The 114,176-nt window shown below is 64.8% G+C and carries 100 protein-coding genes, 1 other RNA gene and 1 pseudogene (2 of these 102 only partly in view); 46 read left to right on the top strand and 56 right to left on the bottom strand.

Annotated features, from left to right (window positions below; all coding sequences use genetic code 11):
* From hflK to ABIB95_RS25275, 9 genes are all read right to left on the bottom strand, one after another.
* Positions 1 to 1,060, bottom strand: the 5' portion of a protein-coding gene (hflK, locus tag ABIB95_RS25315; RefSeq protein WP_063981619.1) for an FtsH protease activity modulator HflK. It extends 77 nt beyond the left edge of the window; only the first 1,060 of its 1,137 coding nucleotides appear in the window; the start codon lies at positions 1,058 to 1,060; the stop codon falls past the left edge of the window.
* 154 nt (positions 1,061 to 1,214) lie between these two features.
* The gene (locus ABIB95_RS25310; protein WP_354243042.1) at positions 1,215 to 1,724 is read right to left on the bottom strand and encodes a dihydrofolate reductase; all 510 of its coding nucleotides are present in this window, start codon (positions 1,722 to 1,724) and stop codon (positions 1,215 to 1,217) included.
* On the bottom strand, positions 1,724 to 2,209 hold the full coding sequence (locus ABIB95_RS25305; protein WP_354243039.1) for a GNAT family N-acetyltransferase: 486 nt from the start codon (positions 2,207 to 2,209) through the stop codon (positions 1,724 to 1,726). Before ABIB95_RS25305 ends, ABIB95_RS25310 begins: the two co-directional genes overlap by 1 nt.
* Positions 2,210 to 2,214: 5 nt before the next feature.
* A complete protein-coding gene (locus ABIB95_RS25300) occupies positions 2,215 to 3,009 on the bottom strand; it encodes a thymidylate synthase (protein ID WP_354243036.1) in 795 nt (264 codons plus the stop codon).
* A 170-nt stretch (positions 3,010 to 3,179) separates the two neighbouring features.
* Positions 3,180 to 4,160, bottom strand: a complete 981-nt coding sequence (locus tag ABIB95_RS25295; RefSeq protein ID WP_071910509.1) for a tripartite tricarboxylate transporter substrate binding protein BugD — start codon at positions 4,158 to 4,160, stop codon at positions 3,180 to 3,182.
* 135 nt (positions 4,161 to 4,295) lie between these two features.
* On the bottom strand, positions 4,296 to 5,810 hold the full coding sequence (locus ABIB95_RS25290) for a tripartite tricarboxylate transporter permease (RefSeq protein ID WP_085399731.1): 1,515 nt from the start codon (positions 5,808 to 5,810) through the stop codon (positions 4,296 to 4,298).
* Between the two features lie 7 nt (positions 5,811 to 5,817).
* Complete coding sequence (locus tag ABIB95_RS25285) at positions 5,818 to 6,579, bottom strand: tripartite tricarboxylate transporter TctB family protein (RefSeq protein ID WP_354243031.1); 762 nt, start codon at positions 6,577 to 6,579, stop codon at positions 5,818 to 5,820.
* 94 nt (positions 6,580 to 6,673) lie between these two features.
* The gene (locus ABIB95_RS25280; protein WP_063981614.1) at positions 6,674 to 7,204 is read right to left on the bottom strand and encodes a chromate transporter; all 531 of its coding nucleotides are present in this window, start codon (positions 7,202 to 7,204) and stop codon (positions 6,674 to 6,676) included.
* The gene (locus ABIB95_RS25275; protein WP_354243028.1) at positions 7,201 to 7,818 is read right to left on the bottom strand and encodes a chromate transporter; all 618 of its coding nucleotides are present in this window, start codon (positions 7,816 to 7,818) and stop codon (positions 7,201 to 7,203) included. Before ABIB95_RS25275 ends, ABIB95_RS25280 begins: the two co-directional genes overlap by 4 nt.
* 96 nt (positions 7,819 to 7,914) lie before the next feature.
* On the opposite strand from ABIB95_RS25275, the gene ssrA reads away from it, so the two are divergent.
* The 7 genes from ssrA (at position 7,915) to feoB (ending at position 13,455) form a co-directional block, all read left to right on the top strand.
* Positions 7,915 to 8,279, top strand: a transfer-messenger RNA (tmRNA) gene (ssrA, locus tag ABIB95_RS25270).
* Between the two features lie 114 nt (positions 8,280 to 8,393).
* Positions 8,394 to 8,912, top strand: a complete 519-nt coding sequence (locus tag ABIB95_RS25265) for an SspB family protein (protein WP_085399733.1) — start codon at positions 8,394 to 8,396, stop codon at positions 8,910 to 8,912.
* Positions 8,913 to 9,001: 89 nt separating this feature from the next.
* Positions 9,002 to 10,450 (top strand): class II fumarate hydratase, encoded by a 1,449-nt coding sequence (gene fumC, locus ABIB95_RS25260; protein WP_028156440.1) that lies wholly within the window; start codon positions 9,002 to 9,004, stop codon positions 10,448 to 10,450.
* 278 nt (positions 10,451 to 10,728) lie between these two features.
* On the top strand, positions 10,729 to 10,917 hold the full coding sequence (locus ABIB95_RS25255) for a DUF4169 family protein (RefSeq protein WP_354243024.1): 189 nt from the start codon (positions 10,729 to 10,731) through the stop codon (positions 10,915 to 10,917).
* Positions 10,914 to 11,168 carry a ribbon-helix-helix domain-containing protein gene (locus ABIB95_RS25250; RefSeq protein ID WP_014493044.1) on the top strand — a complete coding sequence of 85 codons (255 nt, stop codon included), beginning with the start codon at positions 10,914 to 10,916 and terminating at the stop codon, positions 11,166 to 11,168. The genes ABIB95_RS25255 and ABIB95_RS25250 overlap by 4 nt, the downstream gene beginning before the upstream one ends.
* Before the next feature lie 116 nt (positions 11,169 to 11,284).
* Entirely contained in the window at positions 11,285 to 11,560 is a 276-nt protein-coding gene (locus tag ABIB95_RS25245) for a FeoA family protein (protein WP_071910502.1), read from the top strand.
* A 23-nt stretch (positions 11,561 to 11,583) separates the two neighbouring features.
* Positions 11,584 to 13,455 carry a ferrous iron transporter B gene (gene feoB, locus ABIB95_RS25240; protein ID WP_354243021.1) on the top strand — a complete coding sequence of 624 codons (1,872 nt, stop codon included), beginning with the start codon at positions 11,584 to 11,586 and terminating at the stop codon, positions 13,453 to 13,455.
* 532 nt (positions 13,456 to 13,987) lie between these two features.
* On the opposite strand, the gene ABIB95_RS25235 is transcribed toward feoB, so the two are convergent.
* Positions 13,988 to 14,734, bottom strand: a complete 747-nt coding sequence (locus tag ABIB95_RS25235; protein ID WP_354178288.1) for an outer membrane protein — start codon at positions 14,732 to 14,734, stop codon at positions 13,988 to 13,990.
* A gap of 162 nt (positions 14,735 to 14,896) precedes the next feature.
* Complete coding sequence (locus tag ABIB95_RS25230) at positions 14,897 to 15,163, bottom strand: hypothetical protein (RefSeq protein WP_354243018.1); 267 nt, start codon at positions 15,161 to 15,163, stop codon at positions 14,897 to 14,899.
* A 398-nt stretch (positions 15,164 to 15,561) separates the two neighbouring features.
* Here ABIB95_RS25230 and ABIB95_RS25225 point away from each other — a divergent pair, with 398 nt between their 5' ends.
* The 3 genes from ABIB95_RS25225 (at position 15,562) to ABIB95_RS25215 (ending at position 19,341) form a co-directional block, all read left to right on the top strand.
* Positions 15,562 to 17,076: an ATPase domain-containing protein gene (locus ABIB95_RS25225; RefSeq protein ID WP_247303963.1), complete on the top strand. Its 1,515-nt coding sequence runs from the start codon at positions 15,562 to 15,564 to the stop codon at positions 17,074 to 17,076.
* A complete protein-coding gene (locus ABIB95_RS25220; protein ID WP_354243015.1) occupies positions 17,073 to 18,779 on the top strand; it encodes an ATP-binding protein in 1,707 nt (568 codons plus the stop codon). Before ABIB95_RS25225 ends, ABIB95_RS25220 begins: the two co-directional genes overlap by 4 nt.
* Positions 18,780 to 18,843: 64 nt before the next feature.
* Complete coding sequence (locus ABIB95_RS25215; protein ID WP_354243012.1) at positions 18,844 to 19,341, top strand: GNAT family N-acetyltransferase; 498 nt, start codon at positions 18,844 to 18,846, stop codon at positions 19,339 to 19,341.
* A 69-nt stretch (positions 19,342 to 19,410) separates the two neighbouring features.
* Here the strand turns inward: ABIB95_RS25215 and ABIB95_RS25210 are convergent, their stop codons facing one another.
* The 3 genes from ABIB95_RS25210 to ABIB95_RS25200 form a co-directional block, all read right to left on the bottom strand.
* Positions 19,411 to 19,896 carry a YkgB family protein gene (locus ABIB95_RS25210; protein WP_354243009.1) on the bottom strand — a complete coding sequence of 162 codons (486 nt, stop codon included), beginning with the start codon at positions 19,894 to 19,896 and terminating at the stop codon, positions 19,411 to 19,413.
* A gap of 399 nt (positions 19,897 to 20,295) precedes the next feature.
* A complete protein-coding gene (locus ABIB95_RS25205) occupies positions 20,296 to 20,724 on the bottom strand; it encodes a universal stress protein (protein ID WP_354243006.1) in 429 nt (142 codons plus the stop codon).
* A 193-nt stretch (positions 20,725 to 20,917) separates the two neighbouring features.
* The gene (locus tag ABIB95_RS25200; RefSeq protein WP_248577196.1) at positions 20,918 to 21,460 is read right to left on the bottom strand and encodes a TetR/AcrR family transcriptional regulator; all 543 of its coding nucleotides are present in this window, start codon (positions 21,458 to 21,460) and stop codon (positions 20,918 to 20,920) included.
* A gap of 150 nt (positions 21,461 to 21,610) precedes the next feature.
* Here ABIB95_RS25200 and ABIB95_RS25195 point away from each other — a divergent pair, with 150 nt between their 5' ends.
* Both ABIB95_RS25195 and ABIB95_RS25190 read left to right on the top strand, forming a co-directional pair.
* Complete coding sequence (locus ABIB95_RS25195) at positions 21,611 to 22,348, top strand: 3-oxoacyl-ACP reductase family protein (protein WP_354243003.1); 738 nt, start codon at positions 21,611 to 21,613, stop codon at positions 22,346 to 22,348.
* Positions 22,349 to 22,730: 382 nt separating this feature from the next.
* Positions 22,731 to 24,056: an MFS transporter gene (locus tag ABIB95_RS25190; RefSeq protein ID WP_085399742.1), complete on the top strand. Its 1,326-nt coding sequence runs from the start codon at positions 22,731 to 22,733 to the stop codon at positions 24,054 to 24,056.
* 16 nt (positions 24,057 to 24,072) lie between these two features.
* On the opposite strand, the gene ABIB95_RS25185 is transcribed toward ABIB95_RS25190, so the two are convergent.
* From ABIB95_RS25185 to ABIB95_RS25170, 4 genes are all read right to left on the bottom strand, one after another.
* Positions 24,073 to 24,306, bottom strand: coding sequence for a hypothetical protein (locus ABIB95_RS25185; RefSeq protein ID WP_063981598.1), 234 nt, complete (start codon positions 24,304 to 24,306; stop codon positions 24,073 to 24,075).
* 20 nt (positions 24,307 to 24,326) lie between these two features.
* Positions 24,327 to 25,445 (bottom strand): DUF2336 domain-containing protein, encoded by a 1,119-nt coding sequence (locus ABIB95_RS25180; RefSeq protein ID WP_166343635.1) that lies wholly within the window; start codon positions 25,443 to 25,445, stop codon positions 24,327 to 24,329.
* Positions 25,446 to 25,644: 199 nt separating this feature from the next.
* On the bottom strand, positions 25,645 to 29,289 hold the full coding sequence (locus ABIB95_RS25175; RefSeq protein WP_354242998.1) for an AsmA family protein: 3,645 nt from the start codon (positions 29,287 to 29,289) through the stop codon (positions 25,645 to 25,647).
* A 132-nt stretch (positions 29,290 to 29,421) separates the two neighbouring features.
* Complete coding sequence (locus ABIB95_RS25170) at positions 29,422 to 30,651, bottom strand: cytochrome P450 (protein WP_354242995.1); 1,230 nt, start codon at positions 30,649 to 30,651, stop codon at positions 29,422 to 29,424.
* A 129-nt stretch (positions 30,652 to 30,780) separates the two neighbouring features.
* Here ABIB95_RS25170 and ABIB95_RS25165 point away from each other — a divergent pair, with 129 nt between their 5' ends.
* On the top strand, positions 30,781 to 31,392 hold the full coding sequence (locus ABIB95_RS25165; RefSeq protein WP_028156424.1) for a TetR/AcrR family transcriptional regulator: 612 nt from the start codon (positions 30,781 to 30,783) through the stop codon (positions 31,390 to 31,392).
* 72 nt (positions 31,393 to 31,464) lie between these two features.
* On the opposite strand, the pseudogene ABIB95_RS47405 reads toward ABIB95_RS25165, so the two are convergent.
* Both ABIB95_RS47405 and ABIB95_RS25160 read right to left on the bottom strand, forming a co-directional pair.
* Positions 31,465 to 31,605, bottom strand: a pseudogene (locus tag ABIB95_RS47405) (transposase); the annotation flags it as partial.
* Positions 31,606 to 31,651: 46 nt separating this feature from the next.
* Entirely contained in the window at positions 31,652 to 32,677 is a 1,026-nt protein-coding gene (locus ABIB95_RS25160; RefSeq protein WP_354242993.1) for a DUF1254 domain-containing protein, read from the bottom strand.
* 190 nt (positions 32,678 to 32,867) lie between these two features.
* Between ABIB95_RS25160 and ABIB95_RS25155 the strand changes: the two genes are divergently transcribed.
* The 4 genes from ABIB95_RS25155 (at position 32,868) to ABIB95_RS25140 (ending at position 37,436) form a co-directional block, all read left to right on the top strand.
* Positions 32,868 to 34,208, top strand: coding sequence for a DUF1214 domain-containing protein (locus ABIB95_RS25155; protein ID WP_354242990.1), 1,341 nt, complete (start codon positions 32,868 to 32,870; stop codon positions 34,206 to 34,208).
* Between the two features lie 592 nt (positions 34,209 to 34,800).
* A complete protein-coding gene (locus ABIB95_RS25150; RefSeq protein WP_231143084.1) occupies positions 34,801 to 35,091 on the top strand; it encodes a hypothetical protein in 291 nt (96 codons plus the stop codon).
* 129 nt (positions 35,092 to 35,220) lie between these two features.
* On the top strand, positions 35,221 to 36,426 hold the full coding sequence (locus ABIB95_RS25145) for an NAD(P)/FAD-dependent oxidoreductase (protein WP_354242986.1): 1,206 nt from the start codon (positions 35,221 to 35,223) through the stop codon (positions 36,424 to 36,426).
* A 92-nt stretch (positions 36,427 to 36,518) separates the two neighbouring features.
* On the top strand, positions 36,519 to 37,436 hold the full coding sequence (locus tag ABIB95_RS25140; RefSeq protein ID WP_041953298.1) for an MBL fold metallo-hydrolase: 918 nt from the start codon (positions 36,519 to 36,521) through the stop codon (positions 37,434 to 37,436).
* A 93-nt stretch (positions 37,437 to 37,529) separates the two neighbouring features.
* Here the strand turns inward: ABIB95_RS25140 and ABIB95_RS25135 are convergent, their stop codons facing one another.
* The 4 genes from ABIB95_RS25135 to ABIB95_RS25120 all read right to left on the bottom strand — a co-directional run bounded on the left by ABIB95_RS25135 (position 37,530) and on the right by ABIB95_RS25120 (position 45,009).
* Positions 37,530 to 38,087 (bottom strand): hypothetical protein, encoded by a 558-nt coding sequence (locus ABIB95_RS25135; RefSeq protein WP_354242982.1) that lies wholly within the window; start codon positions 38,085 to 38,087, stop codon positions 37,530 to 37,532.
* A gap of 275 nt (positions 38,088 to 38,362) precedes the next feature.
* Positions 38,363 to 40,948 carry an EAL domain-containing protein gene (locus tag ABIB95_RS25130; protein WP_354242979.1) on the bottom strand — a complete coding sequence of 862 codons (2,586 nt, stop codon included), beginning with the start codon at positions 40,946 to 40,948 and terminating at the stop codon, positions 38,363 to 38,365.
* Positions 40,949 to 41,104: 156 nt separating this feature from the next.
* Entirely contained in the window at positions 41,105 to 42,406 is a 1,302-nt protein-coding gene (locus ABIB95_RS25125; RefSeq protein ID WP_085399749.1) for an MFS transporter, read from the bottom strand.
* A 173-nt stretch (positions 42,407 to 42,579) separates the two neighbouring features.
* Complete coding sequence (locus ABIB95_RS25120; RefSeq protein WP_354242975.1) at positions 42,580 to 45,009, bottom strand: bifunctional diguanylate cyclase/phosphodiesterase; 2,430 nt, start codon at positions 45,007 to 45,009, stop codon at positions 42,580 to 42,582.
* Positions 45,010 to 45,296: 287 nt separating this feature from the next.
* Between ABIB95_RS25120 and ABIB95_RS25115 the strand changes: the two genes are divergently transcribed.
* Positions 45,297 to 46,463 (top strand): ABC transporter substrate-binding protein, encoded by a 1,167-nt coding sequence (locus ABIB95_RS25115; protein ID WP_354242972.1) that lies wholly within the window; start codon positions 45,297 to 45,299, stop codon positions 46,461 to 46,463.
* A 209-nt stretch (positions 46,464 to 46,672) separates the two neighbouring features.
* Here the strand turns inward: ABIB95_RS25115 and ABIB95_RS25110 are convergent, their stop codons facing one another.
* Genes ABIB95_RS25110 through ABIB95_RS25100 form a run of 3 tightly spaced genes read right to left on the bottom strand, consistent with a single transcriptional unit; the run spans position 46,673 to position 50,585 of the window.
* Positions 46,673 to 47,650, bottom strand: coding sequence for a hydroxyacid dehydrogenase (locus tag ABIB95_RS25110; RefSeq protein ID WP_354242969.1), 978 nt, complete (start codon positions 47,648 to 47,650; stop codon positions 46,673 to 46,675).
* Positions 47,651 to 47,662: 12 nt separating this feature from the next.
* Entirely contained in the window at positions 47,663 to 49,522 is a 1,860-nt protein-coding gene (locus ABIB95_RS25105; RefSeq protein WP_354242966.1) for a TRAP transporter large permease, read from the bottom strand.
* A 31-nt stretch (positions 49,523 to 49,553) separates the two neighbouring features.
* Complete coding sequence (locus ABIB95_RS25100) at positions 49,554 to 50,585, bottom strand: TRAP transporter substrate-binding protein (protein ID WP_231143095.1); 1,032 nt, start codon at positions 50,583 to 50,585, stop codon at positions 49,554 to 49,556.
* A 428-nt stretch (positions 50,586 to 51,013) separates the two neighbouring features.
* Here ABIB95_RS25100 and ABIB95_RS25095 point away from each other — a divergent pair, with 428 nt between their 5' ends.
* Entirely contained in the window at positions 51,014 to 52,501 is a 1,488-nt protein-coding gene (locus ABIB95_RS25095) for a caspase family protein (protein WP_354242962.1), read from the top strand.
* A 224-nt stretch (positions 52,502 to 52,725) separates the two neighbouring features.
* The gene (locus ABIB95_RS25090) at positions 52,726 to 54,393 is read left to right on the top strand and encodes a SulP family inorganic anion transporter (protein WP_354242959.1); all 1,668 of its coding nucleotides are present in this window, start codon (positions 52,726 to 52,728) and stop codon (positions 54,391 to 54,393) included.
* Positions 54,394 to 54,627: 234 nt separating this feature from the next.
* Here the strand turns inward: ABIB95_RS25090 and ABIB95_RS25085 are convergent, their stop codons facing one another.
* Positions 54,628 to 54,801 (bottom strand): hypothetical protein, encoded by a 174-nt coding sequence (locus ABIB95_RS25085; RefSeq protein WP_155257718.1) that lies wholly within the window; start codon positions 54,799 to 54,801, stop codon positions 54,628 to 54,630.
* A gap of 120 nt (positions 54,802 to 54,921) precedes the next feature.
* Between ABIB95_RS25085 and ABIB95_RS25080 the strand changes: the two genes are divergently transcribed.
* The 4 genes from ABIB95_RS25080 (at position 54,922) to ABIB95_RS25065 (ending at position 59,261) form a co-directional block, all read left to right on the top strand.
* The gene (locus tag ABIB95_RS25080) at positions 54,922 to 56,238 is read left to right on the top strand and encodes an ABC transporter substrate-binding protein (RefSeq protein WP_354242956.1); all 1,317 of its coding nucleotides are present in this window, start codon (positions 54,922 to 54,924) and stop codon (positions 56,236 to 56,238) included.
* Between the two features lie 65 nt (positions 56,239 to 56,303).
* Positions 56,304 to 57,239, top strand: coding sequence for a carbohydrate ABC transporter permease (locus ABIB95_RS25075; protein ID WP_071910457.1), 936 nt, complete (start codon positions 56,304 to 56,306; stop codon positions 57,237 to 57,239).
* 3 nt (positions 57,240 to 57,242) lie between these two features.
* Complete coding sequence (locus tag ABIB95_RS25070; protein WP_354242951.1) at positions 57,243 to 58,094, top strand: carbohydrate ABC transporter permease; 852 nt, start codon at positions 57,243 to 57,245, stop codon at positions 58,092 to 58,094.
* Positions 58,095 to 58,169: 75 nt separating this feature from the next.
* On the top strand, positions 58,170 to 59,261 hold the full coding sequence (locus tag ABIB95_RS25065) for an ABC transporter ATP-binding protein (protein WP_039155822.1): 1,092 nt from the start codon (positions 58,170 to 58,172) through the stop codon (positions 59,259 to 59,261).
* Between the two features lie 128 nt (positions 59,262 to 59,389).
* Here ABIB95_RS25065 and ABIB95_RS25060 read toward each other — a convergent pair whose 3' ends face one another.
* The 3 genes from ABIB95_RS25060 to ABIB95_RS25050 all read right to left on the bottom strand — a co-directional run bounded on the left by ABIB95_RS25060 (position 59,390) and on the right by ABIB95_RS25050 (position 62,727).
* A complete protein-coding gene (locus ABIB95_RS25060) occupies positions 59,390 to 59,749 on the bottom strand; it encodes a hypothetical protein (RefSeq protein ID WP_354243164.1) in 360 nt (119 codons plus the stop codon).
* A 118-nt stretch (positions 59,750 to 59,867) separates the two neighbouring features.
* The gene (locus tag ABIB95_RS25055) at positions 59,868 to 61,202 is read right to left on the bottom strand and encodes a Spy/CpxP family protein refolding chaperone (protein ID WP_354242947.1); all 1,335 of its coding nucleotides are present in this window, start codon (positions 61,200 to 61,202) and stop codon (positions 59,868 to 59,870) included.
* Between the two features lie 100 nt (positions 61,203 to 61,302).
* On the bottom strand, positions 61,303 to 62,727 hold the full coding sequence (locus ABIB95_RS25050; protein WP_085399524.1) for an FAD-binding oxidoreductase: 1,425 nt from the start codon (positions 62,725 to 62,727) through the stop codon (positions 61,303 to 61,305).
* Between the two features lie 84 nt (positions 62,728 to 62,811).
* On the opposite strand from ABIB95_RS25050, the gene ABIB95_RS25045 reads away from it, so the two are divergent.
* On the top strand, positions 62,812 to 63,306 hold the full coding sequence (locus ABIB95_RS25045) for a thioesterase family protein (protein WP_028147665.1): 495 nt from the start codon (positions 62,812 to 62,814) through the stop codon (positions 63,304 to 63,306).
* A 129-nt stretch (positions 63,307 to 63,435) separates the two neighbouring features.
* Here ABIB95_RS25045 and ABIB95_RS25040 read toward each other — a convergent pair whose 3' ends face one another.
* Positions 63,436 to 63,606 (bottom strand): DUF1328 domain-containing protein, encoded by a 171-nt coding sequence (locus tag ABIB95_RS25040; RefSeq protein ID WP_014493008.1) that lies wholly within the window; start codon positions 63,604 to 63,606, stop codon positions 63,436 to 63,438.
* Positions 63,607 to 63,843: 237 nt separating this feature from the next.
* Between ABIB95_RS25040 and ABIB95_RS25035 the strand changes: the two genes are divergently transcribed.
* From ABIB95_RS25035 to ABIB95_RS25005, 7 genes are all read left to right on the top strand, one after another.
* Complete coding sequence (locus tag ABIB95_RS25035) at positions 63,844 to 66,456, top strand: ATP-dependent helicase (protein ID WP_354242943.1); 2,613 nt, start codon at positions 63,844 to 63,846, stop codon at positions 66,454 to 66,456.
* An 8-nt stretch (positions 66,457 to 66,464) separates the two neighbouring features.
* Positions 66,465 to 66,752: a type II toxin-antitoxin system HicB family antitoxin gene (locus tag ABIB95_RS25030; protein ID WP_354242940.1), complete on the top strand. Its 288-nt coding sequence runs from the start codon at positions 66,465 to 66,467 to the stop codon at positions 66,750 to 66,752.
* Positions 66,753 to 66,840: 88 nt separating this feature from the next.
* Complete coding sequence (locus tag ABIB95_RS25025) at positions 66,841 to 67,257, top strand: hypothetical protein (protein ID WP_085399497.1); 417 nt, start codon at positions 66,841 to 66,843, stop codon at positions 67,255 to 67,257.
* Complete coding sequence (locus ABIB95_RS25020) at positions 67,257 to 67,925, top strand: OmpA family protein (RefSeq protein ID WP_354242937.1); 669 nt, start codon at positions 67,257 to 67,259, stop codon at positions 67,923 to 67,925. The genes ABIB95_RS25025 and ABIB95_RS25020 overlap by 1 nt, the downstream gene beginning before the upstream one ends.
* Positions 67,926 to 68,076: 151 nt before the next feature.
* Positions 68,077 to 68,613, top strand: a complete 537-nt coding sequence (locus ABIB95_RS25015) for an Mpo1 family 2-hydroxy fatty acid dioxygenase (protein ID WP_085399499.1) — start codon at positions 68,077 to 68,079, stop codon at positions 68,611 to 68,613.
* A gap of 29 nt (positions 68,614 to 68,642) precedes the next feature.
* Positions 68,643 to 69,674: an NAD-dependent epimerase/dehydratase family protein gene (locus ABIB95_RS25010; protein WP_354242932.1), complete on the top strand. Its 1,032-nt coding sequence runs from the start codon at positions 68,643 to 68,645 to the stop codon at positions 69,672 to 69,674.
* A gap of 28 nt (positions 69,675 to 69,702) precedes the next feature.
* Positions 69,703 to 70,329 (top strand): methyltransferase family protein, encoded by a 627-nt coding sequence (locus ABIB95_RS25005; RefSeq protein WP_063981571.1) that lies wholly within the window; start codon positions 69,703 to 69,705, stop codon positions 70,327 to 70,329.
* 1,138 nt (positions 70,330 to 71,467) lie between these two features.
* On the opposite strand, the gene ABIB95_RS25000 is transcribed toward ABIB95_RS25005, so the two are convergent.
* From ABIB95_RS25000 to ABIB95_RS24990, 3 genes are all read right to left on the bottom strand, one after another.
* Entirely contained in the window at positions 71,468 to 71,674 is a 207-nt protein-coding gene (locus ABIB95_RS25000; protein ID WP_071910441.1) for a DUF2934 domain-containing protein, read from the bottom strand.
* A gap of 293 nt (positions 71,675 to 71,967) precedes the next feature.
* On the bottom strand, positions 71,968 to 72,174 hold the full coding sequence (locus ABIB95_RS24995) for a hypothetical protein (RefSeq protein ID WP_028147657.1): 207 nt from the start codon (positions 72,172 to 72,174) through the stop codon (positions 71,968 to 71,970).
* A gap of 323 nt (positions 72,175 to 72,497) precedes the next feature.
* Positions 72,498 to 73,061 carry a hypothetical protein gene (locus tag ABIB95_RS24990; protein WP_354242927.1) on the bottom strand — a complete coding sequence of 188 codons (564 nt, stop codon included), beginning with the start codon at positions 73,059 to 73,061 and terminating at the stop codon, positions 72,498 to 72,500.
* A gap of 349 nt (positions 73,062 to 73,410) precedes the next feature.
* Here ABIB95_RS24990 and ABIB95_RS24985 point away from each other — a divergent pair, with 349 nt between their 5' ends.
* Positions 73,411 to 74,715 (top strand): PQQ-dependent sugar dehydrogenase, encoded by a 1,305-nt coding sequence (locus ABIB95_RS24985; RefSeq protein ID WP_354242924.1) that lies wholly within the window; start codon positions 73,411 to 73,413, stop codon positions 74,713 to 74,715.
* A 3-nt stretch (positions 74,716 to 74,718) separates the two neighbouring features.
* On the opposite strand, the gene ABIB95_RS24980 is transcribed toward ABIB95_RS24985, so the two are convergent.
* A complete protein-coding gene (locus tag ABIB95_RS24980) occupies positions 74,719 to 75,543 on the bottom strand; it encodes an aspartate dehydrogenase (protein WP_354242921.1) in 825 nt (274 codons plus the stop codon).
* A gap of 38 nt (positions 75,544 to 75,581) precedes the next feature.
* Positions 75,582 to 76,499, bottom strand: a complete 918-nt coding sequence (locus ABIB95_RS24975; protein WP_014492993.1) for a LysR family transcriptional regulator — start codon at positions 76,497 to 76,499, stop codon at positions 75,582 to 75,584.
* A 156-nt stretch (positions 76,500 to 76,655) separates the two neighbouring features.
* On the opposite strand from ABIB95_RS24975, the gene ABIB95_RS24970 reads away from it, so the two are divergent.
* Positions 76,656 to 77,954: an MFS transporter gene (locus ABIB95_RS24970; RefSeq protein WP_354242918.1), complete on the top strand. Its 1,299-nt coding sequence runs from the start codon at positions 76,656 to 76,658 to the stop codon at positions 77,952 to 77,954.
* 21 nt (positions 77,955 to 77,975) lie between these two features.
* Positions 77,976 to 79,049 carry a tartrate dehydrogenase gene (locus ABIB95_RS24965; RefSeq protein WP_354242915.1) on the top strand — a complete coding sequence of 358 codons (1,074 nt, stop codon included), beginning with the start codon at positions 77,976 to 77,978 and terminating at the stop codon, positions 79,047 to 79,049.
* A 55-nt stretch (positions 79,050 to 79,104) separates the two neighbouring features.
* On the opposite strand, the gene ABIB95_RS24960 is transcribed toward ABIB95_RS24965, so the two are convergent.
* From ABIB95_RS24960 to ABIB95_RS24945, 4 genes are all read right to left on the bottom strand, one after another.
* Complete coding sequence (locus ABIB95_RS24960) at positions 79,105 to 80,052, bottom strand: LysM peptidoglycan-binding domain-containing protein (RefSeq protein ID WP_166343694.1); 948 nt, start codon at positions 80,050 to 80,052, stop codon at positions 79,105 to 79,107.
* Positions 80,053 to 80,195: 143 nt separating this feature from the next.
* Complete coding sequence (locus ABIB95_RS24955; protein WP_354242911.1) at positions 80,196 to 80,522, bottom strand: hypothetical protein; 327 nt, start codon at positions 80,520 to 80,522, stop codon at positions 80,196 to 80,198.
* A 117-nt stretch (positions 80,523 to 80,639) separates the two neighbouring features.
* A complete protein-coding gene (locus ABIB95_RS24950) occupies positions 80,640 to 80,894 on the bottom strand; it encodes a hypothetical protein (protein ID WP_166101841.1) in 255 nt (84 codons plus the stop codon).
* Positions 80,895 to 80,956: 62 nt separating this feature from the next.
* Positions 80,957 to 81,820 carry a DUF3313 domain-containing protein gene (locus ABIB95_RS24945; protein ID WP_166101843.1) on the bottom strand — a complete coding sequence of 288 codons (864 nt, stop codon included), beginning with the start codon at positions 81,818 to 81,820 and terminating at the stop codon, positions 80,957 to 80,959.
* A 172-nt stretch (positions 81,821 to 81,992) separates the two neighbouring features.
* On the opposite strand from ABIB95_RS24945, the gene ABIB95_RS24940 reads away from it, so the two are divergent.
* Positions 81,993 to 82,670, top strand: coding sequence for a TetR/AcrR family transcriptional regulator (locus ABIB95_RS24940; RefSeq protein ID WP_502917868.1), 678 nt, complete (start codon positions 81,993 to 81,995; stop codon positions 82,668 to 82,670).
* Between the two features lie 9 nt (positions 82,671 to 82,679).
* Here ABIB95_RS24940 and ABIB95_RS24935 read toward each other — a convergent pair whose 3' ends face one another.
* A complete protein-coding gene (locus ABIB95_RS24935; protein WP_354242907.1) occupies positions 82,680 to 83,159 on the bottom strand; it encodes a MarR family winged helix-turn-helix transcriptional regulator in 480 nt (159 codons plus the stop codon).
* Positions 83,160 to 83,263: 104 nt separating this feature from the next.
* Here ABIB95_RS24935 and ABIB95_RS24930 point away from each other — a divergent pair, with 104 nt between their 5' ends.
* Together ABIB95_RS24930 and ABIB95_RS24925 are read left to right on the top strand one after the other, a co-directional pair.
* Entirely contained in the window at positions 83,264 to 84,472 is a 1,209-nt protein-coding gene (locus tag ABIB95_RS24930; RefSeq protein ID WP_354242904.1) for an ABC transporter substrate-binding protein, read from the top strand.
* 16 nt (positions 84,473 to 84,488) lie between these two features.
* A complete protein-coding gene (locus tag ABIB95_RS24925; protein ID WP_354242901.1) occupies positions 84,489 to 85,667 on the top strand; it encodes a cytochrome P450 in 1,179 nt (392 codons plus the stop codon).
* A 35-nt stretch (positions 85,668 to 85,702) separates the two neighbouring features.
* Here the strand turns inward: ABIB95_RS24925 and ABIB95_RS24920 are convergent, their stop codons facing one another.
* The gene (locus tag ABIB95_RS24920; protein WP_354242899.1) at positions 85,703 to 86,431 is read right to left on the bottom strand and encodes a hypothetical protein; all 729 of its coding nucleotides are present in this window, start codon (positions 86,429 to 86,431) and stop codon (positions 85,703 to 85,705) included.
* Between the two features lie 289 nt (positions 86,432 to 86,720).
* Between ABIB95_RS24920 and ABIB95_RS24915 the strand changes: the two genes are divergently transcribed.
* Positions 86,721 to 87,644, top strand: coding sequence for an ABC transporter ATP-binding protein (locus ABIB95_RS24915; protein ID WP_028147643.1), 924 nt, complete (start codon positions 86,721 to 86,723; stop codon positions 87,642 to 87,644).
* Positions 87,641 to 88,402 (top strand): ABC transporter permease, encoded by a 762-nt coding sequence (locus tag ABIB95_RS24910; protein WP_028147642.1) that lies wholly within the window; start codon positions 87,641 to 87,643, stop codon positions 88,400 to 88,402. Before ABIB95_RS24915 ends, ABIB95_RS24910 begins: the two co-directional genes overlap by 4 nt.
* A gap of 108 nt (positions 88,403 to 88,510) precedes the next feature.
* Here the strand turns inward: ABIB95_RS24910 and ABIB95_RS24905 are convergent, their stop codons facing one another.
* The gene (locus tag ABIB95_RS24905) at positions 88,511 to 88,834 is read right to left on the bottom strand and encodes a hypothetical protein (protein WP_231143126.1); all 324 of its coding nucleotides are present in this window, start codon (positions 88,832 to 88,834) and stop codon (positions 88,511 to 88,513) included.
* A gap of 327 nt (positions 88,835 to 89,161) precedes the next feature.
* Between ABIB95_RS24905 and ABIB95_RS24900 the strand changes: the two genes are divergently transcribed.
* Complete coding sequence (locus tag ABIB95_RS24900) at positions 89,162 to 89,941, top strand: L,D-transpeptidase (RefSeq protein ID WP_071917207.1); 780 nt, start codon at positions 89,162 to 89,164, stop codon at positions 89,939 to 89,941.
* 2 nt (positions 89,942 to 89,943) lie between these two features.
* Here ABIB95_RS24900 and ABIB95_RS24895 read toward each other — a convergent pair whose 3' ends face one another.
* Positions 89,944 to 91,206, bottom strand: coding sequence for a hypothetical protein (locus tag ABIB95_RS24895; protein WP_354242896.1), 1,263 nt, complete (start codon positions 91,204 to 91,206; stop codon positions 89,944 to 89,946).
* Between the two features lie 132 nt (positions 91,207 to 91,338).
* Here ABIB95_RS24895 and ABIB95_RS24890 point away from each other — a divergent pair, with 132 nt between their 5' ends.
* Positions 91,339 to 92,322: a glycerophosphodiester phosphodiesterase gene (locus ABIB95_RS24890; RefSeq protein WP_354242893.1), complete on the top strand. Its 984-nt coding sequence runs from the start codon at positions 91,339 to 91,341 to the stop codon at positions 92,320 to 92,322.
* A gap of 110 nt (positions 92,323 to 92,432) precedes the next feature.
* Here ABIB95_RS24890 and ABIB95_RS24885 read toward each other — a convergent pair whose 3' ends face one another.
* Entirely contained in the window at positions 92,433 to 94,712 is a 2,280-nt protein-coding gene (locus ABIB95_RS24885) for a fused MFS/spermidine synthase (RefSeq protein WP_354242891.1), read from the bottom strand.
* Positions 94,713 to 94,890: 178 nt separating this feature from the next.
* Here ABIB95_RS24885 and ABIB95_RS24880 point away from each other — a divergent pair, with 178 nt between their 5' ends.
* A complete protein-coding gene (locus tag ABIB95_RS24880) occupies positions 94,891 to 96,501 on the top strand; it encodes a phytoene desaturase family protein (RefSeq protein WP_354242888.1) in 1,611 nt (536 codons plus the stop codon).
* Between the two features lie 272 nt (positions 96,502 to 96,773).
* Here the strand turns inward: ABIB95_RS24880 and ABIB95_RS24875 are convergent, their stop codons facing one another.
* A complete protein-coding gene (locus ABIB95_RS24875; protein WP_094183922.1) occupies positions 96,774 to 96,929 on the bottom strand; it encodes a Flp family type IVb pilin in 156 nt (51 codons plus the stop codon).
* A 163-nt stretch (positions 96,930 to 97,092) separates the two neighbouring features.
* Here ABIB95_RS24875 and ABIB95_RS24870 point away from each other — a divergent pair, with 163 nt between their 5' ends.
* Entirely contained in the window at positions 97,093 to 97,980 is an 888-nt protein-coding gene (locus ABIB95_RS24870) for a 50S ribosomal protein L11 methyltransferase (protein ID WP_354242885.1), read from the top strand.
* A 149-nt stretch (positions 97,981 to 98,129) separates the two neighbouring features.
* Here ABIB95_RS24870 and ABIB95_RS24865 read toward each other — a convergent pair whose 3' ends face one another.
* Positions 98,130 to 98,309, bottom strand: a complete 180-nt coding sequence (locus tag ABIB95_RS24865; RefSeq protein ID WP_028147633.1) for a hypothetical protein — start codon at positions 98,307 to 98,309, stop codon at positions 98,130 to 98,132.
* Positions 98,310 to 98,494: 185 nt separating this feature from the next.
* Here ABIB95_RS24865 and ABIB95_RS24860 point away from each other — a divergent pair, with 185 nt between their 5' ends.
* Together ABIB95_RS24860 and ABIB95_RS24855 are read left to right on the top strand one after the other, a co-directional pair.
* Positions 98,495 to 100,324, top strand: a complete 1,830-nt coding sequence (locus ABIB95_RS24860; protein ID WP_354242881.1) for an aminopeptidase P family protein — start codon at positions 98,495 to 98,497, stop codon at positions 100,322 to 100,324.
* A gap of 336 nt (positions 100,325 to 100,660) precedes the next feature.
* A complete protein-coding gene (locus tag ABIB95_RS24855) occupies positions 100,661 to 101,941 on the top strand; it encodes a multidrug effflux MFS transporter (protein WP_354242878.1) in 1,281 nt (426 codons plus the stop codon).
* A gap of 228 nt (positions 101,942 to 102,169) precedes the next feature.
* On the opposite strand, the gene ligA is transcribed toward ABIB95_RS24855, so the two are convergent.
* The 8 genes from ligA to ABIB95_RS24815 all read right to left on the bottom strand — a co-directional run.
* The gene (gene ligA, locus ABIB95_RS24850) at positions 102,170 to 104,323 is read right to left on the bottom strand and encodes an NAD-dependent DNA ligase LigA (protein WP_354242875.1); all 2,154 of its coding nucleotides are present in this window, start codon (positions 104,321 to 104,323) and stop codon (positions 102,170 to 102,172) included.
* Positions 104,324 to 104,477: 154 nt separating this feature from the next.
* The gene (gene recN, locus ABIB95_RS24845) at positions 104,478 to 106,148 is read right to left on the bottom strand and encodes a DNA repair protein RecN (protein ID WP_071910406.1); all 1,671 of its coding nucleotides are present in this window, start codon (positions 106,146 to 106,148) and stop codon (positions 104,478 to 104,480) included.
* 23 nt (positions 106,149 to 106,171) lie between these two features.
* Complete coding sequence (locus ABIB95_RS24840; RefSeq protein ID WP_028147628.1) at positions 106,172 to 107,059, bottom strand: outer membrane protein assembly factor BamD; 888 nt, start codon at positions 107,057 to 107,059, stop codon at positions 106,172 to 106,174.
* Between the two features lie 259 nt (positions 107,060 to 107,318).
* The gene (gene lpxC, locus ABIB95_RS24835) at positions 107,319 to 108,281 is read right to left on the bottom strand and encodes a UDP-3-O-acyl-N-acetylglucosamine deacetylase (RefSeq protein ID WP_208088185.1); all 963 of its coding nucleotides are present in this window, start codon (positions 108,279 to 108,281) and stop codon (positions 107,319 to 107,321) included.
* Between the two features lie 364 nt (positions 108,282 to 108,645).
* Entirely contained in the window at positions 108,646 to 110,442 is a 1,797-nt protein-coding gene (gene ftsZ, locus ABIB95_RS24830; RefSeq protein WP_071910402.1) for a cell division protein FtsZ, read from the bottom strand.
* Positions 110,443 to 110,529: 87 nt separating this feature from the next.
* Complete coding sequence (gene ftsA, locus ABIB95_RS24825; RefSeq protein ID WP_071910400.1) at positions 110,530 to 111,852, bottom strand: cell division protein FtsA; 1,323 nt, start codon at positions 111,850 to 111,852, stop codon at positions 110,530 to 110,532.
* Positions 111,849 to 112,877 carry a cell division protein FtsQ/DivIB gene (locus ABIB95_RS24820; RefSeq protein WP_354242872.1) on the bottom strand — a complete coding sequence of 343 codons (1,029 nt, stop codon included), beginning with the start codon at positions 112,875 to 112,877 and terminating at the stop codon, positions 111,849 to 111,851. The genes ftsA and ABIB95_RS24820 overlap by 4 nt, the downstream gene beginning before the upstream one ends.
* 350 nt (positions 112,878 to 113,227) lie before the next feature.
* Positions 113,228 to 114,176: the 3' portion of a D-alanine--D-alanine ligase family protein gene (locus ABIB95_RS24815; RefSeq protein ID WP_166101910.1), read on the bottom strand. It continues 38 nt past the right edge of the window; only the last 949 of its 987 coding nucleotides appear in the window; the start codon falls outside the window, past its right edge; it ends in the stop codon at positions 113,228 to 113,230.

The raw sequence follows: 114,176 nt of genomic DNA, 5'->3' as shown, positions 1-114,176 counted from the left end.
GCACAACGCCCTGGCCCGAGGGGCCGCCGTCATAGACGAGCTTGTCGGCGCCGCCGAGCACGCGCTCCATCGTCTCCAGATAGATCCGTTCACGCGTCACGTCGGGCGCCTTCTTGTATTCCTCGTAAACCTTCAGGAAGCGCGAGCTCTGGCCCTTGGCCTCGGCGACCGTCTGCTCCCTGTAGCCTTCGGCGGCCTGCGTGATCTGCGCCGCACGTCCGCGTGCCTGCGGCACGACCTGGTTGGCGTAGGTCTGCGCCTCGTTCTGCAACTGCTCGAGATTGGCGCGCGCCGCCTGGACGTCGCGGAACGCGTCGATCACCTGCGCCGGCGGGTCGACCTTCTGCATCTGCACCTGGCTGATGAGAATACCGGCGCCGTAGCTGTCCAGGGTCCTCTGGATCAGCTCCTGCACGCCCTGTTCGGTGACGTTGCGCGCTCCGGTCAGGATCGGCTGGATCTGCGAACGGCCGATCACCTCGCGCATCGCGCTCTCGGAGACCGCCTTCACGGTGCCTTCGGGATTCTGGATGTTGAAGAGGAAGTCGCCGACGCCGTCCGGCTTGATGCGCCAGAGCACGGTGAAGTCGACGTCGACGATGTTCTCGTCGCCGGTCAGCATCAGGCTCTCTTCCGGCACGTCACGAATGGAGCGGCCGCGTCGTGCCGGATCGTCGATCAGCGTCATGCCTATGGAGATCGTGTTGACGCGCAACGCCTTCGGCAGCAGCACGGTTTCGATCGGATAGGGCAGATGATAGTTCAGACCCGGCTGCACGGTGCGGACATGCTTGCCGAAGCGCAGCACGACGCCGAGCTCTTCGGATTGCACCCGGAAGAAGCCCGACAGCAGCCAGAACGCGATGATGAGCAGGACGATCAGCGTGATGCCGATGCCGGAGAAATAGCCGCCCGGCATGATCTGCTGGAGGCGGTCCTGGCCGCGCCGCAGAAGGTCTTCCAGATCCGGCGGCCTTGGCCCGACCGGTTGCGGGCCGTTGCCCCATGGTCCCTTCGGACCCGAGCCCCATGGGCCACCGCCCTGATTCTTCCACGGCATTCGACGCTCTCCTCGGCAGGGTGAAAATCGCCCCCGCCCGCTTTGTCCGGTCCGGCTTTATAGGGGACAGGCAAGTCCCTTACAACGCGGCCCGGGCTGTCCTTCGAGCTATGCTCGGGCACGAAAAAGTCAATGTAAACATTGACGAATGCGGTTAATTGCCCGCCCGCCGACGATATGTCACATAGGAGTAGTCGGCGCTGTCGTCGGGTCCGGCAGGATGCCGGATGCGCTCAACCTCATCCCACTCTGCCTTGTCGATGTCGAAATGCGTGTCGCCTTCGGGGCGCGCATGCACTTCGGTGATTTCGAGGCGATCGGCGCGATCGAGCCATTGCCGATAGATCTCGGCGCCACCGATCACCGCGATCTCGGCGACCGTACGCCGCAGGGCATCGCCACGCGCAACCGCGCCCGCATCGGCAGCCGATGTCGTCACGATGGCGCCATTGGCGCGATAATCCGCATCGCGCGTGATGACGATGTTGGTACGGCCAGGAAGCGGCCGGCGCAGGGTTTCGAAGGTCTTGCGGCCCATGATCACGGGCTTGCCGATCGTGAGCGCCTTGAAGCGCGCCATGTCGGATTTCAATCGCCACGGGAACCCGTTGCCGGCGCCGATGACGCCGTTCTCCGCGATCGCGACGACGAAGATGATCTCCATCAGGACGCGCTCCCCGCAAGTCGTGTCAGTGCCAGGCCCGTGACGCGGCACAGCGTCCAGTCGTCCATCATGACGGCGCCGAGCGATTGGTAGAACGCGATCGACGGCGCGTTCCAGTCGAGCACCGCCCATTGCAGCCGCGACCAGCCGTTGTCGACGCACTCCCTGGCGAGATAGACCAGCAGCGCCTTGCCGAGGCCCTTACCCCGATGCGACGGCCGCACATAGAGATCTTCGAGATAGATGCCGTGACGGCCGCTGAAAGTGGAGAAATTGACGAACCAGACCGCAAAGCCGACGGGCTCGCCGTTCCACTCGGCAATCGCGCAATAGAGCTGCGGACGCTCGCCGAACAGCGCTTCCGCAATCATCGCCTCGGTCGCCTCGACCTCGTGCGAAAGCTTTTCGTATTCGGCAAGCTCGCGGATGAGAGCAAGAACGAGCCCGGCTTCACCGGCGCGCACGCGGCGGATGGTCAACGACATTTGCGTTAGACCGCGACTTCCGCCTTGATGTGCGGATGCGGGTCGTAGCCGACGAGCTCGAAATCCTCGTAGCGGAATGAGAAGATGTCCTTCACGTCGGGATTGATCCGCATCACCGGCAGCGTCCGCGGCGCACGCGTGAGCTGGAGCCGCGCCTGCTCCAGGTGATTGGAATAGAGATGGGTGTCGCCGAGCGAATGCACGAAGTCGCCGAGCTTCAATCCCGTGACCTGCGCGACCATCATCGTCAGCAGCGCATAGGACGCGATGTTGAAGGGCACGCCGAGGAAGACGTCGGCCGAGCGCTGATAGAGCTGGCAGGATAATTTGCCGTTGGCGACATAGAACTGGAACAGCAGGTGGCAGGGCGGCAGCGCCATCTTTTCGACGTCGGCGGGATTCCAGGCGGTGACGATCAGCCGGCGCGAATCCGGGGTGCGCTTGATCATGTCGATGACATTGGCGATCTGGTCGATGCTGCGCCCGTCGGCCGTGGGCCAGGAACGCCATTGATGGCCATAGACCGGTCCGAGATCGCCATTGGCATCGGCCCATTCGTCCCAGATGGTGACGCCGTTGTCGCGCAGATATTTGATGTTGGTGTCGCCCTTCAGGAACCACAACAGCTCATGCACGATCGCCTTCAGCGGCAGCCGCTTGGTGGTCAGCATCGGGAAGCCGGCAGACAGGTTGAAGCGCATCTGATGGCCGAACACCGACAGCGTGCCGGTGCCGGTCCGGTCGGTCTTCTCGGCGCCGTCTGAAAGAATCCGCTCGAGCAGGTCCTGATACTGGTGCATGTGCCATTGAGCCTTTGGGGAGGCGGCGAACTTAACGGCGCGCCCCGCGCTACGACAGCAGCGATTCGCTGTTTTAGCCCATTATACCCCGAAAAGTGACTGTTCCCGGTGCAAACAACAAGGGGCGGAACTTGCGTCCCGCCCCTCGCCTATCGGCTTGAAAGTGCTCGTTAAGTTGCCGGCTTGAGCACCGGGGTCCACTTCGCGATCTCGTTCTTGACGAGGGTCGCCAGCGCCTCCGGCGTCCGGTCCTTGGGACCCGGAATGACGCTGCCGAGCTCGAGCAGGCGCTTCTTCACGGTCTCGTCGTCGAGCGCCTTGATGGCGGCGGCATTCAGGCTCGCAATGATCGCGGGCGAAGTTCCCTTCGGCGCGAACATCGCGTTCCAGGCCTGGGCCTGGAATGCAGGCAGGCCGGCCTCCGCCGTGGTCGGCACGTTCGGCAGCGACGGATTGCGCTCGGCCGTCGCGATCGCATAGGCCTTGATGGTGCCGGCATTGATCTGCGGCACCGCATTGACGATCTGGTCGCACATGTAATCGACCTGTCCGGCCACCAGCGCATTCATCGCGGGGCCCGTGCCGTTGAAGGGCACGCCGACCGGCTTGATGTCGAGGATCGAGTGCAGGAGCTCGCAGGAGACGTGCGAGACCGAGCCGACGCCGGCATGCGCGGCATTGACCTTCTCGGCGTTCGCTTTCACGTAGGCGACGAACTCCTTGAGGTCTTTCGGCGGAAAGTCCTTGCGCGCCAGGATCAGGATCGGCGTGCCCGCGAGCAGCGCGACCGGCTCAAAATCCTTTTCGGGGTGGTAGGCGAGTTTCGGATAGAGCGGCACGGAGGCGGCATGCGTGCCCATATGCCCGGTAATGAGCGTATAGCCGTCATTGGCCGCGCGCGCAGCGCGCGTGGTCGCGGTGGTGCCGCCGGCGCCGACCACGTTCTCGATGATGATGCTCTGTCCGAGCGTCTGCGCCATGTGCCCGGTGACGATGCGCGAAATCACGTCGGTCGGTCCACCGGCCGCGAACGGCACGATCATGGTGATGCTGCGCGTCGGATAGGTCTGCGCCTCCGCCGGTGCGACAAAGCCGCACAACGATGCGAACGCCGCAGCACATGCGCCCGCAAGCGCGCGAATGGAAGTCATCTCGATCCCCTCGGACGTAAAACAAAAATGCCGGCCACAGGGCCGGCATTTTCATTTCACGAAGCGGTCACACAAGTCGATTCGACTTCCGAATGCGGCGTGCGGACGCAGGGCGCCGCGACGACGCAGGCGCGGTCAGTTCTCGGATTCGGTGAACACCTCGTCGCGCTTGGCGCGCAGCACGGGCAGGACCGTGAGGATCAGCAGAAACGCCGCGATCGCCAGCAGCACCGCCGACAACGGACGCGTCAGGAACACGCTCCAGTCGCCGCGCGAAATCAGAAGCGCACGACGCAGGTTCTCTTCCATCAGCGGTCCGAGGACCATGCCGAGCAGCAGCGGCGCCGGCTCGAAATCGTGCTTGATCAGCCAGTAGCCGACCAGACCGAAGACGCCCGCGAGAATGACGTCGACCGGTGCGTTGTTCACCGAGTAAATGCCGATCGCGCAGAAGATCACGATCGAGGGGAACATCAGCCGGTAAGGCACGCGCAGCAGCCGCACCCAGATTCCGACGAGCGGCAGGTTGATGATGATCAGCATCAGATTGCCGATCCACATCGAGGCGATCATGCCCCAGACCAGATCCGGCTGCTTCTGCATGACCTGCGGGCCCGGCACGATGCCGTGGATGGTCATCGCGCCGACCATCAGCGCCATCACCGCGTTCGGCGGGATGCCGAGCGTCAGCAGCGGAATGAACGATGTCTGCGCCGCAGCGTTGTTGGCGCTTTCCGGCCCCGCCACGCCCTCGATCGCGCCGCGGCCGAACCGCGACGGGTTCTTGGCGAGCTTCTTCTCGAGCGTATAGGCCGCAAACGACGCGATGACCGCGCCGCCGCCGGGCAGGATGCCGAGGATCGAGCCGAGCACCGTGCCGCGCAGGATCGCAGGCGCCGAATCGACCAGGTCTTTCCTGGTCGGCATCAGGCCGGTGATCTTCTGCTGCACCAGATCGCGGTTCATCTCGGCGCCGGCGTCGAGGTTACGGATGATCTCGGCGAAGCCGAACACACCCATCGCTACCGTCGCGAAGCCGAGGCCGTCGGCGAGCTCCGGAATGTTGAAGGCCATGCGCGAGGCGCCGGTCTCGATGTCCGAGCCGACGATCGAGAGCAGCAGGCCGAACACGATCATCGCGATCGCCTTCAGCACCGAGCCTTTGGCCAGCACCACCGCGAAGATCAGGCCGAGCACCATCAGCGAGAAATACTCGGCCGGACCGAACGCCAGCGCGAGCTTCGTGAGCGGCGCGCCGAGGACGGCGATCAAAACGGTCGCAACGCAGCCGGCGAAGAACGAGCCGATCGCGGCGATCGCCAGCGCCGGGCCGGCGCGGCCCTGCTTGGCCATCTGGTGGCCGTCGATGGCGGTGACGACCGATGTCGCCTCACCGGGTATGTTGACCAGGATCGACGTGGTCGAGCCGCCGTACTGGGCGCCATAATAGATGCCGGCGAGCATGATCAGCGCGCCGACCGGCGGCAGGCCGAAAGTGATCGGCAGCAGCATCGCGACCGTTGCGATGGTGCCGATGCCCGGCAACACGCCGACCAGCGTGCCCACGAGGGCACCGATCAGGCACATCAGCAGGTTGATCGGAGAGAACGCGACGGCAAAACCGTGAGCGAGGTTGGCAAAGAGCTCCATTACACCCTCACTGAACCAGGAAACGCGGGAACATCGGCATCGGCAACCCGAGCACGTACGGGAACAGGATTGCGCAGCCGAGCGTCAGGCAGGCGCCGACGATGGCGGCCTCCAGCCAGCGCGTCTCATGCGAGCCCAGCGCTGCAATCATGAAGCTCACGAAGGCCGTCACCACGAGGCCGAGCGGCCGGATCGCCAGCGCGAAAAACAGGATCGCGACCATCACGAACAGAGGCCCGCGCCAGGAATAATGGGCCATCGCCGGCCCATCGGTCAAAAGACCGGTCAAGGCGATGGCGGCCGACAAGGCCACCAGCAATCCACCGAACATCCGCGGTGCCGTGCCGGCGCCGAAGGAGAAGCCGCGCATGCCCTGCAGATCGCTCGACGCCCACAGCGCGAACAGGGCGAGCGCCATCAGGATGACGCCGCCGACATAGTCCTGCGCCGACCGGATCGTCATGAACAGCGTGAGGATCGCCACCGCAAACAGCGGATAGGAATAGATCAGCGCCAGCAGCACATCAGATGACGCCTTCTTGGCGCCGCCACCGAACGATCCGAATATGGCACTGGGCGCGCCGGCGAGCAGCGCCGTCGCATGGCCGGTTACGACCTGCAGTGGGCCGCGCCCGGCACCCCAGCCGAAGATCGTCCCGATCGACCAGATGAATTCGAAAATCTGCGGCGCGATCGCCAGCAGGCAGAAGCCGATCGCCACCGAGGTGTTTCGGGTGGCAGTCGCCGAGTGGCCCATCGTGTCGGCCATGCTTGTCTCCTCCGCGACTCCTAAGTCACGAGCACTGTTGTTCTAATCGGCTGGAAAAGGATCCCCCGCCCGGATCACTGCCTAGCGATTTTCATTACACAATGCCAGCAAAACCAATCAGGCCTCCGGCGAGCAGAAGCCAGAGTGGATTGATGCGCGAGACGGATGCGAGCACTGCAACCGCCGCGGTCAGAAGCAGCGCAGCAAAGGTGCGATCGGTCGACTGGGCCAGGATCAGGGCGCTGGCTGCCATCAATCCAATCGATAGCGGAACCAGTGCAGTCTGAATCAAGGCGGGCCAGCGCGATTGGCTGGGCCGGCTCAGCAGACGGCTGACATAATAGGCAAGCAGCGCCGTCGGCAGGCACATCGCCAGCGTTGCCGCCAGCGCGCCGGGGATGCCGGCGACGGCATAGCCGATTAACGTGACGATAAGTACGTTCGGACCCGGCGAGAGCTGTGCGATCGCATAGGCGTCGGCGAACTGCTTCTCGGTCATCCAGTGATGCACGTCGACCGCGATGCGGTGCATCTCCGGTACCGCCGCCGCAGCGCCGCCGACTGCGAACAGCGACATTAGACCAAAGGTGGAGATCAGCGCCCAGATCGGGTTTTCGCTGTTCATGCTGCTACCTTCCGCCGCACCCAATATGTGACGCCGATACTGACGGGGATCGCGACCAGCAGCACCGCCTGGAGCGGCAGGCGAAGCACGCCGATCGCAACGAACACGCCGAGCATGAGAATGAGCACGACGACGTCCATCCGCTTGAGCAATGGCATCATCATGCGGAAGACCACCGCGATCAGCAGCCCGACCGCCGCGCAGGAGATGCCCGCGAGGATCCGGCGCAGCACCTCTACGTCGCCGAACCGGGCGTAGATGATCGCAAGCACAGTCATGATCACCGTCGGCGGCAGCAACAGCCCGGTAAAGGCGGCAACGCCGCCGGCGATGCCGCGCAGCCGCGACCCGAACACCATCGACAGGTTGACGATGTTGGGCCCAGGCAGGAAATGGCAGAGCGCAAAGGTCTCGTTGAACTCGTCCGCTGTCATCCAGCGGTGCTGATCGACGATGGCGTGGCGGGCAAACACCAGGACCCCGCCGAAGCCGGCCAACGACATCCGGGCGAAGGCCAGGAACAGCGCGACGAGGCCGGGCGGAGGAGCGTGGGCGGCTGGATGGTCCGGCTCTTGATCCGGCTCTCGGGCGGCCGGTGCTGAATCCGTGGACATGTCAGGAGCTTAGAACGCTGGCCGTCCCAGGGCCAAGATCATACGGAGGGCCGTCCGGCACCTATCCAAAGGGAACCTCGCCATGGCCGCTCGAAACACCTGTCATTTGAAACCTTTGCCCCCTATATTGGGCGTGCCGGTTCGCCGGCTATGGAAATAAACGGTCGTCGCAATAAACCATTCGGACCCGGGGGCGGTACCCGGCGCCTCCACCAAAGCCCACCAGCGGGCTCACCCAGAGCGGGCTTTGGCGGGGGCGAAATAGGATCGACGAGGGCGTAAAGGGCGTTCTTTTTCTCGGTATTGTTCCGCCGTTATCGGGCTATGCAATAGTTGCCAACGACAACTTTGCTCCGGTTGCTCAGGCTGCGTAACGCAGTTTGAAAGACCATTCTGAAGTCCTAACGGGTTAAGCTCCGTTAGGCGGGGTTCGGAGGCACCTGGCAACAGAAGCCTCCACTTACCTCTTATTTCCTTCCCGGCGGGGACTCCTGCTGACCCGTCAGGCGCGGTACTATTGCGGCTTGGCGAGTCGGGCCGGCAGGGCCCAACTCCTGGAATGCAACAGGACCACCATGGCGACCGATCATATCCGATACGATGTGCTGGCCCGCGACGCGCTGCGCGGCGTGCTGCGGAAGGTGCTGACCGATGCCGCGTCCCATGGACTGCCGGGCGAGCACCATTTCTTCATCACCTTCATGTCGAAGGCCGAGGGCGTGAAGCTGTCGTCGCGGCTCCTGGCGCAATATCCGGAAGAGATGACGATCATCCTCCAGCACCAGTTCTGGGATCTGACCGTGCTCGAGGACCGTTTCGAGGTCGGCCTGTCCTTCGGCGGCATTCCGGAGCGGCTGATCGTGCCGTTCAGCGCGATCAAGAGCTTCCTCGATCCGTCCGTGAAGTTCGGCCTCCAGTTCGACACCTCCGATGTCGCCGAGGTCTCGCCCGAGACATTGCCGGCCGCTCCCGCGCCGTCGGCCGTCGCTGTGCCCGCGCCTGCCAGTGAACCGGCGGAAAGCGCCGAGGAGCCGACCGCCCCGAACCAGGGCGGCGCCGAGGTGGTGCGGCTCGATCGTTTCCGCAAGAAATGATCTAGGTTGGACCCGAAACGGTCGCGCCCGGCCAAACTGCCGATATAGAAGAGCACATGAAGAGGCTGCGCGGAATTCCGCGCCGCAGAATGGATGTGCTCATGGCCAAGACCGCTCGCTCGAAGACTGCTCGCTCGAAGACTGCCCGCCCCGCCAGCCGCACCGAGACCGACAGTTTCGGTCCCATCGAGGTCCCCGCCGATCGCTATTGGGGGGCGCAGACCGAACGCTCGCGCCAGAATTTCCGCATCGGCATCGACCGCATGCCGATCGAACTCGTGCATGCGCTCGGCATCGTCAAGCTCGCCGCCGCACAATCCAACCTCGCGCTCGGCCTGCTCGACCAGCGCCGGGCCAACGCCATCATCCGCGCCGCGCGCGAGGTGATCGAGGGCAAGCTGGACGATCATTTCCCGCTTGTCGTGTGGCAGACCGGCTCGGGCACGCAGAGCAACATGAACCTCAACGAGGTCATCGCCAACCGCGCCAATGAGCTGCTCGGCGGCGAGCTCGGCGCCAAGAAGCCGGTGCATCCCAACGATCACGTCAACATGAGCCAGTCGTCGAACGACTCGTTCCCGACCGCGATGCACATCGCGGCCGCAAGCCGCATCAATGCCGATCTCGTCCCTGCCCTTGGCGAGCTGCTGCGCGCGCTCCGCAAGAAGGAGAAGGAGTTCGCAAAAATCGTCAAGATCGGGCGGACACACACCCAGGACGCGACGCCACTGACGCTCGGCCAGGAATTTTCCGGCTACGCCGCGCAAGTCGAAAGCGGCATCGCCCGCCTCAAGGTGGCGGTGAAGGACCTCTATCCGCTGGCCCAGGGCGGCACCGCCGTCGGCACCGGCCTCAACTCCAAGCCGCGCTTCGCAAGACTGTTCGCAAAGCACGTTACCGGGATTACGAAGCTGCCCTTCACCAGCGCCGCCAACAAATTCGAGGCGCTGGCCTCGAACGACGCCTATGTGCTGGCGCACGGCGCCATCAATTCCGTCGCGACAGGCCTGTTCAAGATCGCCAACGACATCCGCCTGCTCGGATCGGGCCCGCGCTCGGGCCTCGGCGAACTGATCCTGCCGGAGAACGAGCCGGGCTCCTCGATCATGCCCGGCAAGGTCAACCCGACGCAGTGCGAGGCGATGACGATGGTGTGCTGCCAGGTATTCGGCAATCACACTGCGATCACAGTCGCCGGCAGCCAGGGTCATTTCGAGCTCAACGTCTACAAGCCCGTGCTCGCCTACAACATGCTGCACTCGATCCGGCTGATGGCGGACGCCGCGCGCTCCTTCACCGAACATTGCGTCAGCGGCATCCGCGCCGACGAAAAGCGCATCAGGGAGCTGATGCAGCGCTCGCTGATGCTGGTGACAGCGCTCGCCCCCAAGATCGGCTATGACAACGCCGCCAAGGTGGCGAAGACCGCGCATGCCAACGGCACCACGCTGAAGGAGGAGGCGCTGCGGCTCGGCTTCGTCTCGGCCGACGAGTTCGACCGGCTGGTGCAGCCGGAGAAAATGACGCGGCCCGGATGAATTCCGAATTCCGATAGTCATCCGTAATGATACGGTGCCTTGGGGCTCATAAATATAAGGCTTAAGGGCCGGGATTTGATTACCGTCAATGTTGTGGCGAGGCGGCGTGCTACGCAGGCCTCTCTGCCCTTTGACGGGGCTAATTCATCGTTTGATGGCCCAAGGGGCCAATTGACGAGGACGAGCGAATGGCGATCAAGTCTCATAGGGCGCAACACGGCACCCAGTTTCTGAATGTTTCATCCTGCCAGAAGAGGAGCGGATGATGGAGACGCGGCATGGGGAACGTCATCAACCTGAATCGTTTCAGGAAGCGCGCCGAGCGGGAAGCCACGGCGAAGCAGGCGGACGTCAACCGGGCGAAGTTCGGCCGCACGAAGGCGGAGCGGTCGGCGGAGGAGACGCGCGCGGACCAGGCGAAGACGCATCTGGACCAGCATCAGATCGATCGCGAGGATCAGTCATGAAGTCGCCCGTGGTGAAACGGTCGATCGTGGTCGCCGGCCACAAGACTAGCGTCAGCCTGGAAGAGGCGTTCTGGAACGGCATGAAGGAGATCTCGGGCCTGCGCAACATGACGCTGTCCGAGCTCGTCGGCGAGATCGACGGCAACCGCCAGCAGGGCAATCTGTCCTCGGCGATCCGCCTGTTCGTCCTCGACTACTTCAAGAGCCGCGCCATGGCCGCCATCCAGCCGGAAAAGGTCCCGGCCCAGTAGCCGTTGGGCGTCCCCCCAACGGCGCCTCACGGTTCTGCACTTTAAAATCACTCTAAGGTGCAGTTTCAGCCGACCCGCGCGCTTGACCTCACTGCCCTGCGTTGAAAATACAGGGCATGACCGACACCAATGACACGCGTTCGCGGATGCCGCTGGGCCTGGCCCAGCGCGGCTATATCGGCGTCATCCAACACCTTTCCGCCAGGGATGCGGGCTCGGCGCTCTCGGACATCGAGCTCGAGAGCCGGCTGATCGAGCTCGGCTTCGTCGAGGGCGCCCGGGTCGAGGTCCTGCACGAGGGCCTGGTCGGGCGCGACCCGATCGCCGTCCGTGTCGACAACATCACGATCGCGGTCCGCCGTCGTGAAGCCATGGCCATCATTGTCGCCTAGATAGCGACCGGAAATCTGATCCCATGGAAGCTCCTCTGCTGCATCTCGCCCTGGTGGGCACGCCGAACAGCGGCAAGACGTCGCTGTTCAACGCGCTGACCGGCAGCCGACAGAAGGTCGCGAACTATCCCGGCGTCACCGTCGAGCGCAAGGAAGGCTTCTTCGTCACGCCCCTGGGACGCCAGGTCTCGGTGGTCGACCTGCCCGGCACCTACTCGCTGCGCGGCCGCAGCCCGGACGAGGAGATCACCCGTGACTTCGTGCTCGGCAAGGCGTCCGGCGAGACCGTACCCGACCTCGTGCTGTGCGTGGCCGACTCGACCAATCTGCGCCTGACCATCCGCCTGCTGCTGGAGCTGAAGCGCACCGGCCGGCCGATGATCCTCGTGCTCAACATGTTCGACATCGCGAGCCGCCGCGGCATCACCGTCGACGTGGAGCGGCTCGCCAAGGAGCTCGGCGTGCCCGTGGTCACCTCGATCGCGGTGCGCAAGAGCGGCACGGCCGACCTGTTGGCGCTGACCGACGAGATCTCGGCGAAACTCGCCGCGGAGCCGCGGGAGAACAGCTGGCGCGCGCTCAGCGTCGCCGAGCTGCGCGCCACCCAGCGCGAGGCCGACCGCATCATCGCCGACTGCGTCAGCCTGCCTGCTAGACCCGACACCTGGACCGCGCGGATCGATGCGGTCGTGCTGCATCCGGTCGGCGGCCTGATCGTGCTCGCTCTCATCCTGTTCGTGATGTTCCAGGCGGTGTTCGCCTGGGCACAGCCGCTGATGGACCTGCTCAACAACGGCTTCGACGCGCTCGGCGAATTCGTGCACGCCACCCTGCCCGCCGGCCTCTTGCAGAGCTTCCTTCAGAACGGCGTGATATCAGGCGTCGGCAGCGTCATCGTGTTCCTGCCGCAGATCATCATCATCTTCCTGTTCATCCTGCTGCTGGAAGACTTCGGCTACATGGCGCGCGCCGCGTTCCTGATGGACCGCATCATGGGTGGCGCCGGCCTGCACGGCCGCGCCTTCATTCCGCTGCTGTCGAGCTTTGCCTGCGCCATTCCCGGCATCATGGCGACGCGCGTGATCGACAACAAGCGCGACCGGTTGACCACGATCCTGATCGCGCCGCTGATGACCTGCTCGGCGCGCATTCCCGTCTACACGCTGATCATCTCGGCCTTCATTCCGGCCAGGGACGTCTGGGGCTTCATCAACCTCCAGGGCCTCGTGATGTTCGGCCTCTACGCGGCCGGCATCACCAGCGCGCTTGCGGTCTCGTTCCTGATCAAATTCTTCATGCTGCGCGACTATGCGCCGGCGCCGTTCATGCTGGAGCTGCCGGACTACAAGATGCCGCGTCTGAAATCGATCGCGATCGGCGTCTACACGCGGGCAAAGATGTTCCTGCACCGCGCAGGCACCACGATCTTCTCGATGATGGTGCTGATCTGGTTTCTGGCCTCGTTCCCGCAGCCGCCCGCGGGCGCCACCGAGCCGGCGATCGACTTCAGCCTGGCCGCGATCATCGGCAAGGCGCTCGAGCCGCTGCTCGCCCCCGTCGGCTTCAACTGGCAGATCGCGGTCGCGCTGATCCCGGGCATGGCGGCGCGCGAGGTCGCGGTCGCAGCGCTCGGCACCGTCTACGCGATCGAAGGCGGCAAGGAAGCGGCCGAGCAGATCGGCCAGGTGCTGGCGACGAAATGGTCGCTCGCCACCGCGCTGTCGATGCTGGCCTGGTACATCTTCGCTCCGCAATGCGCATCCACGCTCGCGGTGATCCGGCGCGAGACCGGCAGCTGGACCTGGATGGCCGTGACCTTCTTCTACATGCTGGTGCTGGCTTATGCCGCGAGCCTTCTGACCTACATCGTCGCGGTCGCGCTCGGCGCGGGGTAGCGCCCTCTCCAAACTAAAATTGCGAAAACAACCCCATGCACAGTAGACGGCGTTTACCGGGCCAGCGCCCGGTGACGTCAGTGAAGTCGTTGATACATCCGAGGAAACAGACGTAGCCCGGATGGAGCGCAGCGAAGTCCGGGAAAGCGCATCTGATGCGAGGATTCCTGGATTGCGCTTCGCTCCATCCGGGCTACGGACTACGCCGTGCCGGTTGCGCCGTCGGGCAAAACAGGAGCATGATGGCATCCTCCCGGGATTGCCACCTCGACTGCGCCACCATACGACTGGACGCGTTCGGTCCGAACCAAAATCAACAAATCAAATGGAGGCGACGCAAGGCCTCCTCCGGTGCCTCATCATTGCTGGCAAACATACATGATGCCGTCGCCGCCCTTGACGAGCGCGCCTGGTGTGCAGCCGATGCCGTTGCGCGCGGCATAATCGGACCATCCACTGTAGCCATAAGTCGCTCCCCATGAAAAAGGCCCCGGTCGATGCCGGGGCCTGAGTTCACTGGGAGGACTTTGGATCAATAGCGCGGCGCGCCGTAACCGCCGAAGCGATAGTTCACGCGAACCGTGACCATGTCGATATCCTGGGTGACTCCGCTGCCCGTGAGGGTGAACCCACCGGGTGTGACCACGCCTGCGAAGGAGGTGTTGTCACGCCCCATCCAGAGGTGGTCGTATTCGACACCGACCGTCCAGTTCGGGGTGAAGCCATACTCCCAGCCGACACCCAGAGCACCGCCCCAGCGCGTGTGACCTGCCGAGGCGAGGCCGACGCCAGTGACATTGTTGAAGATGTCAAAGCGATTGCGCGTCACGGCGGCGCCGCCCTTCACGTAGAGCAATGAGGCGTTCCATGCCCAACCGAGCTGAGCCGTGAACAGCCCGATCGCATCGGTCTTGCCCGTGGTCGAGATCAACGGATCGATCAAACTGACGCGCGTGTTCTTGATCTCGGCCCAATCACCCTGGGCTTCCAGGCCGAGCACGAACTGATTGGTCTGCCAGCGATACCCGATCTGTCCACCGACGAGGCCTCCGGAGCGATCGGCGCAACCACTTGCGACGTTGCCTGCGGGCGTTATCAAATCGACGCAACCGTGGCTCTGTCCCCAGCCTCCGTTGGCGCCGATGTAAAATCCGGTCCAATTGTAAACCGCCATCACCGGTGCCGGCGGCGGCGCCTTGACGGCCATATCGGCCGCCATGGCCGGAGCCGCCATGCTCAGCGCCGCGAAGCCGATCGCCGCGATCGAAAGCTTTTTCATCGTTTCGTCCCCTTTGCTCAAATTTCTTTCGTCAGAAGCGAGCCCTAATGCAGGCTGGCGTGCATAAAGCTTGCGAACATCCTGAAGTTTACGCGCGAGGGGATTTTGGGCTCGTATCAAAATGGCAACACCCAAGCGCCATCGCTGTGCACAGAAGAGTGCTTAGTCAGTCTTTGAAGTGCCGTGCGCTCCAGCACCGTCCTGTTCGTCAGCAAGCCACGCGCCGATGCCGGAGGATGGGATCACCCGCTTCGGCAGGTGCGGGTTGATCGTGCCTGCAAAGACGGAAAGTCCCTCATCGCGCTTGGCGCGCGCAAACAGCTTGGCTTCATGTTCAGTCGCGAAGGTCTTCGTCTCGCGCGGACTTCGTTGTCTCGGCAGAACGCCTCGCCGTTGCACTTCGAAGGTGACGTACCAGCTCGGACTCATTGCGCACACCAACATGTCACCAGTCCCTGGAGTCGCGTTATGGTGCGGCTGTCATCCGCCTGTTTGATTCAGATCAAGCAGCGACTTGACTGCGAACGCTTGACGCGCCGGGCTGCGAACTGAGGATCGGTTGACCCGTCGGGCAACACAGGAGCACGATGGCATCGTCGGCTTCAGTGACATCCGGCTCGCGACCTTCTCCGTCCTGCGAGTGGCGGTGCGGTACCGTCTTCGGGCTGGACCGGCGTCGTGATCAGGGCCGACCGCCACCCCATCAGCAGGGAACCCGGCGCCGATCTGAGAGTTCGTTCCAAGGCCGTTCGGCCTTAACCGAGTGCGAGCCCCGGAGCTCGTGCAGGGGCGGTGGCGCCCTTCTCTCGAAGCGTCAAGGGAAACCAATGAGCAGTCCATCCAGCACTGTTGCGGACAGTGCGCCCCGAGAGCTGTCCAGAATATCGACCGGCAGCGCCGGCCTGGACGACATCCTGGGAGGCGGCTTCGACGCCAACCGGATGTATCTCTACGAGGGGCAGCCCGGCACGGGCAAAACCACCATCGCGCTTCAGTTCCTGCTGAGGGGGGTGCGGGACGGAGAGCGCGTGCTCTACATTTCGCTGTCCGAAACCAAGCGCGAGCTGGACGTCGTGGCACAGCGGCACGGCTGGACGCTGGACGGCATCGACATCTTCGAACTGGTTCCGCCGGAGACGACGCTCGATCCGGAGCGCGAGCTCACGGTGTTTCATCCCGCCGAAATGGAGCTGAGCGAGACGACCGGCCTGATCTTTAGGGAAGTCGAGCGGGTCAATCCCAACCGCGTCGTGCTCGACAGCCTGTCCGAACTGCGCCTGCTTGCCCAGAACCCGCTTCGTTACAGGCGCCAAGTGCTGGCCCTGAAACATTTTTTCACCAACCGCAATTGCACAGTGGTCCTGCTCGACGATCTTTCGTCATCTCAGGACGATTTGCAGCTCCATTCCATTGCGCACGGCGTGGTGATGCTCGAACAGGTCGCGATCGATTACGGCGCCGAGCGGCGCCGGCTCCGCGTGATCAAGATGCGCGGCATCCGGTTTCGCGGCGGGTTTCACGATTTCACGATCGAGCGAGGCGGCCTGCAGATATTCCCCCGCCTGGTGGCGGCCGAACATCACAAGACCTTCGTCGGCGACTTCACCCCGAGCGGCAACGCCGAGCTCGACCAGCTCCTGGGAGGCGGCCTCGAGCGCGGCACCAATGCGCTGCTCATCGGCGCCGCCGGCGTGGGCAAATCATCGGTTGCGCTCACCTACGCGATCGCGGCGGCCGAACGTGGCGAGCACGCGGTGTTCTTCGCGTTCGATGAAGGCCGCGGCACGGTCGAAGCGCGCGCCCGGACACTTGGCCTGCACCTGCAAGAACACGTCGATTCGGGGCTTGTCCGGTTTCAGCAGATCGATCCCGCCGAGCTGTCGCCGGGTGAGTTCGCCGCAAACGTGCGAAAGAGCGTCGAGGCCGACAATGCCCGCCTCGTCATCATCGACAGTCTGAACGGCTATCTGGCCGCGATGCCCGACGAGCGATTTCTCATCCTGCAGATGCACGAACTCTTGAGCTACCTGGGGCAGCAGGGTGTGCTGACCATCCTGGTCCTCGCCCAGCATGGCCTCGTCGGTCCGATGGATACGCCTCTCGACATCAGCTATCTCAGCGATTCCGTGGTCATGCTGCGCTATTTCGAGGTCGGCGGAACGGTGCGGCGCGCTCTGTCTGTCGTCAAGAAGCGCAGCGGCCGACACGAGCATACCATCCGGGAATTTCGGCTTAGCAGCGCCGGCATCACGCTCGGCCCGCCCCTGAGGGAGTTCAGCGGCATCTTTTCCGGCAATCCGCATTATACCGGGGCACCTAAGCCCGAAGGGTCGGTTGAATGAGCGTTGAGCGAGATCACCATGTTCTCGTCTTTGCTCCGATCGGGCGCGACGGACTTGCCTCCGTCGAGCTGTTCCGGAGTTCGCACCTGGAAGCGACCAGCTGCCGCAGTCTGCCCGAACTCGTCAGCGAGATGGCAGCCGGCGTCGGCGCCGTTTTCGTTGCCGAGGAAGCTCTGTTCGGGAAAGACACCTCGCCGCTGGCACAATGGATCGAGAGCCAGCCGCCCTGGTCCGACCTGCCCTTCGTCGTCCTGACCAGCCATCGCGAGCAGCCGGCCGTCCTCGCCTGGCGCCGCAGCATTGTCGCGCTTCTCCGTAACGTCTCGCTGCTCGAGCGGCCGGTTCAGCCAATGACGCTGACCAGCGCCGTTCAATCGGCACTGCGCGCGCGGCGGCGCCAGTACGAAATCCGGGCTCTGTTCGCGGCGCGCGAACAGGCGGCTCAGGAGCTCGAGACGCTGGTGGTCGAGCGCACGCGGGCCCTTGCGGAAGCCGTCGAGCAATTGCGCGTCGAGATGGACGAGCGTGCCCGGGTCGAGGAGACGCTTCGGCAAGCCCAGAAGATCGAAGCCATCGGACAGCTGACCGGCGGGGTGGCGCACGACTTCAACAATCTGCTGATGGTGATCTCCGGCGGCCTCGACATGCTCGACCGCCAGACCGATCCGGACCGTCGTCGCCGGCTCATGGACGGGATGGTCCAGGCCGCCCAGCGCGGGGCCAGCCTGACCAGGCAGCTTCTCGCGTTCTCCCGCCGGCAGACACTCCGGCCGGAGCCCGTCGACGTCGCCTCGCAGATGGGCGGCATGCGCGAGCTGCTCGATCGAAGCCTGAGAGGCGACGTCCACGTCGAGTTCGATTTTCCGGACACGCTCTGGCCGGTGGAGGTCGATCCCGGCGAGCTCGAACTCGTGATCCTCAACCTCGCCGTCAACGCCCGCGACGCCATGCCCAATGGCGGCACGATTCTCGTGCGCGGGGAAAATCTGCCCGATCTGAATGACGAGCAGATCGCCGGAGACTATGTGCGCCTGTCCGTCGTCGATACCGGTGTCGGCATGAGTCCGGAGATCCTGTCACGCGTTTTCGAACCATTCTTCACGACCAAGGAGGTCGGAAAGGGCTCGGGGCTCGGGCTTGCCCAGGTCCATGGATTCGCGACGCAGTCGCGGGGGACGGTCCGCATTCGATCGGAAGTCGGCCGAGGCTCCAGCATCGAACTCTATTTGCCGCGATCGCTCAGCACTCCTTCCAGGGAGCGACACCTGATCGATCTCAACATGGTGCGGCCGAAGAAGAGCAATCATGGCCGCATCCTTCTGGTCGAAGACGATGACGAGGTTGCCGCACTGGTGAGCGAGATGCTGGGCCAGCTCGGTTACGAGGTCACGCATGCGGCGAGTGGCGCGGCCGCGCTCGGTGCCCTGGCCGACGGCCGCGCCGTCGACCTCGTCTTTTCCGATGTCATGATGCCCGGTGGCATGAATGGGGTCGAGCTGGCGCGGGAGATCAAGAGAAGGCGAAGCGACATCCCCGTGCTTCTGACCAGCGGATACTCCGAAGCCGCAGTTCACGACGCCGAATTGGCGGGTCTGCAGATTCTGCCGAAACCCTACCATATCGACGAGCTGGCCGCGGCGCTCAGCGCGGCAAAGGCAGAACCCGGGCGCGACATGGAGTCCAAGCGGTCCAGCCGCTGCTGATGGCGTGCGGTGTCGCATCGCGAAAGCGATCGACGACCGGCCGCCAAAGCGGCTATCAGTCTCCATGGACCGCTTCAGCACCGACAGATTGACCGCCGAGAGGCTTCGCGAAGACCACCTCGACGACCTCGTCACGCTGCATCTCGATGCCGAGGTGTCCCGCTATCTCGGCGGCGTGCGTGCACCCGAGGTCACCAAGACCTATCTCGCGACCAACATGGCGCATTGGGACCAGCACGGTTTTGGGCTGTGGGTGCTGCGAACGAAGGACGGCGCCTTCGCCGGGCGAGCGGGCATCCGGCACATCCTCGTGGACGACATCGACGAGATCGAGATTGCCTACGCCTTCAAGCGCGAGTTCTGGGGCCGCGGATTTGCGAGCGAGGTCGCAATCGCGCTGACGGACATTGGGCTGTCGCACCACGAACTGCCGTCTCTCATCGGCCTTGTCTATGTCAGCAACGGCGCATCCCGCCGCGTGCTGGAGAAGGCCAATTACATCCTCGAGAAGAGCACGACGCGTCATGGCAATGATGTCGTGATTTACCGCGCTCGGCAGTGAGATGCGTCTCGCAGGATGGGTAGAGCGAAGCGAAACCCATCCTACGGGCTATCGCAAAGCCGCTTACGCTCAGCCGGTGCGGAGCCGGACAACCGATTGCGGCAACGAAGCGAGAAACAGAACGACGCAGACACACAGCAGGACGATGTCCTTGAACAGGAACTCGCCGGCCAGATTCCACGCCATCGGATCGGTTGACAGGCTCCATGTGACGACGCCCGGCGTCGTGAAGAAGAACGACCACGTGATCGCGAAAGTCATCATGCCCATGAACGAACCCAGCGCCGACAAGACCGGACTGAAGCTGCCTGCCACGAGCAGCGCCGCGATCACGAATTCGGCGACACCGAGAAAATAGGCCTCTCCCCTCAGGCCGAATACCGACAGCCAGGAGATGAACGGGCTGTGGCTGATGAACTGGGCGATACCCTGTGCGGATTGCAGTGTGAATTTCTGCATTCCAAACGATACGAATATGACCACCATGACCCAGCGCAGAATGGCGAGCGGACGATAAGAGCCTCCACCATTCTCCGCGACGTTGAATCCCATCATGCGACGATTTCTCCCCGGATTGCGCATCCATCTATTGGCGAACGAAGCGTCCGCTACGGGCTATTCGGAGGGGAGCGTCTGTCGTTACATCCGCGGCGGGGTTCCACGATCACAGCTGCGTGCAACGCGCGTGTTCGCGCCGCGGTCGAGACTCGCGCATTTCGGATCGACAGGCTCTAGCCGTCGCCGCAATTGCGGTGACAGTGCATTCAATTGATGCGCACGGGGTCTCCTGCTTCGAGTTAAGTGCACTGTCACCGGCTACCCGGGTGCCGGGCCGACAAGGCCTGACTGGCAGGTAAGGCCCGCAGATGACGAAAGCAGACAAGGCGGTTTATGCGGCCGTTGAGTTTTCTAGTCCTCGCGGCGAGCGAGAACTCTGTCAGCAGATCCGCACATTCACGGACAAATCAGTACGGGAGTTTTCGCCTGTGCCAGCACCTTGTTTGTCACGCTACCGATGAGAAGCATGGAGAGTCCGCTGCGGCCATGGGATGACATCACGATGAGATCGCAACCTTTATTCTCGGCTGCTGCGATGATGGCTTGATGGGGGTGCCCGTTCTCCACTTGAATCGGTTCGCAGGAAACGCCGGCCTCCTTGGCCGCATTTGCCGCGCGATCCAACGCGCTCGTGGCCTGTTCCTTGCGCAGCTCGGCATATGTTGCGACTGCTTCACGGAACCGCCCTGTCATTTCTGAAAACGGCTCCACAACGAAGATTAGAGATACCTTGGCTCCAAGGGATTTTGCCAGCGCCAACCCATGCGCCACGCCGTGCTCCGCTAGCTCCGACCCATCTGTCGGAATGAGAATATGCCGGTACATGCTTCACCTCCCGCCTGTCTGGACGTATCGCTGCCTTCCGAATGTAAGCTGGGCCCGCGTTTCGGATACGGTCTTGAGATAGATCAATCTCTCGGCCCAGCTCGCAGGATGGATAGAGCGGAGCGAAACCCATCAACACGCCTGGATGGAACGATGGGTCTCGCTGCGCTCTACCCATCGTACAGGCCGCGAGCTACCGCTCGCCCGGCCACATCGCCATGGCCGCCTTCGCTACGCCTCTCAACTCCTCAGGCGTCGCGTCGTCCTTGGCCTGGATCGCCATGCCTTCGAAGACGCTGAGGTAGAACCGGCTCAGCGCATCGATGTCGGTTGCGGCAGGCAGTTCGCCGCTCGCGACCGCAGCCTCCAGCCGCCCGCGCAAATTGCCGAGCATATCGAGCCGGGCCTTCTTGATCTCGCGGGCAATCGTTGCCGGCCATTCGTCGCTGACGGCGCCCAGCACGGCCATGCAGCCGGCCGGCGCTCTCCGGGATTTCGGCAGGGTCTCGGCCGCCCCGATCAGCAGATTCTCGATGCCGGCGCGCGCGGTCGCGCCTTCCGCAAGCCGGTCCCAGACCGGCTGGCCCTGGGTCTCGACGTAATGCTCGATCGCGGCAAGGTAGAGTGCCTCCTTGCTTTCGAAGGCCGCATAGAGGCTGGGCGAGCTGACGCCCATGGCGTCGCAGAGGTCGTGCATCGAGGCTGCCGCAAAGCCCTTGCGCCAAAACAGCAGCATGGCGGCCTCCAACGCCGCGTCGCGATCAAATTCCCGTGGCCGACCTGCCATCGCCCGTCTTTCTGTAATGATCAACACATAATTCACTTGACCGCGGCAATCAAGACTCCACATATTCTGTGTCGATCATTACAGAATTGGAGAGATCACATGACGCTGGCAGGAAAACGGGCCCTGGTGACGGGCGCAAGCAGGGGTATCGGTGCGGCCATCGCGAAGGCGCTCGCCGCGGAAGGCGCCGATGTCGCGATTACTTACGAGAAGTCGGCGGAGAGCGCCGCCAAGGTCGTGGACGCGATCAAGGCGACGGGCCGGAAAGCCGTAGCGATCCAAGCCGACAGCGCCGATGTCGCTGCCGTTCAGGCTTCGGTCGACAAGACCGTCAAGGAGCTGGGCGGGCTCGACATCCTGGTCAACAATGCCGGTATTCTGCGACTGGGCGGCCTCAACGACATCTCGCTCGCCGACATCGACGCGATGCTGAACGTCAACGTGCGTTCGCCAATCGCCGCGAGCAAGGCGGCGCTGCCGCACCTTGGCAAGGGCGGCCGCATCATCACCATCGGCAGCTATTTCGCCGACCGCGTGCCCTCGCCGGCGCTCGGCGTGTACGCGGCGTCGAAGTCGGCGCTAACCGCATTCACCAAGGCGCTGTCGCGGGAGCTTGGCCCGAGGGACGTCACGGTCAACCTCGTGGCACCGGGCTCGATCGACACCGACATGAATCCGGCGCACGGCCCGACCGCGGAGACGCTGAAACAGTTCATGGCACTGGGCCGGTACGGCGCGACGGATGACATCGCGAACGCGGTGGTATTCCTGGCGAGCGCGAAGGCAAAATACATCACCGGCTCGACCTTGACCGTCGACGGCGGCGCGAACGCGTAAACATTCTGACGCTTCGCGTTCGTCCAACAGGAGGTTGAGAAGCTGGCCATGACTGCGATCGAGCTTTCGCCGACGCGGAAAGACGCGAGCTTCAAACGCGATGCCGCCGAGGCGAGGATCGAGTCGGCCAGGACGGCGATGGCAAAATAAGATGATGTTCGCGATCATCATGGCGGGCGGCCGATGCCTCGGCCGCCCCGCGAGCGTCAGATGGAGCGTGTCGCGTGCTTCGTCCCTCTCCAGCTTCAGAGCATGACAGCACGACTGTCACTTTGGCTTGAACGTCAAAATGCCGTTTGCACTCATCGTTCGCACCCGTCATTGTTTCGCAGCGCCGCCCGGATGTTGAGCGGGTTCCGGTGATCAAGCGGGAGGCCTTGCCATGCAAGACGTCGAGAAGCGTGTCATTGGCAAGGTTATGTGGCGGCTTATACCGTTCCTGATCGTCTGCTATTTCGTGGCCTATCTTGACCGCGTCAATGTCGGCTTTGCCAAGCTGCACATGAACCAGGCGCTGGGTTTAAGTGAAGCAGCGTTCGGACTGGGCGCGGGCTTGTTCTTCGTCGGGTATTTCCTGTTTGAAGTCCCCTCCAACATCTTCCTGGAAAGAGTTGGCGCGCGCGTCTGGATCGCCCGCATCATGATTACGTGGGGGATCGTCTCGGCGGCCTTCGCATTCATCCCATCGATATCGGCAGCAACGGGACTACCGACGACGGGCGTCTTCTACTCTCTTCGGTTGCTGCTCGGCGCCTGTGAGGCGGGATTCTTTCCGGGCATCATCTTCTATCTGACCCTGTGGTTCCCGGCGGTTTACCGGGCTCGGGTCATCAGCCTGTTCATGCTGGCGATCCCGATTTCGTCCATCATCGGGTCGCCCATCTCCGGGCTTCTGCTCGGCGTGACCGGTTGGGGATTGGAAGGCTGGCAGTGGCTGTTCATTCTCGAGGCGCTGCCGTCGGTCGTGGTAGGCATCTGCGTCCTGCTCTATCTGACCGATTTTCCGCGCCAGGCCCGCTGGCTGCAACAAGACGAGATTGCCTGGCTGGAAGACGTGCAGGCCACCGAGAAGCGGAACAAGGAGAAGGTCGAACACCTGTCATTGGGTCAGGCGCTCACCGATTACCGCATTTTGTTGTGCGCTCTGGTGTACTTCTGCCTGAATGCTGCAAGTTACGGCGTGGCGTTCTTCCTGCCAACCATCATCAAGGGTTTTGGCGTCAGCGATACCCAGACCGGCTTGCTCGCAGCGCTGCCCTTTATTTTCGGGGCCGCGGGCATGGTGCTGCTTGGTCGTCATTCCGATCGGACCATGGAACGAAAGGGTCACGTCGCCGCGGCACTGTTGATGGCAGCGGTGGGAATCGGAGTGGCAGGTCTCGTTTCCAACTCCGTCCTTGTCATGGCATTGCTTTGCTTCGCACAGATCGGCGTCTCCGCGGTCCCCCCGATGTTTTGGCCGCTGCCGGCGAGCTTTCTAACGGGAGCATCGGCTGCCGCCGGCATCGCCGCGATCAACTCGCTTGGAAATCTTTCCGGTTTCGCCGGTCCTTACGCAATGGGCTACCTGAAGGATTTAACCGGCAGTTTTACCGCAGGTCTTCTGTTGCTGGCGGGTTGCGCGCTGGTGGGCGCAGTCGTTGTCGTGCTGCTACGCATCGATGCAAGGCGCGAGCAAGTGTCCGGCGAAATCGCGATGGCGCACTAGACGCTGGTGACCGTCGCTACCTGAAATAACCGAGCACGAGATCGATATCCGCGCTGCCGGCAACCGTGCCGTTGAGCTCGGCGTCGATGACGCGGCGGCAGGCCGCGATCGCGGCGTGATCGCCGAGATCGTTGGCGGCTTCGAGCACGAGCCAGGCGGCGTCGACGGAAGCCTTCTCGGGAGCCGAACCGCCGGCATCGACGGGCAGGCTCTTGTTCTTGCGAATTGCGGTGCCGAATTGAGGCAACATGGCAAATACTCCCCTCTGGCTCAGTGCACCTGGAGCTCGGGCTGACGGCCCGTATCGGCACCCGCGCCGGTCTTGCGCGACTGGTAGAACTTCAGAATGCTGCGCGACGTCTCGATCTTGAGCTTGCCGAACTCGCGCTCGCTGTCATGGAGCTCGCGCGCCGTGATCAGATGATCCTTGGCGCCGAGGAACAGCAGCGACATGGTCGTGTCCCACGAGAAGTCGAGCGCCTTGCACAGCACCAGAAGTATCTCGCGATTGCGGTCCATCATCGCGCGCTCGATCACGTCGACCGGAAGCGACGACAACAGCGACAGGCCGATCTGCACCTCGTCGAAACGGTGCTGGCGCGCATAGTTCGAGATCGAGTCCTGGTTGAGGTTGCCCTGGCGGTACTGCGTCGTCACCACGCGCTTGGCGACGAAATAGCTGCGCGAGGACGGACCGAACTTGGACTGCAGATCGCCGGTGACGTCGGTCACCGAGCTCTGGATCTGCGCCATCATCTCGGGCCGCTCGTGCTCGAGGCGGCGGCGGACGTCTTCCGACGCCTTGGAAATGAGCTGCTGGAAGATGTGGCGCGGCACGTCCTTGCGCAGGCCGAGCTGCTCGGCGAGGATCGAGTCGCCCTCCGCGCGCCGGACCATGTGCAGCAGGCCCGAGCCCGAGAAGCGCGCGCCCTCGTTCCTTGCGACGGAGGTCACGACCGCCTGGTCGCCGCGCTTGACCAGCACGTCGGTGACGGCTTCGCCGATCGACTTGCGCTGGGCGATCGCAAGCAGATGCGCCTGGCCCTTGGTCATGGCGCTCTGGACCAGCATCTTCTCGTCGATACGAGCGGAGTCGCGCAGCACGGGACCGGCCACGTCGATCTCGTCGTCGAGGGCGAGCTTTTCGATGACATTGAGCGGAGCGTGGTCGCAGGCCGACATCAGCTCGGAGAGCTGCGCCCGCGCGGCGACCTCGATCTCGTCGGCGAGCCGCCCGATGACCTCGCCGAACATGCTGATCTCGTCGTCGCTGTAGCGGCCGGTGATCAGGATGTCGGTCGCATGCCACAACGCCTTCGCCCGGCTCTCGTCGGTGCCGCGCGCGATCGCGTCGTCCAGATCCTGCAGAAGCGATTTCGCCCCGTTCATCTCGTTACCCCAGTTCTTGGTTAGCCATCCTGCTTGTGCTGGCAGGACGCCGAATTCCTCTGGGAACCGACACTAGAGATCAAACGCGAGAATCCAGTAAAGTCGGCAGATCAGTTTTGCCGAGCAAAATTCGTTAAAATGCGCGGGAATGGGTTTACCGGCGGGCAGGGGCCAGCGCTTGCCGAACAGGCTGCCGCGTTCACGGATTCGACGGCGTCAGCACCAGCGGTGGCTTCGGCTTGGGTTTTGCGGGCGGCGGGCCTGGCGCTGGCCTCACCTCGATCGGCGGCGGCAGCGGGGCGATCTGCTGGCTCGCGAGCGGCGGGCTTGTGAGTGGAGGACTTGGCGCTGCAGGGGCGGCCAGCGGCGCCTTCGGCGTCGGCGCGGCCTTTGGCTTCGGCGGCGCGCGGCGCGGATCGCGGCCGGGCAACGGCACGTCGGTCAGCGACGGCTCGGGCACCGGATCGGGCGAGACCAGCGTCGGCAGCGCCGCGGTCGCCGGCGGCGGCTCGCCGCGCTCGATCGCATCCAGCCGGCGCGTCTCGCGATCGATCGTGCGCACCGCGAGCCATGACGACAGCGGCGCGAGATCGACGGTGCGGTTGAGCTTGTCGGGGGGACCTGCCGCGAACAACTGGATCTCCGGCGGCGCGCCGGAAAGCCCGGTCATGATCGGCGTCAGGCTGGCGCGGATGTCGGCCTGGTCGGCGGGAATGTCGTAGCCGCCGGAGACAATGGCGCGGGCGTTCTTTGCTTCCAGCGGTGTCGCACCGACGCGCAGGCGCCCGTCCCGGATCGTGAACGGGATCTGCGCCGAGGCGACCGCGATCGGACCTGCCGACAGCGCGGGTTCGACGAGCTGCCGCAGCCTGTTGTCGTCGGCAACCTGGCCGCCGTCGCTGGCGCGGATGGCGATTTCGAAGGCGCGCGGATTGAGGCCGCTGATTTCCGCGGCCTCGAGCGTCACCGTGCCATTGCCGGCGAGCGCACCGGTCAATGCCGCAACGCTGCGGCCCTGGCTGGTCAGGGCCATTTGCACCGAGGCGCGTCCCTTGGGCAATGCGAGATCGCGGTAGCGCAGCGCCGCCGCGTCGACATTGCGCAGCTCGATACGCGCGTTCAGCGCAACGCCATTGGCACCGTTGCGCGCGTCGAAGCTCGCCGACATCTCACCGCCGCCGACCCCGCCCTTGAGCGCGTCGAGCGCGAGCGACTGGCCGTCGCTACGGATCGTGCCGCCGACGGGGCGCAGCTCGATGCCGTCAGGCAAGGTGCCGCGCAAGGCCTGGAAGGCGATCCGGCCGCGCCAACCGCCGAGCAGCCCCGCACTCAGGGGATCGCCGGCATCACGTCCGGCGGCGCCGATGGCCATTGCGAACGCCGGCGCAAGATCGAGCGCGTCGAGGCCGATTTCGCCATCGACGCTCTTCTCCTGATCGAGCGTCACCGCGAGATGCCCGCGCAGATGCGAGCCGGCCGCGCTGCTGTCGAGATCGTCGAAGGTCAGGCGGTTGCCGGAGAGGCCGACACGCGAGGACAGGTTGACGCTCTGCACTGACTTGTCCGCCGGGCTGGTCCCGAACAGCGGCGCCAGATTGGCATTGCGCACGCGCAAATTCACGCTGGCCTTCGGCTGGGACGAATTGGGGTCCGACAATTCGATGCTGCCTTGCGCATCCGCATCCAGCCCGCCGCCACTGAGCTTTGCGTTCAACTGCAACGGCCGGCGCCACGCGCCGCTCAACCGGCCTTCGAACTGCGAGGGGCCCTCGCCCGCGGCGGCGACGCGATCGAGGCCCAGCAGCGCCAGCAATGCGCCCGCCTTCGGCGTCGAAATTTTCGAGTCCAGCGTGAAGTCGCTGTTGCGCAAGCGGTCGATGTCGATGCCGTTGACCGCCGCGACCGGCGTCTGCCCGGCCAGCGTCGCGGTGGCCTTGAGCTGCGGCGCATCGAGATCGAGCACGGCGCGCGCGTCGTTGCGATCGGCATGGTCGGCGTTCTTGTCGAGGCTGAGGTCGAGCTTCAACCGCGTCGCACCGGGCAATGACGGGATGGCGTCGAACCGTGCGCGCACCGAAGGCGCGATCGGCTCGAGCAGCGCGGTGAGCTCACGCAGCGAATTGGCCGAGGATTTCAGCGCGAGCTTGCCGGTGGCATGAACGCGGTCGAAGCTGCCGCTCGCTTCGGTGGTCACCCCGCTCGCCTGACCAAACCGCAACTGCTCCAGCGACAGCGCCGCCGGGCCGTAGCCGAGTTTTGCCGTGAACGGCCGCAGCTCCTGTCCGGCCGACATCGCGCGGCCGACATCGAGCGAAAGCCTGGCTTCCTCCGGCCATTCCCCCTGCGGCCCCGCGAGCGCGCGCACGAAGCTTGCGGCGGCATCGAGGTCGAGACGGTCGGCCTTGAGCTCGGCGTCGATCCGCGAGCCCTTGCTCGCGCCGGTCTGGACGAAGGCGATGCGGCCCTCCACCGCGCCGCCCTCGATCTCGGCCTTCAGCCTGTCGACGGCGAGATGGTTGGCGGCGATGGTCACGTCGCCGGCAAGGCGCAGCGGCCGCGTGCTGCGGCGGTTGATCTCGCTGCGGCCCTGGAGCCACGCCACCAGCGTATCGGGATCGGACGACTCGACGCTGAGACGGCCGCTAAAGCTGTCGGCGCCGGGCGTTGCGCCGTTGAGCGAGAGCTGCGTCATGCCGGGCGCGCGCAGCTCGAGCCGCTGGAAAGTCCAGGACCTTCCGTCGGTCTGAAGCTCCGCCGTGATGTTCTGGAGCGGACGCCCGCCCAGCATGATCTGGTCGGAGTTGAACTCGATCTGCGCCGGCATCGGCGCCTGCGGGATCGCCGCAAGGCCCGCGCGCAGCGCCGGCAGGACGCGCTGCGGCTCGGCATCGTCCTTGCCCGCCAGCTTGTCGGCATCGACCTGGCGCGCCGACAGCACCGCGCGCAGCAGCGGCGAGGCGCCGAACCTGACATCGCCGACACCGCCAAACTTGAGCGCATTGTCCTCGACGCCGAAGCTCGCATCGATCTGATCGAATTTGGCGCCGGCCGGATCGGCCTTGAGCTTTGTCGTGAGCTTCCAGGGTGTCGGCCCCGCCGTGCCCGCCTTCTTGACCGGGGGCACAGCGAGCGTCAGCGCGCCGTCGAATTTCGGCAGGCGGTTGTCGAAGGCGAGCACGCCTTCGAGATCGGCCAAGATCGCGCGCTCGCCCGGATCGATGTTGAGATGGAGACGGGTGGCGCTGCCGTCGGCGCTCGGGCCGGAGGAGACGCGGAACGGATAGCGCACGCCAGTGGCGGTGAAACTGCCGTCGCCGCGGACCGAGCCGGCCAGCGAGCGCACGTCGCCGGAAAAGGTGATGTCGTTCAATTCCAGCGTCGAGCGGCTGGCGGCATCGTGCAGGGCGATGCGGCCGGTGAGGTTCAGCCGTTCGATCGCAAGCGAGGCCAGATTGAAGGTGCCGCTCGCGGTGGACGGCAAATCGACCCGGCCCTTGGCATCCAGGCCGAGATCCACCGCCATGCCGTTGACGGTCAGCTCGGTGGCGCGCCATTCGCCGCGCATCAGCGAGCTCAGGCTGAACTCGACGTCGAGCTTGTCGGCGCGCAGGCGGCCGAGATCGTTGTTGCCGCCGAAGGTCACCGAGCGCAGCCGCAGCGTCGGCGCCGGCAGCAGCCGCGCGTCCAGCTCGCCCGCCACCCGCACCGGCACGCCCATGATCGTGCCCGCCTCCGCCTCGAACTGGGGCCTGAACTGGTTCCAGTCGATGAAGTAAGGCCCGATCAGCGCGGTCAGCAGCGCAATGATGAAGGCAATCGCCAATCCGAGCAGCGTCGTCTGCACGGGTCTCCCCTCGGCCAAACCGGCCCGGGCCGAACCTGAGGGCCTCAGGCGCGCCGGAACAGCCCCTTATATAAGGGGAAGTGTGGCGAAGTCACAGCGACTGTTGCGCGCGGAGGTTAACGCCGCCGGCCATCACCAGCTTGCCGGCAGGCGTTTCAGGCCGCGCAGCACGAAGGTCGGGCGCCATTCCGGGTTCTCGACGTCGTCGATGCGCAGATCCGGCAGCCGCTGCAACAGCGTCGCAATGGCGATTTCGGCCTCGATGCGCGCCAATTGGGCGCCCAGGCAGAAATGGATGCCGCCGCCGAACGACAGCGGCTTGACGTTGGGCCGGGTGACGTCGAGCTGGTCGGGGCGATCAGGGTAGACCGCCGGATCGCGGTTGGCCGAGCCGAGCAGGCACAGCACGGTCTCACCCTTCGGGATGCTCTTGCCGCCGAGATCCGCAATGTCCTCCAGCGCCACGCGCCCGGTCATCTGCACCGAGGAATCGTAGCGCAAGAATTCCTCGATCGCGTTGACCATCAACTCGGGCCGCGCCTTCAGGAGCGCGAGCTGATCCGGATTGCGGTGCAGCGCGAGCAGGCCGTTTCCGATCAGATTGACGGTGGTCTCGTGGCCGGCGCCGAACAGCAGGATGATGTTGGCGGTCAATTCCTCGTTGGTGAGCTTGTGGCCGTCTTCCTCGGCCTGCACCAGCTGGGTGGTGAGATCGTCGCCGGGATTGCGGCGGCGCAGCTCGAACAGCTGCTGGAAATACATCTGCGCCATCATGTTGCCGGCGTTGCCCTTCGCGATCTCCTCCGGCGTCAGCGGCACGGGGTCGAGCAGCCGCCCACCATCGCGCGAGCTGTTGTAGAAGGTCTCGCGATGGTCCTCGGGGATTCCGAGCATGTCGCAGATGATGGTGACAGGCAGGCGGAAGGCGAAATCCTCGATCAGGTCCATGTGGCCGCGCTCGATCACGGCATCGATGGCCTGGTCGACGATCTCCTGGATCCGCGGCCGCATGTCCTCGACGCGGCGGGCGGTGAAGGCTTTCACGACGAGGCCGCGCAGGCGGGTGTGGTCGGGCGGATCGGATTGCAGCATCCAGTGGCTCATGCTGCGGAATACCGGCTCGTCCATGATGGCAGGGCTGTAGCGGCGCTTGGAGCGCTCGACAAAGTCCTTGCCGAAGCGCTTGTCGCGCATCACGAAGCTGACGTCGGCATGGCGGCTGGCGACGAACTGGCCGAACGGCGTCACATGGATCGGCTCCATCGTGCGCAGCCGGTCGTAGTGCGGATAGGGATCGCGGATGAAGTCCGGCGACAGCGGGTTGAACAGCGGTCCGCCTGCGGGTTGCACTTGCTCGTTCATGGTGACCTCAATCGGTTGCCGCATGACACGAATACGCCGGCAGCCCCTGCGCGCGCGGCGTAACCATCCCCAGGATTATAAACTCGATACATTGTTGTATCGAGTTGCATTCTGCCCTAACCTGCGCCGATGTCAAGGGTGAGAACCAGGCCGACCAGGGACGACACGCGCGACAAACTGTTCGAGGCGGCCGCGCGCGTGTTCGAGGCGGACGGCATCGGCGGCGCCAGCATCGAGGCGATCGCGGCCGCCGCGGGCTTCACCCGCGGCGCGTTCTATTCCAACTTCAAGAGTAAGGATGAATTGATCATCGCCATGCTCGAGGATCATGTCGAGCAGTCGATCCGGCGCAACCTCGACATCCTCGCGCAGCACGACAATCTCGACGATTTCATCGCGGCGCTGAAGACGATGGATCGCAGCCGGCAAGACCCGCTCGGCCGCTCGCCCCTCCTGCACATGGAGATGATCCTGTTCGTCGCGCGCGCCGAGAAGCGCCGCCCGGAGCTTGCCAAGCGGCTGCGCGCGCGGCGCAAGCTGGTCGCCGACATCGTCGAGGCCACGTTGAAGAGCAACGGCAGGAACGACACGCTGAATCCGCCGTGGATGGCCTCCGTCGTGCTGGCGCTGGAAGACGGCTTTCGCCTGCACCGCCTGATCGATCCGGAGACGACGCCGGCCGACAGTTTTCTGCGCGCGATCACGGATCTCAGGCGCAGGACGGGATTGTCGTCGAACTAGGACGCGGACTCATTAGCACGCAGCCAAATTCGGATTGACGCGAGTTTGACGAACGCCAGATAGTTGGCTGCGAACGCGACGGTCATTTACGCGCCGAACGCCGCGTGGCTTGTTTGGCAGCATCGGCTTGATGGCGGTCCATTCGTAATCGCTGAGTTCGGCGGAGGCGCTTCGCGGATGAGCAAGGAGCGCAAGCACGCATAGACTTCCCATCAACATGGGGTTTCGATTTCGAACATGCCCCATAATTGCCTCCCGCCTAGCTCACCGGCTGTGCCTCTGGAAATTTCCACCTTCCGTTCAGTATCTCAGGACGGGGGCGATAGAGCCGCACCATATAGTTCCAGCCTGGCATCGACGGAAGGCAGTTCGGGATTATGCCGTCGCAGCCGCCGAATTGAATGACAATCGATCCTTCTGCGCTTCTCTTCCCTGTCAGATTGTTGACCGAATAGGCGTCGTGTTCGTTTTTCTGAAAGCGGCCGTCCGCATTGTAAAGGGTGACTGACCAGAAACCATCAACGGGAACGGCGTCTTTGACGGTGAGCTTGTAAACCGTCTTGCCATCGTTTTGGCTCGGATTGACGTTGAGGTATTTGGCCTCGCTATCGGGATTTCCGCCCCAGCCGCCAGCGCTTCCGATCAAGCGACGCACCGGATCAACCTGCGCCTTGGTACCGAACATGCGATTTTGATCAGGCACTGTTGCGTAAAGCACCAGAAGCGCGTCCTTCACCTTCTTGTGCGTGGCGGGATCCCATTTGGGTATTTCGAAGGTGCCGGGGCTCGGCTGCGAGATTTTCACGGCATCCTGCAGGGCATGAACCTTCTTCAGGTCCTCGGGGTCACTTGGATCAACAAAGGTGCGCAACGCCAGCATCAGATAGCGCGTGCCGATTTGCTGGCGGTCGAAACTGTGGCTCCCGCCGTAATAGACGGCCGGAGTGTATTGGTCCTGATCAATCACAATCAGCGACATGAAGCGATTATCGGCATTTGGGAGCGTGACCGTTACCGGTCCCGCATCAAGGTCGAACACCGCTGCCGAGTACACCGTGTCGCGGTTGCCACGAATGACAATCTGATTGTCGACTGGCTCAATCTCGCGCCGATGAAAAAACTTACCAACGCCGTCAGCGTTTTTGACGATATTGGCAAAATAGCTGTCAGTCTCGGCGCGCGTGAAGTTGTCGGCGGTGACGGGGACGGTGTCGACGGAAGGTTGCGTCTGCGCTGATGCCGCCAAGCAGACCGAAGTGAAGATCGCGAAAGCTATCCTCTTCATCGATGCCTCCCTAACTCACCGACGCGAACGTCCACTAGCCTAGCCAGACAATGCTATCCCTGTTTCGGCAGCTGTGAAGGGGTACGACTTACGTTTTTGAGTTTAAATTCAGCTGGGAATTTGCGATCAATTCAAGGTCGACGTCTGGAATGCCTGGAGGAGTGACCAAAACGGAAAGAGGGAGAAGGCAATGACAAGACTGCCCAAGTCGAAGTTAGTCTCGCTTCTTGCTCTGTGTTTCGCGCTGTTGACGGCCTCCGCATCTGCGCAGGGGCCAACACGGGTGGCTGTGCCGGACGACGCGGCAATCTCTGATGCATACATCTATTTGCTTGGCCGGGTGCTGGTCATCCGTCAGGAACACATGGATCGCGGCGCGGTAGGCTTTGCCTACAACGCGATGAAGTACGACCCGATTGGAGAGGCGGACTGGGTCAATCCGAACCTAGACACTGCATATATCGAGGCTTGGTTCGCCGTCGATCCCGATGCGCCGGTCATTTTCGAAGTGCCGGAGATCGAGGGGCGCTACTACACCGCGCAAATTCTCGACGAATGGGGTGAAGTCATAGCCAATATCAACGAGCGCATGTTCCCGTCCAAACCGTTCGGAAAGTTTGCGCTGGTGTATCCTAATTCAAACCCGAAGATACCGGCGGACGCGACGCGCATTGACCTGCATTCGGCCAAGGCGAAGCTGCTTGGCCGCGTGGAGATCAAGGGCGACAAGGACGGCGCGACGAAACTACAACATGGCTTCAAGGCAACGGCGGCCGGTTCGCCGAAGCTCAAGGACCCGCCGCCGGTCCCGATGTTCGGGAACAGGGATTTGATCGGCGTCGAAATCTTCGACGATGCCGACGCCAAGTTGGCGAGCGCACTCGACGTGGCGCCCAATGCGGCCCAGATGCAGCAGAAGGTCCGCGCTGTGGCGGCCTACGCTGCGTCGAGTCCGGAGGCTCACGCTGCTGTCGATGCCCGCATTCGCAAGACCGTCCCGGAGTTCATCGAATACACGTTCACCAAAAGCGCTCCCTATCGCGATCACTGGGTCGGCGGGGGCCGAGCCGGGAACTATGGCGCGGACTATCTGCTTCGCACCGTCGCCAATTATGCGGGCATCTGGGCCAACACGAGCGATGAGGTGATCTATTTCATAGCAACGCGGGACTCCGGGGAGCAGACCTTGAACGGCTCGAACAGCTACGTGATTCACTTTCCCGCCAACAAACTGCCGGAGAACGTCATCGACGCCTTCTGGTCCGTCATTCTTGTCGGCGTGCCGGACTACCGCGTAGTGCCGAACGCGCTGAACCGGTTCAACTTCAACAATTACTCGCCGCTTCAGAAGGAGCCGGACGGGTCCCTGAAAATCACGCTTGGCCCGACGCCAGTCGCTGGTGTTCCGGAGTCCAATTGGCTGCCTACGCCTGAAGGCAAGCCGTTCTCGCTGACGTTCCGTACCTACGTGCCGAAAGAGATCGTCAAAACCGGGGAATGGCGGCCTGCGCCGGTAGTGAAGATAGATTGAGTTACCCATTTCGGTCGCGAATGACACAACGCAGACGTTCGCGATTGAAAGGGCGCGTGCGTCATTTGAATGTTGACGTTTCAGTTGGAGGGGACGAGCTTATGTGAAGGGGCAATATTAGGTGCTTACCAAAGCCCACACGGGCAGGATCGGAAGGAGCGCCGAAATGGAAAGCGACCGCAACGGCAAAAAGGTTATCGCAAATTCCGGCTTATCTTCGTCGAGCCGCCGCAATTTCCTACTTACTGGCACCTCGCTCGCTGCGTTGGCCACGGCCTAGCCTGGATCGCCGATATCAGTCGCACGACCGGACCCGTCATCCGACCGGCGTTGAATTCTCCGACAACTCGCCGCCCGCCCGAATCGTGCGTTTTTGAAAACGTGCGCCTGATTGCAGCAGGATCGGACAAGGCATTGCCGCTTCGGGAAATACGCCGGGCCTCCGCGCCGCTAACCGGCTAGGCGCCGGGCGATTGGCGCAGGCGCGTGGGTTAGCAGCAATCTCTCGACAGGGACGGCAATCGCTCTGGCGCAGTCGACGATCCGGTTGGCTAAACATCGCAACGTCACATCATGGGGACGGAGACAAACGATGGACAGGAAACGTTTGGCAATCGCGCCACGACGGAAGGCGGTCTCGACGGCGCTCATGTACGGGCTCTCGCTGACCGTGCGTTTCACCTCGCCGACGGCCGAAGAGGCGCCGCCACAAGCCGCGCAGAACGCCAAGGTCTCGACGTCGATCCTGATCGATCGGGGCTGGACCAACAAACCTGCGCTGCCGGTCGCCCTGCGCGGCTGGCCATCGGGCCCGCGAAGCTGCCGCGCAGGATGTGAAGGCCCTGCGCTGCTGTCCTCGCTGCCGAACTGCACCGCGCCGTAAGGGCCCGGCGGTCTCCGTCTCACCTCTTCGCGTCATCATCGCTCGCAACAGGCACTGCTCGCATCGAGCGGCGGCGATGGCGCGCGTTTCGAACCAACAAACCCAGAACCAAATCCAGGAGTGAACCACATGCGACTGCTCATCATTGGCGCCGGCTTCGCCGGCATGTACGCCGCCCTCTCCGCCGCTCGCCTGCGCGACATTCAGGGCGTCTCGCCGGAAGAGCTCGAGATCGCGCTGATCGCACCCGAGCCGACGCTGGTGGTCCGCCCTCGGCTCTATGAGCCGAAGCCGGAAACCCTGACGGCGCCGTTGCTCGATGTCCTCAAAGCGATCGACGTCGATTACATCCAGGGGAGCGCCGAGACTGTCAACACCGAGGCGCTGACGGTGCAGATCTCGACTCCCAAAGGCACGCGCAAGAGCCTGTCCTACGACCGCCTGGTGATCGCCACCGGCAGCCGCCTCTTCCGACCCAACATTCCCGGCCTTGCCGAGCACGGCTTCAGCGTCGACTCGCTCGACGATGCGGTTGCCCTCGACAAGCATCTGCATGGCCTCGCCGACCGGCCGGCTGTCAATGGACGTGACACGGTCGTGGTCGCCGGCGGCGGCTTCACCGGCATCGAGGCAGCGACCGAGCTGCCCGCGCGCCTGCGCGCCATCTTCGGCCAAAACGCCAGAACGCGCGTGATCATCGTCGAACGTAACGGCGCAATCGCTCCCGACATGGGCGAAGGCTCCCGCCCGGTCATCGAGCAAGCGCTGCGCAAGCTCGGCGTGGAGACAAGGCTCGGCACCGGCGTTGCCTCGCTCGACAAATCCGGCGTGACGCTGTCGAACGGCGAACACATCGAAACCGAGACGGTGATCTGGGCAGCCGGTATTCGCGCCGCGCCCCTGACGGCGCAGATTCCCGCCGAGCGCGACAATTTCGGCCGGCTGCTGGTGGACCGCGATCTGCGCGTGCCCGGCATCGCCGGTGTCTTCGCCACCGGCGATGCCGCGCGGGCCGCGTGCGACGACGAGGGCAATTACGCGCTGATGTCGTGCCAGCACGCCACGCGGATGGGTGCCTTTGCCGGCAACAATGCGGCAGCCGAACTCCTGCGCGTCCCGACCAGGCCGTATCACCAGAAGGCCTACGTCACCTGCCTCGATCTCGGCGAAGCCGGCGCGCTGTTCACGCGCGGCTGGGAGCGCAAGGTCGAGATGGTCGGCGACGTCGCCAAGAAGACCAAGCAGGAGATCAACACGGTCTGGATCTACCCGCCCCGCGCCGAGCGTGCCGCAGCGCTTGCGTCGGCCGATCCAGAGCGTGTGACGAGCCTCTAGAAGCACGAAACGATCACGGCCGCACCTCCCTGGCTGCGCGGCCTGCTCAACCAAGACCAGCCGGGAGCCCTACCTTGAAACAGGAGACCAACATGAACCTGCACAACACCTCATACCCCGCGACATCGAAGCCGGAAGAGCTCGTTCCATCGCGCTACGCGCTGAAGGTCGGCGAGATCGACGTGCTGGTGGTTAGCGACGGCGTGCTGCCGCTGCCAACCACGATGCTGGCGCACAATGCCGACCCGGCCGTCCGTGCGACCTGGCTGCACGACATGTTCCTGCCGCAGGACGCTTTCGACTGGGCGCTGAATGCGGTCGTGGTCCGCAGCGGCGACAAGACCATCCTGATCGACGCAGGACTGGGGTCCGATCCGGATCTGCACTTGCCGCGCGCCGGCCAGTTGATCAAGCGACTGGAAGCCGCCGGCATCGATCTTTCGTCCGTGACCGATCTGGTGCTGACCCACTTGCACATGGATCACATTGGCGGACTGCTCGTCGACGGGGTGAAGGAGCGGCTGCGTAAAGACCTGCGGATCCACGTGGCGGCCGCCGAGGTCAAATTCTGGGAGGCGCCCGATTTCTCCCACACCGCCATGCCGCCGGGCTTCCCGGACGCGCTTCGGGCGACCGCCAAGCGGTTCGTCAAGGAGTACGGAAGTCAGCTGCGGCAGTTCGATGAGCAGCACGAGGTTGCGCCGGGCGTCGTCGTTCGTCGCACCGGCGGACACACCCCCGGACACAGCGTGGTTCGCGTAGCATCCGGCGGCGACGGGCTGACGTTCGCCGGCGACGCCGTGTTTGCCGTCGGGTTCGATCAACCCGACTGGCACAACGGTTTCGAACACGACCCCGAGGAGGCGGCGCGCGTTCGGGTCGGTCTGTTGCGAGAGATTGCCGCGAGCGGCGAGATGCTGGTGGCAACCCACATGCCGTTCCCCTCCGTCGGCCATGTGGCGGTCGCCGGCGACGCCTTCCGCTGGGTGCCGGTGTTCTGGGACTACTGATCGCTCGCTGATCCAACGTGAGACCAGGGCGCGCATTCATGGCGGGCCCTGGTTTCGATGCGCGAATCGAGTCAGCGCGGCGCGCCGCCGATATCAGATCCGATCGTTGATCAGGACGCCGGACAACGACGGATCGTTCGCATTGGTCGTATCGCCTGCTTTCGTCGCGCTATAGGTCGAGTCCGCAAGCGAGCTTTTCAGCTGCTGGAGAAACTGTTGCAGCAGCTCCGCCGTCGAATTGCCGCTTGACGAGTCGTCCGTGCCGTTGACCGAGGGAGGCTCGCCGGATGGCGGCGGCCCGTCCGGCGGCGGTCCACCCGCTCCGTGCGGTCCATGCGAGAGCGCCGCCTTGAAAATTCCTTGCAGCTCGGTGGCCTGCTCGTCCGTCAACTTGCCGGCCGACACTTGCTGCTGGATGAGGCCATTAATCTTCGACGCGAAGGCGTCGGGCGAAGATGTCCCGCCGCCGGATTGATCGCTGGCGCCGGTTGACTGCAACGCGGAGCCGATGCTGCTGAGGGCGGCCGACAGCGCCGACTGATCCGACGCATCGATCGCGCCGGAACCGACTTCCGTTTGCAGTTCGTCTTGTAATTGTTGCAACGGTGATGAGCGGTGGTGATGGGAGGAGAGCGCAGAAATCGAGGTCATGGTGGCTTTCCGTGCTTTTGGCGGACCCGAGGTGACGTTGCCCCGAGTCCTTTCCAGTCCTGAGTTCGCCCTGGCAGTTGGATTTGCCCGGTTACACGGTGGTAGGAACGGGAACTGGCGCGGAGCATTTGGCAGAGCGCCGCTCCGGTTGCTCGATATTGCCGATCGGCAATTGGAAATATCCAGAAACAAAAATCCGACCAGCCGATCATCAACTGGGGCTGGGGCTACCAACGGGATGACTGCCGGATTGCGCGCGAACGCCCTGGAGCCGACTACGCCGACCGCTTGACCGCGTCGCGACCGGCCGGCGTAACATCGAGCCGCCCCAGCATCGCCCTCGCCTGCTCGGCGCAGTGCTCGATCAGCCAGCGCTCGAATGCGACCGGCGGCAGCGCGGGCGCGTAGAGGAAGCCCTGGACGACGTCGCAGCCGAGCTCGGCCAGCGTCTTGCGCTGGCCTTCGGTCTCGACGCCTTCGGCGACGACGGTCATGCCGAGGCCCTGTCCGACACGCACCACGGCGGTGGCGACCGCGAGCGCGCCCGCGTCTCTCTCGATGTCGCGCATGAAACTGCGGTCGATCTTCAGCTCGCGGATCGGCAGATGCGCGAGCCGGCTGAGGCTGGAATAGCCGGTGCCGAAATCGTCTACGGACAAGCCGATGCCGAGCGCGCGGATCGCATGCATCGTCTCCAGCGCGGCGGCGCCATCCTGCATGAAGGTTCCTTCGGTGATCTCGAGCATCAGCGCGTCCGGCGGCAGATCGTATTCGGCGAGGATGTCCTTGAGCCGCGCCGCCAGCGTGACGTTGCGGAAATTGATCGGCGACAGGTTCACCGACACGCTGGGAATGTTGAGCCCGGCGCGGCGCCAGTCCGCCATCTGCCGGCAGGCCTCACGCACCGACCACAGGCCGATCTGCTCGATGAGGCCGCACTCCTCGGCGAGCGGAATGAATTTCGCCGGCGAGACGTCGCCGAGCATGGCATCATGCCAGCGCGCCAATGCCTCGACGCCGTGGACGGCACCGTCGCAACTGCGGATCTGCGGCTGGTAGCTGAGGGTCAGCGCGCCCTCGGCGATGGCGCGGCGCAGCGCTGCGATCAGCGCCAGGCGCTGCTCGGTGAGCCCGTTCATTTCGGCGCTGAAGATGCGATGGGTGGAGCGGCCGGCCTGCTTGGCCATGTACATGGCCGCGTCCGCCTGCTGCATCAAGGTGTCGATGTCGGTCGCATGGTCGGGATAGAGGCTGATGCCGATGCTTGCCGACATCTGCAGCTGCCTGGAGCCAAGCCGTAGCGGCGCGGCGAGCGCCTCCGTGACCCCGGCCGCGACGCGCTCGGCGCTCTCGGCGTTGCGCTGCGGCAGCAGGATGACGAACTCATCGCCGCCGAGCCGTCCCAGCATGTCCTCAGGGCCGATCTGCTCGCGCAGGCGCTGCGCGAGCTGGATCAGCAGCTCATCGCCGGCGGCGTGGCCGAACGTGTCGTTGACGTCCTTGAAATGATCGACGTCGAGGAAGGCCAGCGCGACGTGGCTGCCGGTCGGGCAGGCATCGATGGCCGTGGTGATCAGGTGCCGCAGCTGCGCGCGGTTCGGCAGCCCGGTGAGAATGTCGTGATAGGCGAGCCGCGCGATCTCGGCCCGCGCTTCCTTGCGCTCGATCGCGAAGGCGCCGAGGTCGACGCAGGCGTTGACGATGCGGCGGTGCCAGTTGCTCGGCGCGCGCGTTTCACGGAAATAGAAGGCGAAGGTGGCGATGACCCGGCCGTCCTTGGCCTTGATCGGTGTCGACCAGCAGGCGCGCAGGCCCACTTCGAGCGGACGCGTCTTGTAGGGCTGCCAGCGCGGATCGGTATCGAGATCTTCGGCCAGCACCGGTTCACCGTAGAAGGCCGCGGTGCCGCAGGATCCGACATTCGGACCGATCGCGATGCCGTCCAGCGCACGCGAATAGTCCTCGGGCAGGCTGGGGCCGCCGAGCGGATGGACGAGGCCTGCGGCATCGACGTGGAGCAGCGAACAAACCACGTCGGGCGCGATCTCCTCGACCCGGCGGCACAGCCTGTCGGCGATATCGGTGATCGGAACCTCGTCGGCCAGCGCACTCATGATGAGCTGCTGGAGCGAGCGCAGCTGCCTGGTCTCGGTGATGTCCTCAAGCAGCGCGAAGATGTGCCTGGCACGGCCCTTCTTGTCGCGGAAGACGTCGATACGAGCGCAGACCCAGATCTCCTCGCCGTCCTTGTTGTAGACCAGCGTCTCGATTTCGCCGCGGCGGCCGCCGGTCATCAGACGCTTGACGAGTTTCGCGACGGCCTTCCGATCGGTGTGGCGGCCGGCGATCAGCGCGCCGGCGCGGCGGCCTTCGGCCTCCCCGCTGGTGTAGCCAAACAGCGTCGCGAAGGTGGAATTGACGTAGACGATGTTCTGTTCCGTGTCGGTGATGAGCACCGCGCGGTTGGTCTGGTCGGAGACAGCGTGGAGAGGCCCGATTCTGACGCGGCGCTCGGCCTCCGCGGTGACGTCACGCGCGAACACGACGTGATGGGTGGCGCCGCCACGCGTGACGGATGAAAGCGAGATCGCCGCGCGGATCCGGGTGCCGTCGCGCCGCACGAGGCTGATCTCGTCGCGGAACTCCGCGACCGGATCGGCCTGAAGGCATTTGAGCGTGAGAAGTTCGGCGTCGCGGCCGAGCACCCCGGCGCGCGCGAATTTCCAGATCCGCTCCGCGCCGGCATTGAAATGCGTGATGCGACGGGCGCTGTCGACGATGACGATACCGTCGTCGGCGCATTCGAGCGCGGCCAGCAGCACGTCCGGAATTTCTGTCATGGGACAATCGGCGGCAGACATCGTCGGACCCGGATGCATCGGGAAGATGGCAAGGGGGGCCGACGCTAACGCCGCGATGGTGTCCAAGACGTTTTTGCAACCGGGTCGCGTCCGGCCAAGACGCGACATGCTTAACGGCTCGCGAAAGCTGCGAAGACAATCCGATGCATTCGGAACCTATTCGGCCGCGCTTGTGGGCTTGAGCTTGTGCAACCGGCCGGCCACCGCCCGCACCTTGCGTGGAGCGGCCTGCCAGACCGAGAGCGCCGACAGTCCGCTCACGACCATGGCGATGGCGAAGGCGAGCGTGTAGTCGCCGGTGCGATCATAGAGGAAACCCGTGAGCCAGGGACCCGCCGCGCCGCCGGCCAAGGCCGCCAGCATGATCGTTCCAAAAATGCTGCCCTGGTGCCTGCCCTGGAAGATCTCGAACACCACCGCGCCCATGATCGAGGTGAGGCCGTAGCCGAGCGCGCCTTGCGCGAACACCATGACATAGACCAGCCACAGCGACGGCTGGAATTTCAGCGCCATCAGCGCCGCGAAACAGATCGCAAAGCCAGCGCAGCTGATCGCCCACACCCATTCCCGCCCGATCCGGTCGGAGACGTGGCCGAGCAGGATCTGGCCGGGAATGCCGAGCAGGCTGACGATGCCGAGCGCCCACACCGCGACACCGGGGCTGAAGCCGATGTCGAGCAGGAATTTGGTCTGGTGCACCTGCACCGCGTACCAGATGTACAGGCCGCTGAAATAGCCGAGCGCGATCCACCAGAAGCGCGCGGTCGCAACCGCGCGCTTGAGCGTCCAGTCGGTGCCGACCCAGACGGGATCGACGATGTTGGAGACCGGTGTCGCCGCGCCCGCCGCCGGCGTGGCATCGCCGTCCGGCTGGAGGCCGATGTCTTCGGGCCGCTTGTGCAGGAACAGGTTGATCGGCGCCAGCACGACGAGGATGAGCAGTCCCATCGCGGTACAGGCGGTGCGCCAGCCGGTCTCTTCGATCATGTGCTGCACCCAGGGCAGCAGCGTCACCGAGCCGATGCCGACGCCTGCAAAGGCAATGCCGATCGCGAAGCCGCGCTTGCGGATGAACCAGTTCGGCAGGAACAGCGACTGGCCGGAATAGCCGAGACACACCGAGCCGGCGCCGACCATGACGCCGATGGTCACATAGAGATGCCAGGGCGTGCTGGTGAGTGGCGCGAGCAGCAGCCCGCCGCCCATCAGCACGACACCGAGCTCCATCACCGCGCGCGGGCCGGCGCGATCCATCAGGCGGCCGATCAGCGGGCTGACGATGCCCGACACGACGAAGCCGAAGGAGAACGCGCCGGCAGTGACGCCGCGTTCCCAGCCGAATTCGGAGATGATGGGAGGAAAGAACAGCGAAAACGCGGTGCGCGCGTTGACGCCGATCGCCATGGTCACGAAGGTCACCGCGACCACGACCCAGCCGTAGAAGAACGGAAGCCGCATGTTGTGCTTATTTCATCCCTAGATGGTGCTACCGACCATCCAGGGCCGTCTGGGTCAAGCGATTTTCGCGAATGTGTTTCTTGGCGGGTCGCAGAAGTTGCCACATCGTCATGGCCGGGCTTGTCCCGGCATGACGACCTCTCGTATATGTTCAAATGTTGCGAGGCCCGCGCTCAGGCCGCGTCGCGCTGCGAAGCCCGGACGGGCGCGTCGAACTCGATCTGGTCGACCGGCCGCGGGCGTCCGAACAGATAGCCTTGCGCAAAATTGACGCCGAGCGCCGTCAGCCGCTCGAACTCTTCGCGTGTCTCGACGCCTTCGGCGGTGACCGACATATCGAGTCCGCGTGCGAGCGTCACGATCGAGGCGATGATCGCGGAGCTGCGCGGCTGATGCGTGAGGTTGCGGATGAAGGACTTGTCGATCTTGATCTTGTCAAACGGGAACGTGGTCAGATAGCTGAGCGACGAATAGCCGGTGCCGAAATCGTCGAGCGCCAGCTCGATGCCGATGTGCTTCAGCCGCTCCATGAAGGCAAGGTTCTCGACGCCGCGTTCCAGCAGCACGGATTCGGTGATCTCGATCTCCAGCCGCTGCGGCGCAAGGCCGGAATCCGCCAGCGCCGCGCAGATCGTCTCGAACAGCTCGGCTTCCTTGAACTGGATCGGCGACAGGTTCACCGCAACCATGAGATCGCATGGCCAGGCCGCGGCGTCCGCACAAGCGCGCCGCAGCACGAATTCGCCGAGCGGCACGATCAGCCCGGTTTCCTCGGCAAGCCCGATGAACTTGTCCGGCGGGATCAGGCCGCGGCTCGGATGCCGCCAGCGCACCAGCGCCTCGAAGCCGCGACGGCCACCGCTGGCGACGTCCATAAAGGGCTGATAGTGCACTTCGAGCTGGCACTGCGCGATGGCATCGCGCAGATCGCCTTCCAGCGTATTGCGGGCCTCGAGCTCGGCCGACATCGCCTCGTCGTAGACGGTGAAGCAGTTGCGGCCGGCCGATTTCGAGCGGTAGAGCGCGAGGTCCGCCTTCTTCAGCAGCTGCTCCTGGTCGCTGCCGTGGTCCGGTGCGATCGCGATGCCGATGCTGGTGCCGATCTCGACGCGATGGCCGGGCAGCAGGAACGGTTCGGCGACCAGCTTCGCGATCCGCGCGGCGAGTTCGGTCGCGCAAGTCCGCTGATCGTCGCAAGCCTCCTGGATGATGGCGAACTCGTCGCCGCCGAGCCGCGCCAGCACGTCGGTGGCGCGCAGCGCAGATCTCAGCCGCAGCGCCACCTGGCGCAGCAGCGCATCGCCAGCACCGTGGCCGAGCGAGTCGTTGACGTTCTTGAAGCGGTCGAGATCGAGCATCAGGATCGCGAACGGCAGGCCCCGCAGGCTCAACTGGCTGTTCATCATGTCGAGCCGGGTCAGGAAGAAGGCGCGGTTCGGCAGCCCGGTCAGGATGTCGGTCTGGGCGAGCTCCAGCACCCGCCGGTTCGCCAGCGACAGCCGCCGCGAGTTGCGGCTAGCGAGCATGAGATAGGTTGCGAGCGACAGCGTCAGCAGCATGCCGACGACGATGACCGCAACGGCGCGGTCGTAGGCCGTCTCCAGCGAACCTCCGGCCGTCGGCATGGCGCGCACCTGCCAGTCGGTATCCCCGATCTTGAGGCTGCCCGACCAGTGCAGCGTCCGGGCGACGTCCCGCATCGACTGCGGCGATGTGGCGGCCGACGAATAGTCCGGCAGGCTTTGTTCCAGGCTGACGATCTGTCCCGTGAAGGGCGGATAGACGTTTACGCTGACCGCGGGGCTTGCTCCCGTGGTCACGCGAATGGACTGGATCAGCAGCGGCAGGTCGAAGACGCCGACGACGAAGCCCGCCAGATTGCGGCGCCGGTCCGCCACCGCCTCGCGCGAGGTTCCCTTGGCGTAGACGGGAATGGCAACGAGCACGTCGGGCTGCCGGCCCCCCTCCTTCGGTTCGTAGAGGCGCGTGCGAATGGCGGCGACGCGATCGTTATCGCGCGCGCGCGCGAGGGCTGCGCGGCGCTCTGGAACGGTCGCGTAATCCATGCCGTAGACCGACGACGTCTTCGGCTGGGTCGAGTAGAACACCGGGAAATATTCATCGGCCTGCGGCGCGGTCGCGAAGGTCTCGCCCTGGAGCGACTTGATGCGATAGCCGGACACGCCGTCCGTGGCCGCGGCGGCCTCGTATTCGGCGCGCTCCTTGCGGTTGACGCGCGGCAGCCAGGAGATGCGCAGCATACCGGGATGACGTTCGAACAGCCGGGAGCTGAAGGTCTCGAATTCGCTGCGGGTGATTTCCTCATTGGTCGATTCGAACAGCGTACGCAGCGCGACGAGCCTGGAGATGTACTCGCTCATGCCGTTCTGCATGACGATGGCTTCGGTTTCGGCGGCGTTCTCGAACTCGATCTTGTTGACGCGGTTTTCCCATCGCGCCACGGCGGCGGCGCCCACGAGCGAGAACAGAAGACCGACGCCGACTGCGACGAGCGCAGGGCGATAGAGTCCGAGCAGCGGCGCGGCACGCCACCATCCGGTCCTACGTTCCCGATCCTGATCGTTCTGACCCCGACCGCCCATCTTGATCCCGCAAGTCCCCCTCGGCGCGGCAACCCACTTCTGGTTGAGCTGCCGGAACTGCTATCGGACAAGGATCGGGGTTAAGAACCGCACAATTTCAGAACCGGGTCGTCGCAGATTGCGCGGCTTAGTTAACGATTGGCCTGCAAGCAGGACCCATTGTGCGAGCAATTTGCCGCTTTTCCCCGGAGTCTTACGGAGCACCGTCACATCAGGGGTTAGCGAGCTGTTCAGGGCGACGGGACTATCGTTTCCGGCAGGTATTCCCTTATCCGGCAAACATCCTCATGACACGATCGCGATCAGCGGCCTGCGTCGCTCTGGCCGTCGCGCTACTCGCCGCGGCCAATCCTGCAGCGAAAGGCGACGAGGTCGGCGTCAGCGACGATGCGATCCTGTTCGGCCAGGCCGCCGCGCTCGAGGGCCCCTCCTCGGCGCTCGGACAGAGGATGCGGCAAGGCATCGTCGCGGCATTCACCGAGATCAACGAAAAGGGCGGCGTCCACGGCCGCAGGCTCCAGCTCATCAGCCGCGACGACGGCTACGATCCCGACCGCTCGGTGGCGCAGACGCTGCGGCTGATCGAGGACGACAAGGTGTTCGCGCTGATCGGCGCGGTGGGCACGCCGACCGCGATGGCGACGATACCGATCACCAGTACCAGGAACATTCCCTTCATCGGTCCGTTCAGCGGCGCCGAATTCCTGCGCGACCTCGAACTCTCCAACGTCGTCAACATTCGCGCGAGCTATGGCGCGGAAGCCGAAGCGTGGATCAAGCACCTCACCGAGGATCGCCAGTTCACCCGCATCGGCATCTTCTACCAGGACGATTCCTTCGGCCGCGACGGTCTTGCCGGCGTGAAGAACGCGCTTGCCAAGCGCGGCCTCGAGCTCGCCGCCGAAGGCACCTTCGAGCGCAACACCCGCGCGGTCGGCTCGGCCTGGCGCATGATCAAGCGCGCCGAGCCCGAAGCCATCGTCATGGTCGGAACCTACGGCCCTTGCGCGGAGTTCATCAAGCTCGCGCATCGCAGCGGCTTCCATCCGACCTTCGTCAACATCTCCTTCGTCGGCGCCAATGCGCTCGCCCGAGAGCTCGGCCCCGACGGCGAAGGCGTCATCGTCTCGCAGGTCGTGCCGTTTCCCTGGGATCGCTCGCAAAAGCTCGTCGCCGACTACCAGGCGGCGCAGAACGCGTTTGACCCGACGCTGACACCGGACTTCGTGTCGCTCGAAGGCTATCTCTCCGGCCGCCTCGCGGCTGCGGCGCTGGAAAAGGCCGGGCCGCAACCGACCCGCGCGAGCCTGTTGCGCGCCATCAACGACGTCGGCCGCTTCGACATCAGCGGCAGCATCGTCACCGTCGGCGCGCGCATGACCGACGCGCCGCCGAAGGTGTTTCTGACCGTAATCCAGAAGGACGGGACGTTCAGGGCGGTGGATCGGCTGTAGGCTAACCCCTAGCGCCACGAAAAAGGTGCGCTCCCTCCCCCCTTGCGGGGGAGGGTTGGGGAGAGGGGTAGCCCAGCAAGAGGTATCACTTGCTAACGATGCACCGCTCGGTGCGCGACGGAAAGAATCCCCGTGCGGCACCCTCTCCCTGCCCCTCCCCCGCAAGGGGGGAGGGAACGGAGAGAGCTGTGCTGTCGGCTAGAAAGTCATCAAGGCCGGCGCGTCCAGCACTCCGCGTTCACTGCGCCTTGCGGGACCTCGCCTTTGACGATCGCCTCGACCTGCCGCACCGTTTCCAGCGACTGGTATTCGATCGCCTGTGGTGTCAGCCCGCCGACATGTGGCGTCGCGATAACGTTGGGAAGCCTCGCCAGCTCCGGGCTCGGCATCTGGTCGGGCGCGCGGCCGACATCCATCGCCGCGCCGGCGATGCGGTTTTCGCACAGCGCGCGTGCCAGCGCAGCCTCGTCGACGAGATTGCCGCGCGAGAGATTGATGAACACGGCATGCTTCTGCATGCGCGCCAGCGCCGCCTCGCCGATCAAATTCTCGGTCTGCTCGTTGGCGATGGCGAGGCAGACGACATAGTCGGAGGCCCCAAGAAGCTCGTCGAGACTGACCTGCCGGATCGAGCCGTCGCCGACATCAGCGAAGGGATCGGAGACCAGTACCTCCATGCGCATCACCTTGGCGATTTCGGCGAGATAGCGCCCGATGCTGCCATAACCGATGATGCCGATCCGGCTGCCGGCGAGCTGGCGGCCCATCCGAGCCTCGACCTTGCGGCCGGCCTGGTAATCCGCCGTCGCCCGCGACACGCCGCGGGAGAGATCGACCATGAAGCCGAGCGCGAGCTCGGCCACCGCCTGCACGAAGCCGGGCCCGGCGCGGGTCACGAGCACGCCGGCGTTCGAGGCCGCTTCCACATCGACGTTGCGGATGTCGACGGCGCAGCGGACGAAGGCGCGCAGGCGCGGCAGTTGCGCGAAGATCTCGCCGCGCCCTTCGGTCATGCGATCGGCGACGATGATGTCGGCATCTTTCGCCGCACGCACGAGGGTAACCGCGTCCAGCGTATCGTCGCTCTCGTGCAGGATGACCTCGGCGGCTGCCCGCAGGCCGTTCAGGCTGCGGTCGCCGTAGTAATTGCGACGCATCTCCGGCGTATGGGCGAGCAACACTTTCAAGACAGGACTCCCTTAATAGCCGAATGCCCGCGGCAGCGCGGTCGAGAGCCATGGCACGAAGGCGATGACGAGCAGGCAGAGGAACAACAGGCCGAGATAGCCCATGATCGGCTTCACCGTCTGCTCGATCGGGACATTGCCGATCAGGCAGGCGCCATAGAGTCCGAGCCCGAGCGGCGGCGCGAACAGGCCGATGCCCATCGCGATGACCAGCACGACGCCAAAATGCAGGGGATCGACGCCGAGCTGCACGGCGACCGGCAGCAGCAGCGGCCCGAAGATGATGAGCGCGGCAGCGCCTTCCAGCACCGAGCCCATCACGATCAGCACGCCGATCGCGAGCAAGATGAACAGCCACGTCCCTGATGTCTTGGACAATCCCAACATGAAGTCGCCGACCGCGTGCGGCACCTGCTGCAGGGTCAGCGTGAACGCCAGCGACTGCGCGGCGGCGACGATGAACAGCACGAGCCCCGCACGCGTCGCGCCCTGCACGAAGCTGTGTGCGGCCGACTTAAAGGTGAGCTCGCGGAACACGACGCTGCCGACGACGAGCGCATAGGCCACGGCAAACGCGGATATCTCCGTCGCCGTCGCAAAGCCGCTCTTGAAGCCGAAGAAGATCATGAAGATCAGGCCGAACGAGGCGATCGCGCCGCTCCACAGGCCCGACACCGGCATCTGCGGCGCAACGTCCTCGGTATCCGCCGGCCGCTTGCCGAAGATGATGGACACCGCGATCAGGACCAGCGCCATCAGCGCCGCCGGCAGGAGGCCAGCGACGAACAGGCCGCCGATCGACAAGTTCGCCACGAACCCCAGGATGATCAAATTGATGCAGGGCGGAATGGTTTCCGCCATCACTGCGGATGCGGCAAGCAGCGCCACTGCGCCGCCCGGGTTCTGCTTCGAGCGGCGCGCCGCCGGGATCAGCACCGAGCCGACCGCCGCGACGTCGGCCATCTTCGAACCGGATATGCCTGAGAACAGCACCATCGAAGCGACCATCACGACGTTGAGCCCGCCGCGCATGCGGCCCACTCCGCGTTGCAACAGCTCAATCAGGCGCACCGACATGCCGTTGGCTTCCATGAGGTAGCCGACGAGGATGAAGAAGGGGATCGCGAGCAGCACGAAATTGTCGATGCCGCGCGCCATCTGCTGGGCGAAGATCACGCCGGGCAGCGCGCCCTCGACCCAGATGAAGATCAGCGCGGCCAGCGCCAGCGCGAACCCGATCGGCAATCCGCCGAACAGGGTTGCGAAGAAGCCGATAAACATCAGCGTACCCGCTGACGGCACCGTGGACGGCGACAGATAATCCCAGGCGAGATAGAGGCCGCTGACGATGACGACCGCAACGAGGCCCCTGACGATGTCAGGCAGCGGCCGCGCGCAGAGCTGGTCGATCGCGAACACCGTCATGAACAGCGCGCCGATGCCCATCGGGTAGAAGGTCAGCTCCAGCGGCAGGCCGGATCCGGTGGTCTGGCCGGCCGTAAATGATCCCAGCTTGATCGCGTTGTAGGCGACGTAGCCCGAGATCAGCACGACCAGAAGCGCGCTCGCGGCATCGACCAGCTTGCGCAGCCGCACCGGCAGCAGATCGCGGAAGAAGGACACGCCGACATTCTCGCCGCGCGCGAGCGCGCTGGCCGCGCCGAAGAAGGCCGAGCCGACCATCAGGCCGCGCGCGACGTCGTCGGACCATTCGACCGGCGCATTGAAGCAGAAGCGCAGCAGCACGGAGGCGCACACCACCACGAGATCGGCGGCCAGGAGGATTGCCGCGATCGCGTCGCTGAAGCGAAGCAGCAGCGCGATGCTCCCGTGGCGGCCGCCCGAGAGAGACACGGCGGCTGTCAACGCCATCTCAGACTTGGCCAGCCCAGATTTGGCCATCTCAAGCTTGCGTCGCGCGGATGATGTCGATGACGGCCTTGGACTCCGGCCGCGCCTTGATGAAGTTCTCGTGCTGCGGCGCGACGCGCTTCTTGAAGGCTTCGCGGTCGCATTCGGCCACGGTCACGCCCTTCTCGGTCAAAGCCGTCAGCGCCTCCTTCTCGACCGCAAGCCCGTGGGCGCGCGTGTCGGCCGCGGCCTTCTTGGCGGCATCGAGGAAACCCTCGCGCAGCTTCGGATCCATGCGGTTGTAGGTCACGTCGCTGAAGTAGATCGCGAGCGGCGAGAAATTGTGCTGCGTCAGTGAGTAGAATTTTGCCGTTTCGAAGAACTTGCTGGCCAGAATCGTCGGCGGATCGTGCTCCAGCCCGTCGAGCACGCCGGCCTGCAGCGCCGTGTAGATCTCGCCGAAGGCCAGGGGCGTCGCGGCGGCGCCCATCAGGCGCAGGCATTCCGTGATCACCGGATTCGGCAGCGTCCTGATCTTGAGGCCGGCGAGATCCTCCGGCGTCTTCACCGGCTTCCTCGCGAGCACGCTGCGTGAGCCGAAATTATAGGCCCAGGCGATGATGCGGATGTTGCCACTCTTGAGCAGCGCGTCCTCGATCGGCTTGGCGGCGCCGGAATCGAACGCCTTGGTCTGCTGCGGGAAGCTCGAGAACAGAAAGCCGAGGTCGAAGGTGCCGACCAGCGGCACCAGGTTGGCCGAGATCGACGAGCCCGACACCATGAGGTCGATGACGCCGAGCTTCACCGAATTGATGACGTCGATCTCCTGCCCGAGCTGGTTGTCCGGGAAGAAGGCGACCTCGACCTGCTCGCCGAGCCCGTTGCCCTTCAGGTTCTTGACGAGGTTGTCATAGTAGACGCGGCCGTTGGCGTATTTCGGATCGTTCGGCAGCGAGGAGGAGCATTTCAGCTTCAGCGTCGCCGCTTCGGCGCGACCGATGATGGCAGGAGAGAGAACGAGGCCGGCGGTGACCGCCGTCGACGACTTGATGAACGTGCGACGGCTCACAGGCACGATGGTCATGGCGCGGTCTCTCCCCGAATATTCTTGCTTACGGCCGAGATCGCTGCCACGGCCTGTTGCGCGGACTGTATGGCCAAAGCGACGGGGCAGGCAAGGGTTGCAGCCGGCCGTCGCAAAGCGGCGGGTTGCGAACATCGACGGCATCGGCGCCGTCAAAACAACCATGTTTGTCCGGGATTCTCGATCGGATCGGCCTCGGGGCCGATGTGCGACAGGACGCTTCGCGCAGCAGCACGGATCAATCCAATTGGTGCATGGATCAATGCGCAATTCACATGGATGCCGCCCGAGCGATGCCCCGGCGGCTCCGGCAGACGCCCTGCCCCATTTTGCCGCAGCTTGCAGCGTGATCCAGTGCACAGACAGACGCGTGGCGGCGACCTAGGAATGATGACATCATCGCGCGCATTGCCGATGGAGGTGACACCATGCGCCGTCCGGTCCTTCGCAATTTGTTTCTTGCCTCCAGCCTTGTCGCGCTCACGCAGTTGATAACGCCGACTGACGCCGACGCCGAGGCGCGGCTCGCACTCGTGATCGGCCAATCGGCCTACCGGACCGTGCCGGAGCTGCCCAACGCAGCCAACGACGCCAGGGGCATGACGGAGCTGCTCGGCAATGCCGGCTTCACCGTCACCACGGCGGCCAATTTGGCGCAGAACGAGATGCGCGCTGCAATCTCCGATTTCGCCGGCAAGGTCAGCGCCAGCGGCGCAGACACCGTCGCACTGGTGTTCTATGCCGGCCACGGCCTCCAGATCGACGGCGAGAACTATCTGGTGCCGGTCGATCTCGATCCCAAGCGCGAGGCCGACATTCCACTCCAGGGCGTGCGGCTGAACGATCTGCTCAACACGCTCGGCGCGCTGCCGACGCGGGCACGCATCTTCATGTTAGATGCATGCCGCAACAATCCGTTCCCTGCGCTCAGCGGCGCTGGCCACGGGCTTGCGATCGTCGACACCAAAGCCGGCGCGCCCGGCTCCTTCATCTCCTATTCGACCTCGCCCGGCGCCGAAGCCGAGGACGGCTCCGGCGTCGACAGCCCCTACACCACGGCGGCGCTGACCGTTGCCAAGCAGCCCAATTTGCCGATCGAGGAAGTGTTCAAGCGCATCCGCATCGCCGTGGCGCAATCGACCGACGGGCGGCAGATCCCGTGGGAAAGCTCGTCGCTGACGACCGACTTCAAGTTCTTCGGCGGCGAAAGCAGCGGCGGACAGCCTGCTCTCCCGGGCGCATCCGCCATGGCACTCGCCAGCGGCACGCGCAGCGTCGCGGACTGGCGCAAGGATTTGCAGGGCAAGGAGCCGAAGGCTGCCTATGAGCTGGTGATCGCCGACGACACCGTCGAGGCGTATCAGGCCTATGTCGAGCTCTACGCACAGGCCTCCTACACGCCGCGTCTGCGCACGATCCTGGAGCGTCGGCGCCAGATGCTGGCCTGGGAGCGCGCGACCGCGATCAACACCCGCGCCTCGTTCGAGGCCTATCTGGCGAATTGGGACAACAGCGACCTCGCCGCCACCGCGCGCCGGCTGCTGCTCCGCGTGCAGAACCGCAACTATGCCTTGCCGGTCGCGGCCGCAGCGGCCCCTGCTCCGGTCGCGGTCGCAATGGCCCCGACCTGCCCGTGCTCGGCGCCATCGACACCGGCAACGCCGGTCAATCCGGCGGTGGCGCCCGTCATCAAGAAGCGCGTCGACGACACGCCGCCGAAGCGAAAGGTGGTCGAGACACCGAAGCCGCGCCGGCCGCCGCCCGACGAAGTGGTCTACGAGCGCGCGCCACCCCCTGGCCCGCCACCTGAAGCCGTGGGCGTCGGAATTGGCGTCGGGATTGGTCTCGGCATGGGTATGGGCGGCCGTGGCGGAGGCGGCTACGGACGCGGCGACTACAACCGCGGCAGGTACTGAGCCCCAGTTCACCAAGCGAATGGATGTCCGCAGGCCCTGCCTGCGGACATTTCTGTTGATGGTGAGCGGCCAGCAACTCTCGTGCCCCGGACGCGGCGCTCCCGGCGATGCGAAGCATCGTCCGGTGCGGTGCGGTGCGCTGCAGAGCCGGGACACGCAGATCGTGGACATTCGCGAAATGCTGTAGTCTGAGCGACGCCAGCCTTTTCGGGGATTCCATATCGATGCCGCACGACGCGCCCGCCAAGAACTCATGGCCGCTGTTCCGGTCACTCGCGTCCTATTCCCTGCCCGGCGACCTCATGGCGGGCCTGACGCTGGCGGCGATTGCGATCCCCGAGCAGATGGCCACGGCGCGGCTCGGCGGTTTTGCGCCGCAGATCGGCTTCTTCGCGTTCATGGCCGGCTCGTTCGGCTTCGCATTGCTCGGCGGCAATCGCTTCCTGTCCTGCGGCGCGGATTCCACGATCACGCCGATCTTCGCCGGCGGACTTGCCGCGCTCGCGGCCACCGGCTCGCCTGAGTATCAGGGGCTTGCGATCGCGCTGGCGCTGATGGTCGGCGCGATGATGCTGGCCAGCGGCGCTTTCCGCCTCGGCGGCATCGCCAATCTTTTGTCCGTACCGGTGATGGTCGGCTTCCTCGCCGGCATCTCCGTCCACATCATCGTCTCGCAACTGCCGGGCGTGCTCGGGCTTCCATCACCAAGCGGGCCGACACTCGAACGCATCGGCGTGCTCGCGACCGAACTCGGCCGCACCAACCCCTTCACGCTCAGCATCGGGCTCGGTGTGCTCGCCGTGGTCTTCATCGCCGAGAGGGTCAGCGCGAAAATTCCGGGCGCGCTGATCGGGCTCGTCGCCGCGACGCTGGCCACAATCGCGCTCGGCCTCGAAAGCAAGGGCGTCAGCGTCGTCGGCGCGGTGCCGGGCACGCTGCCGCGGCCGACCTTGCCTGACCTGGCGCCGGAGCTGTGGGTGCGCCTGGTGCCGCTCGCCTTCGTCATCACCGTCGTCGTAATGGTGCAGACCGCCGCGACGACGCGGTCGTTCCCGTCCGATCCCGACAAGCCTGCCGATGTCGACCGCGACTTCCTCGGTGCGGGCGCGGGCAGCGTGCTGTCCGGCCTGTTCGGCGCGTTTCCGGTCAATGCCAGCCCGCCGCGAACCGGGATCGTTGTCGAGACCGGCGGACAATCGCAGCTCGCGGGCCTTGCGGCGGCGCTGATCGTGCTGGCGCTGCTCGCCTTCGGGACCGGATTGTTGCGGCACGTTCCCGACGCCGCACTCGGCGGCATCCTGCTGTTCGTCGCGCTGCGGATCATCCGCACGAAGCAGATCGTGACGATCTATCGCCAATCCTTCAGCGAGTTCCTGCTGGTCGTCGCCACTGCCGCGCTGATCATCGTGCTGCCGATCCAGCAGGGCGCCTTCCTCGGCATCGTGCTGTCGCTGCTGCACGGCATCTGGAGCACGACGCGCGCGCGGCTCGTCGAGTTCGAGCGCGTGCCGGGCACCACGATCTGGTGGCCGGCGCATCCGCACATCACCGGCGAGCGCATCGCCGGCGTCGCCGTGATCGGGCTCCAGGCGCCGCTGTCCTTCCTCAACGCGCCGGGTTTTCGCAGCGACGTGGCCAAGGTGCTCGGCACGTCGACACCGCAGCTGCTGGTGCTGGAGGCGAGCGGCATGGTCGAGATCGACTTCACCGCCGCGCAGATCCTGCTCGACGTCTTCAAGGCGTGCAGCGAACAGGGCGTCACCGTCGCGCTGGCGCGGCTCGAATCGGTGCGCGCGCAGAACGCGTTCGAACGTTTCAGACTGTTCGACGCCCTGCCCCGCGAACACGTCTTCCACAGCGTCGATGAAGCCGTGCGCAAGCTGGCGAAATAACCACCGCCTTCACTCGGTCCGCCGCCCCAAAGGGAGCGATACTTTTGGTCGCCGGCCAGTTCGCGGAGTAAGACCATGGCCGCCGCGTCAAAGCTAGCACTTGATTTCCTGCTGCGACGGGCGACAATGATGTCGCGCCAGCTTCCGGTACCGAACTTCATATAAGACGGGGAAAACCCGCTTGGCCGCGGCTATACCGTCGCTGCGCGGGAGGGATCGTTATGACGGTAGGGTTCAAGCGCTGGCTGCAGCGCCGACATGATCCAGGCCGCCGATCGTATCGCCGTTACGATTGGGTGCGATGCAATCGCGCCGCTGCTCCGCGAAGAACGCCCCCTGGTTCGCGGCGAACTCGCCACCCCGGCGCTGCAAGTGGAACGCCACCAAATGATCATCGAGCCAATACATTGCGGACGTTGTCGCGGGCGCATGCGTTGGGCCACGGAGGCGCGATAGACTGAAAGAGACTCCAAGCCGGCGCAAGACTGGCCGTAGAGCATCAACTCGGACACATCGAGGGAGGGATGCATGACGACAGTAACCCGACGTAACGTCCTCAAGGGCGGTACCGCGCTTGCGGGCGGCATGGCCGGAATCCTGGCGGTTGGTAGGGCGCCCGCCTATGCGCAAGCCGCCACGGTGCACTGGCTGCGCTGGACCGACTTCGTTCCAGCGTCAGATCAGTTGCTGCGCAACGAAATCGCCAAGGAGTGCGAGAAAGCGCTCGGCATAAAGCTCAATATCGAGACCATCAACGCCAACGACATCCAAGCCCGTGTCACCTCGGCGATCCAGTCCGGGTCCGGCCCCGACATCGTCTGCGTCCTCAATAATTGGGGGCAACTTTACGGCGAAAGCGTCGTAGACGTCAGCGACATCGCGGAAGCACTCGGCAAGAGCCAGGGCGGCTTCTACGAAACATCCCGCGCTGTCGCCAATGACGGCAAGAAGTGGATCGCAGTGCCGTGGTCCATCGTCGGCTTGCAGATCGCGTACCGAAAGTCCTGGTTTGCCGAGATCGGCTACACGGACGGAAAATTCCCCCAGACGTGGGAGGAGTATCGCGAGGCCGGCAAGAAGCTGAAGGCAAAGGGACGGCCAATCGGCCAAACGCTGGGTCACACCTTCGGCGATGCGCCCGCCTTCGCCTACCCCTACCTGTGGTCCTGGGGCGGCAAGGAGGTCGAGGCAGACGGCAAGGCGATTGCGCTGAATAGCCCGGCAACCGTCGAGTCGGTTAAATTCATGGTGGCCTTCTGGAAGGACGCCCACGACGAAGGCGGGCTCGCCTGGGACGATTCCAACAACAACCGCGCTTTTCTGTCCGGGACATGCAGCGCCACGCTCAATGGCGCCTCGATCTACATCGAGACTCTGCGCAAGCCGGATACCTACAAGACGGAGGCCGGCGGGCCGCTGAAGGACGACATCCTGCATGCCGCGCTGCCCAAGGGCCCCGGCGGACAGTTCAGTTATCACGTCCCGTTCTCGAACCTCCTGATGGGTTATTCGAAGAACCAGGATGCGGCGAAGAAGTTCCTTGGCTGGATTCATTCCAAGGATGTCTACGACAAATGGTTCGTCTCCCAGAAGGGCTTCTCTGTCGGCCCGACCACGGATTGGGAAAAGCACAAGCTGTGGGGCGACGACCCGATCATGCTGCCCTACAAGCAAGCCGCGCGCACAGGGCGCTTCGCTGGCTACGAGGGACCCTCTACCCGCAGGGCAGCCGAAATCGTGACCAAGTACGTCATCGTCGATATGTACGCAAAGGCCGTCCAAGGCATGCCCCCCGAGGACGCCGTGAAATGGGCAGAGGCTGAGCTCAAGAAGGTCTACGTCTGAGGATAAGCCGCCCCCCGCCCATTTTTCGAGGGGCGGCGGAATCTTCCGGCCGACGAGGATCGAACATGGCGATCAGCGCGGTTTCCGACACCACGCTCCGCGAGGCGCCCCCTCCCCGGCGGCACCGTTTGCTCGAGGACGAGCGCTGGCTGGCGTTCGTGCTGCTGGTGCCGACCATCGTGCTGCTCGGCATGTTCATTGCCTATCCCTTCATGCGAGGGATATTGCTGTCGGTTACCAGCTCGCGCGTCGGTGTTCCCGGCGACTTCGTCGGCCTCGCTAACTTCTACAAAATCTTCAATGACGGGATCTTTCGCACCGCCGTTTACAATACCTTCCTCTATACGGGCGTGACCACCGTCTTCAAGCTGGCGCTAGGGCTGTGGCTGGCGATGCTGCTCAACCGTAATTTCCGCGGCAAGGCATTTACCCGTGCTTTCATCCTGCTGCCATTCATTATTCCGACCGTGCTCTCGACTTTCGCCTGGAAGTGGATGTTCGACCCGACGTTCAGCGTTCTCAATTGGCTCCTCTACCATCTCGGTTTGATCGCCGGGCGGATCAATTGGCTGGGCGATCCGGATCTCGCGATGATCTCGATTATCATCGTCAACATCTGGCGCGGGGTGCCGTTCTTCGCCATCAGCTTGCTCGCCGGCCTGCAGACCATCAGTCCCGAACTCAACGAGGCCGCCGCCATCGACGGCGCCAAGCCGTGGCAGCGGTTCTGGCACATCACCTGGCCGCTGCTGTTGCCCGTGACCATGGTCGTAATGCTGTTCTCGGTGATTCAGACGTTCGCCGATTTCCAGATTGTCTATGTGATGACGGGCGGCGGGCCGGCCAACGCAACGCACCTGTTCGCCACCTACGCCTATCAGATCGGCGTCGGCACAGGCCTCCTAAGCGAGGGCGCCGCCATCTCGCTCGCCATGTTTCCGGTCCTGTTTCTGGTCGTCGTCATCCAACTTCTCTACATCCGCCGCGTGGAGGTTCGCTGAGCCATGATCGAAGGCGCAAGGTGGCGAAAGTGGGTGTTCTTCTACGTCCCTATGACGTTGTTCCTGCTTTTCCTGCTGTTCCCGTTTTACTGGATGGTGATCACTTCGGTGCGGCCGGACGGCGAGCTTTACCGCCCCTGGAATTCGAGCAACTACAATCCGTTCTGGACCTGGAAACCGACCTTGGACCATGTCAGGTACCTGTTCGAGGAGACGCTGTTCGCATCGTGGCTGTGGAACACGACGTTCATCGCGCTCGCATCAACCGCCATCTCGCTCGTGTGCGGTGTGTTCGCCGGCTATGCTCTGTCGCGGCTGAACTTTCCATTTGCCGGCAGCCTGGGCACCGCCATCTTCATTACCTATCTGGTGCCTCAGACGCTGCTGTTCATTCCGCTGGCAGAGATCATACGCAACTATCGGCTGGGTGACACGCCTTGGTCACTGATCCTGACCTATCCGACCTTTCTTATTCCATTCTGCACCTGGATCATGATGGGCTACTTCAAGGCGGTACCGAAGGAGCTCGAGGAATGCGCGCGTATTGACGGCGCCTCGCGCTGGCAAGCGATGCTCTACATCGTCATCCCAGTGGCGATCCCGGGCATCCTCTCGGCCGGCATCTTCGCTTTCACGCTGTCGTGGAATGAGTTCATCTACGCGCTCGTTTTCCTGTCCTCGCCGGAGCAGAAGACCGTGCCGGTCGGCGTCACGTCGGAGCTGATCCGCGGCGATGTATTCTACTGGGGGCCGCTGATGGCTGGGGCCCTGCTTGGATCGATACCGGTTGCTATCGCCTATTCGTTCTTCGTCGAGCACTACGTCGCGGGATTGACCGGATCAGTGAAGGGCTGACAGCACCGCGGATCGCAGGGATTCGAAAGCGCGCATAGCGACAGCGCATAATCCGCTGGAGGCAGGTGGAAGCGAATGGGCCAGGTCGTCCTCAAGGGGATCAACAAGTTCTTTGACAACGTGCACGCTGTCAAAGACGTCAATCTGCAGATCCGCGACAAGGAATTCATGGTGTTCGTCGGCCCCTCCGGCTGTGGCAAGACGACGACGCTCAGGATGATCGCCGGGCTCGAAGCGATCAGTTCCGGCGATATCTCCATCGACGGCAACGTGGTCAATGAATTGGCACCCATGGACCGTGACATCGCCATGGTGTTCCAGAATTACGCTCTGTACCCGCACATGACCGTGTACGACAACATGGCGTTCGGCCTGAAGATGCGCAAATTCGAAAAACCCGAGATTGACAAGCGCGTACTGGAGGCGGCTGACATCCTCGGCATCGGCGAATTGCTCACGCGCAGGCCACGCCAGCTCTCAGGCGGCCAGCGCCAGCGCGTGGCGTTAGGCCGTGCTATCGTGCGCCACCCCCGCGTGTTCCTGTTCGACGAGCCGCTGTCGAACCTCGATGCCAAGCTGCGGGTGCAGATGCGCGTTGAGCTGAAGAAGCTACATCTGCGTCTCGGGACCACAGCCATTTACGTTACTCACGATCAGGTCGAGGCTATGACGCTGGGCGACCGGGTCGTCGTCATGAAAGACGGCGTGGTGCAGCAAGTGGGGGAGCCGCTCGAACTCTACAATCATCCCTCCAACAAGTTCGTCGCCGGCTTCATAGGCTCCCCAGCCATGAATTTCGCGGCCGTTACGGTGACCGAGGCGAACGGATCGCTGATTGCCGAGAACTCCGGCCTCCGCATCAAGCTGCCGGACGAGACCGCGCAGCGGCTGCGCGGTTGTACCGGACGCAAGGTCATGCTCGGCGTGCGGCCGGAGGACCTCACCGTGGCGGGTAGCTTTGATCTCGGCCACCCATGCTTTGATGCTGTGATTGAGGTGGTCGAGCAACTCGGCTCGGAAATCCTGCTCGATATGAAGGTCGGCGAGAGTATCATGGTGGCGAGCGTCGAGCCGACCGCGAGGGTGAGGGTGGGCGACAAGCTGCGCGTTGCCATGCGGCCTTCCAGGCTTCATGTTTTCGACGCGCAGACCGAGGCGGCCATCTAACGCCGGCAGAGGATCAATTCCACCGGTGAGCGGGAATTCGCCTTCTTGTCACCAGCTTCGATGACGCCCGGAGAGCGCGATGGCACTTGGCTCGTTGCCGGGCACACCGGATTTACGAGTACACGCCTCTAGGCCAGGGTCGGATGATCCCGCTGCACCGTCTCCCGGATCCAGCTGGCATGGATCGCGCGAAACAGGATTTGCGCGGTCTTGAGGTCGTTCGCCTTCATGCAGAGATCGACGATGCGATGGACTGCGTCATCGCGCATCAGCCCGTCGGAGATCTTCATCGCGATTTCCATCGCGACCTGGGCCGCGCGTTCATAGCGCTCACCTTCGCGCTTGTCGTTGCGCGCCGAACCGGCCGCGCTCGCGGCTGCGGCGTCACAGATCGCGCGGATGCGCTCGGCGGCCTCGATGTCGCCGAGCGGTCCTTCGATCGTCTCGTCCCAGATGTCCGCCGGCTTCTGCTTTGCGAACCACTTCATCGCCCCGTCACCAATGGTCTTCCGGCCGCCGTAGTTCCGCGCTCCCGCCTCGCCCAGCATAGAGAGGCCGATCGAGATCGGCGAGGCGATTTTTCCGCCATGCATTATCGATATGCAGTCAGGACGTCCGACGTGGTCCGATGGCCTCGAACTGCGCCTTCTGCTCGTCGTTCAGCGTGGCGTAGAAATCCTCCAGCGCTGCGCGAACCGACTTGACGCCGTCGAGCATCGTGTCGAGCCGCTTGCGAACCGCCGCCATTCGCGCCGGCGGCGTCATCACGTCGCTGGGCTCGCAGGCCGCCTTGAGCGATGCGCTGACCTTCGCGCTGGTATCCTGGAGCACCTGTAGCGCAGCACGCTGGGTGTCGTTGGGATGAAGCCTCGCCTCGATATCGGCGCTTGGCCAATCGAGCGCAGCAGGCGACGCGCAATTCTGGACCAGCGATCCCCCGGTGTTGCTGGAAGCCGTCGCACGACGCTGATCCTCGGCCAGCGCATTGAAGCGCGCCTTCTGCTCGTCGGTGAGCGAGCCGTAGAATCGATCGAGGGCGGGCTGAACGAGATCGACGGCTTTCTCCATCGCCTCGATGCGCTGCTGCATCGCCGTCAGCCGACCTGGCGCTGTCGCCGCGACCTGCGACGGGCAGGACGCGCGGATCATCTCGGACGCCTGGATCGAGGCATTGCCGAGTTCGTCGAGGCTTGCGCCTTGCGCCTCGGTCGGCTGCACAGCGGCGGCGATCTGGTCGATCGGCAGACCGACGATTTCGCGGCGGTCGCTGCCGCAAAGCCGATCCAGCGGGACGCCGCGCGCCTGGCGCCGTCCCTGCGGCCGCTGCGGCAGATAGGACGAGAGACCGTCATAGCCATAGGGCCCGAAGATGCCGGCATAGATGTCCGGATAGCCGTAGCCCCAGAAGCCGAGACCATCGCCCCAGATCGTGTAGTCGTAGAGATCGTTGTAGGCGAACGGCCAGAACAGCGGTCCGACCCAGCCATAACCGCCACCCGCATGTTGCCACCACCCGCTGCTGGCGCCGTGCCAGCCGGCCAGTGCGGCCGCCGCTGCGATCTGGGCGCGCGCGGCCGGATTGCTGATCAGACGGCCGTTGCGGAAGGCGCTGGAATGCGCGTTGAGGGCGTTGCGAAAATTCGCAGGACGGACGGCTGCATTGCGGATCTGGCCGAAGTTCGGACCGCGATGTCGCGCGCCAGTTGCGAAGCGGGGCCCGCCATGATGCCCGCCGGCATGCGCGTGCCCGAAGCCATGACCACCAAAATGGCCACCACCATGATGACCACCACCATGATGACTGCCGCCGTGATGGCCACCGCCATGCCCGCCTCCGTGCCCACCACCATGGCCGCCACCGTGCCCGCCCTTGCCCAGAGCCGCGCCCGCCAGCATGCAGGCAAGCGCCATCACGGCAATTCCAATGACAGGTCGCAACATCGCATCCTCCCGCAGAGCCGCGCCATTGAGGCATCGGAAATTGACGGGATTGGAACCGGCCTGACTGCCGAAAGTTCCGCGATCGCGACGGAGCCGCGCGCTATGCCTCCGGCACGATCTTGCCGGGATTGAAGATATTCAGCGGATCGAGCGCCTTTTTCAGCGCCCGCATCGCGTCGAGCGCTTCGGGGCCGAGTTCCGCCTTGAGATATTTCTGCTTGCCCTGGCCGATGCCGTGCTCACCGGTGCAGGTGCCGTCCATCGCCTGCGCGCGCTCGACCAGGCGATGCATGAACTCCTCGCCGCGCGCCATCTCGTCGGCATCGTTGGTGTCGCAGACCAGCGAGCAGTGGAAATTGCCGTCACCGACATGGCCGACGATCGGCGACAGCAGGTTGAGGCGCTTGAGATCTTCCTCGGTCTCGCCGACGCAATCGGCAAGCCGCGAGATCGGCACGCAAACGTCGGTTGCAACCACGCCGATGCTGTCGCCGGGCCGCAGCGCCTTCACCGACCAATAGGCGTCGTGCCGCGCCTGCCACAGCTTGGTGCGATCTTCCGGCTTGGTGGTCCAGGAGAAATCGCCGCCGCCGCAATCCTTTGCGATCTCGCCGAAGGCCTTGGACTGCTCGCCGACCTCGACCTCGCTGCCGTGGAATTCCATCAGCAGCAGCGGCGTTTCCGGCAGCGTCAGCTTCGAATAGGCGTTGCAGGCCTTCACCTGCGCGGCGTTGAGCAGCTCGATGCGCGCCACGGGAATGCCGGTCTGGATCGCCAGGATCACGGCCTGACACGCCCCGTGCACGGTCTCGAACGACACCGCGCCGGCCGCGATCGTGTCAGGGATGCCGCGCAGGCGAATGGTCAGCTCGGAGATGATGCCGAGCGTGCCTTCGGCGCCGACGAACAGATGCGTCAGGTCGTAGCCGGCGGATGATTTCTTGGCGCGCGTACCTGTCGTGATGATCTCGCCGTCGCCGCGCACGACCTTCAAAGCGAGCACGCTGTCGCGCATGGTGCCGTAGCGCACCGCGTTGGTGCCGGAGGCGCGGGTCGAGGCCATGCCGCCGAGCGAAGCATCCGCGCCGGGGTCGATGGGGAAGAACAGGCCCTGGTCGCGCAGATGCTCGTTCAACGCCTTGCGGGTGACGCCGGGCTGGATCACGCAGTCGAGGTCCTCGGCATGCACCGCGAGCACCTTGTTCATGTCGCGCAGGTCGATCGAGATGCCGCCGGCGGGCGCGTTGACCTGGCCCTCGAGCGAGGTGCCGGTGCCGAAGGCGATGACGGGCACGCGGTTCCTGGCGCAGATCCGCACCACGTCCTGGATGTCGGCGGTCTCCTGCGCCATCACCACGCCGTCCGGCGGCTGGTTGACGATCCACGTGGTGGTATGGCCGTGCTGCTCGCGAACGGCCTGCGAGGTGATGAGGCGGTTGCCGAACCGCGCGGCAAGCTGCTCCAGCGCGCTTGCGAGGGCTTTCGGCTCGACCCGCGGCGGATTATTGGTGATGGTCGTACCCACGGACATTCCTCCCGACAGAAGAACCGTGGCAAAGGACATCTGACCGGTCAAGTCAAGCGACCGCGCGCATAGCAGGAAAGACACATGCCGGAGACCGCCGCTGCCGAGCCGTTCCGCTCGTCGATCATGCAGATCGAGCCGCAATGGATCGACTATAACGGTCATCTCAACATGGCCTATTACAACGTGATGTTCGACCGCGCGATCGACCAGATGTGGTTACAGCTCGGGATCGGGCCGGGCTACATGAAGGAGCGAGGCGGCTCGACCTTCACTGCCGAATGCCATGTGCGGTATCTGCGCGAGATCCACCTCGGCGATCCCGTGCAGGTGTCGGTCTGGCTGCTCGAAGCCGACGACAAGCGGCTGCATACGTTCCAGGAGTTGCGGCACGCGACCGAAGGCTGGCTGTCGGCGACCTCCGAAAACATGTCGCTCCACATCGACATGGGCTCGCGAAAGGTGGCGGCCTTTCCGCCCGATATCCGGCAGCGCATCGCAGCCGTCGTGGGCGCCCACGGCGCCGTGCCGCGGCCCGAGGGCATCGGCCGGAACGTGGCGATGCCCTCGAAGCGGTAGCTGAACAGCTCGCTCTAACCCCTCATCCTGAGGAGCCCGCGAAGCGGGCGTCTCGAAGGATGCAAGGCCACAGTCGGGCCTTCATGGTTCGAGACGCGCGTTCCGCGCTCCTCACCATGAGGATCACACCTATATCCTTCGTCCGCGCGCTAGTCCCACCACGGCCGAGACCAGGAACAGCACGACCGCGATAAAGAAGATGATCTTGGCGATCTCGATCGAGGCGCCGGCGATGCCGCCGAAGCCCAGGATGCCGGCGATCAGCGCGATAACCAGAAACGTCACAACCCAGCCTAGCATGGTCAAACCCTCGTCTTGATGTCTGTCTGCGTTGGCGCGGCTGGCCGCGCCACCTGTCCAGACAATCTCGACGCGGGAACGATGGTTCCGGCCCACGCAAGCTGGAAATTCGCCCTCGCCGGGGGAACAAATCGGCCCGCCGCGCACGTGGAAAACCTCGGCCCGGCGCCCCATATAGGGACCAATCCCTGTTAAGAAGGCTCCCTTCCACCACCCCGCGGTGCCATCGTGGGGCCAATGATTCGCATGACCGAGCCGAGCAAAATCACCAGCGTACCCGACCACCAGCCCGCAGCCGGCGGCATCGCCGCGCGTGCGCGCGCCTCCGTGGGCCCGAAATATCTGTCCGGGCTCAATCCCGAGCAGCGCGACGCCGTGGAGACGCTGGACGGCCCGGTTCTGGTCCTGGCCGGCGCCGGCACCGGCAAGACGCGCGTGCTGACCACGCGCATCGCCCACATCCTCAGCCAGGGCCGCGCCCGCCCCGCCGAGATCCTGTCGGTGACCTTCACCAACAAGGCCGCGCGCGAGATGAAGCACCGGCTCGGCCAGATGCTCGGCCACGCGGTCGAAGGCATGCCGTGGCTCGGCACGTTCCACTCCATCGGCGGCCGCATCCTGCGCACCCATGCCGAGCTGGCGCAGCTCAAATCAAACTTCACCGTGCTCGACACCGATGACCAGGTGCGGCTGCTCAAGCAGTTGTTGCAGGCCGACAATATCGACGACAAGCGCTGGCCGGCACGCATGCTGGCCGGCCTGATCGACGGCTGGAAGAACCGCGGCCTGACGCCGTCGCAGGTGCCGTCAGGCGAAGCCGCCGTGTTCGCCAACGGCAAGGGCGGCAAGCTCTATGCGAGCTACCAGGAGCGGCTGAAGATCTTGAACGCCGCCGATTTCGGCGATCTGCTGCTGGAGGACATCCGGATCTTCCGCGAGCATCCGGACATCCTGCGGCAATACCAGCAGCGCTTCAAATTCATCCTGGTCGACGAATATCAGGACACCAACGTCGCGCAATATCTGTGGCTGCGGCTGCTGTCGCAGGCGCCGACGTCTCCCTCGTTCACCTCTCCCCGCGTGCGGGGAGAGGTCGCATCGCAAAGCGATGCGGGTGAGGAGGACTCTCCGCAGACTGAACTCGTGGAGACAGCCCCTCACCCCGACGCTCTCAGCGCGAGCGAAGCTCGTCGCGACCCCGCAAGCGGGGCGAGGGAGCAGACGCCCCACGTCAAAAACATCTGCTGCGTCGGCGACGACGACCAGTCGATCTATGGCTGGCGCGGCGCCGAGGTCGACAACATCCTGCGCTTCGACCACGATTTCCCCGGCGCCAAGGTCATTCGCCTCGAGCGCAATTACCGCTCGACCGGCCACATCCTCGCCGCCGCCTCGCACCTGATCGCACACAACGAAGGCCGGCTCGGCAAGACGCTGCGCACCGAGGACCATGACGGCGAGAAGGTCACCGTCACCGGCTCGTGGGATTCGGAAGAGGAAGCCCGCGGCATCGGCGAGGAGATCGAGCAGATCCAGCGCCAGGGCGACAAGCTCAACGAGATCGCGATCCTGGTGCGTGCCTCCTACCAGATGCGCGAGTTCGAAGATCGTTTCGTCACGCTTGGCCTGCCCTACCGCGTGATCGGCGGCCCGCGCTTCTACGAGCGCGCCGAAATCCGCGACGCGCTGGCTTATCTGCGCGTGATCAATTCACCGGCCGACGATCTCGCCTTCGAGCGCATCGTCAACGTGCCCAAGCGCGGCCTTGGCGACGCCACCGTGCAGATGCTGCACGACCACGCCCGCAAGCGCCGCATCCCGCTGTTCGAAGCGGCGCGCGCGGTGGTCGAGACCGACGAGTTGAAGCCGAAGGCGCGCGGAAGCTTGCGCGACGTCGTCGCCCAGTTCGACCGCTGGCGTGCCCAGCGCGAGGTCACCGCGCACACCGATCTCGCCCAGATCGTGCTCGACGAGAGCGGCTATACCGAGATGTGGCAGAAGGACCGCTCGGCGGATGCCGCGGGCCGGCTGGAGAACCTGAAAGAGCTGGTGCGCTCGATGGAGGAGTTCGAGAACCTGCAGGGGTTCTTGGAGCACATCTCGCTGGTGATGGATCGCGACGGCGGCGCCGAGGAAGACGCGGTGTCGCTGATGACGCTGCATTCCGCCAAGGGTCTCGAATTCGACAACGTGTTCCTGCCCGGCTGGGAGGAAGGCCTGTTCCCGAGCCAGCGCACGCTGGACGAACAGGGCCGCGCCGGCCTCGAGGAAGAGCGCCGGCTCGGCCATGTCGGCCTGACCCGCGCGAGGCGCCGCGCAAAGATCTACTTTGCGACCAACCGACGGATCCATGGCACCTGGTCGACCACGATCCCGTCGCGCTTCCTCGACGAATTGCCGTCCGCCAATGTCGAGATCACGGAATCCAAGGGCGGCTCGGCCTGGGGCGGCACCGGCGGCTACGGCGCCTCGCGTTTCGACGACATGGAGGCGTTCGGTTCCACCTATTCGACCCCGGGCTGGCAGCGCGCCCAGGCCAACCGCAACCGGGGCGGCGGCCGCAGTGGCGGCGGCCAAGGCGGCTTCGAGGAACAGGCCTCGTCGTTCTCCTCCTCATCCGGCCCGGATTTCGGCAGCTTCTCCTCACGCCGCCGCGGGCCGATGACGATCGAGGGCGAGCTGGTCGCCAAATCCACCGGCACCACCTCGGAATTTTCCCTCTCCGACCGCGTCTTCCACCAGAAATTCGGCTACGGCCGCGTCACCAAGATCGACGGCAACAAGCTCACCATCGCCTTCGACAAGGCCGGCGAGAAGAAGGTCGTGGATAGCTTCGTGCAGCGGGCGTGAGGCTTGCCATGCCTCCGTACGTCGCCATCATCGAGGACGCCGGCCCGGACGACCCCGTCAGCTTGTGGTTTCCCGACCTGCCGGGCTGCATTTCCGGCGGCGACGACGTCGACGAGGCCCTGGAGAGTGCGCCCGAGGCGCTCGCATTTTATGCGCAGGAGCTGAGCGCGGACGGCCGCCAGCTTCCCCCGCCGCGGACATTGGACGAGCTCAAGGCCGACCCTGCTGTGGCCGACGACCTCAGGAAACACACGGTCGCCCTGATCGAATGGCCGCCCCTCCCTGAGGCCGAGTGAGGACTGTTCGCCGCACTGGCCGGACGTTCGACAGTTCTCACCCGAACGCCCCTTGACCACCGCGAACTTCCCCGTATCAGATGCGCCCATGGTCCGGGGCTCCATCACACTGATCTTGCTGGCATTGGTTATGCCGTCGCTTGCGGCGGCGGAGACCATGAGCTTTGGCGATTCGATCGGGCTCCTGGCCAAGAGCTGCGGCGCGGAAATCGTCGCCAATTGCCGCGGCGTCAACCCGGACTCGACCCGGCTGAAAGAGTGCCTGTCCCGCAACCGCGACGTGCTCTCCCAGCAATGCCAGAGCGACTATCTCGGCGCCTTCGATGCCATCCAGAAGCGCGTCGCCGCGCGCGTCACGGTGGCGAACGCCTGCCAGCGCGAGATCGTCAAGGTCTGCGGCGGCTCGACCAAGGAGACCAGCAAGTCGATCCCCTGCCTGGTCACGACGCCCAAGGGCATCAGCAACAACTGCCTGAAGGCCGTCGACGACGCGGGGTATCGGTGATGCGCGCGAACGGAATCGCCATCACGCTGGTCGTGGTCCAGGTCCTGGCCCTGCTCGCGGGCGCAGCAAGCGCGCAGACGGCGGCGCCGACGCGTGACGACATCGTCGGCAAGCTGAACCATTTCGAACAGGCCGCCGAGGTCGACCTTCCCGCGCTGAAGCAGCAGGTGATGGAGCGCGCCAAGGCCAGGATCAAGAACGATCCGGGTCCGGTGAACCGGCCGCTGATCGCGCCTGATCTCGCCAACCTGCCCGCCTTCAACGCGCAGATCCAGTTCGACGCCGACACGCCGATCATCCAGCCGACCTCCTACCAGACCGTCGGCCGCATCGCGGACGCGCTGGTTAACTCCTCGCTGCTGCCGTACACGTTCCTGATCGTCGGCCATGTCGAATCCAATGCGAAGACGCGCGAGGCCAATGCGATCCTGAGCCAGCGACGCGCCGATGCGATCCGTGACGTCCTGGTGAACACCTTCAAGATCTCGACCAAGCGGCTGCATCCGATCGGCCTCGGCGAGGAGCAGTTTCTCGACCGGGCCAAGCCGACCTCGGCGGTCAACGGTCAGTTGCAAATCCTGACCTATGCCAAGGTGCCGGAGGAGGCGCCTGCGCATCCAGCTGCGGCGCCTGGGCCTGCGGCGAAAAAGCCCGCCAAGAAGCGCTGAACGAGATCACCTCCCCTGACGGAACTCTTTGAAGTTCCGACCGTTTTGCGGCCTGTCGAAAGCGCAACAGCCATGCTTTGCGCGACACGCGAGCCGGTTTGTGCACTGCCCTATCAGGTGCTATAGCCTGTTCTCGCCCTTCCCAGACCCCATGCTGCACGAGACCGAGATGGCTGGTTATTTTCAACGCCAACTGGCCGATTACGTCGAATATCATCGCGATCCCTGGAACTGCGCGATGCACGTGGTCGGAATCCTCCTGCTCTTCACCGGCGCCGTGCTGCCGCTCACTCTCGTGCGTTTTCCCATCTTCGGGATCGAGGTGAGCTTGGCCGTGGTTGCGGCCCTGCCGGTGCTGGTTTACTGGCTGATGCTGGACGCCGGGATTGGGCTCGGCATCCTCGCCGCGATGATCGTGCTGCTTTCGGTCGCAACCGCAATCGGCAATCAGGCCTCGATCGTCATGATGTGGTCGATTTTTGCGCTGCTGATCGGATCTGGCGTCGCAGCGCAGATCGTGGGCCACAGGGTTTTCGAGGAACGGCAGCCGTCGATGGTCGACCACCCCGCGCATTTCCTGCTTGGACCGATGTTTGTCATGGCGAAATTATTCATTGCACTGGGCTTCCGTCGCGACCTTGCCGCGATTTTGGCGCCTGTTCCGACCAATTCCCTTTCAACCCGATAGCTCTAGAAGCGAAACAGTAAACCTTCTGCATGGCTCTCGTACTGGTTACCGGTGGCAGCGGCTTCATCGGACATCATCTCGTAGAAGCGCTCCGCGCCCGTGGGCAGCGGGTACGCGTTCTCGATGTCCGTGCGCCGGCCGCGGCGAACGCGGACGTTGAACACATCCACGGCTCGGTGCTGGACGGTACCGCGGTGGACGCGGCGATCGCCGGTGTCGATCAGGTCTATCACCTCGCCGGCCTGCCCGGCATGTGGGTCGCCAACAAGCAGGACTTCCACGACGTCAATTGCCGCGGCACCGAAATCGTGCTTGCCGCGGCGATGAAGCGCGGCGTGTCGCGCTTCCTGCACTGCTCGACGGAATCGATCCTGTTCCCCTATTCCAACCTCAACGGCGTGGCCGCCGAAGAGGCGCTGCAGCCGGCCGATGCGATGCCCGGCGCCTATACGCGGTCGAAGTCGCTCGCCGAGCACCACGCCGCGAAGGCGGCGGCCGCGGGCTTTCCGCTCGTGATCGGCACGCCGACCATGCCGATCGGCGCCGCCGACCACAACCTGACGCCGCCGACCGCAATGCTGTGGTACTTCCTCCAGAAGAAGGTGCAGCCGCATCTCAACTTCCTGGTCAATCTCGTCGATGTCCGCGACGTCGCGATGGGCCTTGTGCTGACCATGGAGCGCGGCCGCATCGGCCAGCGCTACATCCTCGGCGGCGACTGCGTCCCGCTCGGCAACATCCTGCGGATGATGTCGGCGATGAGCGGCCGCCGGCAGTTCCCGGTCGTCGTGCCCGGCAAGATCGCCGAGCTCTCCGCGATCATGCTCGAATCCATCTCCGATCGCATCACGCGCCGGCCGCCCAACGGCACCGCCGAGGGCGTGCGCATCGCGCTTGCCGCGAGCGACCTCTCGATCGGCAAGGCGCGCACCGAGCTCGGCTACGCGCCGCGCCCGATCGAACCGGTCTTGCGCGAAACCATCACCCATCTGCTCGCCCGCAACGGCCAGCGGCCCTCCGGCGCCATCGAGCATCACGCGCTTTCCTCGCGCGCGAGCTAAGGCCTCCGCCCAAACGCAAAGAACCTTCATGTCCTTCGATTTCAGCAAGCTTCTCTCCGTGGCCTGGGGTGGCTGGACCACGACCTGGCCGACCGAACTCCTGGCCTTGATCTGGCTCGCCTTTCTCGCCAGCTGGGTCGGCGCCTCGTTCTGGCAGGGCCGCACCCAGAAGCAGGTCATGACGCTGGAGTCGCAGCGCTATCGCCTGCCGATCCTGGTCGGCGGAATCCTGTACACGCCGTGGGTTGCACAGGTCCTGGGCTGGAAGCCGCTCTGGGTGCTCGGCAACACCGGCATCTACATCGCCGCGGTCCTCTCGGCCGCCGGCATCGCCTTCGCCTGGTGGGGCCGGCTGCATCTCGGAAAATTCTGGTCCAACACCATCACCCACAAGGAAGACCACCGCGTTATCGACACTGGCCCCTACGGCATCGTGCGTCACCCGATCTACACGGGACTGATTGCAGGCATGCTCGTCACCGGCATCGCGATCGGCCTCGTAACGACGATCCTCGGCGCCATCCTGATCTCGCTCGGCATGTGGCAGAAGGGCCGGATGGAAGAGGTGTTTCTGTCCAAGGAGCTCGGCGAAGACGCCTACGGCGCCTATTGCCGTCGCGTGCCGATGATCATTCCGTTCCTGTCGCCGCGGTGAAGCGTCCTGAAGGCGCGGTCGCTGCGTTCCGCTTTCTCTGCACGACGTTACTGCTAGTGTCGGACTTGCGCTCGATCCAAGCTTTACCATCAGTCGCTTGCTTGTCAGCCAAGCAAGCGACGATACGAAATATCTCGCAGGACGAGAGCGGGTCTGCGAGGGCATGCGGCCTAGCCCTAGCCGGGGTGCCAGAGGAGTGATGTCCGTAAACTGACAACGCTACGGAGAAGCCTATTATGCAGTTGTCAAAGGTCGCCGCGTTGGCGCTCATCGCTAGCTGTCCAAGCCTACCGTCTGTATCTCGGGCGGCGGCCGTTTCTGAATGCTCAATCTCAGGCACACTAGCGGATTGGGGCGAGAACTCGACGGCCGACATTGACCTCACGTCCGGAGGAAGTTGCCAATTTCCAATCAAGATACGCGGCACGGTGAGTGGCTCGGACATCTCTCAAAAGCCGTCACACGGCAAGCTGAAAAGGGTCAACCTGTCTACGTTCGAATACAAGGCGAAGGCCAAATATAAGGGTAGCGATACCTTTGCCATCAAAGCGACGGGTCAGGGACCGACAGCTTCTGGCACGTCGGCAATCACTGTGCACGCGACGATCAAATAGCGTTCCTCGCTCGATTGCATGGTGAACGCGGAAGCAACAGCCGCCCGATGTCTCGCGCCAATGGCACCACAATGAAAAGGGACCATCGGAGTAACCGATGGTCCCAAAAGCCTCAAAGGCTCTTCGCTGGCAAAGGCCTTGCCGTGTCTTGCCAAGTTGGGCTGCGAGCAGACTTGGCGGGCTGCTTGCAGGGTTGATGCTCGCTCTACGCTGGCCTTCTGGACCCTGGCCTCTTTGACGCTGGCCTTATGGACGCTGGTCCCGTCGGACACTGGTTGCCATTGGCTCTGGTCACGTCGGCGCTCGTCGCTCTCGGCGCTGGATGGTGCGAGAAACCGACTCGATCAACCAATGCCAATTGAACTGCCGACCCGACGAATAGTCTAGGTGTTGTTGTCTGTTCCTCTCGAAGAAATTTGGGTTAGCGAGGCTGCCAATTCCCGCATCGTTGGATGTCATTTCTAACGACGACCGGCAGCCCGCCGACCGAATTGCGAATGGCGCACGTCCTCGCGCTGGACCCGTCAGCGCGAGTTTTGCTTTTTCGGGGATCGCACCCTTCTGGCGGGTTTTGTCACTGCGATGTCAGCCACAGCAGGGTTTGCGACTGACGCCTCGAGAATTTCGTATTGAGCATGCATCCAATGGACTTCCGCCTTTCCGTCGGGTTGCCCATCGGCGACCCAGAGGTGGTAGGCGCGCTCGCGAATTGCCTCTTCCAGATTTGGCATGGGATTTTCCTTGCGAATGATCCGCCCAGCCCAGTCAAAAGACTTGCTCCAGTAGGGTTAATGAAATCTTAACGGGGCAGCGAAAGCCATGAGTCGTGCGGGTGCGGCCCAAGGGCGGTCGGCGCTCATTGCGAGAAATCTCGGCGGCCTTCGCGGACGCCGGTCGCAACGAACGATAATCCGCATGCGGCGACCGGCATCAAACTCATGCTTACCGAGGGTCGACGAGGCCGTACACGGGCCGCCCCTTTTGGGGGCTCGGGGCCCGATTGACACCGGCACAGCGAAACTAGTCAGTCGATTGGCGCGAGCCGTTCGTTCCACCGCGCCGCAAGGTTTTTGATCTGCTCGAAATGCAGGATCGCCGGTTCACCCTCGCGGACGATTGTCGTCCGCTTGCGCTCCTTGGGTGGCAACGTCATCGCGCGCGATACTGCCGCGCGCAGTTTCATCGAGCCATGATCTGTCAGGGTGACGAGTTCTTCCGGGTCAAGGGCCATGGGTCCACGCCTACGCTACCGGCTGGCCCGCAAGCCAGCACACGCGCCCCGAATGCCCAATTCTCCAGATAGCCCAACATGGTTAATAGTTCGTTATCGTTTGGCTCTGTCATTTGGATTGGCGCGCGGGTCACGCGGCGTCTTGTCCCGCAAGTAAAATGAGCCTCTCAGGCTGCACCAGCCCCTATTTGGATCGAACCCAATCCCAGCCGATTTCAAATGCTAAAGGAGGTGGCTACCGCCAGGCTTGCAGCAGGGGTAGTTCGCCCGTGCCGCGCCGGTCCGCGCGGTAGCCCCCAGTGAGCCATTGCAGTCGCAATTGATCAGGCTACCGCTGCCAACCTGCCATCGGCATGCGGATTTGCGCAAAGCAGACGCTTGCGAATGGCCTCTTCAACGAGCGCGAGCGCTTCCTTGGCTTGTCGCGCTTCGGCTTCCGCAACTTCGGCGCGAAGCTCTACGGCCGTCAACTTATCCTTCTGAGCTTCAATGCAGCACTGGGCTTGCTCCAGCGCTCGGCAAGCATCTTGCAGCTTAGTTTGGGTGGCTACGGTGAGTTCACGCTGTGCCCGCTCGGCGGCCTCCGCTCGCCCTTCGGCCAGCCGCAATCTTTCTATGGCGCTCGTGCAAAGTGATTGGGCACGGGCTTCGGTCTCGCGGGCGTGCTTCTCCATATCGCGGAAGACATCGGCCGCTTGATATACCAGATCGAGAGCTGTTGCTCCCTTGTCTGGTGCCAGCGGTGAGGGAAAGCTCAAGATGCCCTCATCCCCTCCAACTGGCGCTCTGGAACCACGCTGCGCCATGCAGTTCAAGCTCGTCGCGAACACACCTACACGGGCAGTATCATGAATAGCTATGGTTAACGGATGGTTAAACAGTTGCATGCCTGGAGATGTCGTAACGGCGCGCGGCGGGCAATGGCACCGAAAATCAGTCAGTTCTTTGGGCGTGCCTAGCGTAGCAGCAGAGGCTCGCGCCGGCGGCTGGACCGGCACATCGGCCGCTGACTTTCCTCTCCATGCAAATTTGGTCGGCTGCCATTCCTCGGGAATAGGCGCTGATCGAGTTCCGTAACGGTTGACCTTTTTGCCGCTACCCAGTTGGATGCGCGCGCAAAAAGGCACGACGACATCCCATCGTGGATCTGGAGAGGTCGACGATAAGGTCTGAGCCCGCGCGGGGCTTTGGGCGATCCGTCGTTGGACTGTGCCGTACGTTCAACAGGGGATTTCCATGACCTTTTCCAGCATCTTCGCGCAGTTCGTCGCGCTGATCGGCGGTGCCGCGCTGCAATGGCGGCGGCTGTCGGGCACCGCGCCCGCGCCGGCCTGGGGCCAGGCGCCGGCGATTCCCGAAGCGAAGCCGCAGGGGGCGCTGCCGACCTTGAAGATGCCGACGGCCAGGGGCTGGAGCGAGGGCCAGAAGCCGACGGTCGCCCCCGGGCTCAAGGTCAATGCATTCGCGGCCGGGCTCGACCATCCGCGCTGGATCGAGGTGCTGCCGAATGGCGACGTGCTGATCGCGGAGGCGACGCAGATTGCGGGCGCGCCGAGGTCGGTGTTTCACTATGCGATGCAGGCGACGATGCGGCGCGCCGCAGCGCTCGGCGTCAGCGCCAACCGCATCACGCTGCTGCGCGACAAGGACGGCGACGGCGTCGCCGAAGTGCGCGGCGCCTTCATGGAGAACCTCAGCCAGCCGTTCGGCATGGCGCTGGTCGGCAACACATTCTATGTCGGCAACACCGACGGCGTGATGGCCTTCCCCTATGTCGCCAATGCCGATCGCATCACCGCGCCGGGCAAGCGGCTCACGACGTTCAAGCCGAGCGGCCACTGGACACGCAGCCTGCTCGCAAGCCCCGACGGCAAGAAGCTCTATGCCGGTGTCGGCTCACTCAGCAACATCGCCGAGATGGGCATGGAGGTCGAGGAGGGCCGCGCCGCGGTCTATGAGCTCGATCTCGCCGCCGGCACGCATCGCATTTTTGGTGCGGGACTGCGCAACCCGGTTGGACTCGCGTGGGAGCCCAATACGAACGTGCTCTGGACCGTCGTCAACGAGCGCGACGGTCTCGGCGACGAGACGCCGCCGGATTATCTCACCTCGGTGCGCGACGGCGGCTTCTACGGCTGGCCCTATTGCTACTGGGGCAAGACGGTGGACGACCGCGTGCCGCAGGATCCGGCGATGGTCGCCAAGGCGCTTCAACCGGACTACGCGCTCGGCGGCCACACCGCTTCGCTCGGCCTGTGCTGGATGCCCGCAGGGACCCTGCCCGGCTTCCCCGACGGCATGGTGATCGGCCAGCACGGCTCGTGGAATCGCAGCACTCTCTCGGGCTACAAACTGGTGTTCATCCCGTTCGAGAACGGCAAGCCCTCCGGCCCCGGTCGCGACATCCTGTCGGGCTTCCTGTCACCGGACGAGAAGGAATCCTACGGCCGTCCGGTCGGCGTCGTGATCGGACCCGACAAGAAGTCGCTGCTGATGGCAGACGACGTCGGCAACGTGATCTGGCGCGTGACGGGCGCGTAAGAATTACGTCCCGACACACAACGTAGCGCGCTGCTTGCGCAGCAGCGCGATCACGGACAGCGCGGTGATGATCCCAGTCTTGGGATTCTCCGACGGGATGTTCTCGATGGACATCGAGAAGCGTGCGGAATCGGCCTCGACCTCGATGCGGTGAACGTTGCGCGTCACGGCCGGGTCGGCCCAGATCTGCACGGAGGTGCGGTCCGGCCCGACACCCGCGAGCGACAGCGCGACCGCGACGTTGAGATTGGCTGGAAAGCCCTTTGCGGCCTCGCGCGCGGTGCCCTCGAACAGCTTGAGCGGCTCGCGCAGATTGTCGATATCGATGTTGTTTTCGACGATGAAGGGCGCGCCCTTCAGACCGTCGATCGGCTTGCGCGTCACCATCTTCACCGAGTTGATGGTGCCGATTGCGGCGGCGTTGACGGCGTCGAGCCCGATCAGCGCGCCGGTCGGCACGATGATCCGGCCGCCATTGGCGCGGGCAAGATCGACGAGATCGAAATTGTCGAGCAGCCCGCCGACGCTGACGACGACCGCGGCCCTGCCGCGCTTCACCGCGGGCTCGACGATCGCGCGCAACTGGCTGCTCGGCGCGCATTCGACCACGATATCCGCGGCGTCACCGAGCTGATCGATCGGCAGCACGGATGGCGCACGACGCAGGCCGCCCAGAAACGCCTGATGCTTGGCGGGATCACGCACGGCGACAGCGGACAGCGTCAGCCCCTCGATGCCCTGATCGAGTGCGGTCGCGATCTTGGTGCCGATCGAGCCCAGGCCTGCGATGGCAACCCGCAATTCGTTCGAAGCTTTCTGTCCAGTCATCGCATCCCACCTTCTCGCCAGGCCCATGTCATAGCCGCTCACGCCTCCCGCGCATAGCTGCGCAGGCGCGCCTCCAGCACCGCCAGCATGGCATCGCGGGCCGGGTCGCGCGAACCACGCAGCCACGCGGCGGCAAGCGGCAGCCGGCCGATGGGGCCGCTCTGCTTCGGCCGCAGCGGCACGAAGCGCACGCCCGTCACCGCCATCCGCGTGGTCCAGCGCGGCACGATCGCAACGCCGAGCTTCGTTGCCACCAGATGGATGATGGTCTGCTTCTCGTCGGCGACCTGCACGATGCGCGGCGTCAGCCCGGCCTGCTCGAACAGTTTGATAGTGAGGTCGTGGCTGTGCGGCCGCGAGCGGCGGTCCGGCACCAGCATCGCCTCGTCAGCGATCTGCGCCAGCGTGATCGACTTGCGCTCGGCGAGCGCATGCCGCTGCGGAAACGCCACGATCGCGGTCTCCTGGAGCAGATCGCGGAATTCGAGCCGCTTGTCCGCACTGTCGGGCGGGCGGACGAAGGCGAGATCCAGCGCGCCGGTCAAAATCTTCGGCAGCAGCCGGACGGTCTTGTCTTCGAGCAGCTGCACCGCGATCTCAGGATGCTTGTCGCGGAAATCGCGCAAGAGCGGCGGCAGCAATCCCGCCGCCGCGCTGTCGATGGCGCCGACCCGCAGCCGCCGCGCGGCGCCGGCACGCGAGCGGTTGCGCAGATTACTCTCGACCGCCTCGACCTTGGCGAGGATGGCGCGGGCATCGCGCAGCAGCGTCGTGCCGTCTTCCGTCAGCGACACCGCGCGCGTGGTCCGCGCGAACAGCCGCGTTCCCAGATCTTCTTCCAACAGCCTGATCTGCCGGCCGAGCGCGGAGGGCAGCATCTGGAGCTGCTGCGCCGCATGGCCGAAATGCAGCTGCTCGGCCGCCGCCACGAAGCATCGCAACTGATGCAATTCCATCCAAGGTCCTCTCGTCTCGCCAGGCGATGATTATATCATTTTTTTGTATAAACCAGCGCCAATTGAGTATGCCTCCTTCCCCCGCCTAGGCTCGTTGCAGGCGTGGACCTCAGGGTCCGCCGATACAACAACAAGCCGGAACTCGAGGAGGCCAGGGTGGCGAGCGAGATTCAGACGCGCGTGCTGCGCAAGATCACTTGGCGCATCGTTCCCTTCATCATGCTGCTGTACTTCGTGGCCTTCATCGACCGCGTCAATATCGGCTTTGCCTCGCTGACGATGAACAAGGACATCGGCCTGTCGCCCACCGTCTACGGCTTCGGCGCCGGCATCTTCTTCTGGGGCTATTTCCTGTTCGAGGTGCCCTCCAACATCATCCTGCACAAGGTCGGCGCGCGGATCTGGATCGCGCGGGTGATGATCACCTGGGGCCTCGTGTCGGCCGCGATGGCGTTCGTGCAGGGCCCGACCAGCTTCTATGTGCTGCGCTTCCTGCTCGGCGTCGCCGAAGCCGGCTTCTTCCCCGGCATCATCCTCTATCTCTCCTACTGGTTCCCGGCGCGCCAGCGCGCCGCGGTGACCGCGCTGTTCATGGCGGCCGCGCCACTCTCGACCGTGCTGGGCTCGCCGATATCAGGCGCGCTGCTGGAGATGGACGGTCATCTCGGCTTCAAGGGCTGGCAATGGCTGTTCGTGCTCGAAGCGGTGCCGGCCGTGCTGCTCGGCTTCGTCGTGCTGGGCTTCCTGACCGATCGCCCCGAGAAGGCGAAATGGCTTGCCGACGATGAGCGGCGCTGGCTGGTCGAGACCATGAACGTGGAGACCACCAGCAGAGCCGCGACCGCGAGCCACAGCATCTGGCGCGGGCTTGCGGACCCGCGGGTGCTGGCGCTGTCGCTGATCTATTTCGGCACCTCGGCAGGCCTCTACACGCTCGGCGTCTGGGCGCCGCAGATCATCAAGCAGTTCGGCCTGTCCACGCTCCAGGTCGGCTTCCTCAATGCGCTGCCGGCAACCGCCGCCGTCGTCGCCATGGTGCTGTGGGCGCGGCATTCGGACCGCACCGGCGAGCGCACCTGGCACGTCGTGCTCGCCTGCCTGCTCGCGGCCGTGGGGCTCGCCTTTGCCGGGCTTGCAACCGGCGTGGTCACCGTGCTGGTCGCGCTGGCGCTGGTGAACATCGGCATCTCCTCGGCCAAGCCGCCGCTGTGGAGCATGCCGACGCTGTTCCTGTCCGGCCCCGCGGCCGCAGCAGGGATCGCCACCATCAACTCGATCGGCAATCTCGGCGGCTTCGTCGGACCCGCCATGATCGGCTGGATCAAGGAGCAGACCGGCAGTTTTGTCGGCGGACTCTATTTCGTCAGCGGCCTGCTCGTTCTCTCCGCGGTCCTGACCCTGCTATTGTCGCGCGCGCAGACCGCGCCCGTCGAACCCGTCCCGCAATCCCACTGACATCTCAAACGGAGCATCTTCATGCGCACCCATTCGATCGCAGCAATTCCCGCCGACGGCATCGGCCCCGAGGTCATCTCGGCCGGAATCCGCGTGCTGGAGGCTCTGGCAAAACGCAGCGGCGACCTCGCCTTCAACGTCAAGACGTTCGACTGGGGCTCGGACTATTACAAGAAGCACGGCGTGATGATGCCGGCCGAGGGCCTTGCCGAGCTGAAGAAATTCGACGCGATCTATTTCGGCGCGGTCGGCGCGCCTGACGTGCCCGACCACATCACGCTGTGGGGCCTGCGCCTACCGATCTGCCAGGGCTTTGACCAATACGCCAATGTGCGGCCGACCAAGATCCTGCCCGGCGTCGCTTCGCCGTTGCGCAATGTCGGCGTCGGCGATCTCGACTGGGTGATCGTGCGCGAGAACTCGGAAGGCGAATATGCCGGCATGGGCGGCCGTGCCCACAAGGGCCTGCCGGAGGAGGTCGGCACCGAGGTCGCGGTGTTCACCCGCGTCGGCGTCACCCGCATCATGCGCTACGCCTTCCAGCTCGCGCAGTCGCGGCCGCGCAAATTCCTGACCGTCGTGACCAAGTCGAACGCGCAGCGCCACGGCATGGTGATGTGGGACGAGATCGCAGCCGAAGTCGCGTCCGAATTCCCCGATGTGACCTGGGACAAGATGCTGGTCGACGCCATGACGGTGCGCATGACGCTGCATCCGAAGAGCCTCGACACGATCGTTGCGACCAACCTCCACGCCGACATCCTCTCCGATCTTGCCGGCGCACTCGCCGGCAGCCTCGGGGTGGCGCCTACCGGCAACATCGACCCGCAGCGCCGCTTCCCCTCGATGTTCGAGCCGATCCACGGCTCGGCGTTCGACATCACCGGCAAGGGCATCGCCAACCCGGTCGCGACCTTCTGGACCGGTGCCCAGATGCTCGAGCATCTCGGCGAGAAGGACGCGGCAATACGGCTGATGTCGGCGGTCGAACGCGTCTGCGCGGCCGGCGTGCTGACGCCCGATGTCGGCGGCAAGGCGACGACGAAGGACGTCACGGACGCCGTGATCGACGCGATCCACGGGACGAACGTGTAATCGCTACCCGACGTCATGGCCGGGCTTGTCCCGGCCATGACGAGTTGTGGATCAACTACTTCCGCCCTTGCGGCGGAGGCGCCGGCGCCGCCATGGCGGCCACAGGCTCGGGCGGCGTCAGATGGCGCGGGACGATGATGGACTGGCCGGGGGTGAGGGTCGCGTTCTCCGCCAGCGAATTGCTCTGCGCCAGCGTCCACAGCGGCACGCGGCGGGCGGCGGCGATGCTCTCCATGGTGTCGCCCGCGCGCACCGGCACCCGCACGCCAGAGTCCCACAATTCCACCGGCGTGTTCGGCGGCACGAGATAGCGCAACGGTACCGCATCGGCCTGGCTCTGCGCGGGGATGCGTGGCAGCTGCGTCACCATCTCGATGATCTGGCGATGGATGTCGTCCGACTTCTCGATGTTGATGTGCGAGACGCGGCTGTTCTCCTTGAGGTCGTAGCTCGCGTAATGGCCCCGATAGCCGGGCACGGCCACGACGTCGCCGCCGCCGAGCACGCTGTCGGAGAGGAAGATGTTGATGAAGCGCTCGACATTGAGCGGCACGTCGCCGGTCGCATGCGCGGAATCGATGGCGATGACGAGGCTGATCCGGATGTTCTCCTTGGCCGCCATCTCGGAGATCACGACCGAGCACAGCCCGCCCATGGAGTGGCCGATCAGCACGATCGGCGCCGGGCTCTCCTTGTAGCTGGAGATGACACGATCGCCGATCCATCGGCAGATGGTGAATTCATAGACGTCGGCCGAGAAGCCGGCCTTCGTCAGCTTTTCGCTGAGCCGGTCCATGCCGGTCGAGAAGATCGGCCCCATGGCGCCGCGGAACAGGTAGATCTTTGGCGGCGGCAGCGGCTCGACCGGCGGAGCGGGAGGCGGCGGCGCAGCGGTCGCGACCGCGGGGCGCTTCGGCTTCGCAGGTGAGGCAGCGGCCATGCCGGTGCCTAGGGCGAGCAGCGCAACCGCTGCCAGCACGACTAGCCGCCTCAAATCGATCATCCGTCGAGCAGTCCCACCATGGGAGGCAAAGGCCTCCTCCGCGGGCTTAGTGACCACCGATTGGGTGGATTTTGGGGCACGGAACCGGGCCCGTGACGCCCGTCGGTCGAGGTTCTCATTCTGCCCCCTTGCATCCCCCGGCATCAATTGAACGGAACCCATGGCTGGCCTTCGCAGGTATCGAGGATCACCGAGCTCTGGACTCCCTTGTAGGCGTCATCGTCGAAAAAGACCGAATAGGCCGGGTGTCTGTCAGACGGACCAGCGCCCTGCCTCAGGCAGACGAAATACGACCCCGGCCCGTGGTCGGTAGGGCGGACGGCGGATGTCTCGAGTCCCCCGGTCAGCTTGACTTCGGCGGCTGCCTTCCTGACGCCCTCCTGCACCGCCTTGGCACCAGGCGGACGCGGAGGATGATAGACAGGAGGCAAATTCCCGCTCGACGCGCATCCCGCCAGCAGCAGCGTCAAGATGGCGGACAAGGCCGCCAGAGATCTGCGGCGGCCGAAGACGGACCTTCGCTGGCCGCACGCCAACTCATATCGTGAATGCATCGCTTGTCCCCGGTGCCGCGCTCGCTGCGCGCCTCATCCCTGGGTCAGGACGAGATAGAGGCAGCCGGCGACCGTGGGCAGGAACGCGACCAGGGCCGTCATCCAGAAGCCGGGCTCGAGCATCGAGTCCTGGTCATCCCTCTCGTCGACTGCATGCCGATCTGCGTTGGTCCGGCTCCACGCCTCATCGGCCGTGAACAGGGGAACGCTGCTCGCGCGCGCATCGTCACGCGCTGCGCTTTGGCGCAAAGCGCGTTGGGAAGGGCGAGTTATTCCGGATGTCAGCATGTCATCAACTCTGATCGGCTACCAATATGTCGAGCTCGGATGTTGCGGGGCGCGCGGCCGCATCACTGTGTCAGCGCCTGCTCTGAATTCGCTCCGGGCACAGGCGGCGGGGCCGGATTGTTGGCCGGGCTCTCCTTGGCGCCGGAATCGGTCCAGGCCGGCGGCAGGCCGAGCCCCTGCCCCGCGATGCCGGTGATGCCGGGAAACCGTCCGAACGCTTCGCATGCGACGTATTTGGGCGCACCGCCGAGCCGCACGGGAATGCTGTCCATCGGCGGCAGCGCGGGGATGCCGCCGAACGGCGACTCTCCGGTCGTAACCAGTTTTGCGAAGTCCGTGCCGAAATCGGCGGCGAGATCGTAGGCATCGCCCTCATTGGCGACCCGCGGAGAGTTGGTAATCGAGTTGGCGCCGCGCGCCCAGACCATGGCCGCCTTCTGAAATCCTGCAAAATCGCGCGCTTCCGCCTCGACCGACAGGCTGCCGAGCCCGACCGGAAGCCTCGGCACCGGTACCGGCACGCCGGGAAGCGCAACGGTCTTGGCAATCGACAGGGCTTTCGATGCGCCGGAGGCGGTCGGGCTGGTCGGCGCGGCATGCGTCACCGTCGCCTGCACCGTGAGATCGGCATCGTCATCGGATGAGACGATACGGAAGCGCTCGCTCAAGCGGAGACACAGCTCGCGGCTTATGGCGTTCGCAACCAGGCGACGTTCCTTTTCGTTCAAGACGACATCCGTGCGCGCGGGAAAGACGGTTGATGCGATCCGGATCGTCTTCGCCGCCAGCACATCCTGCTTGTTCACGCGGATTTTCGATCGCGTCACCAGCCCGTTCGCTTCCGACATCCGGTCGTAGCTCCTGAGCGAGCCGGCCTGTTCGAGCGGCGCGGTCGCACACCCTCCGAGCGCAAGCGCGGCACCCATCAGGGCCGTCCGTGGAAAGCGCATGGTCCCATTCCCGCATCGGCAGCTTATTAGAGAGATCGCTCTAATAATCACTTCTCACGCCTCGCAACATCCGTCAACATAAATAGATGGAACTCTCTAATTTTGATTTTCTCGTGGCGGACCGTCGTGCTAAACGGGGCGAGCGTGAATGGAGATGTCCGGTTTGAGGAAAGTCGACCCCGTCAAGCATGAGCAGAAGCGCGGGGAAATCCTCGGCGCGGCGATCCGCTGCTTCATCAGGGACGGCTTCCGCGGCGCCAGCACGACAGATATCTGCACCGAAGCCGGCATCAGTCCGGGCCACCTCTATCACTACTTCGCGAGCAAGGAGGCGATCATCGAGGCGATGATCGACCTCGGTCTCGCGCGGTCGGCCGAGCGGTTTGAAAAGATTCTCGCGGCCGCCGACGTGATCGAGGCACTGCTCGTCGATATCGAGGAAACCAGCCTGCGGTTTCGTCCCGCCCAGATCCTCAATCTGGATGGTCTCGCGGAGGCCGCCCGCAATCCTGAATTCGCTGCGATCATCGAACGCCACACCGCGGCGGTCCGCCGCATGTGGAGCGACTTCCTGCGCCGGGCGCAGCAGCAGGGACGGGTGGATCCAGGGTTAGATCCGGAAGCAACGGCGAACATCCTGATCGCCCTCGTCGACGGATCCCGCGCCATGCCGATCCGCAATCCCAAGCTGGATATCAAGCAGAGCGTAGAGCATCTGAGAACGATGCTCGTCCGCTTCCTGAATCCGCCCGACGCGCGGAGCGTTGCGATCAAGCCCCGCATTCAGAAGACCGGTCGTCCCCTGAAGCTGGTCAGGAAGCGATAGAGCCCGCCCCTAGAGCGGCAGGAGCCGGTTCAGCAATTCCAGCAGCGTGCGCTGCTCGGCCGCGCTGAGCGGGGCCAGCATCTTTTCGTTATAGGGCTCCGTCAGCCTTGCCCCCTCGGCAATGAGCTTTGCGCCCTTCGGCGTCAGCATCAGCTCGACGGCGCGGCGGTCCGCCTTCGAGCGGTTGCGCTTGATGAAGCCGGACGATTCGAGCTCGTTCAGGATCTTGATCAGGTTCGGCAAGCGCAGCCGAAGCAGGCTGGCGAGGCTGCTCGGCGGCACGCCGGCATTGTCACGAATGACGGCGAAGATCGCATAGGTCGCCGGCGTCAGGCCCAACGCGGCGAACTCCTCGTAAAAGCCTTCGAAAAACTTCAATTGCGCGAGGCGCAGCATGAAGCCGGGCGTCCGCCGGAGCGCGCGCAGGTCCAGCGATTTCTCCGGCTGCTGATCGGATTTCAACCCGGGTCTTACGGTTTTCGAGCTCATGATCCTCAATCCGCGGCGGCCACAGCCGAATTGACACTCTCAAAAATAGCTATAAAATATAACTATTATTTAGCGGCACCAAGACCGCATATGGGAGGGACACAATGAACAGCAAATTCCTGCACAAATTGTGCATTTTGGCCTCGATGCTGGTTGCCGCGCCGGGCTTTGCCCAGGATGCCGTGAAGATCGGCATCCTGAACGACCAATCCGGTCCGTTCGCGAGCTATCAGGGCATCGGCTCGGTCGTCGCCGCAAAAATGGCGGTCGAGGATTATGGCGGCAAGGCCGCCGGCAAGCCCGTCGAGGTCGTCGCGGCGGATCACCAGAACAAGACGGACATCGGGATCGGCATCGCCAGGCGCTGGTACGAGAATGACGGCGTGGACGCGATCTTCGACATCCCCAACTCCTCGATCGCGCTCGCTGTCGCCGGCATGAGCGCCGAGAAGAACAAGGTCTTCGTCGGATCGGGGGCCGGCACGGTGCTGCTCACCGGCGAAAAATGCACGCCCAACACCGTGCACTGGACCTACGACACCTATGCCTACGGGCGTGGCCTCGGCAAGGCGATCGTGCAGCAGGGCGGCAAGAAGTGGTTCTTCATCACCGCCGACTACGCGTTCGGCCACGATCTGGAGAAGCAGGCCGCGGAGGCCGTGAAAGCGTCCGGCGGCGAGGTGCTCGGCAGCGTGCGGCATCCGCTGGGAACGGCCGACTACGCCTCCTTCCTGCTCCAGGCCCAGGCTTCGGGCGCGAACGTCGTCGGCTTCGCCAATGCCGGCGACGATACCATCACCTCGATGAAGCAGGCCGCCGAGTTCGGGCTGACCAAGGACCACAAGCTGGTCGGATTGATCCTGGGGATGAACGGCCTTCCCTCACTCGGACTGAAGTTTGCGCAGGGCGCGCAGATCATGAACCCGTTCTACTGGGATCTGAACGACGGCACGCGGGCTTTCGCCAAACGCTTCGCCGAGCGCATTCCCTCGAAGGCCTATCCCAACGACATGCAGGCCGGCGTCTATGCCTCGGTCACTCACTACCTCAAGGCGGTCGACAAGGTCGGCGGCGCCAAGGACGGCAAGGCCGTCGTCGCCGCGATGAAGGAGATGCCGACGGACGATCCGCTGTTCGGCAAGGGCTACATCCGCAAGGACGGACGCAAGATCCACCCGCTCTATTTGCTCCAGGTCAAGGCGCCCGAGGAGTCGAATTCGGCCTGGGACCTGCTGAAGGTCGTCGCCACGATCAAGGGCGAGGACGCATTCCGCGCGGAGAGCGAAGGCAAGTGTCCGCTGACCACGCAATAACGGCCGGGAGCTGACCATGAGCGGCATTGCATCCAGTCCGATCGACCCGTTCGCGCCCGACTTCCTGATGGACCCCTATCCCGCCTATGAAGCGCTGCGCGCGCTCGGGCCTGCGTTCGCGCTGGAGCGGTATGGCGTGTGGGCCATGGCAGGCTATGCCGAAGTCGAGGCGGCGCTGAAAGACTGGAAGACCTTCATCAGCGGCGAGGGTGTCGGCCTCAACGGGATGAATCCTGCGCTGCCAAAGCCGCTGACGCTTCAGATCGACCCGCCCGATCACGACAAGGGCCGGCGGGTTCTCGGCCGCACGCTGTCTCCGGGCGTCGCAAGGAAGCTGCGCGAAACGTTTCAGCTAGAAGCGGAGAGGAAGGTCTCGGAGCTGATCGACAGAGGCACGTTCGATGCCGTAACCGATCTTGCGGAGGCCTATCCCATGAAAGTGTTTCCGGATGCGATCGGCATCCGGCCGGATGGCCGCGAGAGGCTGCTGGCCTGGAGCACCTTCGTGTTCGACAGCTTTGGCCCGGAGAACGAGATGCTGGCCACATCGCGCAAGGCGGGCCTCGCCGCTCAGAGCTGGATCATGGAATGCTGCGCCCGGGACGCGTTGCAGCCCGACGGACTCGGCATGATGATCTACCAGGCGGCCGACGACGGCGAGATCACCGAGCACGAAGCAACGCACCTGGTGCGGCCGTTCCTCACCGCCGGGATCGACACCACTGTCAATGGCATCGGGAACACCCTGCTGGCACTCGCCACGCACCCGGATGAACATCGCAAGCTGCACCACAAGCCGGAGCTGGCGCGCAACGCTTTCGAGGAAGGCCTGCGCTACGACTCACCGGTGCAGACGTTCTTTCGCACCACCTCGCGCGACGTCGAGATCGGCGGCGGCGTGATCCCCGCGCACCGCAAGGTGCTGCTGTTCATGGCCTCCGCCAACCGCGATCCCGCGCGCTGGGACAACGCGGACCGCTTCGATGTCGAACGAAGTGCGACCGGACATGTCGGCTTCGGCGCCGGCATTCACGCCTGCGTCGGCCAGATGATCGCGCGTCTGGAAGGCGAATTGATCTTCGGCGAGCTTGCAAGGCGCGTGAAGACCATCGAGCTCACGGCGGAGCCGAAACGCAGGCTCAACAATTCCCTGCGCGGGCTGGAGAGCATGCCGGTCCGCGTGACCGCCGCTTAGGCGGCATCACGCGGTGCTGCGGGCGCGACGCGCCCTCAGTTCCTGGCCGGAGCCGTCGCCGCCGCCGAGCGCGCCTGCCGCGGGGCCCTGGGTGCGCCGGGTTCGGCGACCGGACCTGCCGGGGCGCGCGAGCGCATGATGGCGGCGTCGATCTCGCCGATGACGCGGCGCTGGATCGCCTCGCTCTTGTCGATCGAGATGTGGCCAACGCCGGTGCCGCGGACGTCGACATTGTCGAGCTTGCCGCGGAGACCAGCCGCAGCGCGCACAGGCTCGCCGGGACCGTCGCCGATATAGATGTTGATGTAGCGTTCGGCGCCGGTCGACAGCCTGGTCTTGAATACGGAATCGAGGCCGATCGCGAGCTTCACGGGCACGCCGAGCTGGTTGAGCTTGGCGATCATGTCCGGCAGCGCGGTCGCGCCGGAGGAATGGCCGACCAGGACAATGGTCTTGACGCGACCGGCCCGGTAGTCGGCCGCGGCCTCATCGGCGAGCGAGGACCAGGACACGAAGTTCGCGACGGTCACCTGGACGCCCTGCGCCTGGAGGCGGGAGCCGATCGTGTCGAGCCCGAGCGAGAAGATGTTGAGCACGCCGCGGAGGAGGTAGACATGCGTGGTCGCGGCAGCGGACTGGCTCGGCGCCGCCCTGGCTGTGGTCGGGCTGATGGCAACAGCTGACAGCAGGAGCAGGCAGATCGCCCACACACGGAGGGCGGGCAACTGGCTGGCGCCGGCGGTGTGACGGCCGTTCGGTCTCATCTCGATGTTTTCCCTGGGGACGATACGCTTTGCGACTGGCCGGAATCGTAGCCACGGCCTGCTCGCAGACGCAACAAAGAGGCGCGTGAGCGGCAATCTTAGCCACAAGCCGTGACCATCCCGCAACACTTGCCCGGAACCTGCCACCGAAGGGGCTGTTTTGAGACCATTTTTCTCCGGCCAATTGCGGCCGGGCAAGTGCATTCCTATTTCAGGGCTCCGCTGACCTCCTCCCCGGACGGTTCCAGCCTCCCCCTCCCAGTCTTTACCTTTCAGCCCTGCGGCCATCATGTCCTCCATCATTTCCGTCGCCAATTTGTCGAAGACCTACGGGTCCGGCTTCAAGGCGCTCAAGAACGTCAATCTCGACATCAAGCGCGGCGAGATTTTCGCGCTGCTCGGCCCCAACGGCGCCGGCAAGACGACGCTGATCTCGATCATCTGCGGCATCGCCAACCCAAGCGAAGGCACGGTCCTCGTCGGCGGCGAGAACATCCAGACCTCGTACCGCAAGGCCCGCTCGCTGATCGGCCTCGTGCCCCAGGAATTGCACACCGACGCCTTCGAGAGCGTGTGGGCGACGGTGAGCTTCTCCCGCGGCCTGTTCGGCAAGCCGAAGAACCCTGCGCACATCGAGAAGGTCCTCAAGGACCTCTCGCTCTGGGACAAGAAGGACAACAAGATCATCACGCTCTCCGGCGGCATGAAGCGCCGCGTGATGATCGCGAAAGCGCTGTCGCACGAGCCGCAGATCCTGTTCCTGGACGAGCCGACCGCCGGCGTCGACGTCGAGCTGCGCAAGGGCATGTGGGAGGTGGTGCGCACCCTGCAGCAATCCGGCGTCACCATCATCCTGACCACACACTACATCGAGGAAGCCGAGGAGATGGCCGACCGCATCGGCGTCATCAACAAGGGCGAGATCGTGCTGGTCGAGGATAAGGCGACGTTGATGGAGAAGCTCGGCAAGAAGCGGTTGACGCTGCATCTGCAGGGCAAGGTCACGACGCTGCCGGACAGCCTCAGCCATTACGAGCTCGACGTCTGCGACGGCGGCGCGACGCTCGTCTACGACTACGACACCAAGGGCGAGCGCACCGGCATCACCAGCCTGCTCAGCGACCTCCGCAACGCCGGCATCCGCTTCAACGATCTCGACACGACGCAATCGTCGCTCGAGGACATCTTCGTCGACCTCGTGAGGACGTCATGAACCATCGCGCCATCCGCGCCATCTATCTGTTCGAAATGGCGCGCACCTGGCGTACGCTGCTGCAAAGCATCGTCTCGCCTGTCGTCTCGACCTCGCTCTATTTCGTGGTGTTCGGCGCCGCGATCGGCTCGCGCATCAGCCAGGTCGAAGGCGTCAGCTACGGCACCTTCATCGTGCCGGGCCTGATCATGCTCTCGGTGCTGACGCAGAGCATCGCCAACGCTTCCTTCGGCATCTACTTTCCGAAATTCACCGGCACGATCTACGAAATCCTGTCGGCGCCAATTTCCTATGGCGAGATCGTGCTCGGCTATGTCGGCGCCGCCGCGACCAAGTCGATCATTCTCGGCCTGATCATTCTCGCCACCGCCGGCCTGTTCGTGCCGCTGCACATCCATCATCCGGTCTGGATGCTGACCTTCCTGGTGCTGACGGCGGTGACGTTCAGCCTGTTCGGCTTCATCATCGGCATCTGGGCCGACGGCTTCGAAAAACTCCAGATGATCCCGATGCTGGTGGTGACGCCGCTGACCTTCCTCGGCGGCAGCTTCTATTCCATCGACATGCTGCCGGCAGGCTGGCGCACGGTGGCGCTGCTGAACCCGGTCGTCTATCTGATCTCGGGCTTCCGCTGGAGCTTCTACGAGATTGCGGATGTCAGCGTGTCCGTCAGCATCTGCATGACGACGGCGTTCCTGGTGATCTGCCTCGCCGTGATCTGGTGGATTTTCCGCACGGGCTACCGGCTGAAGAATTGACCGCAGATCCGTAGCCCGGATGGAGCGCAGCGAAATCCGGGACGAGCGTCACCTCACGCACCAGCGGCCCCGGATTGCGCTTCGCTCCATCCGGGCTACGGCACTACCTCACCTGTAGCAGTGGAAGCGATGGTAACCGTCATAGTAGCCGCGGCAGCGGTAATGGCGGTGATGCGGAATGCCGAACACGCCCTCCACCGCACCCACGGCCCCTCCAACACCGGCGCCCACCGCGCCGCCAACCACGCCACCGACGGGGCCGGCGATCCGGTTGCCTTCATAGGAGCCTTCCTGGGCGCCGCGCACGATGCCCTGGGCGTGGCCGGGTTGCGGCAGCGACAACAGCGCGAGCAGGATGGCGGCGGCTGCGAACAGCAGGCGGACGGGCAAACCGGCCGGCAATTGCGCGGCGGCGATACGGGCTTTGTTCATCTTCGGTCCCAAGGGAATTAAAGGGGAAAGGGCAGCGGAAGCCGCCCGTCGAGGGCAGCCACGATCAACGCCTGAAGCGGCCGAATGGTTGCGCCTTTGTGACGAATTGTCGGCGTTGTGACTGCTCGGCACGCTCGCGAAAATGTCAGCGCCGCCGCCAGCCACGCGGCACAAAGCGGCCTTGCCTACGCCCGGCATCGCGTTAACGATGGACGGGCAGCCCGCTGGAACGAAAGCCGGATTGCAGGCATATTGCACGCCGGGGGACGGAGAGCCGCGGCGCCTAGCGTGAACAGGCCGGAGGCCAGAACTCAAATGCGTTTCCAGATGCGTTCTTTTTTCATCGCTTTTTCCTCATTGATGTTTTTGAGCGCGGGCGCCGCGCAAGCCAAGGTCGAGATCACCGTCGACAAGGACAATCAGCAGATGACCGTCGCCGTCGACGGCGTCGCGCGCTATCACTGGCCGGTGTCAACCGGCATCCCCTCGCGCGAAACGCCGGGCGGCGCCTTCCGCGCCTTCCGCATGGAAGAGGATCACTACTCCAAGGAATTCGACGACGCGCCGATGCCGCACGCGATCTTCTTCACCAAGGTCGGGCACGCCATCCACGGCACCGACTCGGTCGGCCGCCTCGGCTCGCCGGCGTCGCACGGCTGCGTGCGACTGTCGCGTCAGAATGCCTCGACGCTCTATGCGCTGGTGCAGCAGCAGGGCGTGCTCAACACCACAGTGACGCTGACCGGCTCGGCCCAGGTGGCTCTGGCCCGCAACCCGCGCGGCCGCAACCCCACAGCAGTCGCCCGCGCGCCGCAGCCGGCCGAAGAGCAGTACGCCACTTCAGGCGATCCCGTGAATCTCGCACCGCCGGCGCAGCCCGCCCGCCGCTACATGCCGCAGGACGACAATTACATCTATCCGGCCGACGGCAGCGACACCGGCACGCGCTATCCCGCGCCGCGCTCGGCCAGCCGCCCGCTCTATGACGCACAGGTCTATCAGCAGCAGCAGCCGCAGCAGTACTACAATCAAGGCTACGGCCAGCAGGGCTACTATCAGCCACAGCCCCGGCAATACTATCAGCCGCGCGGTTACTATCAGAACTGACGCTACCGGAACGCGGCGTTGCCGCGTTCGACGATCTTTCGCGCAGCATCGACGAAGGCGCGCGCGACCGGCTCGAGGATCTCGGGCCCGGTCGCGGCAAGATCATCCGACGGCGTATGAAACGTCCGATGGCGCCCGGCCATGCCGAGGAAATTGGCGTAGCCCGCCGCATGCACGTCGCGCAGCTCACCGACCGCCTGCTTCTCCGTCACCAGACGCTTGGCCTCGACTTTTGCAAAAGTCTCGTCGGTCAGCGCGACGGCGGATTTGCTCAGCACGAGATAACGCTCTTGCTCGGGCCGATCGGTGCGGGCGCCTTCCGCGAAGGCATAGCAGGCGTTCGACGAACCGAAATGAATCCACGCCAGCGTGTCCTTCGGTGCCGGCGCTCCGTGCTTCAAAAACAGCTCCATGCCGCCATGGCCGATCTCGTGGCCGGCGGTGGCGATGAAAACAAGATGCGCAGGCCATTTCTCGGCGGCGACGGTGCGCGCCAGCGCGAGAAAGTTGGCGATGCCGGGGCCGCGCTCGCAGACGCACGAGTACCAGCCGGTCATCGGCGTGGAGACGACGATGACCGACCCACGGCCGGCCCCGATCTCGGCGATGACGTTGCGGCCAACAACATCGCGCGCGTAATGGCCCTTGACGTCGAAGGTCACAGGCGCACCTGAGGCGAGCGCGCGCTCGAACACCGCTCGCGACGCCGCGCCGACCACGATCACCGGCACCGGCCAGGGCGCATCCTCCTGCGTGACGTTATAGGCGAAGCGGTCGTCGGCGGGATTGCCGATCATCAGCAGGATGGCCGCCGGCTTCCTTGCCGCGGCTTCCGCGATCGCTGCACGATGGCTCGGCCCCAGATAGGCGCCGCGATCGAACGGCAGATCGAGCAGAAGGATCCTGCCGGATACATCGCCATCGCGCGCGAGCGGCGCGGCGAGATGGAAGCTGGCCTTGTCCTCCGGCGGCCACCAGAATGGCGTCGCCTCGACAGAGATGCCGGCGGCTTCAGCGCTGGCCCGCTCGACGACATATTGCCGCCCGAGCACGACGGGCTGGAAGCTGATTTCGAAACCCGCCTGCTTCATCTCGCCGGCGATCCAGTCGGCCGTCGCGCGATCGCCCGCAGAGCCGAAGCGGTGCAGACCGAAGGATGCATAGCGTGCCACATCTTCATAGAGGCTCGCACCCGAAAGCACATCCTTGGCTAGCGCCTGTCCGACCATGAGAATCGCCATCGTTGCGATGAAGATAAGCCGCATATGAATGGCTCCCTTTTTTGAGAGCCAGTTTCCGCCTTCCCCGGCCGCCGTCAAGCACCTGTCGACCACGAAGCTGGACGAACCGGGCGAAGATTTCATAAGCTCCTCCTTTCACCTGGGCTGCGAACCTCGATGCCGTCACGTGCCGCGACAATCCTGATCGTGCTCTCGGTTCTCACTGCGGGACAAGCCATGGCCTTTGATCTCGAGGCGCATCGCGGCGGGCGCGCGCTGTTGCCGGAAAATACCCTGCCGGCCTTCGCCAACGCGCTGTCGATGGGCGTGGACACGCTGGAGCTCGACGTCGGCGTCACCGCGGATGGCGAGGTCGTCGTGTCGCATGAACGCGGGCTCAATCCCGACCTCGCGCGCGATGCAGGTGGCGCCTATGTCGCCGCGCCCGGCTCACCGTTCGTGAAGCTGCGGCTCGAAGAGGTCAGGGCCTATGACGTCGGCCAGATCCGCCCCGACAGTTCCTACGCGAAGCAATTCCCCGACCAGCGGGCCGTGCCGGGGACACGCGTTCCCACCCTGGGCGAGCTGTTCGCGCTGGTGCGCAAGGCCGGCAACACGCGCGTGCGTTTCAATATCGAGACCAAGATCGATCCAAACCATCCGGACGAGTCGCTCGATCCGCGAGGCTTTGTCGCAAAGCTGCTCGGGCTGATCGAGGCCGAGGGATTTTCCGATCGCGCGATGATCCAATCGTTCGACTGGCGGACCCTGCTGCTCGTCCAGCAACAGGCGCCCACGATTCCGACGGTCTACCTGACGCTCCAGCGCGGCTCGGGCCAGACGGTGGCGTTGGACAAGGCGACGAACTGGACGGCGGGTTTCAGCCCGGCCGATCACGGCGGCTCGCTGCCGCGGACGATCAAGGCTGCGGGCGGCGCGGTCTGGTCGCCCTATTTCGGCGATGTGACCGAGACGGTCGTCTCGGAGGCACACACGCTCGGACTGCGCATCGTGGTCTGGACCGTCAACAAGCGCGAGGACATGGCGCGCATGATCGAGCTCGGCGTCGACGGCATCATCTCGGACAGGCCGGACCTGCTGCGGCAAGTCGCGGGCGAGAAGGGAATTGCATTGCCGGCGGGAACGCCGGTCGAGCCGTAGAAGCCTTCCCCTTGTAGCCCGGATGGAGCGCAGCGAAATCCGGGAGCAGTGTCGCCGCGCGGAAGCGCCCCCGGATTGCGCTTCGCTCCATCCGGGCTACGAAGACGTCCCTACTCCCCGTCCCTCAAGCGCCGATACAACGCGCCCAAAATATTGGAATAGTCGTCGGTCCAGACCCGCACCCGGTCGTCGGCTTCGGTCTGCTCCCATGATTTGGAGGAGGCGAGCCGGCCGACGTCGGCCTCCTCGCGCGCGGAAATGACGACGTCGGTCGAGAAGATGTAGTCCCCGTCGCGTCCGGAATCCTCGTTGAAGACCCAGCTCTTCAGATCGTTGGCATCGGCGATTCCGACCACGACGGTCTCGAGATCGAGGTGCCGGTTGGAGACGTGCATCACCACGGCGCCGTGCGGCGCCAGCTTGTCCTTGTAGATATTCATCGCCTCTTCGGTGGCGAGATGAATCGGGATCGCATCCGACGAATAGGCATCGACGATGATCAGGTCATAAGCGCCGTCGGGCTCTTTCGCGAAGGTGAGGCGAGCATCGCCGATCACCGGCTTCAGGCCCGGCATGCAGCTCGATATGTAGCGAAAGTTCTTCGGGTCGCTCGCCGCGTCGACCATGGACTGGTCGATCTCGAAGAAGGTCCAGCTTTCGCCGGGCTCGGCGGCACAGGCGAGCGTACCCGATCCGACGCCGATTGCAGCGACCTTCAGCGGCGCGCCCTTGCGCTCGCGGATCGCGGTGATGGCCTGACCGATACCGCCGTCCTTGTGGTAATAGGTGATCGGCTCGGGCCGGCCGACGACCGGCGTGCCGTCATTGTTGCGGAAGCGCTCGGCGCCGTGGATCGTGGTGCCGTGCATCAGCACGTGGAAATAGCCGCCGGGCGTCACCACGATCTTGTGCACGCCGAAGAAGCTGCGCACCGTCGTGACACGGCCTTCGTCCGCCGGATAGACGCGGATCAACGCCAGCGCGAGCGCGGCGGTGGCGAAGATCTTCCAGCGGCTGGCGTTGAGCGCGAGCGCCAGAAGTGCCGCGAGCACGCCGACGGCCCCCGCGACCCAGACGCGATGATCCTCGAACCAGGTCGAGAGATCGCCGGTCATGTAAGACGGCGCGACCAGCGCCACCGCGAGCACGGCGAGTGCCAGCCAGTACCATCTGACGATGCCCGCCAGCCGCTCGTTCGCCGGCGGCCGGCACAGCACGGCGAGCGCGACCAGGATCGGGTATTCGGCTATCCAGGAGAAGGTGAATGGAGCAACGAGGCCGGCGAAGAGCCCGCCGACCATGCCGCCGAACGACAGCGCGACATAGAAGCCCGTGAGATATTTGGCGGCCGGGCGTGTCCGCGCCAGCTCGCCATGGCAGGCCATGGCGATGACGAAGAAGCACAATTGGTGGCCGCCGAGGGTCAGCAGCAGATTCTGTTCGCCGCCGAAGGCCAGCAGGACGATGACGCCCGCGATCGCGACCGGCTGGAGCGTCAGCATCCATTTGTGCGGCAACAGCGGCCGCGACTGGAACACCACCACCCAGGTGAGCAGATACAGCGACAGCGGCAGCACCCAGAGCAACGGCGCCGCCGCGACGTCGGTCGAGATGTGCGCCGTGACGGCGATCAGCAGGCCGGACGGCACCGCCGCGAGGAAGATCCAGCGCAGCCGCGTCACGATGCCTGGCGCCGGCGCATTGACGTCCTCGGTCTTTGCGTCGACCACGGCCAGCTTCGGCGAACGCAGCAGCAGCACGCCGCAGGCGGCGATCAGGAGGATCAGGAGGCCGTAGCCAAGGGTCCAGAACCGGTTCTGCGTGTGCAGCGTGAAAATCGGCTCCAGCAGGAATGGATAGGACAACAGCGCGAGGAAGCTGCCGATGTTGGAGGATGCATAGAGGAAATAGGGATCGTGTCCGGCAGGATGGCCGGTGCGGACGAACCAGGCCTGCAGCAGCGGATTGTTGGCGGCGAGCGCGAAGAACGGCAGGCCGATCGAGACCACGAACAGGCCGAGCAGCCAGAACGCATAGCCGGAGGCCGGTGGCTCGCCATAGGCGGTGGCGATGCCGAGCGGCAGCGTGGCGAAGGCTGCGATCAGCAAAACCAGATGCACCGCGACCGGAACGATGCGATTCCTGATCTGCATTAAGAGATGCGCATAGGCATAGCCCGCCAGCAGCAGCGACTGGAAGAACACCATCGCCACCGACCACACTGCCGGCGAGCCGCCGAGCCGCGGCAGCACCATCTTGGCGAACAGCGGCTGCACCGAGAACAGCAGCAGCGCGCTGACGAAGATCGCGGCGGTGTAGACCGTCAGCAGCAGCCGGTTGCGCGACGAGGACGGCTGCTCCGTGGCGGCGGGTTGCACGATCGAATCCATGGAAGCTCCGGCTTAAACCCCGGCGGGCGCCGGACGCGCGCAATGGAGCACAAGGCGCCTGAACGGGCAATAAAGGGTCTCGTGATGTTGCAGCGACGATTGCTTGATATACAGATGTCATTCCGGGTCTGGTCCTTCGGACCATCCCGGAAAGACCGCGGAACATTTTGAATCCTTCATGAGCGAAACCGACGTCATCATCATCGGCGCTGGCCATAACGGCCTCACCTGCGCGGCCTATCTCGCGATGGCGGGCCTGCGCGTGCGCGTCGTCGAGCGCCGCAAGGTGGTCGGCGGGGCCGCGGTCACGGAGGAGTTTCACCCCGGATTCCGCAACTCGGTCGCGGCCTACACCGTGAGCCTGCTCAATCCGCAGGTGATCCGCGACTTGGGCCTCACTGAACAGGGCCTGCGGATCGTCGAGCGGCGCGCGCAGAATTTCCTGCCCGCGCCCGACGGCAGCTATCTGCTCACCGGCGAGGGGCGGACGAAGGAATCCGTCGCGCGGCTGAGTGCGCATGACGCAAGCGCGCTCGACGGGTTCTCGCGCGAGCTGGAAGACATCGCCGACGTGCTGCGGCAGTTCGTGCTGCGTGCGCCGCCGAACCTGCTCGACGGTTTTGGCACGAACGCGATCCGCGAAGCGGTGAACGCGCTCCAGAGCGCCAACATCCTGCGTGGGTTGACGCTGGAGCAAAGCCGCAGCCTGCTCGATCTCTTCACCCGTTCTGCGGGCGAGATGCTGGACGAGCGCTTCGAGCACGATCTGGTCAAGGCGCTGTTCGGCTTCGATGCCATCGTCGGCAATTATGCCAGTCCGTACGCGGCGGGCTCGGCCTATGTGATGCTGCACCACGCCTTCGGCGAGGTGAATGGCAAGAAGGGCGTCTGGGGCCACGCCATCGGCGGCATGGGCGCGATCACGCAGGCGATGGCGCGCGCCGCGCAGGGTCGCGGCGTCACGATCGACACGGATGCGGGTGTGCGCGAGATCATCGTCGAGCGCGACCGCGCCGTCGGCGTGGTGCTGGACAACGGCACGTCCCTCCGCGCGAAATATGTCGCGGCCAACGTCAATCCAAAGCTGCTCTATACGCGGCTGATCGCGGCCGACGCCCTGCCCCCGGACTTCCTCGCGCGCATCCGGCACTGGAAGAACGGCTCCGGCACCTTCCGCATGAATGTGGCGCTGGACCGCCTGCCGTCCTTCACCGCGCTCCCGGGCAACGGCGATCATCTCACCTCCGGCATCATCCTCGCGCCAAGCCTCGGCTACATGGACCGCGCGTATCTCGACGCGCGCGCGCTAGGCTGGAGCCGGGAGCCTGTCGTCGAAATGCTGATCCCCTCCACGCTCGACGACACGCTCGCACCGGCGGGCAAACACGTCGCGAGCCTGTTCTGCCAGCACGTCGCGCCCGAACTGCCCGACGGAAAGTCCTGGGACGACCATCGCGAGGAGGTCGCCGATCTCATGATCGCGACGGTGGACAAATACGCACCCGGCTTTGCGGCAAGCGTGCTCGGCCGCCAGATCCTCTCCCCGCTCGACCTCGAACGGCAATTCGGCCTGTTGGGAGGTGACATCTTCCACGGCGCGCTGACGCTGAACCAGCTGTTCTCGGCGCGGCCGATGCTGGGCCATGCCGACTATCGCGGGCCCCTGAAGGGCCTCTATCATTGCGGTTCCGGCGCCCACCCCGGCGGCGGCGTCACCGGTGCGCCCGGCCACAACGCCGCGCAGGCGATCTTGAGGGATCACCGCTCGCTGTTCGGAAGCCGTGGATAGGTCTGTGGACAGGCTGTTGACAGAGCTGTGAGAAAGCAGTGGGTCGCCTGCGCGCGGCAGGCCCGGCGCGCCCCTTACAAGGCGGTGGAAAAGCTGGGGACGAGTGGCGGGATAAAGCCGTGGACAACTTGGGGGAAACGAGTGGAGGGCCTGTGGGCATTCCGGTGCTCCCAAAACGACCTCGCCCGCCGGGGGCAACTCCCCGTGCGGGCGATCGTCAGGTAACAGCCTCTAAAGAAAAACAGCCCCCGCCAGGAAATGGGAGGCGGAAATTACTTCAAGGAACTGCTAATCGAACCGAACTTGTCGTTCAAGCTGGTGCCCAGGCTGTTCACCACGGTGATGATCGCCAGCGCGATGCCCGCTGCGATCAGGCCGTATTCGATCGCGGTTGCACCGGATTCGTCCGACCAGAACTTCAAAACCATGCTCTTCAAGACTCGCCTCCGTTTCAATTCCAAGATGCGTTGGCTGGATCCAACACCCGGAAATCTACGGGACACAACCTGCAGTCAGGTTAAATCGGAACCTGCAAGTTATACGGAAAATTGGGAACAAAAGTTCCAAAAATTGAACTGACGGAACCCTAGAATGCAGCTTTCTCCCACTCATCGCGCCTGCTTTTCGATCGGCACCGAGGCCGCGGCCAAGCGCGTCGTCGACGTGCTCACGGAGGTCTTTTTCGACGGCGACGCGGCGGTCGCCGCCTTCGAGCGGCCGGACGGACAGTGGGACGTCACGCTCCATTTCGCCGATGCGCCCGATCAGGCATGGCTGCGGGAACTCATTGTAACTTCGGCAGGAAACGAGATCGCCGAAACGCTCATCTTCGACATTGTCGAGGCCAAGGATTGGGTCAAGGCGAGCCTCGAAGATCTCGTCCCGGTGCCGGCCGGGCGCTTCGTCGTGCACGGCAGCCACGACCGCGACCGCGTCGCGCCGAACAAGCTTGCCATCGAGATCGAGGCAGCGCTCGCCTTCGGCACCGGCCACCACGGCACCACACGCGGCTGTTTACTGTTGCTTGACCACGTCCTGAAGAGTTCCCGGCCGAGGAGCCTGCTCGACCTCGGCACCGGCACCGGCGTGCTGGGCATCGCCGCAGCGAAGGCGCTGCATCGCGCGGTGCTCGCCTCCGACATCGACCCGCCGTCGGTGCGGGTGGCGGCAGAGAACGCGACACTGAACCACGTCGGCAACCAGGTGCGGGTGATCCGCGCAACCGGATTTGCCGCACCGGACTTTGCCAGATGCGGCCCGTTCGACCTGGTCCTGGCCAACATCCTTGCCAATCCGTTAAGGCAATTGGCCGGCCCGATGGCGCGGCACCTCGCGCCCGGCGCGCGCGTCATCCTCTCCGGCCTCTTGACCCACCAGGCCCCCGCCGTGATCGCCGCCTACCGCGCACGCGGCCTCGTGCCGGTGCGGCACCTGCGGATCGAGGGGTGGAGCAGCTTGTTGCTGCGGAAGATGGGGTAAGGCAGCCTAGGCGCCGTACGGTGGGCCAAGCGGCTTGTCCGCCATAGCTCGAAGAGCGACGGCGGAAGCGTGCCCACCACATCTATTTGGGATCAAGGAGACATGGTGGGCACGGCGCTCTGCGCCTTTGCCCACCCTACGACACCGCCCTACTCCGCCGGCTTCTCGTCCCGACGTGTCGCGCGCTTGCCCTGCAAGGCGCGCCTAGCGCGGCGCTCGGCGAAACGGTCGATCATCTGGCTGATGAGGCCGCGCGGCTTCTTCGGTGTCGTTGCGGCCGGGGCGCGGTGGGCCGGCGGCGAAATCTTCTCAAACATGAACGCTGGCATCGTGTGTCCCCTCGCCGTTGAGATGAACCACTCGCTCGAATTTCCCTGTTATCCGGACGAAGCGCAACTGCTGCATCCTGTACTCCACTCAATTCGAATGGACCATTTTCAAGCACGGTCCGTGCCAGATGCGACCCCAAATGCGTCTACATTGCGGACTGATCCTCATGATCCTAAACTGAGCCATGTTCGAAGCACACTTCCAGACATTCGAGGAGCCCGAGGCCGGCGTCGCATTGACGGCGCGCCTGGCCGCGCTCCGTGAAGAACTCGCCCGCCGCAAGCTGACCGGCTTCGTCGTTCCGCGCGCCGATCAGCAGCAGAACGAATATGTGCCCCCCTCGGAAGAGCGGCTGGCCTGGCTGACCGGCTTTACCGGTTCCGCAGGATTGGCGGTGGTGCTGACGCATGAGGCCGCGGTTTTCGTCGACGGCCGCTACACGATCCAGGCGGCCAAGCAGGTCGACGCAAAGGCCTGGGCGGTGGAATCGCTGATCGATCCGCCGCCGGAGAGCTGGGTATCGACGCACCTGAAGGCCGGCGACCGCCTCGGATTTGATCCGTGGCTGCACACTTCTTCGGCAGCCGAGCGCCTCGCCGCCGCCTGCGCCAAGGCCGGCGCCGAGCTGGTCGCCGTCGACAGCAACCCGGTCGACGCGATCTGGCAGGACCGGCCGCAGCCGCCGCTGGCCCCGGTCGCCGTGCACAGCCTGCAAAATGCCGGGGTCGCCGAGGCCGAGAAGATCACCCAAATCAAAAGCGAGATCGCCAAGCTCGGCGTCGACGCGCTGGTGCTCTCCGACAGCCACGCCGTGGCCTGGACCTTCAACATCCGCGGCGCCGACGTCGCCCATACTCCGTTGCCGCTGTCCTACGCGCTGGTGCCGAAGGACGGCCGGCCGACCGTGTTCATCGACCACCGAAAACTCTCCAATTTGACCCGCGACCATCTGGAACAGTCCGCCGACGTGCGCGAGCCCGATGCGATGGCGCCGACGCTGATGGCGCTCGCCAAGAGCGGCGCCGCGATCGCACTCGACAATGCCACCGCGGCCGACGCGCTCAGCCGGCTGATCGCAAGCGCCGGCGGCAAGCCGGTGCGCGGCAGCGATCCGATTGCGCTGCTCAAGGCCGTCAAGAACGCGACCGAGATCAAGGGCACACGGACGGCGCATCGCCGCGACGCCGTGGCGCTGGCGCGCTTCCTCGCCTTCGTCGACCGCGAGGCATCAAGCGGCAAGCTGACCGAGATCGACGCGGTCGAAGCGCTTGAGACGTTCCGCCGCGACACCGGCGCGCTGAAGGACGTCTCGTTCCCGACCATATCAGGCACCGGCCCGAACGGCGCCATCGTGCACTACCGTGTCACCCGCAAGAGCAACCGGCGCATCGCGCCCGGCGATCTGCTGCTGATCGATTCCGGTGCGCAATATGAAGACGGCACCACCGACGTCACCCGCACCATGGCCGTGGGCGAGCCGACCGGCGAGATGCGCGACCGCTTCACCCGGGTGCTGCGCGGCCACATCGCGATCGCGCGCGCGGTGTTTCCCGACGGCACCACCGGCGCGCAGCTCGACACGCTGGCACGGCAATATCTCTGGGCCGCCGGCGTCGATTTCGAGCACGGCACCGGCCACGGCGTCGGCAGCTATCTCAGTGTGCACGAAGGACCGGCCCGGATCTCGAAGCTCGGCACCACGCCGCTGAAGCGCGGCATGATCCTCTCCAACGAGCCCGGCTATTACAAGACCGACGGCTTCGGCATCCGCATCGAGAACCTCGAGCTGGTGGTCGCCGCCGACATCGAGGGTGCCGAGAAGCCGATGAACGCGTTCGAGACGCTGACCCTGGCGCCGATCGACCGGCGCCTGGTCGACGTCGCGATGCTGGGCAAGGACGAGCTCGACTGGCTCAACGCCTACCACGCGCGCGTTCGCGCCGAGGTGCGCCCGGCGCTGGACGAAGCGACGAAGGCCTGGCTCGATCAGGCGACGGCCGAGCTGAAGGCGTAAGCGCGCGCCGGAGATGCATGGCGCTACGCGATTTGCGCAACGCTCTCACCTCACACTCGCTGTCATGCCCCGCGAAGGCGGGGCATCCAGTACGCCGCAGCCTCTCGATTCAATCACTACGGCCTCTGGAATACTGGATTCCCCGCCTTCGCGGGGAATGACACCGAAGATGTGGCACGACCGCACAACATCTCAGCACACGCGCCCCGTAGGATAACGGTCTCCACACGCTGTTATCACAACCGTCCCGAAATCCGAATAGCCGCATTCCGAAACGCCGATATCCGTCTTGCGCGAGCACGCTACAGTCGATTCGACTTCGAAAGACGGACGACTATGCACGGCATGATCAGCAGGCCGCCGGACGCGGCGACGAAAAACATCGCGACCTCGCGCGTGGTGTTGCTGCTGCTAGTCGTCATGACCGGGATCGCGCCGATCTCGCTCTACATCCTGGTTCCGGCGCTGCCCGTGCTGGCGACGACGTTCGGCCGCGACATCTCGATCGCACAGATGACGGTGTCGCTGTACATGGTCGGCATCGCACTGTCGCAGCTCATCATGGGACCGCTGTCGGACAGGTTCGGCCGGCGTCCGGTGCTGCTTGGCGGCCTCGCGCTGATGGTCGCGGCGAGCATCGCCTGCATCTTCGCCGAAACCCTGCCGCAACTGATCGCAGCGCGCTTCTTCCAGGCGCTCGGCGGCGCCTCCGGCATGGTGGTGAGCCGCGCCATCATCCGCGATATCTACGAGCGCGACCGCGTCGCCTCCATGATCAGCCTCGTGATCGCAGCGCTGATGATCGGCCAGATGGTCTCACCGCTCACCGGCGGCCTGATCGAGACCGCATTCGGCTGGCGGGCGATCTTCTACGCCGTCACCATCGCCGCGATCGCGGTCGCAATCGGCATCGCAATCGCGCTGCCCGAGACCCGCCGCGATCGCGCGGTCGGCAGCGGCGGCTTTCGCAGCGACGTCGGCACCTTGATCAAGAGCCGCGCCTTCATCGGCTATGTGATGTGCCAGGTGCTGGCGTCCCAGATTATCTTCACCTTCGCCGGCGGCGGCCCCTACATCGTGGTGACGCAGATGGGCCGGACCAGTGCCGAATACGGCGCCTGGTTCGCGACAACAGGCTTTGCGTATCTCGTCGGCAATCTGCTCTGCGTGCGCTTCGCGCCGCGACACTCGCTGGAAAGACTGATCTGGTTCGGGCTCGGCCTGCAACTCTGCGGCAGCCTGTTGAACCTGCTCTGGAGCTTCACCGGCTGGAACGAGGCACCGGCGTGGCTATTCGGCACGCAGATGATCGTGATGGTGGGCAATGCCTTCGTGATGGCGAACTCCGCCGCCGGCGCCATCAGCATCCGCCCTGAAGCCGCCGGCACCGCGTCAGGCGCGATGGGCTTCCTCCAGCAGGGCATCGGCGCGCTGATGTCGCAATTCGGCGCCTATCTCGGCGGCCATTCCGCAACGACGCTGCCGCTGACCTCGGCGGTGCTGGCGATATCGCTGCTCTGCGCCTGCATGATGATCTTCGTCGTTCCCCGCCGCGAGGTGGTGGTGAGCGAGGAGTTGATCGAGCAGGCGGAGGAGGAAGAGAGCGGGATGATGTGAGAGGCGATTGGCCTCGCATCAATCTCGATGTCATTCCCCGCGACCCGGCTACGCCAAGGCTTCGCCGGGGCTGAGGGTCCAGGGCCGCCGAAGCTTTAGCGTAGGCGGCAAGCGGGGAATCCAGTACGCCGCGGCCCATCGGTTCTATCACAGCCGTCTCGGAGTACTGGATCGCCCGGTCAAGCCGGGCGACGACAGCGGAGTGAGTGTGGCGCGAGCGCGCCTCTCTCACTCCCCGATCAGCGTCAGCCACTCGTCCTCGGTCAACACCTTGACGCCGTGCTTGTTGGCTTCCGCGAGCTTGGAGCCCGCGCCCGGGCCGGCGACGACGAGGTCGGTCTTCTTCGACACAGAACCCGACACCTTCGCCCCGAGACGTTCCGCGGTGGCCTTGGCCTCGTCGCGCGTCATCTTCTCCAGCGATCCCGTGAACACCACCGTCTTGCCGGCGACGGCGGAATTGCTCTTCGGCTTCTCGGCGTCGATGATCTCGACTTCCTTGGTGAGGCGCTCGACGATGCCGCGATTGTGGCTCTCGCCGAAATAGTCGGCGATGCTCTTGATCACGGTGTCGCCGATCTGGTCCAGCGCGTCCATCTCGGCCATCGCCTCCTCGTCGCCCTTGGCGACCTTGAGACAGGCGTCGTGGAAAGCGTCCCACGAGCCATAGCCGCGTGCGAGCGCCAGCGCGGTGGTCTCGCCGACATGACGCATCCCGAGCGCAAAGACGAAGCGCTCCAGCGCGATTCTGCGCCGGCTCTCGATGGCGCCGAACAGGTTGCGCACCGACGTTTCGCCGTAGCCCTCGATCTCCTCGAGATTCAGCTTCGCATTGCGCTTCTCCAGCGTGAAAATATCGGCGGGCTCCTTCACCCATCCCTCGTCGAAGAAATACTGGAGCTGCTTCTCGCCAAGACCGTCGATGTCGAAGGCGCGCCGCGACACGAACAGTTTGAGGTGCTCGATCTTCTGATAGGGACAGGCGAACTCGCCGGTGCAGCGGGCGCGCGAGCCCTCTTCGCCGGCCGCCGTCTCCTCGCGCGTGACGTCGGTGTGCAGCGGGCACGGGCACTTCGTCGGGAAATGGAATTCCTTGGCCGTCTTCGGCCGCTTGTCGAGGACGACGTCGACCACCTGCGGGATGACGTCGCCGGCACGCTGGATCACGACGGTGTCGCCGATCCTGATATCGCGCCCCTCGCGCAGCACCTCACCCTTGTTGCCGATGCCCTTGATGTAGTCCTCGTTGTGCAGGGTGACGTTCTGCACGATCACGCCGCCGACGCCGACCGGTTCGAGCTTGCCGACCGGCGTGAACGAGCCGGTGCGGCCGACCTGGATCTCGATGTCGCGCAGCACCGTCACGGCGCGCTCGGCCGGGAATTTGTGCGCGATGCCCCAGCGCGGCGTGCGTGAGACGAAGCCGAGCCGTTCCTGCCAGTCGATGCGGTCGACCTTGTAGACGACGCCGTCGATGTCGTAATCGAGCTTTGCGCGCTGCTCCTCGATCGAATGATGGAACGCGAGCAACTCCTCGACGGAATGACAGAGCCTGGTCAACGGATTGGTCTTGAAGCCGCAGCGCTCGAACCAGCCGATCATGCCGCTCTGCGTACCCTCCGGCATCGCACTCATCTCGCCCCAGGCATAGGCGAAGAAGCCCAGGGGACGCGAGGCGGTGATGGTCGGGTCCTTCTGCCGGAGCGAGCCTGCGGCCGAATTGCGCGGATTGGCGAAGATGGTGCTGCCTTCCGCCTTCTGCCGCTCGTTGAGCGCGAGGAACGCCTTCTTGGTCATGTAGACCTCACCGCGCACCTCGCAGATGTCGGGGACGTTGCGGCCTTTCAGCTTCTGCGGCACGTCTTCGAGCGTGCGGATGTTGGCGGTGACGTCCTCGCCTTCAGCGCCATCACCGCGGGTCGCCGCGGTGACGAGCTCGCCGCCCTCGTAGCGCAGCGACATCGAGAGGCCGTCGATCTTCGGCTCGGCCGAGAAATCGACCTTGTCGTCGTCGAGCTTCAGGAAGCGCACGATGCGGCCGACGAAGTCGCGGACGTCCTCTTCGGCAAACGCGTTGTCGAGCGACAGCATCGGAACGGAATGCCGAACTTTCCTGAAGCGCCCCGACGGCGCCGCGCCGACTTTCTGGGACGGCGACTCCGCGCTGACGAAATCCGGAAAGCGCTTTTCGATCGCGTTGAAGCGCTGGCGCAACGCGTCGTACTCGGCGTCGGTCACGGTGGGCGCGTCCTCTTGATAGTAGCGCCTGTCGTGCTCTTCGAGTTCGAGTGCGAGCCGCATGTGCTCGACCTTGGCCTGCGCCTTGGTGAGGTCGGCGACGTCGCGAAGCGGCCTTGCTTTGGATTTTGCTGCTCTTGCCATGGTGCTTGGATACGACGGAGCGGGCGGGAGGGTAAAGGCGGTTGGTCTCGTGCCCCGGACGCTGCGCAGCGCGGAGCCGTGCGCTGCAGAGCCGGGGCCTGTGTGGCAGCATTCCGTGTCCCGGCTCGCGCTACGCGCATCCGGGACACAAAGTCTAACTCGCCGCCTTGAGCAGCCGATCGGCGGCCGCCCTCGCCTCGGCCGTGATCTCGGCGCCGGCGAGCATGCGGGCGATCTCCTCGCGGCGGTGGTCAGCGGCCAGCGCATTGACGCGGGTGGCGACGCGCTTGCCCTTGTCCAGCGCATCCTTGGAGATCAGCAGATGCTGGCCGGCACGGGCGGCGACCTGCGGAGCGTGGGTCACGGCCATCACCTGCACCTTGCCGGCAAGCCGCGCGAGCCGCCCACCGATGGCGTCCGCGACCGCACCGCCGACCCCGGTGTCGATTTCGTCGAACACCAGCGTCGGCGCCGAGCCGCGGTCGGACAGCACGACCTTGAGCGCCAGCAGGAAGCGCGAGAGCTCGCCGCCGGAAGCGACCTTCATCATCGGACCCGGCTTGGTGCCGGGATTGGTCTGCACCCAGAACTCGACGCGGTCGAAACCCTGCGGGCCCGGCGCGGCCTCATCGGTCTCGACCTGCGTCATGAACTTGGCGCGTTCGAGCTTGAGCGGCGCGAGCTCGGCGTTGACCGCCTTGTTGAGCTTGTCCGCCGACTTCTGCCGCGCCATCGACAGTTTCTTGGCGGCAGCGGCATAGCGCGCGTCAGCCTCGATCGCCGCCTGCTCCAGCTTCTTCAACCGCGAAGCACCGGCATCGATCAGGACGACGTCGGCAGCGTATTTGGCGGCAAGCGCGGCGAGGCCATCGACCGGCGTCGAATATTTACGCGAGGCGGCGCGCAGCGCGAACAGCCGCTCCTCGATGCGCTCGAGCTCGCCCGGATCGAAATCGGTCGCGGCGAGCGCGGCCAGGAGATGCTGGTCGGCTTCCTCCAGCGCGTTGATCGCGACGTCGATCGCCTTCACGGCGGGCTCGACCAGCGCCGGCGAGTTGACACCGCGCCGCTCCAGCCGGCGCACCGCGGCCGACAGCGAGGCGACCGGCGAATGATTGCCGCCGACGGCTTCCTGCGCTTCGCGCAAATCGGAGGCGATCTTCTCGCCCTGCATCATGGTGGTGCGGCGACCGGCGAGCGAGGTCTCCTCGCCTTCCTTGGGCGCGAGCTGCTTCAGCTCGTCGGAGGCGTGGCGCAGATAATCGGCCTCGCGCGCGGCGCGCTCCATGCCGGCGCGATGCTCCTCCAACGCGGTGTTCGCGGTGCGGCGCGCGTCCCAGAGCGCCTCCACGGCCGCGACGTCCTTTTCGAGCCCGGCAAAGGCGTCGAGCAGGCGGCGGTGGGTGGCGGCATCGACCAGCGCGCGCTCGTCATGCTGGCCGTGGATCTCGACCAGGGCGCCACCGACCGCCTTCAGCGTCTGCACGCTGATCGACTGGTCGTTGATGAAGGCGCGGGTGCGGCCGTCGGCGAGTTGCACCCGGCGGAGAATCATCTCGCCGGTATCATCCAGGCCGTTCTCGGCCAGAATCTTCGTCGCGGGGTGATTTTTGGGGATATCGAAGACGGCGGTGACCTGCCCCTGCTCCGCGCCATGGCGCACGAGCCCGGCGTCGCCGCGGCCGCCGAGCGCCAGTGCAAAGGCATCGAGCAGGATGGATTTGCCCGCACCGGTCTCACCGGTCAAAACCGCAAGTCCGGTGGCGAATTCGATATCGAGCCGCTCGATCAGGACGATGTCACGGATCGACAGACGCGCCAGCATGGAATCAAATTTCCTAGCCGAGACTAAAGGCCTATCTTCTTGAAGGCCCTGCTCATCCAGGAACCCTGATTCTCGCTCGGCTCGAGACCCCCGGATTTTACAAGATTATAGGCGTCCTTGTACCAGCGGCTGTCAGGAAAATTGTGGCCAAGCACCGCGGCTGCGGTCTGCGCCTCGGCGACGATGCCGATCGTCATATAGGCCTCGGTGAGCCGGAACAGAGCCTCCTCGACATGGCGGGTGGTCTGGTACTGCGTGACGACGGCCTTGTAGCGGTTGATCGCCGCCGTGTAGTCGCGCTTCTGCATGTAATAGCGGCCGACGTTCATTTCCTTGCCGGCGAGCTGGTCGCGCGCACCCTCGATCTTGGCCTTGGCCGAGGTCGCATATTCCGAGTTCGGATATTTGCGGTTCACCTCTTCCAGCGCGGCGATCGCCTTCTCGGTGCGGGCCTGGTCGCGGCTGATGTCCGGGATCTGATCGTAATGGGAGGCGGCGATCAGGTATTGCGCATAGGCCGCGTCCGGGCTGCCGGGATGCAGCGTGACGTAGCGGGTCGCGGCGCCGATGCAGCCGTCATAGTCGCCGCCCTGGTAGGAGGCATAGGCCGACATCAACAGCGATTTGCGGGCCCAGTCGGAATAAGGATGCTGGCGGTCGACCTCTTCGAACTTCTTGTTCGCCCCCTTCATGTCCTTCTTCTCGTTCATGAGGTACAGGCCCTCATTATAGATCTTGTCGGCGGGCTCCTCGGTGAAGGTGTCGTCCTTGGCGGTGAACTTGTCCCAGAGCGCGCCGGTGCCGCAGCCGGCCAGCGGCAGCGCGAGCACCACGAAGGTGGCGGCTTGAAGCAGCCCGCGGACTCCAGGCGAGACCGAGAGATATCCGCGCGTCATACGCTGTGCCGACATGAATTTAAGCCCTGACGCCCTGTGATGCGGTGTCCGCCAGCCCATGAACCCCGTCATGGGCGCGAAATGTAGCCGTGGTGCCTGCCATGCGACCACGCCGTGTAACCGAAAAACGATCTCGAACCAACCGGATAGGCAGGCATTTCGCCCGGATTAAGGCGAACGCGCCGCAATCCTAGCCGATCATCGTTACCAGGAGTTTCCCGGGAGCCGCCGCCAAACGCCGGCGGCAACAGAACGCCAGTGGCGACAGGTCTCTTCAGGACACGTCCGGCCCGTAGGCCGCGGCGATGCGACCGCCGACGATGCCGCGACCGACTTCGCCCACGGGACGCGTGGTGCGGCGGACCGCCTCGCCCTCGACCACCCGCCAGGCGGTACGGTCGGCGAGCAGCGCGGTCAGGACAGCGTGGTTGAGCTTGTGACCGCCACGCACCGAGCGATAGGCGCCAAGCAGCGGCAGGCCGGCCAGCGCGAGATCGCCGATCACGTCCAGCACCTTGTGGCGGGCGCATTCGTCGGCGTAGCGCAGGCCCTCGGTGTTGAGCAGCCGCTCGTCGTCGAACACGACGGTGTTGTCGAAGGAGGCGCCGAGTGCGTAACCCGCGCTCCAGAGCCGGGCGACGTCGCACATCAGGCCGAAAGTCCGGGCGCGGCCGACTTCGCGGCGGAAGCGCTCCGGGCTCAGATCGAAGCCGTAGCTCTGCTGGCCGATGACGGGATTGGTGAAGTCGATCTCGATATCAACGCGGAATCCGTTGGCGTGGGGCCGGATCTCGCCGAAGGAGTCACCGACCTTGGCCGAGATCGGCTTCAAGATCTGAATGAAGCGGCGCTGTGCCGGCTGGCTGACGATGCCGGCCTGGTCGATCGCGGCAATGAAGGCCGCGGCGCTGCCGTCCATGATCGGCACTTCCGGTCCGTCGATCTCGATGGTGGCGTTGTCGACGCCCATGCCCCGCAGAGCAGCAAGCACGTGCTCGGCGGTGGAAACCAACGGGCCGTCACGATCGCCGAGGACGGTGGCGAAGTCGGTCGCGATCACCTGGTCGGCGGTCGCCTGAATCTCACGGTCACTTCCCTCGAGGCCGGTGCGGACAAAAACAAAACCCGCGTCGACGGGCGCAGGCCCCAGCGTGAGAGTGACGGGAAGACCGGAATGAACGCCAACGCCGGCCACGGTGGCTTGCGCACGAAGCGTTGTTTGCCGGCTAAATTTCATCAGGAATCCGCCCCACTACGACCCACTGCGACTTATACTAGGCCCGCTTGGCCGGCCAGTGCCGACGGTTGCGAATCTCCGTATCCCCAAGTCACGGCAAACCATAGTCACAGCCTCAAACAGCGCCAACTCACGCTTTTTTACCGATTGTTACCCCAAACCTGCCGTATTCGCGCCAAGGCTTAACCAAATTGCGCCGGAGTTTGGGGCCGTTATCGGCAGTTTTACTGAACCACCAAATGCGTAATTAATGATTTAAAATCAGTTGTTTGATCCCGCAATCCGGGCATGCACGGGACCAAAGGAAAGGTCCCGGCAAGCTTCCCGCCGGGACCTTTTTTCGTCGGCCCTATTGTAACAATCCTCAGGTCGCCTGACGCCTCAGGAAGGCCGGGATATCAAGATGGTCGTCACCCTGTGGCGCCGGCGCAACAGGTGCCGGGCGACCATGCATGTCCAGGCCCTGAGGCGCAGGACGGCGGGCATACTCCGATACCGGCTCGCTTGCCGCGATCTGCTGCGCCACGCTCTTCTGGGGCCGGCGATCGGGCAGCGGCGGCATCGCGGGACCGGCGGTGCGGGCTGCGACCGGCGCCTCACTCTCCTCGTCGCGGCGGCCGAGGCCGACATTGGCGAGGCGCTGGAGCAGCGACAGGCGGGTCTTCTGCGGGGTCTCTTCTTCAACCTCGCCGCGGGCCTGGCGAAGCTCGGCCTGGGCCGGCATCGGCAGTTCGTCGATACGCGGCATCCGCGGTGCACGGACCGGCCCACGCTCGGCCTGCGGCGGGATGAAAGTTTCCGGCGTCATCGGCTCCTGCATCGCGACCGGGGCCATGTCAGGCTCCGGAAACAGCGTCGGCTTCTGCGCGATCGGGCGTACCGTGACGTCGCCATAGGTCTGCATCGGCGCGGGCGCCTGCGGGACCTCGGCAACGGCAGCCGCGATGGCGGCAAGCGCGGCGCGCTCGACATTCGGACGCGGCGCGGTCGGGGCGGCGGCCGGGATCTGGGCTTCCAGCTTCTGGGCGCGCTCGGCCATGCGCTGATTGTCGGCGCGCAGACGCGCGGTCAGATCGGCGAGACGGCTCTCGGCAGCGGCGGCCGGAGCAGCGGGAGCCTGCTGCACCTGTTGAATCTGCTGCGGCGCCGCGTTCGCGACCGGGGCGCTGGTGGCCTGGGTGTTGCGGGCGATCGTTGCCTGCTCGATGCCGGTGGCGACGACCGAGACGCGGATCAGGCCGTCGAGCGCTTCGTCGAAGGTCGCGCCGACGATGATGTTGGCGTCCTGATCGACTTCCTCGCGGATGCGGGTCGCGGCTTCGTCAACCTCGAACAAGGTGAGGTCCTTGCCGCCGGTGATCGAGATGAGGAGGCCCTTGGCGCCCTTCATCGAGCTATCGTCGATCAGCGGGTTGGCGATCGCGGCTTCAGCGGCGGTCAACGCGCGCTTGTCACCGGAAGCTTCGCCCGTACCCATCATCGCCTTGCCCATCTCGCGCATGACGGCGCGAACGTCGGCGAAGTCGAGGTTGATCAGACCTTCCTTGACCATCAGGTCGGTGATGCAGGCAACGCCGGAATAGAGCACCTGGTCGGCCATCGCGAAGGCGTCGGCGAAGGTGGTCTTCTCGTTGGCGACCCGGAACAGGTTCTGGTTCGGGATGATCAGGAGCGTGTCGACGACCTTGTGCAGCTCGTTGATGCCGGCCTCGGCGGTGCGCATGCGGCGGCCGCCCTCGAAGTGGAACGGCTTGGTCACGACGCCGACGGTGAGGATGCCCATGTCGCGCGCGGTCTTGGCGATGACGGGAGCAGCACCGGTGCCGGTGCCGCCGCCCATGCCGGCGGTGACGAACACCATGTTGGCGCCCGAGAGATGGTCGCGCAGTTCGTCGATCACCTCTTCCGCCGCCGCCGCGCCGACGTTCGGCTGCGAACCCGCGCCGAGGCCTTGCGTGACCGCGGTGCCCATCTGCACGATGCGCTGCGCCTTCGACATCGTCAGCGCCTGCGCGTCGGTGTTGGCGACCACGAAGTCGACGCCCTGGAGGCCCGCCGTGATCATGTTGTTGACGGCGTTGCCACCGGCGCCACCGACGCCGAACACGGTGATCCGGGGCTTCAATTCGTGAATATCAGGAACATTGATGCTGATGGTCATGTTTGCCTCTCGATCACGCGCGCGTGGGTTCGCCCCGGCCGGCGGCCGCGGGAGTTGGTGAAATGCGAAGGTTGCGGAACCGGTTCATCAGAAGCCCTCGCGTAGCCATCGTCCGACCTTTCCAAAATAACCGCCCGTCCCTGTCTTGACCTGCTGCCGCGTATGCCGCGGTTCGACATGCTCGTGATGAACATATTGCGGGTAGACGAGGAGCCCGGCCGGCACCGCGAACGCGGCGTTCTTCGCCTCGTTGGGCAGCCGGCCGAAACCGAGCGGACGTCCGACCCGCACGGGCCGGCCGAGAATCTGTGTGCCGAGTTCGACGAGTCCGGTGAGCTGCGAGGCGCCGCCGGAGAGCACGACGCGGCCGTTGGGCTCTGAGGCGAAGGGCGAATCCTTCAGCTTGTCCCGAACCATTTCGAAGACTTCCTCGGCACGGTGCTTGACGATGTTGGCGATGGTCGCGCGGGAGACGATCTGCGGCAGATCCTGCTCGTCACCGGCTGTCGGTACAGACATCAGCTCACGCGAGTCCGATCCGCCGGTGATGACGGTCCCATATAACGTCTTGATTCGCTCGGCATCGGCAATGGTCGCGGAGAGTCCGCGCGCGAGATCCATCGTGATGTGTTGCCCGCCGACCGCAAAGCCCGCCGCATGCACGAAGCGGCCGCCGGAATAGACCGCGATCGTCGTGGTACCCGCGCCCATCTCGACGACGGCGGCACCGAGATCGGCCTCGTCGTCGGTCAGCACCGACAGGCCGGCCACATAGGGGCTCGCTGCCATGGCTTCGACATTGATGTGGCAGCGCTCTACCGCCAGCATCAGGTTACGGGCAACGGTGGCCTCGCAGGTGACGACGTTCATGTCGACGCCGAACTGATGCGCGACCATGCCGCGCGGATCTCGGATGCCCTTGACGCCGTCGAGCGTGTAGCCGACCGGCAGCGCGTGCAGCACGGTGCGGCCCTCGCCGGTGGCGTGGCGCATGCCGGTCGAGGTGACGCGGCTGACATCGGCCGGCGTCACGGCGCCGCCGCGGATGTCGGCGGCGGCTTCGACCAGCTGGCCGGAGAGCCGGCCGCCGGAGACCGACAGCAGCACGGACTCGACCCGCACCTTGGCCATCTTCTCCGCCAGCCCGACGGCCTGGCGTACCGCCTGCTCGCATTCGGCAAGATCGATCACCGCGCCGGCCTTCATGCCGCGCGACTGGATCTGGCTGTAACCGATCAGCTCCACCGCGTGGGTACGGTCGCGCAGGGCTTCGCTCGGCGCCGACGGCCTCAGCCGCGCAATCATGCAGGCGATCTTGCTGGTGCCGATATCGAGGCAGGCGACGATGCCGCCGCGCTTGTGCGGCATCGGGCGCGTCTTCGGGGTCTGGGTGCGATCAAGACCGGTCATGCGGCGTCCCCGGCCTTCTTTTTCTTCTTGTCCTTGAACAGGTCCTCGCGCGCCTTGGCGGCGTCGTCGGACAGCTGCACCACCAGGCGATCGGGCAGGCGCATGTCGACGGCGACGATGTCGCGGGAGAACAGCTTGTCCTCCTTGTCGAGCCGGGACAGCGTCGCGAGGGCGTTGCCGACGTCCTGCTCGGGCAGACGGATGTCGAGGCCATCCTTGAGCCTCAGGTTCCAGCGCCGCTCGCCGACATAGATCGCGGCTTTGGTCACCGAATTGATCTGCGGATAGCGCGCCAGCAGCGCCAGGAAATCGCGCGCCTGGGTGTCGGCGCCCTTGCCGACCACGAGCGGCAGCGACAGGAACCGGCGCGAGACGTAAGGCTCGAGCACCGCGCCGTCATCGGCGATGACGGAGAGGCGGCCGCCCTCCTGCCACAGCGCGAACGCCTGGCGCTCGGTGATGTCGATCATGAGCCGGCCCGGATAGAGCTTCAGCACGGTCGCATCCGCAATCCAGGGATTGGCCTTGAGCTTGTCGCGCACGACGTCGGCGTCGAGGAACAGCAGCGAGGAGCGGCCGCTGACCCCGCCGACCGCGAGGATCTCGTCCTGGCTGAGCTGCTTGCGGCCGTTGATCACGACAGAGGTGATGCGGAAGCCCGCAGAATTGGCCAGCGCGTTGCGGGTGTCGCTGACTGCGGCGATGAAATCCTGGAGGTGGCCGCCCCTGACGATGCCGAAGCCGCAGCTTCCGACCAGCAGCAGAACGGTCATGGTGATCCCGACCCGGCGCGGCGCATAGCGCTCGACCAGCGCGACCACGCGCGGCGGCGGCTCGCGCTCGACGACGGGCTTGGCTTTGGTCTTGGACCTGATCTTGTTCTGGGCGGCAGCGCGCTTCTGGTCGCGCTTGTCCTGCACCCACTCGCGCAGAAGCACGACCGCTCCGATAGCGGCCGCCTTCAGGTCAGCTTGGGGCCTCAGCGATCTCAGAAACGACCGGGTGAGGCTTCCTGCACCATCCATTGCACGAGCTCGTCAACAGTTAGCCCGCGACATCGCGCGGGTCCTGGCGAACATGACGTCTCGGACTTGCCGGGCCGGGTGCTGGTCTTCAGAAGAAGAAAACCTCTCCCCTTCAAAGCGTTCGCTGGAGGTGACATCACCCGCAACAGCCCACGCGCCGGCAGCCAAAGCGTCATATGCGCCGCCAGCGTTAACCTTCGGACGTCCTGGTAAACAAAAGGTAAACTTCGTTAACGCGGGATGCGTTTTGCCCAGGCGTGTGAGGCATTTATGCCGCGATGTCCGGCATTTTACCGGTTTTGGGTTCCAAAACCGGCCATTTCGCCCGTTCCGCCGTTAACCAGTCCTAATTAATTTCTTACGCCCCGCCCGGCGAGCTCGACCAGGCCGCGCAGGAAGTCGACGAACTCGATGCCTTCGGCTTTCAGCGCCTTGGGGTAGAGCGAGGACTTGGTCAACCCGGGCAGCGTGTTGGTCTCGAGATAGATCAGGCCCCTGTCGGAGACGATGAAGTCCGAGCGGGAATAGCCGGTGCAGGACATCGCGCGATGCGCCAGCATCGCCTGCTCCTTCAGCGCAGCGGTGATCTCGGGCGAAAAACGCCCGGGGCAGATCTCCTGGGTCGACTTCAGGAGATATTTTGCGGCGTAGTCGAAATTGCCCTCGCCCGGAATGATTTCGATCGGCGGCAGCGAGATGATCGAGCCGTCGGGGCGCTCCAGCACACCGCAGGTCGCCTCGACGCCAGCGATGTAGGGCTCGATCACATAGTCTTCGTGCTTTGCCGCATTGCGGACGGCGACGAGATCCTGCCTGGCGTTGACGAAGATCAGGCCGTAGCTCGAGCCGTCGCGCGCCGGCTTCGCGATCAGCCGGCCGTATTCGGCGAAGGCCTCGTCGATCTTGTCCAGCGCAACGTTGGCCGGCGGCGTCACGCCGCCGAGCGCGGCGAAATGCTTGGCCGCGATCTTGTCGAAGGCGAGATGCGAGGAGGCCGAGCCCGATCCGGTGAAAGGCACGCCGCGCGCCTCGCACATCACCTGCAATTCGCCGTTCTCCGCGCGCCCGCCATGCAGGCCGAGCACCAGCACGCGGCCCTCCGTCTTGGCCTGGTCGAGCGCCTGCCCCAGCGGAATGCCTGATGTGCCGGGCTTGAACTCGTCCTCGAACGGACGGGCGTGTTCGAGCAGTTGCTTCGACTGCACGACATGCACCTTGTCCTCGACGTCCCACCACCAGAGATCGGCCTCGGGCAGCGCCTGATGTAGCGCCTGGGCTGAGGCGACCGAAACCAGACGC

Source organism: Bradyrhizobium sp. LA2.1, assembly GCF_040547725.1.
Classification (GTDB): Bacteria; Pseudomonadota; Alphaproteobacteria; order Rhizobiales; family Xanthobacteraceae; genus Bradyrhizobium; species Bradyrhizobium barranii.
This window is presented reverse-complemented; position numbering and strand designations above follow the sequence as displayed.

Coding starts and splice junctions, on each gene's coding strand:
- ABIB95_RS25115 (WP_354242972.1), top strand. CDS start 45,297: ATGACACGATCGCGATCAGCGGCCTGCGTCGCTCTGGCCGTCGCGCTA.
- ABIB95_RS25210 (WP_354243009.1), bottom strand. CDS start 19,896: ATGATGGGATTCAACGTCGCGGAGAATGGTGGAGGCTCTTATCGTCCG.
- ABIB95_RS24900 (WP_071917207.1), top strand. CDS start 89,162: ATGCGTTCTTTTTTCATCGCTTTTTCCTCATTGATGTTTTTGAGCGCG.
- ABIB95_RS25155 (WP_354242990.1), top strand. CDS start 32,868: ATGACAAGACTGCCCAAGTCGAAGTTAGTCTCGCTTCTTGCTCTGTGT.
- ABIB95_RS24890 (WP_354242893.1), top strand. CDS start 91,339: ATGCCGTCACGTGCCGCGACAATCCTGATCGTGCTCTCGGTTCTCACT.
- ABIB95_RS24865 (WP_028147633.1), bottom strand. CDS start 98,309: ATGCCAGCGTTCATGTTTGAGAAGATTTCGCCGCCGGCCCACCGCGCC.
- fumC (WP_028156440.1), top strand. CDS start 9,002: ATGGATGTGCTCATGGCCAAGACCGCTCGCTCGAAGACTGCTCGCTCG.
- ABIB95_RS25120 (WP_354242975.1), bottom strand. CDS start 45,009: ATGGGCGGTCGGGGTCAGAACGATCAGGATCGGGAACGTAGGACCGGA.
- ABIB95_RS25030 (WP_354242940.1), top strand. CDS start 66,465: ATGCCTCCGTACGTCGCCATCATCGAGGACGCCGGCCCGGACGACCCC.
- ABIB95_RS25035 (WP_354242943.1), top strand. CDS start 63,844: ATGATTCGCATGACCGAGCCGAGCAAAATCACCAGCGTACCCGACCAC.
- ABIB95_RS24880 (WP_354242888.1), top strand. CDS start 94,891: ATGAGCGAAACCGACGTCATCATCATCGGCGCTGGCCATAACGGCCTC.
- ABIB95_RS25170 (WP_354242995.1), bottom strand. CDS start 30,651: ATGAACGAGCAAGTGCAACCCGCAGGCGGACCGCTGTTCAACCCGCTG.
- ABIB95_RS25085 (WP_155257718.1), bottom strand. CDS start 54,801: ATGTATTGGCTCGATGATCATTTGGTGGCGTTCCACTTGCAGCGCCGG.
- ABIB95_RS25005 (WP_063981571.1), top strand. CDS start 69,703: ATGTCCTTCGATTTCAGCAAGCTTCTCTCCGTGGCCTGGGGTGGCTGG.
- ABIB95_RS25265 (WP_085399733.1), top strand. CDS start 8,394: ATGGCGACCGATCATATCCGATACGATGTGCTGGCCCGCGACGCGCTG.
- ABIB95_RS25000 (WP_071910441.1), bottom strand. CDS start 71,674: ATGCCAAATCTGGAAGAGGCAATTCGCGAGCGCGCCTACCACCTCTGG.
- ABIB95_RS25065 (WP_039155822.1), top strand. CDS start 58,170: ATGGGCCAGGTCGTCCTCAAGGGGATCAACAAGTTCTTTGACAACGTG.
- ABIB95_RS25095 (WP_354242962.1), top strand. CDS start 51,014: ATGCGCCGTCCGGTCCTTCGCAATTTGTTTCTTGCCTCCAGCCTTGTC.
- ABIB95_RS25140 (WP_041953298.1), top strand. CDS start 36,519: ATGAACCTGCACAACACCTCATACCCCGCGACATCGAAGCCGGAAGAG.
- ABIB95_RS25010 (WP_354242932.1), top strand. CDS start 68,643: ATGGCTCTCGTACTGGTTACCGGTGGCAGCGGCTTCATCGGACATCAT.
- ABIB95_RS24840 (WP_028147628.1), bottom strand. CDS start 107,059: ATGTCGGCACAGCGTATGACGCGCGGATATCTCTCGGTCTCGCCTGGA.
- ABIB95_RS25195 (WP_354243003.1), top strand. CDS start 21,611: ATGACGCTGGCAGGAAAACGGGCCCTGGTGACGGGCGCAAGCAGGGGT.
- ABIB95_RS24920 (WP_354242899.1), bottom strand. CDS start 86,431: ATGAGACCGAACGGCCGTCACACCGCCGGCGCCAGCCAGTTGCCCGCC.
- ABIB95_RS25040 (WP_014493008.1), bottom strand. CDS start 63,606: ATGCTAGGCTGGGTTGTGACGTTTCTGGTTATCGCGCTGATCGCCGGC.
- ABIB95_RS24820 (WP_354242872.1), bottom strand. CDS start 112,877: ATGGATGGTGCAGGAAGCCTCACCCGGTCGTTTCTGAGATCGCTGAGG.
- ABIB95_RS24915 (WP_028147643.1), top strand. CDS start 86,721: ATGTCCTCCATCATTTCCGTCGCCAATTTGTCGAAGACCTACGGGTCC.
- ABIB95_RS24990 (WP_354242927.1), bottom strand. CDS start 73,061: ATGCAACTGTTTAACCATCCGTTAACCATAGCTATTCATGATACTGCC.
- ABIB95_RS24930 (WP_354242904.1), top strand. CDS start 83,264: ATGAACAGCAAATTCCTGCACAAATTGTGCATTTTGGCCTCGATGCTG.
- ABIB95_RS25280 (WP_063981614.1), bottom strand. CDS start 7,204: ATGAACAGCGAAAACCCGATCTGGGCGCTGATCTCCACCTTTGGTCTA.
- ABIB95_RS24985 (WP_354242924.1), top strand. CDS start 73,411: ATGACCTTTTCCAGCATCTTCGCGCAGTTCGTCGCGCTGATCGGCGGT.
- ABIB95_RS25075 (WP_071910457.1), top strand. CDS start 56,304: ATGGCGATCAGCGCGGTTTCCGACACCACGCTCCGCGAGGCGCCCCCT.
- feoB (WP_354243021.1), top strand. CDS start 11,584: ATGGAAGCTCCTCTGCTGCATCTCGCCCTGGTGGGCACGCCGAACAGC.
- ABIB95_RS24905 (WP_231143126.1), bottom strand. CDS start 88,834: ATGAACAAAGCCCGTATCGCCGCCGCGCAATTGCCGGCCGGTTTGCCC.
- ABIB95_RS25295 (WP_071910509.1), bottom strand. CDS start 4,160: ATGACTTCCATTCGCGCGCTTGCGGGCGCATGTGCTGCGGCGTTCGCA.
- ABIB95_RS25150 (WP_231143084.1), top strand. CDS start 34,801: ATGGACAGGAAACGTTTGGCAATCGCGCCACGACGGAAGGCGGTCTCG.
- ABIB95_RS25165 (WP_028156424.1), top strand. CDS start 30,781: ATGTCAAGGGTGAGAACCAGGCCGACCAGGGACGACACGCGCGACAAA.
- lpxC (WP_208088185.1), bottom strand. CDS start 108,281: ATGAAATTTAGCCGGCAAACAACGCTTCGTGCGCAAGCCACCGTGGCC.
- ABIB95_RS25290 (WP_085399731.1), bottom strand. CDS start 5,810: ATGGAGCTCTTTGCCAACCTCGCTCACGGTTTTGCCGTCGCGTTCTCT.
- ABIB95_RS25250 (WP_014493044.1), top strand. CDS start 10,914: ATGAAGTCGCCCGTGGTGAAACGGTCGATCGTGGTCGCCGGCCACAAG.
- ABIB95_RS24895 (WP_354242896.1), bottom strand. CDS start 91,206: ATGCGGCTTATCTTCATCGCAACGATGGCGATTCTCATGGTCGGACAG.
- ABIB95_RS25255 (WP_354243024.1), top strand. CDS start 10,729: ATGGGGAACGTCATCAACCTGAATCGTTTCAGGAAGCGCGCCGAGCGG.
- ABIB95_RS25310 (WP_354243042.1), bottom strand. CDS start 1,724: ATGGAGATCATCTTCGTCGTCGCGATCGCGGAGAACGGCGTCATCGGC.
- ABIB95_RS24885 (WP_354242891.1), bottom strand. CDS start 94,712: ATGGATTCGATCGTGCAACCCGCCGCCACGGAGCAGCCGTCCTCGTCG.
- ABIB95_RS25025 (WP_085399497.1), top strand. CDS start 66,841: ATGGTCCGGGGCTCCATCACACTGATCTTGCTGGCATTGGTTATGCCG.
- ABIB95_RS25015 (WP_085399499.1), top strand. CDS start 68,077: ATGCTGCACGAGACCGAGATGGCTGGTTATTTTCAACGCCAACTGGCC.
- ABIB95_RS24995 (WP_028147657.1), bottom strand. CDS start 72,174: ATGGCCCTTGACCCGGAAGAACTCGTCACCCTGACAGATCATGGCTCG.
- ABIB95_RS25060 (WP_354243164.1), bottom strand. CDS start 59,749: ATGAAGTGGTTCGCAAAGCAGAAGCCGGCGGACATCTGGGACGAGACG.
- ABIB95_RS25080 (WP_354242956.1), top strand. CDS start 54,922: ATGACGACAGTAACCCGACGTAACGTCCTCAAGGGCGGTACCGCGCTT.
- ABIB95_RS24855 (WP_354242878.1), top strand. CDS start 100,661: ATGCACGGCATGATCAGCAGGCCGCCGGACGCGGCGACGAAAAACATC.
- ABIB95_RS25235 (WP_354178288.1), bottom strand. CDS start 14,734: ATGAAAAAGCTTTCGATCGCGGCGATCGGCTTCGCGGCGCTGAGCATG.
- ABIB95_RS25160 (WP_354242993.1), bottom strand. CDS start 32,677: ATGAAGAGGATAGCTTTCGCGATCTTCACTTCGGTCTGCTTGGCGGCA.
- ABIB95_RS24980 (WP_354242921.1), bottom strand. CDS start 75,543: ATGACTGGACAGAAAGCTTCGAACGAATTGCGGGTTGCCATCGCAGGC.
- ABIB95_RS25055 (WP_354242947.1), bottom strand. CDS start 61,202: ATGTTGCGACCTGTCATTGGAATTGCCGTGATGGCGCTTGCCTGCATG.
- ABIB95_RS25070 (WP_354242951.1), top strand. CDS start 57,243: ATGATCGAAGGCGCAAGGTGGCGAAAGTGGGTGTTCTTCTACGTCCCT.
- recN (WP_071910406.1), bottom strand. CDS start 106,148: ATGCTGGCGCGTCTGTCGATCCGTGACATCGTCCTGATCGAGCGGCTC.
- ABIB95_RS25305 (WP_354243039.1), bottom strand. CDS start 2,209: ATGTCGTTGACCATCCGCCGCGTGCGCGCCGGTGAAGCCGGGCTCGTT.
- ABIB95_RS24910 (WP_028147642.1), top strand. CDS start 87,641: ATGAACCATCGCGCCATCCGCGCCATCTATCTGTTCGAAATGGCGCGC.
- ABIB95_RS24925 (WP_354242901.1), top strand. CDS start 84,489: ATGAGCGGCATTGCATCCAGTCCGATCGACCCGTTCGCGCCCGACTTC.
- ABIB95_RS25230 (WP_354243018.1), bottom strand. CDS start 15,163: ATGAGTCCGAGCTGGTACGTCACCTTCGAAGTGCAACGGCGAGGCGTT.
- ABIB95_RS25190 (WP_085399742.1), top strand. CDS start 22,731: ATGCAAGACGTCGAGAAGCGTGTCATTGGCAAGGTTATGTGGCGGCTT.
- ABIB95_RS25100 (WP_231143095.1), bottom strand. CDS start 50,585: ATGACCATCGTGCCTGTGAGCCGTCGCACGTTCATCAAGTCGTCGACG.
- ABIB95_RS24950 (WP_166101841.1), bottom strand. CDS start 80,894: ATGCTGACATCCGGAATAACTCGCCCTTCCCAACGCGCTTTGCGCCAA.
- ABIB95_RS25200 (WP_248577196.1), bottom strand. CDS start 21,460: ATGCTGCTGTTTTGGCGCAAGGGCTTTGCGGCAGCCTCGATGCACGAC.
- ABIB95_RS25225 (WP_247303963.1), top strand. CDS start 15,562: ATGAGCAGTCCATCCAGCACTGTTGCGGACAGTGCGCCCCGAGAGCTG.
- ABIB95_RS25220 (WP_354243015.1), top strand. CDS start 17,073: ATGAGCGTTGAGCGAGATCACCATGTTCTCGTCTTTGCTCCGATCGGG.
- ABIB95_RS24875 (WP_094183922.1), bottom strand. CDS start 96,929: ATGGTTTTGAAGTTCTGGTCGGACGAATCCGGTGCAACCGCGATCGAA.
- ABIB95_RS25145 (WP_354242986.1), top strand. CDS start 35,221: ATGCGACTGCTCATCATTGGCGCCGGCTTCGCCGGCATGTACGCCGCC.
- ABIB95_RS25205 (WP_354243006.1), bottom strand. CDS start 20,724: ATGTACCGGCATATTCTCATTCCGACAGATGGGTCGGAGCTAGCGGAG.
- ABIB95_RS25130 (WP_354242979.1), bottom strand. CDS start 40,948: ATGTCTGCCGCCGATTGTCCCATGACAGAAATTCCGGACGTGCTGCTG.
- ABIB95_RS25300 (WP_354243036.1), bottom strand. CDS start 3,009: ATGCACCAGTATCAGGACCTGCTCGAGCGGATTCTTTCAGACGGCGCC.
- ftsA (WP_071910400.1), bottom strand. CDS start 111,852: ATGACCGGTCTTGATCGCACCCAGACCCCGAAGACGCGCCCGATGCCG.
- ABIB95_RS25180 (WP_166343635.1), bottom strand. CDS start 25,445: ATGAACGGGGCGAAATCGCTTCTGCAGGATCTGGACGACGCGATCGCG.
- ABIB95_RS25020 (WP_354242937.1), top strand. CDS start 67,257: ATGCGCGCGAACGGAATCGCCATCACGCTGGTCGTGGTCCAGGTCCTG.
- ABIB95_RS25125 (WP_085399749.1), bottom strand. CDS start 42,406: ATGCGGCTTCCGTTCTTCTACGGCTGGGTCGTGGTCGCGGTGACCTTC.
- ftsZ (WP_071910402.1), bottom strand. CDS start 110,442: ATGACCATCAGCATCAATGTTCCTGATATTCACGAATTGAAGCCCCGG.
- ABIB95_RS25245 (WP_071910502.1), top strand. CDS start 11,285: ATGACCGACACCAATGACACGCGTTCGCGGATGCCGCTGGGCCTGGCC.
- ABIB95_RS24960 (WP_166343694.1), bottom strand. CDS start 80,052: ATGATCGATTTGAGGCGGCTAGTCGTGCTGGCAGCGGTTGCGCTGCTC.
- ABIB95_RS25215 (WP_354243012.1), top strand. CDS start 18,844: ATGGACCGCTTCAGCACCGACAGATTGACCGCCGAGAGGCTTCGCGAA.
- ABIB95_RS25045 (WP_028147665.1), top strand. CDS start 62,812: ATGCCGGAGACCGCCGCTGCCGAGCCGTTCCGCTCGTCGATCATGCAG.
- ABIB95_RS24945 (WP_166101843.1), bottom strand. CDS start 81,820: ATGGGTGCCGCGCTTGCGCTCGGAGGGTGTGCGACCGCGCCGCTCGAA.
- ABIB95_RS25285 (WP_354243031.1), bottom strand. CDS start 6,579: ATGGCCGACACGATGGGCCACTCGGCGACTGCCACCCGAAACACCTCG.
- ABIB95_RS25275 (WP_354243028.1), bottom strand. CDS start 7,818: ATGTCCACGGATTCAGCACCGGCCGCCCGAGAGCCGGATCAAGAGCCG.
- ligA (WP_354242875.1), bottom strand. CDS start 104,323: ATGGCAAGAGCAGCAAAATCCAAAGCAAGGCCGCTTCGCGACGTCGCC.
- ABIB95_RS25185 (WP_063981598.1), bottom strand. CDS start 24,306: ATGTTGCCTCAATTCGGCACCGCAATTCGCAAGAACAAGAGCCTGCCC.
- ABIB95_RS25105 (WP_354242966.1), bottom strand. CDS start 49,522: ATGGCGTTGACAGCCGCCGTGTCTCTCTCGGGCGGCCGCCACGGGAGC.
- ABIB95_RS24870 (WP_354242885.1), top strand. CDS start 97,093: ATGCAGCTTTCTCCCACTCATCGCGCCTGCTTTTCGATCGGCACCGAG.
- ABIB95_RS24935 (WP_354242907.1), bottom strand. CDS start 83,159: ATGAGCTCGAAAACCGTAAGACCCGGGTTGAAATCCGATCAGCAGCCG.
- ABIB95_RS24860 (WP_354242881.1), top strand. CDS start 98,495: ATGTTCGAAGCACACTTCCAGACATTCGAGGAGCCCGAGGCCGGCGTC.
- ABIB95_RS24940 (WP_502917868.1), top strand. CDS start 81,993: ATGGAGATGTCCGGTTTGAGGAAAGTCGACCCCGTCAAGCATGAGCAG.
- ABIB95_RS25135 (WP_354242982.1), bottom strand. CDS start 38,087: ATGACCTCGATTTCTGCGCTCTCCTCCCATCACCACCGCTCATCACCG.
- ABIB95_RS24965 (WP_354242915.1), top strand. CDS start 77,976: ATGCGCACCCATTCGATCGCAGCAATTCCCGCCGACGGCATCGGCCCC.
- ABIB95_RS24975 (WP_014492993.1), bottom strand. CDS start 76,499: ATGGAATTGCATCAGTTGCGATGCTTCGTGGCGGCGGCCGAGCAGCTG.
- ABIB95_RS25090 (WP_354242959.1), top strand. CDS start 52,726: ATGCCGCACGACGCGCCCGCCAAGAACTCATGGCCGCTGTTCCGGTCA.